This is a genomic window from Gracilibacillus sp. HCP3S3_G5_2, assembly GCF_052063305.1.
Lineage (GTDB): Bacteria > Bacillota > Bacilli > Bacillales > Amphibacillaceae > Gracilibacillus.
This window is the reverse complement of sequence record NZ_JBQHXU010000003.1, coordinates 288,358-403,700: the sequence shown is the minus strand read 5'-3', so window position 1 is coordinate 403,700 and position 115,343 is coordinate 288,358. Positions and strand designations below refer to the sequence as shown.

Here is a 115,343-nt window from a genome sequence, read left to right as displayed (position 1 = left end):
GAAGCAGAAGTATACGGTTTAACCGTACCTTTGATTACCAAGAGCGATGGAACCAAATTCGGTAAAACTGCTGGTGGTGCAGTATGGCTTGATCCGGAGAAAACAACTCCATATGAATTTTACCAATTCTGGATTAATACCGATGACCGTGATGTCATTCGTTTTATTAAATACTTTACGTTTATTGATTTTGATGAAATAGAAGCGTTAGAGAAAGAATTAGAAGAAGCACCCGAAAAACGTATTCCACATAAACGTTTAGCAGAAGAAATGACTAAACTTGTTCATGGAGAAGAAGCATTACTACAAGCACAGAAAATTACAGATGCTTTATTCAGTGGTGATTTAACAAGCTTGAATGCTGCTGAAATTGAACAAGGATTTAAAGATGTACCTTCTGTGACTATTGAGAATAAAGAAATTGGCTTAATTGATTTATTAGTGGAAGCTAATATTTCTTCTTCCAAGCGTCAAGCACGTGAAGATATCAAGAATGGTGCCATCTACATTAATGGTATTCGAAATCAAGAGTTAACCCATCAATTAACAGAGGCAGATCGTATCGAAGACCAATTTACGATCATTAGAAGAGGAAAGAAAAAATACTTTTTAATTCGATTTTAATAACAATACGAGAAAAACCAGGCAGGCTTGAGTTAAAGCCTGCCTGGTTTTCTAGTATTTTTTAGCTCATGTATGTCATCTTTTTCAAACAATGGCATAGATGATTAGTTGATTTTATTATCTTTTGTAACAAACCAGAACGTAAAGATAATACTGATAATAAGGATAATAAATGGTGCATAAAAAATGATGAATTCGCTCATCTTTTGATCCCTCCCAATCAAGTGTTTGCACACTACTTCATTTTTCCTTCCACATAATCTTTATTAAATAGGAAAAGTCGTAATAATAACCATAGCGAAGGAAGTAATAAACAAAGACCTGCAATAAAGGCAATAATTAAAGCGATAGCCATCCCTTCGCTTGTAAAGCCTTCATCTATTGTCAAATAAGGATAAAGCAAATATGGATAATGAGAAATTCCGTAGGCATAGAAAGCAATAAAAAATTGTCCGGTAAGTAAGGAAAAAGCAAGTCCATATGATTTTTTTCGCCAAATCAAATAGATTGTTGCGATAAATAATATTCCTGATAGAACAAACATCCACCATAAATCAACCATTCTTTCAAAATGAATGGGATTATGAGTTCTCATTTCCACAATAATACCTGTAGCTGTAATGATAGCGGGACCTGCCCATATTAAGGCGTATTTGCGTAGCAGAGCGGTTGCAGCTTTATCTTTCGCTTTATTAGCATACCAAGTTAGAAAAACAGCAGAAATATAGAGAACGGAGGTTAAACTTAAGATTACAATGCTCCATGTTAACGAACTTGTAAACAATGCTTGATATTGCAAGGAGAGCTCATTATTCTCTATTTCAATAAATCCACCTTCCGAAATGGTCAATACAATGGAAAGCGAGGCAGGAATTAATAATCCGGAAAATCCATATAGGTAAGTCCAGAAATTACTTTTTAATTTGCCGTAGGTAGTAAACGCATAATATGCACCACGTACTGCTAATAAGATGAGGGAGAGGCTTGCGGGGACTAATAATACTGTTCCGTAATAAAAGGCAGTACTAGGAAAGAACCCTACAATCCCGACAAAGAAAAAAACAAGAAATACATTGGTAACTTCCCATACAGGAGAAAGATACCGTTGGACAATTTTGCTGATGATATGCTGTTTATTGGTTAACACACTGTAGGCATGAAAAAATCCTGCTCCAAAATCAATAGAAGCAACGATGATATATCCAAATAAAAATAGCCAGAGCACTACTATCCCAATAATTTCATAGGTCACTTAGCTCACCTTCCATTTCTATGCTGATAAAGTAAGGATAAAACAGAGATGTATAGCCTTAAAAACCCTAAATAAAGAAAGCTTGTTGATTGACAAGATGGTAAGCGGGTCAAAGTTGGTAGATACACTTATCCACTCGGCGAAACGTAGTCATCAATTCGTCCATTTTTATTGGTGCCCGCTTGCTCCAATTGTTGTTCTTAACGTTTGCCACGATCCAATAGTTCTTGTTCAACTGGATTATTCTTAAACATGCGAGTTAACACGATAACACTTGCTATTCCGAGTACTGTATATAATCCGATAAAGAGCATGAGCATCAAATCAACATGATTACTTGTCGTGGCAGCATCTTCTGTACGTAAAATTCCTCGTAAGACCCATGGCTGTCTGCCTACTTCAGCTAACCACCATCCAGCTTCTATGGCAATAATCGTTAATGGCCCTGTGCTTATGATCAGCCACAGGAAGGTTTTACTCCAAATAAAACTTTTCCTCAATGCATGTCCCACGATATAGAATAATGCGATGATTGTGGCAAAAAGACCGATAATCACCATAATGTTAAACAGATAATGAATATAGAGTGGAGGAATTTCATCTTCTGCAAATTGGTCTAGTCCTATTACTTCTGCATTTGGATCTCCGTGGGCGAGTATACTTAATGCATAAGGGACTTCTATAGAAAATTTAATTTCATCTTCATCGGTAAGAAAACCGAGTAAGGTTAATGATGCTTGTTCCTCTGTTTCAAAATGCCATTCCATTGCCGCAAGCTTTTCTGGTTGATATTCTGCCAAGTATTTCCCTGCAAAATCTCCGATGACAGCAGAAGCAATGGAGAATACTAGTCCAACTTTTATGGTAAGTAACAGAGCTTTTTTATGATAAATATGATTAGAGCCTTTTAGCATGCGAACTGCGCCAATCGATGCTAATACAAATGCGGAGGTCATATAGGCTGTTGCTACGACGTGAGCAACCTTTGTCGGCATGGCTGGATTAAACATGGCAACAATCGGCTCCACATTAATAAATTCACCATTCATTAACTCAAACCCCTGTGGTGCATTCATAAAAGCATTAACCATTGTTATAAAAATTGCAGAAAATGAAGCTCCAATCGCAACAGGGAGTAGCAATAACATATGTTTGCGCTGGTCACGAAATCTGTCCCATGTATATAAGTAGATCCCAAGAAAAATTGCTTCAAAAAAGAAAGCAAAGGTTTCCATGAACAATGGCAAGGCGATTACATTTCCTGCTAACTCCATAAAAGTTGGCCATAACAAATTCAGTTGTAAGCCAATAGCTGTCCCGGTTACGACTCCTACCGCAACTGTAATGATGAAGCCCCTTGTCCATCTTCTTGCTAATAAAATGTAATGTTCATCTTGTTTTTTTATTCCAAGCCACTGTGCAAGGAAAATAAGAAATGGAACCCCCACACCAATCGTCGCATAAATGATATGGAATGAAAGTGTTATTTCGGTCAAGAGTCTGCTATAAAATACTGCTTGTTCACTTTCCATCTATATACTACCTCTCATCCTGAAAAAATACGTCCTAATAAAGATAAGCCGATCACAAAGGCAACAAAAAAGGCTAAAATAACTAACCAACGTTCATGTTTTTTATACATGGTGGTATCCTCCGATTACCAATAAGCTATTGGTAGTGTATAACTTAATAGGTAAGAATATACCTTATTCGTTAGCATAAGAAGAAAATTTTTGCGAAAATTGTTTAAGCTTAAATAAAGCAAAGTAATTTTTAAACCAAAAAATTACAAGAACCGAATGAAATGATCCTCAACGTACGGTGTCGAAGTAAATTACATTTTCTTTACAATAATAAAAGATAAAAATATGAATGATTGTTCAACGTTCAACATATGAAATGATAAGGAGGGATTTACATGCCAAATGGAACACATTTTGTCCGCATCGATTTGCCGATTGAAAAGGTTTGGGAGTTTGTCAGTGATATAAACAGATGGGCACCGCTTGTCCCAGGTTATATTGAGCATCAGATTATTAATGAGCGTCAATCGACATGGTTTTTCAAAGGTGACGTTGGCAGAATTCAAAAAAAGATAGGATTAACAGTCCATATAAATAAATGGGTGGAGCCTACAAGTGTTACGTTCGACTTAAAAGGAATTACCGAAAATGTTGGAGGTAGTGGATATTTTCATGCTGAAAAAATCAATGCGGAAATGACCAATGTTACAGGGTGTCTTAACATATCCGCCGGTGGTATGATGGGACCTATGATTAATAGTGTACTAAAATCGGTAGTCCCCAAAACAACCATTGAGTTTACAGAAGCTGTGGCAAGCAGGTTGATGGAGGAAGCAGCAGTTTCAAAATAAGTACATATCCCTCGTCCATATATTGGATGAGGGATTTGCTTGTTTTTTGATATGAATTGTATTATATTATTGTTTTTGGGGTATAGGTTTTTAGATGAAAGGAGTGACATCATGGATAATATAGAATTTATAGCTTCCAAAATCGTGGAATGGGGTAATTTAATTCTATGGGATTATGTATTAATTTATTTATTAATAGGTGCAGGCCTATTCTTTACTCTTCGCTCTAAATTTGTTCAGTTTCGATTATTTGGCGATATGTTTAAAGTTATTTCTGAAGAAGCTGTCGAGCAAAGTGGTAAAAAAGGAACAAATGCTTTCCAAGCTTTTAGTATTACGATAGCGTCTAGAGTCGGAACAGGAAACTTAGCAGGAGTAGCATTAGCGGTTGCCATTGGTGGACCTGGTGCTGTGTTCTGGATGTGGATAATTGCTTTCATTGGGATGGCAACTGCATTTATTGAAAGTACACTTGCCCAAGTATATAAAATTCCAGATAAAGATGGTTTCAGGGGTGGACCGGCCTATTATATGGAAAAAGCTTTAGGACAAAAATGGCTTGGTGTTGTGTTCTCGATCTTGATCACCATTACTTTCGGTTTTATTTTTAATGCTGTTCAAGCAAATACAATCTCAGCAGCAGTTGAACAAGCGTTTAATATTGACAAAGTATGGACAGGAATTCTTCTTGTTGTGTTAGCAGGCTTAATTATTTTTGGAGGTATAAAACGTATTGCATCTGTTGCAGGAGTCATCGTTCCAATCATGGCGTTTATTTATATGGTTGTAGCACTCTACGTGGTATTTACTAATATTACAGCTATCCCGGATGTATTTATGCTTATCATCAGAAATGCATTTGGATTAGAAGAAGTCTTTGGTGGAGGTGCTGGTGCAGCAATGATGTACGGTATACGCCGCGGTCTTTTCTCTAATGAAGGTGGGATGGGTAGTGCTCCGAATGCTGCTGCAACAGCTGGTGTTAATCACCCGGCAAAACAAGGACTTGTTCAATCACTAGCAGTGTTTTTTGATACTATAGTCATTTGCAGTTTAACAGCCTTTATTATCATTCTATATGATAATTTCTATCAAGCATCAGAAGATGGTATTCAGCTGACACAGGTCGCACTCAGTGCACATGTTGGTGAATGGGCATCTATTTTCTTAGCGATAACGATCTTCTTCTTTGCTTTCAGTTCTGTCATCGGTAACTATTATTATGGTGAGACGAATGTCAGCTTTTTAAATCCAAAAGGAGTATGGGTTAATGTCTATCGTATATTTGTTTTAGCAATGGTAATGTTTGGTTCCCTCGCATCCATACAGATTGTCTGGGATATGGCAGATCTGTTTATGGCAATGATGGCTGTAGTCAATTTAATTGCCATCTTGCTGTTAAGTAAAATTGCGATGGATGTACTCCAAGATTATGTGAAACAGAGAAAACAAGGAACAGATCCTGAATTTCATTATAAGAATGTGAAAGGGTTAAAAAATGTTTCCTGGTGGGGTGCACAGGACGAAAAGAAATAAGTACCACATTAATTATGAATGGAAGAACTCTGGTTTGTAGAAAAACCGGAGTTTTTTTATTTGTACGAGGTTTTAATTTATTTGCCTACATATCTATGCTACTACAAAATAATCCGTTAGAAAATATAACATAAAAATGCTTTGGTAACTTAATTATGTAAAAATATCGTTACATTATCTGACAATAATATAGGGGGAATTAGTGGATATAGGTAAAATGGAATAAAGTTACTGGAGTTTAGCGTGTAACTTGTCATCGTAATTAGCACTTTACATCAGGGGAATTAATTTAGGGTTCTATTTTTACATAGAACTAAATTAAAATAAGGGGGATTTTATCTTGTTAAGATGGAGAAAGTCAATGACGAGGGCACTTGCAATTCTTATGCTTTTTTTAGCGCTATTTTTAGTAGGGTGTACATCAGATGATGCTAGTTCAGAAGAGGGAACAGATGCAACAGACGATTCCAATACAGAAGAAACAGATAGTAATGCAGATGATAATGAGGCAGCCAATTCAGCTCAGTCAACACTAGCTGTAGTAGAAGATCGAGGGCATTTAGTCTTAGGTGGAAATAATCAACTTCCCGGGTTTGGTTATCTCGATGGAGATGGAGAAATTGAAGGGTTTGACGTTGATTTTGGAAAAGCTGTAGCAGCAGCAATTTTTGATGATCCGGAAGCTATCGAAGTAAGGCCTCTGTCAGCTGATGAACGTTTTACAGCATTACAAACTGGAGAGGTAGATGTATTAATTCGAAATACAACATGGACAACGACAAGGGATGCTGATTTAGGTGCCAATTTTGGCCCTACGACTTTCTACGATGGTCAAGGAATGATGGTCCGTGCAGATAGTGGAATTAGTAGCTTAGAAGATTTATCAGGTGCACGTATTGGAGTAGAAACAGGTACGACTACAGAATTAAATCTTGCTGACCAATTTCGGAAATTGGGTATTGACTATGAGCAAGTAACCTTTGATGATAGTGATGCATTAGTCGCTGCTTATGAAGAAGGCAGTGTGGATGCTTGGACAACAGATAAATCAGGTCTAGTGTCAAGGTTGGCGACTTTATCTGAGCCAGAAGGACACATTATTCTAGATGAAGCACTTTCTAAGGAACCACTTGGACCAGCGGTAAGACAGGGTGATGATCAATGGTTCAATATTGTCAAGTGGGTTACATTCGCAACTATCGAAGCAGAAGAATTAGGTATCACCTCTGAAAATGTGGATGAATTTCTAGACAGTGATGACCCTGTTATTCGAAGACTATTAGGACTTGAAGGTGACTTAGGTCCAATGATGGGGTTATCTGAAGATTTTGCATATCGAGTTATTAAACATGTTGGTAACTATGGGGAAATTTATGACCGACATTTAGGTCCTGATACCATCTTTAATTTAGAAAGAGGCTTAAATGAGAACTGGACAAATGGTGGTCTCTTGTATTCACCTCCTTTCCGTTAATTTTACGGAAATTATGAAGAGAGATCTGCTCTTCCTTTTGCGACGAGCAGATCTTTCAATAAGATTCAAAGCTTACATATACTTGGAGGTGAACCAAATTGAAGAAAAACGCAGAGATGAATATGTCGACTCTGTTTTGGCGAGATAATCGAATAATACCTGTTATTCTTCAATTATTATTCATTGTAGTAATTATTGGAGTTGCGTATTATCTCTTTCAGAATGCCTTTAATAGATTACAAGCATTAGGAATTAATCTAGGTTTCGGATTCTTACAAAATATGGCTTCCTTTAACATTGGGGAATCGATGATACAGTATCAATCAACCGATACTTATATGAAAGCTGTTATGGTTGGTATTTTAAATACATTAAAAGTATCGGCTATTGGCATTGTTTTTGCAACGATCATTGGAGTGATTGTCGGGATTAGTCGCTTATCCAGTAATTGGATTGTTCAAAAATTGGCAACCGTTTATATTGAAATTTTCAGGAATACGCCATTGCTCGTTCAAATTTTAATCTGGTATTTTGCGGTATTTTTAGCCTTACCCGATGTAAAAGAAAGTGTAAAATTAGGACCGATTTTTTTGAGTAATCGTGGTGCAGCTATCCCCTGGTTTGATACCACTACAAGTACAATAGCTTGGATAATTACCATTTTACTTGGCGTTTTGTTAGCAATTATTATTTGGAAAAACAGACTTAATATGCAAGTAAGGACAGGAAAGAAAAAATACCCGTTGTTGTGGGCAATCATTGGATTTATTCTTTCACTTGTGATTGCGTTCATTGCTACAGATAAAGCGCCAATTACAGTCGATTATCCGGTATTAGGGAATTTTAACTTTGAGGGAGGTTATATTGTTTCAGAAAATTTCTTAGCGATCTTTTTGGCGTTAACCATCTATACTGCAACATATATAGCAGAAATTGTACGTGGAGGTATTCAATCCGTTTCAAAAGGTCAAATTGAGGCTTCTAAAGCGCTGGGGCTTAAAAGTTCTACTTCTATGAGATTTGTCGTATTTCCTCAAGCAATCCGTATTATGATCCCTCCTGTGACAAGTCAATATTTAAATCTTACGAAAAACTCCAGTCTTGCAATAGCGGCTGGTTACCCTGATTTGGTTTATGTTGCCACAACTATTAACAATCAAACGGGTAGAGCAATTCAATCAATCCTTATTATGATTGTGGTGTACTTAATTTTAAGTATTATAACCTCTATTTTTATGAATGTCTTTAATAAGAAAATGCAAATTGTTGAGAGGTGATGGTTAGTGGATATAAATACAGATGTAAAAACAGATCTTGCTCCCAACTCACCTCCTAACGTAAAAATTGGATTGGGAGCTTGGATAAGGAAAAATCTATTTAATAATTGGTATAACAGTATTTTAACATTGATTTCATTGGTAGTTATTTACTATATTGCCACAGGTGTTGTAACATGGCTTCTTACTGATGCGAGATGGGATGTAGTAACCGATAATTTCAAATTATTCATGGTTGGTCAGTACCCGTTAGAACAACTCTGGCGAATTTGGCTATGTTTAATATTTGTATCGCTACTATTTGGCTTATCTGCAGGAATTTGGAAGGGAACTATCTTTCATTTAGCTAGTGTATTAGCGATTGTTATGCTTGTTCATGCTTTACTACCATTCACCGCGACTACTTCTAAACTTTGGTTGGCTGGTTGTGTTTTGTGTGTTATCGGTGGATATTTTATCGGTCCGAAACTCCCTAAACAAAGAATGTTCGTTTTAACAGGCTGGTTGATTTCCTTCCCGGTCATTCTATTTTTTGTAAATGGTTATGGATTATTACCCCAAGTGGCTACGAATGTATGGGGCGGTCTTTTGTTAACTGTTATTTTGTCTATTGTCGCTATTCTTTTATCGATACCGATTGGCATTTTGCTTGCATTAGGTAGGGCTAGTAAACTGCCTGTTATCAAATACTTCTGTATAGTTTACATTGAAACAATTAGAGGGGTACCGTTGATTACGATATTTTTTATGTCGATTTTTATGATTCCACTATTCTTACCGCAAGGATTTTCCATTAACAATGTAGTTAGTGCGATGATAGGTGCCACGTTATTTACCGCAGCATACATGGCTGAAAATGTTCGTGGTGGTTTGCAATCGATATCGAGTGGTCAAGGAGAAGCTGCGAAAGCATTAGGGCTGAATCCGGTTCAGTCGATGTTTTTCATTATTATGCCACAAGCATTACGAGCAGTCATACCTGCAATTGTTGGTCAAAGCATTTCCATGTTTAAAGATACATCGTTAGTGACCATTGTCGGCTTAATGGATCTGTTAGGTATAGCGCAATCGGTAAAATCAAATCCAGATTATTTAGGAAGTATTATGGAGGTTTATTTGTTTGTAGCCGTTATTTATTGGATGATTGCCTATTCGATGTCTTATGCAAGTCGAAGACTTGAAAAATCCCTTGGAGTAGGGGAACGTTAAAGGAAAGGGGAATGGTTTAATGGAACAACAATCCGTTCAAGAACCATCAGTGATGGAAGATCCATATTTTATTTCATGTAAGAATGTCAATAAGTGGTTTGGCGAGCTTCATGTATTAAAGGATGTTAACCTGGATGTCAGAAAAGGAGAGGTTTTAGTCATATTAGGTCCTTCAGGTTCAGGTAAATCTACGTTTATTAGAACCATTAATGGTTTAGAAGAAATTCAACAAGGTGAAATAACGATCGACGGGATTAACTTATCTCATGACGTTAAAAGTATCGAACAAATTAGAAGAGAAACAGGTATGGTATTTCAGCAATTTAATTTGTTTCCCCATATGACCATTTTGAAAAATATCACACTTGCACCAATTTGGGTTCGAAAAAAGCCGAAGGCCGAAGCGGAAAAACATGCTTTAGAGCTTTTAGAACGAGTGGGAATTCCGGAACAAGCCCATAAATATCCAGGGCAATTATCAGGTGGTCAGCAGCAGCGGGTAGCAATAGCAAGGGCGCTTGCCATGCAGCCGGAAATTATGTTGTTTGATGAGCCTACCTCGGCACTTGACCCTGAAATGATTAAAGAAGTACTCGATGTAATGAAAGAGTTAGCACAATCAGGAATGACCATGCTCTGTGTCACGCATGAAATGGGATTTGCCCGTGAGGTTGCTGATCGAATCGTATTATTTGATCAAGGAGAGATTGTTGAGACAGGTACACCAGAAGAATTGTTTGATCATCCTAAAAATGAACGGACCAAGTTATTCCTCTCTCAAATATTGTAATTAAAATCTAACTATTGTTTAAACGTATTATCTCCCATAGAGTGGTGGAGTCTATGGGAGATTTTCTATTGTTTTATAGATCCATATTTTCCCCACCCCATGAGAATAAAAGACTTCAATTTTTATATACGACTTTGGAGCTGCTTTTTCCTCTGCCTCATTTAATTAGGTCTCTTCACACCTACCGAATAAGTAGATGCTTTGTTTATATACCCATGTACCGTCTACTCGCTTGATATTTACTAGCACCACTTTTATGCATTAATTTGCAAAACAACATAAAATAAAAAAGCCTTGAAACATTGATAAAATCAACATTTCTAAGGCTTTTAAAAATATTATCTGCGTTGTATAGAAATTAACGAGAGTAGAACTCAACAATAAGCGCTTCGTTAATCTCAGCTGGTAATTCTGAACGCTCTGGTAAGCGAGTGAATGTACCTTCTAATTTATCTGCGTCAAATGTTACGTATTCAGGTGTGAAAGTGTTAGCCTCAACAGCGTCAGCAATGATATCTAGCTTTTGAGATTTTTCACGAACACCGATAACTTGACCAGGTTTTACTTGGTAAGATGGAATATCTACACGGCTTCCATCAACAGTAATATGACCGTGGTTTACCAATTGACGTGCTTGACGACGAGTTCTAGCAAGTCCTAGGCGGTAAACAAGATTATCAAGACGAGATTCAAGAAGAATCATGAAGTTCTCACCATGGATACCTTTCATTTTACCAGCACGATCAAAAAGGTTACGGAATTGACGTTCGTTTACTCCGTACATGAAACGTAGCTTTTGTTTTTCTTGTAATTGTAAACCATACTCAGATAGTTTACGACGTTGATTCGGTCCATGCTGACCTGGTGCGTAAGGGCGTTTGTCTAACTCCTTACCAGTACCTGTTAATGAGATACCAAGACGACGAGACTTTTTCCATACAGAACCTGTATATCGAGCCATTGTGCATCTTCTCCTTTATATATGAATTTTGCATAAAATAAGACAGTGTGTCCCTCTCTCGACAGCCATTTTGTTTTCATGCATCCTCGCCCTAGTAGCAGAGGGTTACTCGATACACCTTACTTTCACCACAGGACGTGGTGGTATCAGTTGTAGAACCAATGTAAGGAACAAAATGGTCAGCCAGCGGTTCACATAGGCTACCTTTTTTACACAAAGTCCATTATATGATGCGAGGGAAGGAATGTCAACATCTAGTGATCATTCTAGATATATTTTTCTAAAGTTTGCACGAATTCCTCTAAATACTTTTGATCTGTTTCATCGAAACGGTTTTTGATAGGACTATCGATGTCTAGTACGCCAAAAATTTCCCCATTTTTCTTAATGGGTACAACAATTTCTGATTGACTAGCAGCATCGCAAGCAATATGGCCAGGGAATTGGTGGACATCTGCTACCAATTGGGTTTTCATTTCCGCAACAGCTGTTCCACATACTCCTTTACCACTTTTTATACGCACACATGCTGGTAGTCCTTGAAATGGTCCCAACACTAATTCATTATCCTTCCAAATATAGAAACCAACCCAGTTTACTTCATGAAGGAATTGGTTTAATAGTGCAGCTGCATTTGATAAATTTGCAATCACATCTGGCTCATCATATAAAAGTGCATCTAATTGTTTAATAACAATCGGATAATCTTTTTCTTTTCTACCATTATATGCTTGTGTTTCGAACATTTATCGCCACTCCTCATTATCTGACTTTTATGAATTTCACTTATCATACAATAGATTTTCTAAAGTGACAAATCAGGAAACTTCAAATTGGAAAATACAGAATTCGATAAAAATATTCAAAAATAGTAAAAATTTTAGCAAAAAGGTGTAGAAACATGGTATCATAACAAGTAACAATAAAGTCGTCTCAAAAAAAATAAGAAAATGTAACTATACATATACAAGTTATCGGTTGTTTTAAAGGAGGATTACTTATGTTGGAATTCGTGATCGGTGGAATTCTTATTATTATCGCATTACTTATTACTGGGCTAATCTTTAGGAAAAAGGTCTATGATAATGTCGATCAACTTGAAGCTTGGAAGATGGATATTATGAATCGAAATGTTACAGCTGAATTAGCTAAGGTAAAAAAGCTGAATTTATCAGGGGAAACACAAGTAAAATTTGAAAGCTGGAAAGAAAACTGGGATTACATACTGACAAGAGAACTTCCTGACATGGAAGAATACTTGTTAGATGCAGAAGAAGCTGCAGATAGATTTCGAATTAATGCATCAAGGAAAAATTTACAACATGTAGAAAAATCCTTACAAAAAATTGAAGATAACATTGAAACAATGTATAAAGAGCTGGATCATTTACTGAACTCTGAAAAATATGTACGACATGAAATCAGTGAATTAGAACCAAGAATTAAAGATTTGAAGAAATATTTACTACATAACCGAACACAATTTGGACGAGCGGAAATTATATTTGAATCCGAATTAACGAAGCTGGAGAAAAGATTATCAGATTACTCTACCTTAACAGATGAAGGGAATTATATAGAAGCACAAGAACTAATTGAGTCATTAAAAGAAGAAGTCGAAACAATCGATCTGCGAATAAGTGCATTTCCAGGCATTTATCGCCAATGTAAACAGGTTATTCCTGAACAGATGAAAGAATTGCTTAGAGGCATGGTCGAAATGGAGGAAGAAGGCTATCGTGTTAAACAGTTCGGTTTTGAAAAGGAATTAAAACAATACGAAAATCTGTTAAAAAATGCGATAAAAGAATTAGATAACGGGGAAACAAACACCATTGAAGAATCATTGGAACAAATCGAAGAGCGGCTGAACGAGATGTTTCAGTTATTGGAAAAAGAAGCAAAATCCAAATCGATTGTCGAAAGTCAGTTTCCAAATGAAAGACAACAATTATTGGATGTTCAAAAACAAATTGGTGATACTTCTAAGCAGATTAAAGAATTGCAGCAAACATACTACTTAGAAGAAGCAGACCTGGAGCTATTTTTAAGTTTAGAAAAATGGCTTGATAAATTGAAAAATCAATTTGAACATATTGAAGAGGACTATGAAGCCCGAAAAGCTAATCATTTGGAAATTAAGGAAAAACTCGACATATTCTCAGAAGATCTTAACAAGTTAGATAAAGCACAAGAAGATTTCCAACTACAAATTAAAGATTTAAGAAAAGATGAGACAGAAGCAAAGGAAAAGATCACAGCACTAAAGAAACAATTAATCCAGACAGAAAAGAAGTTGCAAAAAAGTAATATACCAGGCATTCCTTCTTTTATTATCAATGCTTTAGAAGAATCAACGGAAAAATGTGAAGTTGTATTAAAAAATTTGCAAAAACCTCCATTAGATATGGGAAAGGTGCAACATAGTATATCCGAAGCAACAAAATCAGTCGATAATTTTGTAGAACAAACGAATTTATTATTAGATCAAGCGCGATTAGTAGAACTAGCGATACAATATGGAAACAGATACCGAAGTTCTCACCCACTTTTAGCAGCTCATTTATCTGAGGCAGAGAAATTGTTTAGAGATCATAAATACGAAAATGCATTAGAAACAGCGGTAAAGGCATTAGAAGAAGTAGATCCAAATGCCATGGCTAAAATTGAGGAAATGGACAAAGCATTACAACAAATGGCTAATTAGGAATATAAAGGATGATAAGCATCATGAAATGGTTAGTAATTGCATTATCTGTTGTGACAGTCACTATCTGGGGAATTGTTCTGTTTTTTTATATGGATCTGGAACAAACAAATTATGTCAATGCTGAGCAACATAAGGTTGTTAAGTACAAACAAGATTACAAACAAACCAATTTTACTTTTAGAACAAACCTAGATACAAAGGTATCGACACAAGAGAACTCTAACAAAGGTAATTCTAAGAGTGAACAATCTCAAGGAAATAAATTGTCTTTAGCAAATATCATACCGGCAACGGGTGAAGACAATATTGTTTCCATTGATGAAGTAATGTCGGTATTAGATATTGAGTTTGAATAGTAAAGTAGAAAAGATATTCCTATGTGACAAAGGAATATCTTTTCTATTGTTTGTTTAAGCATAACTTATATGCACGATCGGCAAAATATGATAAGATATGCCAATGTGAATGGAAAAAGAGGGGTAATGGATGATTTATTTAGATAACAGTGCTACAACAAAACCGAATCCACAAGTGTTAGACAGCTTTACAAAAGTGTCTACTCAATACTTTGGCAATGCATCCTCTATCCATGGGATAGGGATGGATGCTGAGCGCTTATTACGTAAATCGAGAGAGCAAGCTGCTTCTTTGTTGGAAGTAAATCCTAATGAAATTATTTTTACTTCTGGAGGAACGGAAGGAAATAACCTAGCAATTAAAGGTATTGCTCTTGAACACCAAAATAGAGGAAAGCATATTATTACCTCTGCTATTGAACATCCATCCGTTATGGAAACTTGTCAAGGATTAGAAAAGTTAGGTTTTGAAGTGACATATTTAGATGTCGATGAATCAGGTTTCGTTGATATAGATAGTTTAAAGAAAGAAATAAGAGAAGATACGATATTGGTTTCTATCATGCATGTTAATAATGAAATAGGCTCGGTTCAACCGATCAGAGAGATCGGAGAGGTAGTGCAAAACTATCCAAAGGCATTTTTTCATGTTGATCATGTCCAAGGATATGGAAAAGTACCTCTGAATATGCTGGAGTGTTCTATTGATCTATGTACGATCTCTGGTCATAAAATCCATGGTTTGAAAGGCACTGGATTGTTATATGTGAAACATAATGTTAGACTATTTTCTTTGGCTCATGGTGGTGGTCAGGAAAGAAAGATCCGATCTGGTACAGAAAATATTGCCGGAATTGTGTCACTGGTGAAGGCAATGCGTCTTGCAAAGGAAAATCAAACGAAGCTACATCATCATTTATCTAATTTAAAGGATAGATTAATGAAACAACTACACACGATAGACAGAGTTGTAATCAATACACCCGAAGCAAACAGTGCACCACATATCGTAAATTTCTCGGCAAGAGGCTTAAAACCAGAAGTGGTAATACACGCTTTAGAAGATTTTGATATCTTTATTTCAACAAAGTCTGCATGTTCTTCGAAAAGTGCAGATGAAAGTGCTGTACTTATTGCTTGTGGTAAAGAACGAGAAGTTGCAATTTCGGGACTGCGTGTTAGTATGTCATATGAAACAACGCCAGAGGAAATCGATTATTTCAGTCAAAAATTAAAAGAAGTGATAAAAAATTTAAGTGAAGTAATGGGGTAGATATTCATGCAATATGATCATATAGTAATTAGATATGGAGAACTAACCTTAAAGGGGCGGAATAGAAAGCTGTTTACTACACAATTAGCTAAAAATGTGCGGCAAGCATTACGGAATTTTCCTGCAATTAAAGTAGACAAAAAGCGTGATCGTATGTATATCGTGTTAAACGGTGAGGACCCTGAGCCGATTATGGAAAGATGCCGCAAGATATTCGGTATTCAAAACATGAGTGTGGCGCTCAAAGTTGAAAATGAAGAAACTGCCATTAAAGAAGGGGCACTAAAACTTTTAACGGAAACGGAGAATGTAACGACTTTTAAAGTTTCCACTAAGCGCTCTAATAAAGAGTTTCCGATTGGTTCCCAAGAGTTTAACCATGTTTTGGGTGGATATTTATTGTCAAATACGGACAATATCACAGTAGATGTCCACCAACCAGATTTGGAAATTCATGTGGATATACGTCCTGATGGAACATACTTAACATCTAAAAAAGTTGCAGGTGCTGCAGGGCTTCCAGTTGGGTCATCCGGGAAATCACTGCTTCTGTTATCTGGTGGGATTGATAGCCCTGTAGCTGGCTATTTAACGATGAAACGGGGTGTTGAATTGGAAGCAATCCACTTTCACTCACCACCATATACTAGCGAAAGAGCTAAGGAGAAAGTATTAGATTTAGCTGAAAAATTATCATTCTACGGACATTCAATCAAAGTGCATATAGTTCCTTTTACGGCTTTGCAACAAAAAATACATCGTGAAATCCCGCATGGCTACTCGATGACGGTGATGAGAAGGATGATGATGCGCATAAGTGAAGCTGTCGCAAAACAGGAAGGTATTTTATCACTTGTTACAGGTGAGAGCTTGGGACAAGTAGCCAGTCAGACAATGGAAAGTATGCATGCTATCAATGCAGTAACGAATTATCCAGTTATCAGACCATTAGTGGCAATGGATAAAGATGAGATCATCAGAATATCAGAAGAGATTGATATGTATGAGATTTCTATTCGTCCTTTTGAAGATTGCTGTACGGTCTTTGTACCGAAACAACCAAAGACAAAACCGAAATTGGATAAAGTGGAGCAATTTGAGGCTAATATAGAGTTTGAGCAGGATATTCAAGATATTCTCTCTTCTATTGAAACAGTTGAAATAGCAGCAAAAGATAGTCAAGAAGCAGATATCGAAGATTTACTCTAACAGTTGGGTTAATTAACAACAACTTCCAATAAAAAAATTGCATGATTTCACCTCCAAAAGTTCATGATAGTAATGTAGACAAGAGGAGGTGAAAGCAGATGGCGAACAACAATAGCTCAAACAATCTAGTAGTACCTGGAGTAAGCCAGGCTCTAGATCAAATGAAATATGAAATTGCACAAGAATTCGGTGTTAGCTTAGGTGCTGATACTACTTCACGTGCTAATGGTTCAGTTGGTGGTGAAATCACAAAACGTCTTGTACAAATGGCTGAACAACAATTAGGTGGACAAGCAAACCAATAATAAATAGAGGATAGTGCAGGTGCACTATCCTTTTCTTATGGTTTCAAAGTTAGCCAGTATAGAGGGGATTTCTCACAATCATCAAGAATACGTAGACTTTTTAATGCAGGTGCTTTGCGCATTTCATCACTTTTTGCTATTGTTATACCATATTAACAGAAGATTATAAGGCTAGGTTAGGTGATAGAATGGGGATCCTTTTTCATGGTGGTACGATTTATACAATGGAGGATGAAATATCAACAACAGAAGCAGTGTTTGTGGAAGATGGTACGATTATAGAAGCAGGGGCACTACTGGATCTGAAAAATACATATATGAACAGAATTGACAAGGAATATAACCTGGAAGGAGCAGTAATGTACCCAGGATTTGTCGATAGTCATTTGCATATCATTGGTCACGGTGAAAAATTATTACGCCTTGACTTATCGTCTATGGAATCTGCAAATGAAGTATTACAAGCTCTAGAAAGGAAGATACACGAGTTAGAACCAGATGAATGGCTAATAGCTGATGGCTGGAATGAAAACCAATGGAAAGATGCGAGAATTATTGATAAAAGGGAATTGGACGAGATTTCTGGAGAACATCCAATCATGATGTCGCGAATATGTCGTCATGCTATTATCGTTAATTCAAAAGCATTAGAGTTAGCTGGAATAACAAGTGAAACAGAAGATCCCCAAGGCGGAAAAATAGTGCGTGATGAAATAGGAGAGCCTACGGGATATTTATTAGATCAAGCACAGGAATTAGTAAAAGAGATCATACCGCCAATGTCTGATGCGAAATTAGAGGAGACAATCAACGTTGCAATAAAGGATCTGCTTCGCTTAGGTTTAGTTGGCGGGCATAGTGAAGATCTAGCTTATTATGGCGGGTTTAGAAGGACATTAAAAGCATATCATCATGTTTTACCTGAAATGTATAAATTTAGAGCCCATTTATTAGTTCATCATCTAGTGTTTGAGCAAATGTTAGAGCAAGGCATGCAATATGGTGATGGAGGAGAATTCACAACATTAGGTGCAATGAAAATATTTTCTGATGGTGCTTTAGGTGGCAGAACAGCGTGGTTAAGTGAGCCATACGATGATGAGCCAAATAATGTCGGTATTTCGATACATGCAAAAAATGATTTAGAAATGCTTTTTCAAAAGGCTAGAAAATATCAGCACCCTGTCGCCGTTCATGCAATAGGTGATCGAGCAGTAGAGGAAATCGTGGCTTGTATAGAAAAATATCCATTAAAAAATGATTTAAAGGACCGTATCATTCATGCGCAAATCATGAATGATCGTTTATTGAATAAATTAAAAAAAAATCCCAGTAGTACTAGATATTCAACCTTCTTTTGTTGCTTCAGATTTTCCTTGGGTGAAGGAGAGAATTGGTGATAAACGGGCAGATCAGTCTTATCCATGGAAAACTTATATAAATAACGGAATTGCGTGTGCTGGCGGATCAGATGCTCCGATTGAAGAGGTAAACCCATTATTAGGGATTCAAGCAGCAGTAACTAGAAGATCTAATATTGATGGTCAAGTATATGGGAGTGATCAGAGGCTTTCGGTATTTGAAGCTATTTCTTTATACACGAAGGGAAGCGCATTTGTAATTAATCATCTCCATGATCGAGGAATGATAAAGGCAGGTTATGTAGCTGACTTTACTATTTTAGAGAAAGATCTTTTTAAACATAATCCTGATCTATTCCATAAAATAAACGTAAAAGCAACCATCGTAGACGGTGAGATCATGTATGAAAATCCGGACGAGCCTTTAAAAAACTAAATATCCAGTATACACCATTATATGAACGATAGAAAAGAGTTGGGACAAAAGAGTGTGAAGAAGGAAAAATTCAAACATTCACCAGCGTTTCTGCAAAATACTTCGTTTTCCTTAGGCACAGCATCAGTTAACTTTGCAATGAACGCTTGGTAAAGTAGATCTTCCGCTCGTGTCGAAGATCAGGACGATCAAGTGTCTGTTTTGGTCACAAGACGTGACCGTAGTTAGCCGATCCACAGGAGTCTTCGTTTTTTAACGACACTGAATCCAGAGTGTTCGGATCCTCCTCTCCCTCTTTTCGTTTTTGCCCCCACCCTCTACATTTGTTTATTGTTATAAAAATGTCCGCTGAACACGGTCCCAGAAGGAGTTGTTTTTTAACTTCACCGTTTTAATTCGTTTATCACTTAACTGAATCTTTAAAGTATGAATATTTCTAATTGAATAAGCTTCATTATCTAGTCCAACTATAGGATAATCGTTACCATCTTGAATTACTTCGAGACGCAATGTCCGATCTTCATTCAGTACAAATGATGATCCTAAGGTACGATAACGATTATTGTTTAAAGAAGCAAGCTCTGAAACTTGTAAACAAGGGATTTTCGGGTCAATCACAGCACCTGATATTGACTTGTTATAACCTGTGCTCCCAGTAGGAGTCGCCACAATTAAACCATCTCCACGGAAACGTTCGAAATGATTATCATCAATAAATACATCTATTACAATTGTTTTAATAACTGCAGAACGAATAGCTGCTTCATTTAAACAATGGAAAGTTGACTGTTCATTGATGGTTACATCAATGATCGGGAAGCGCCGAACCTCAATATTATCATTTTTCATGGATGCTACCATCTGATCGTACTGATCAATATTAAAATCACAATATAGGCTTGATTCATCTGCTTGTGTAATGCCTAGGTATAAACAATCCTGACGGAAGTTTGTGTGTCGGACAGCTTGAAGAAATTCACCATCACCACCAACACTGATTATAATGTTAGCATCCTTTGGTTCTTCAACGATTCGAAATCCTTGCTTTGTAACATATTCAAATAAAGGTTCTAATTTTTTTATAAGTTTCTCATCTTTTTTGTAATAAAAATATAAGTTACTTCGGTTGTCCACTTTTTTCCCTCCTAACAGCATATCTATCTATTCTCATCATATCATGGTTTCCTGGACTATCCTATCGATTAATATGCAATATTTTGTGTCGATTATCATTACTTTATGATTATTATGGTATTTATTAGTAAATAATAATGATGAGGTGAGAATATGCTGATTGTCTTATTAATAATTTTAATCCTTTTTTTCCTTATCATACTTCTGATTTTTTCTAGATCTCGAGTGTATATTTCTCTTGATTGGCATTGGGATGAAAATGATAAATATATGCAATATAAAATCAGTATATTACATATTACTTTCTATCAAAAGACAATCGATTTCGACCAACTAGCTATTACCTTTTTAGAACCTAGTAAGAATGGGAAGAAGAAAGAGATGTATTCCCTCGTAAAAACTGTGCTGAAAAAATCAAACATGGAGAAGATCCAAGCCGATACCATTGTTGCAACATATGATCCAGCAATTACGGCTTATCTTTATGTGTCTATTAGCTCCTTAGCAGAATGGATCAAGGCGCAATATAGTCATCACCTTGTTCAGCTAAATGTATCAGCTGATTTTGAACAGGAAACCTTCCAATCAGCAGGTGAATGCATGATATCGATTAAATTGAGTAAGACTATCAAAGAATTAAAAAAAATGAATAAATTACGGAAGGAGTATTAATTAATGGCAGACAATAATCAAGATGTTCACCCGTTAGAAGGATTTATGAATTTAACAATGGAAAATTTAAAGCAACTAGTGGAAGTAGATACAGCAATTGGGAAACCAATAGAAGTACCGGATGGAAGTTTAATTATACCTCTATCCAAAGTGAAATTTGGTTTTGCAGCTGGAGGTAGTGAATTCATGCCAGGGGGTCAACAGGAACAACAAAACCAAGATGACGAGAATCAATCAGAATCGATTATCCCGTTTGGTGGTGGGAGTGGAGGTGGTGTTTCGATTATACCTTCCGCATTCGTGGTAGCAAATAAAGAAGGGGTCGAACTCCTATCATTAAATGAATCCGCTAATGCTTACGAGAAAGTGATAGAGAAAAGTCCACAAGTGATTGATCAAGTTTTAGAAATGTTAAAACAAAGAAGAGATGAAAGGGATCAAAGTAGTGATATCTAATGCTTCTCAGTAGACAATTTGATTTCACTGCCTTCATAATATAATGTGGCTTCTAAAAGTGGATTTTTAACCCGCTTTTAGTATCAGGGTGTTTATCGTCCGTACGTCCTAGTAGACTCTTATGAACGATAATCATCTTGTTAAATAGGCAGTGAATCATTTTGTATATTGATGGAGGGAAAACAAAGATGTCATTTGATATAGAAAAAGCCTTTGCAGATTTAGATCAACTAACTACGGCTATTGAGGAAACAGAAAATGAGCCATATTTGGATAGTTTGATTTTTGCATTGCGAGCAATTCAAACGGAAGAAACACTAGAAATGCCCAATAAGAAAACAGAGGAAAGCCTACATTCCCTTAAAAAGTTATTTTTAAGGGAAGATGCTACAAGTGAATCGATTAGAAAAGTTATTCAGTTAGCTTTAATTAAAGGAATGAAAGGATCTACCCAACATCAGCATGTGGTAACACCAGATTCTGTTGCGATGTTTATGGGATACTTTGTTCAAAAGTTAATGCCAGATAAGAAGCAGTTTCGCTTACTTGATCCGGCTAGTGGTGCAGCAAATTTATTAACGGCTGTAATCAATCAGGTAGAAGCAGAGGTTAGCGGGTATGGAAGTGAAATTGACCCTACTTTAATTCAGTTAGCAGTGGAAAGTGCAAATCTGCAGAAAGTCGAAGTAGAGTATTTTCATCAAGATAGCTTAACATCATTATTATTAGACCCAGTTGATGTAGTTATAGCCGATTTACCTGTTGGATATTATCCGAATGATGAACAGGCTGCCCAATATGAATTAAAAGCTGAGGAAGGACATGCATATTCACATCATTTATTTATTGAGCAAAGCATGAAATATACGAAGGAAGCAGGTTACTTACTATTTTTAATTCCTAATTTTCTTTTTACTAGTGACCAAAGTGATAAGTTACAGAAATTTTTACGTCATAATGCTCATATATTAGCACTAATGCAATTACCATTGACCATGTTTTCTTCGGAAAAACATGCTAAAAGTATATTGGTTTTACAAAAGCAAGGAGAAAATACAAAACCACCAAAGCAAACATTAATGGCACAATTACCATCATTTAAAGATGTTCATGCGACACATAATATGTTGACAAAGATTGATAATTGGTTCGAATCTGAAAAATGAGAAAAATCAGAAAATAAAGATTTTGTGAAGCAAACGTTACCATATAATATTCCGGTTGCAAACTTATTCTGACGGTGTTTAAATGGATATGGGAATGTTAAAACAGATGAAAAAACATTGTTTAGCTAGCCAGGATAAGTACAATGAAAGAATGAAAGGATTGAAAATGTTGCGTAAAATCTTAGCTGTAAATGCCGGAAGTTCTTCACTAAAGTTTCAACTAATTGAAATGCCAGAAGAAAAAGTGTTATCAAAAGGACTTATAGAACGTATCGGAATTGCGGATTCCGTTTTCTCTATTGAATTTGAGGATAAAGAAAGTGAAGAGATCCTAGAGATACCAGATCATGCAGTAGCTGTTAAGCTATTACTTGATAAATTAACATCATTTGGTGTTATTAAAAGCTTAGACGAAATAGACGGTATAGGTCACCGTGTTGTGCATGGTGGGGAGAAATTTAATGATTCTGTCGTAATAACTGATAACGTTATAGAAGATATTGAAGAGGTATCTGAATTAGCACCATTGCATAATCCCGCAAACCTAACGGGGATCCGTGCTTTTCGTGAAGTACTACCTGATGTACCAGCTGTTGCCGTTTTTGATACAGCATTTCACCAAACAATGCCAGAGCAATCTTACTTATACAGTTTGCCATATGAATACTATCAAAAATATGGGATCCGTAAATATGGATTTCATGGTACATCACACAAATATGTATCTGAACGTGCTGCCGAATTAATGGGAGTACCGTTAGAACAACTTCGACTATTATCTTGTCACTTAGGAAACGGTGCAAGTATCGCTGCAATTGAGAACGGAAAATCTATTGACACATCGATGGGCTTTACCCCTTTAGCTGGTGTGACAATGGGGACAAGATCTGGAAATATTGATCCAGCGTTAATTCCATACATTATGGAGAAAACAGGTCAATCTGCTTCAGAAGTGATGAATGTTCTAAATAAGAAAAGTGGTATGTTAGCTTTATCTGGATTTTCCAGTGATCTACGGGATATTCAAGAGAAGGCTGAGCAAGGTGACGATCGTGCTGAATTAGCACTTCGAGTATTTGCTGAGCGAATTCACAAATATATTGGTTCATATGCAGCGAGAATGCATGGGGTAGATGCGATCATCTTTACGGCAGGTGTAGGAGAAAATAGTATAACAATTCGTGAGCGCGTATTAAAAGGATTAGAGTTCATGGGTGTGTACTGGGATCCTAGTCTAAATAATATTCGTGGAAAAGAAACATTTGTAAATTATCCACATTCACCAGTCAAGGTAATCATTATCCCGACGAACGAAGAAGTGATGATTGCTAGAGATACAATAAGGTTGACTAAGTAAATGTAATAGGATGATATGATTATAGACCTTCTTCCTGTATAACAGGAAGGAAGGTCTTTTTTTGTCTTAAATGACCTTTGTCAAATAATCTTTTATACATTATTCACAAACAATGTTGAAATTATAGGCCGAAGGTAACAATAAAGTTATTATATGATTAATTTATCTTGAAAATAAGAGGTTTTTAGGTTATATTATAACTTGATTATAGTTTTACATAATCTTTACAAAAATATTAAAGTGGAGGGGGTTTAGATTGATGAAATCTAAACATTTAGTTCTAATGTTGTCTCTTCTATTTGCACTATCCATTGCACTAGTTGCCTGTGCAGGTGATGGTGAGCCTGATGAAGATACAACAGATGAAAGCGATCAAACTGAAGAAGGTACAGGGGAAGAAGGTAGTGAGGAAGAAGCAGCAGCTGGTTCTGGCGAGTTAGTGATAGCAGTTGCGTCAGACGTAGTTTCACTATCAGCACAAGGACAAAATGATGTGCCTTCAAGTAATGTGCGTGAAAATATTTATGAAACATTAACTAATTTAGATGAAAATCAAGAAATTATTCCTGGTTTGGCAACTGATTGGGAACAGGTTGATGATGTGACATGGGAATTCAATCTTCAAGAAGGTGTGACATTCCATGATGGTGCAGAATTCAACGCTGAAGCAGTTAAAAAAAGCTTTGATCGTTTAGTTGACGAAAATATTGCTTCACCATATGCTTTCCTAGTAGAACAGGTTGAGAGTGTTGAAGTTGTAGACGATTACACAGTTAGATTTAACTTAGAGTATCCATATGCGCCATTATTAGCAAATCTTGCACATAGTGGTACTGCGATAATGAGTCCGACAATTATTGATGAAGATTATGCACAACTAGAAGATGGTGGCGATGTTGACACATATATCAACCAAAATCCTAGTGGTACAGGACCATTTGAGCTTGACGAATGGTCTCCTGGGGAATTTGTTAAGTTAGCTAGATTTGAAGACTACTGGGGAGATAACGCTAAATTAGAATCTGTTCAATTTAAAGTAGTATCTGAACAAAGCTCACGAGTTGCTGAGTTAGAGACTGGTGTATCTCATGTTGCAGATAACATCGGACCTAACAACATTGCTCGTGTCGATGGTCTTCCAGACGCAGGTGTATTACAAGAACCAAGTGTTTCCGTTTCTTATATTGGATTTAATATAGAAAAAGAACCATTCGATGATGTTAGAGTACGTCAAGCTCTTTCAATGGCAATTGATAAAGATGAAATCATTGAAGGTGTAATGAATGGTGTCGGTATCCCTGCGATTGGCGCATTAGCACCACCTGTATTTGGTTATGATGATTCGATTGAAGGTTTACCATATGACGTTGAACAAGCAAAAGAATTATTAGCAGAAGCAGGATATGAAGATGGTTTCGAGACAACCATTTGGACAAATGATAACGAACAACGTGTGGACACAGCAGTTGCACTCCAATCTCAATTATCCGAAATTGGCGTAGATGTTCAAATTGAAGAGTTAGAGTGGGGAGCATACTTAGAACGTACATCCAATGGAGAGCATGATATGTTTATTTTAGGATGGTCTACTGTAACAGCAGATGCTGACTATGGTTTATACCCATTATTCCATAGTTCACAACATGGTGAGCCTGGTAATAAGGTCTTCTTAGCGGATGATGAAATAGATGCTTTGTTAGATGAAGGACGTCGAGAAACAGATCCTGAAGCTCGTCAGGAAATTTATACCGAAGTTCAACAAAAACTTGTTGACCTAGCTCCAATGATGTATACACATCACCAAGAGTATGTATTAGGTGTAAACGACTCTGTTAAAGACTTTGGTATCAATGCACAAGGTATTTACCAATTTAAAGAAGCATATATTGAAGAATAAATTTATTTAAGAAAAGGAAGCCTGTACATAAGGCTTCCTTTTTTAAGTACAATAAATTAAATTTGGCTCTACCATGGCATGTTTTTATGAAAAATTGAATCTGTTGATTATGTAGTTCTTATTACTTAGGAATAACTTATTTGGTCAGTTTGAATTATAAAAATAAATGGAGATGTTTCATATACCCTGCTACTGACCTAGTAAACATGCTTTTCTCTTAACATTAAAAAAGCACTTTGATAACTGAATGTTATCAAAGTGCTTTTTATATGACTATTTTGCGGCTATTTCTTCAATATGATGACATGCAGCGCGATGGCCTTCTTTCATATTATCTAAATTACGTAAAGCAGGAGTTTCCTGTCTGCAAATATCCGTAGCGAAAGGACATCTTGTATGGAATCTACATCCTTGTGGCGGATTAATAGGAGAAGGAACATCTCCTTTTAAAATAATTCTTTCTTTCTTCACTTCTGGATCAGGTGTCGGGATCGAAGAAAGTAATGCTTTTGTATAAGGATGCTGTGGGTTATCAAATAAAGATTTCTTATCTGCGATTTCCACTATTTTACCTAAATACATAACAATGATTCGATCGGAAATATGACGAACAACACCTAAGTCATGTGCAATGAATAAAAAGGTTAGATTGAATTCCTTCTGTAGCTTTTTAAGCAAATTAAGAACTTGTGCCTGTACAGATACGTCTAAAGCAGATACTGCCTCATCACAAATGATCAGTTTAGGGTCAACAGATAACGCGCGGGCGATACCGATACGTTGTCGCTGACCACCTGAAAACTCATGTGGATACCGATCGATTTGATCCGCGTTTAACCCAACAGTTTCAAGTAATTCAATCGCTCTTTCGCGCCTTTTTGCCTTCGGTACAGCGTTTTGTATTTCCATTGCTTCTATCAAAATCTGTGCGACGGTTTGTCTAGGATTCAGGGAAGCATATGGATCTTGAAAGATTACTTGTAAATCCTTTCTTTTCTTTCTCATTTCGCGCTTATTTAAAGCAAGTAAGTCAACACCATCAAACTGTATTGTTCCATCAGTTGGTTCATCTAAACGCAAAATAGCTCGTCCAGTAGTAGATTTACCACATCCAGACTCTCCAACAACACTTAATGTTTCCCCTTCATAAATATCAAAGGAAATATCGTCTACAGCTTTTACATGATTTATTGTTCTTCCTAGAAATCCCCCTTTAATAGGGAAATGTTGTTTTAGATTATTCACTTTCAGCAGTTCTTTTTGACTCACGTACATTCACCTCCGGATCTCCGTCCCAACGATCAGTATAAATCCAACATCGTACTTCGCCACCATCAGATTGTGTATCTAGACTCGGTAATTCCTTGTCACATAATGCTGTTGCAAACGGACAACGAGGTGCAAAGCTACAACCAGCTGGCATATCTTTAGGACTTGGTACATTACCTTTTATAGGTTCTAATTCATCTATATCTGTGTCATGTCTAGGAATTGAATTAAGTAAACCTACCGTATATGGGTGTTTAGGAGACTTGAAAATTGATTTAACATCTTGGTATTCAACTACTTTTCCACCGTACATCACGGCAACATAATCACACGTTTCTGCAACAACACCCATGTCATGGGTAATCATAATCACAGACATTCCTAATTCTTGTTGAAGGTCTTTGATTAATTCAAGAATCTGTGCTTGAATCGTAACATCTAGTGCAGTAGTAGGTTCATCGGCTATCAGTAATTCTGGGTTACAGGCTAAGGCCATAGCGATCATCACACGCTGTCTCATTCCACCAGACAACTGATGTGGATATTGATTCACTCGTTGCTCTGGCGATGGAATTCCAACTAAGCTGAGCAATTCAATCGCTTTTTTTGTACCATTGTGTTTATCAAGACCTTGATGGACTTTTAATGTCTCACGAATTTGTTGTCCTATTGTATAGACAGGGTTCAAAGAAGTCATCGGTTCTTGAAAAATCATGGAAATTTCGTTACCGCGAATGTCGCGAATCTCTTTTTCGCTTAATTTTGTAAGGTCTCTTCCTTTAAAATTAATTTCTCCGCCAACAATTTTACCGGGTTTATCAAGCAGTTGAAGAATGGACATGGCGGTAATACTTTTTCCTGAACCTGACTCACCAACAATACCGATCGTTTTTCCTTTAGGTAATTTGAATGAAACGCCATCAACCGCTTTTACCTCAAAGTCTTCCAATAAAAAGGAAGTTCTAAGATCTTTTATATCTAAAATTATTTCTTGATTCACATTGCTCACCTCTTTCAGTATGGATTTAGTCCATATTAATACGTTTGTTTAGGAATTTATAAGAAATATCGACAAGTAAGTTAACAAAAACAAAAACAACAGCTATTACTAGAACGGATGCTTGCACAACAGGGAAGTCCCTTGCAAGGATACGGTCAACAATTAATTTACCCATACCGTTAATAGCAAAAACAGATTCTGTTAAAACAGCACCAGCTAGTAAACTACCAAACTGTAATCCAATTACAGTTACAACAGGGATAAGGGCATTTTTCAAAGCATGTCTGTAAATGACTACTTTTTCCTTTAACCCTTTGGCTCTTGCAGTTCGGATATAATCTTGGGAAATGACATCGAGCATACTTGATCGTGTCATACGTGCAACTACAGCTGCCCCCATTGTTCCTAAGGTTATAACCGGCAAGATAACTTGTTGAGGCGATCCCCAGCCTGTTGGTGGGAGCCAGCCAAGCTGAATGGAAAACCATTGCATAAGCATTAAACCAAACCAAAAGTTTGGCATGGATAAACCGAATAAAGCTACTAGCATAATTCCTACATCTGCAAATGAATATTGTCTCACAGCTGAGATAATTCCAGCTAATAATCCAAGGAAAATACTAAAAATGGTACTATATACAGCTAACTCAAAGGTGACCCAAAACTTTGGCCACAGCTCTTGCCCTACTGGTAAACTAGTTCTCCAAGAATTTCCAAACTCTAACATAACAGCGTTTTTTAAGAAATTAAAATATTGAACAGGAATAGGTTCATTAAGACCTAGTCGATTTTCTATTTGCTCAATCGTCTCTTTTGGGGCATTTTCTCCAGCAATAATTTGTGCTGGGTTCCCTGGAGTAAGGTGCATAAGTGAGAAAACAATGATGGTTACACCTAATAAAACAGGGATCAATTGAATGATACGTCTTACTATAAATTGAAGCATTGGCGCACCTTCTTCCTTTATTTTTTATTCATTTTAGGGTCTAAAGCATCTCGTATACCATCTCCAAAAACGTTAAATGCCAAAACAATAAGCATTATTACTAATCCTGGGAATAAAGCGATATGTCCTGCATCCCACATAAAATCTCTTCCATCACTTAGTAATGCACCTAACTCAGGAGATGGTGGCTGTTCACCCATTCCTAAGAATGAGAGACCACTTGCAGTGATTACTGCACTGGCAATAAACAAGCTAGCTTGAACAATAATAGGGGATAGAATATTTGGTAAAATATGTTTTGTAATAATTCTGAGATCTGATGCACCAAGAGCTTTCATTGCATCAATATATTCCAGATTTTTTGTTGCTAGAGTTGATCCACGTACTATCCGTGCAAATGTCGGTATGGCAAAAATAGCAATTGCATAGATAACATTCGTACGACTCGGTTCTAAGATACTAATTAACGCTAAAGCTAGTAATATACCAGGGAAAGCTAGTAATATGTCCATCAAGCGCATAATAACAGCATCAATTTTACCACCGTAGTATCCGGAAATGATTCCAATAATCACCCCTGCAAGTCCACCTAATATGGTAGCAGTAAAACCAATGAGCATGGTGATCCCGAGGCCATGAATTACTCGAGTGAAGATATCCCTTCCATGATGATCAGTACCAAACCAATGATCAGCCGATGGTCCTTCTAATTTGACAGAATAGTCAGTAGCATATGGATCTGTTGGTGTAAGTAAAGGGCCAATAATTGCTATTATGATAAGAAGGATAATTAGGTATCCTCCAACCATAGCGCTTTTATTTTTTCTTAATTTCTGATAAAACTCTTTTATGGTTCTTTTCCAAGGTCCATCAGACTTGGCAGTTTTAATATTTGTTTGCTGAATTTGTTCAGTGGTCAAATAAGTTACCTCCTTTTTGTTGTATTCTATCCCTATTATTATAAAGGAAAGCTTGTTTATTTTAAGTGGATTGTCAACTAAAGTAACAAGATACCCCTTACATATTACAATTGATCAGAATGACCTATATACCAATGGCGAAATTTGTCAAAAAAGGTCTATTTTAATCAACTGCAATTTATACGATATTAACTATATCACATAACAAGGAATATATTAATGTATTTAAAAAAATAAAAATATTCAAATAATTTTACTTATTATTAATTAAATAAACCGATTAATGGAAGTAAATCATTTTAACATGAGAAAATAGAGAGCTTGTTTGTTGCTCTCTATCAGTAGTTAGTTTGTAGTATTTGAAAGTTTAGCTTCTAACGACTAATACATCACATGCTGCATATCTTGCAATATTTTCCGACACACTTCCTATTAAGAACCTTTCAACTCTATTCATTCCAGTCGCCCCACAAATAATTAAGTCTACATCAAACTTTTTAGCGAGATCCTTTGGGATTTTAATTTTAGGTGAGCCTATTTCTACATGTGTTGTAATATCATAAATACCTTTTTTATTGGCTTTATTTTTGTACTCATCAAGTAGAGTTTGCGCATAATTTTCTGAACGAGCAGCAAGTGTTTGATCATATACTTCTGGTGCAACAGTTGTGATCGTTCTTGTATCAATAACATGAGCTAAATACATTTTAGCATTGTTTCGAAGAACGATATCAACTGCTTTTTTAAAAGCTAATTCTGATGAATCGGAGCCGTCTACTGCTACTAAAATACGATTATATTCAAAAGCCATTCTAATCTCTCCTTTAACATCTATAGTGTTATTATATCATGTATACGCTTACACGTGTTAATTCTTATAAAATTTTTTTCTACTATTCACATACCACTCTTCATCTATACAAAAACCTACTGTTCATGCAGAATTTGCTCACAATAATAGAAAAAAATCAGACAATCATGTAACATATAATGTAGGAAGGAAGTATGGATAAGGAGGAAGAAACATGGGACACGCCTTTATTACGGCTGGAACAAAAGGCTTAGGGTTAAAAGTTACAGAAGCATTTATCGAAAAGGGACATAGTGTTTCTATTACATATTTCAGAGATCAGCAACGAGCACAAGAAATGTTAAAAAAATACCCGGAAGCATCCATTGAAATTATTCAAGCCGATGTCTGTAACAAAAAAGATCTATCTAATGCTGTGAATAAGGCCGTGGAAAGGTTTGGTACCATCGATTATTTAATCAATAATGCGGGACCATTTATATTTGAAAGAAAAAAATTAATGGATCATACAGAAGATGAATGGAATCAAATGATTCGTGGCAATTTAGATGCTGTTTTTCATTTGTTGAAATTAACTATCCCAGCAATGCGCAAGCAGCATTTTGGCAGGATTGTCAATTATGGATTCCAAAGTGCAAACTCAGCAGCTGGATGGATTAATCGCTCGGCATTTTCTGCAGCAAAGGTTGGATTAGTATCGTTAACCAAATCAATTGCATACGAAGAAGCAGAGCATGGAATTACCTCGAATATGGTCTGTCCTGGTGATATTATAGGAGAAATGAAAGAGTCATCGATAGCTGAAAGCAGAAAGGTAGAGGATACCTACACACCAATTGGTCGTTCAGGAACTGGAGAAGATATCGCAAGAGCGGTGATGTTTTTCTGTGAGGACAATGCAGATATGGTAACAGGTACCGTTGTTGAGGTGACAGGTGGATTAGATGTTATTCATCAACACCGATAAATCGACTTCTTTTGTAAGCGAAAGGATAAATAGCTATTCCTTTCGGTAAGACAAATAATGCGTCGTCTTCATTCCATACCACACACTATTTCTCTAATAGAAGGAGGTGAACGAACTTACGCTTTGTACAACCGCTACCATTATTGTTTATTTTTCTTATAGAATTTTTAAAAATATTGAAACTTTTTTCATGTTAAACCGTATCTAAGAATAACAACCCATTTTTGAGAAAGAAATGAGGGATGCTATTGGGTTTCTTTTCAAGATTATTTAATAAAAAGGAGAAGAAAGCAACAGTTAGAAAAAGAGATGTGCTTTCCATAGAAGTGGGGGATATTATTGAATATGACTTAGCTGATTATGAAGTAGTTGGTAAAATAACCTACAGGCAAAATAATTATAAATGGTACAGTTATCAGCTGTTAGGAGAAGAGAAAACAATCTGGTTAGCTGCTGAGATGGATGATGAGTTAGAACTTGGAATCTATGAGAAAATGCAACTTCCTGAAGCAAATGATTTTCCTAATCAGTTAATATTTAATAACAAAACCTATTCTATCGATGAAAGTGGTCAGGCAGAAGTGACAGGAGAAGGAAGAAGTAGTTCCTTAACTGGTCAGTGTATTCGTTATGCTGAGTATTGTGATGCGAGTGAATCTTCTTTTATCAGTTTGGAAGAATGGGATAGTGATGTAGAAGTAAGTATTGGTTATCCAATTGAAAACTATGAAGTGAAAATTATTGCAGGTTCACATTAACTATTATTTAGGAGGAGATAAATATGTTTCAATTTTTCAAAAGAATAAAAACGGTGGTTAGTTCAGAGTTGAATGCTATGTTAGACAAAGCAGAAGATCCGGTGAAAATGCTCGACCAGTTTATGCGTGATATGGAAGCTGATATCCGTGAGGTAGAAGCAGCTGTAGCCAAACAAATTGCGAATGAAAAAATGCTAAAAAGAAAGTCGGATGATGCACAGGCACTAGTGGAAAAACGCCAAGCTCAAGCAGAAAAAGCCATTGAAGCTGGAAATGAAGATCTTGCTCGACGTGCATTAGAAGATAAGAATGAACAAGCAGCACAAGCTGATTCGTTACGTGAATCCTGGGAGAGAGCAAAGCAGGATGCAGATCAGCTACGAGAAAAGCTAGACGAAATGAAGAAAGAATATCAGCAAATGCAATTAAAGAAAGATTCATTAAAGGCAAGAGCAGAGTCTGCTAAAACTCGTACGAAAATGAATCGTACGATGTCATCTATCGGTAATGATGCTTCTAAGCAAGGATTTGAACGTATGGAGGAAAAAGTACTTCAATTCGAAGCAGAAGCAGATACAAGTGAAGATCTATCAGCTGCAAGCAAAACATTAGATGATGAATTTGAACAATTAGCAAAAAATGACGTAGATGACGAACTGGCAGCCCTTAAAAAGAAATTAGGTAAAGAGTAACAAACCAAAAGCATCAAGGGTTGTTCCTTAAGAAAGTTTACTTTTTTAGTAAGCTACTTTTGGAACGCCCTCTTTCTGCTTAAAGGACTTAAACAGGAGGTGAGCATGGAGTGATTAAAAAGATTGTTTTTAGTATTACGTTGTTATTTTTTATCTTGCTTGTTGGCTGTAGTTCAGATTCATTCTCCAATTTGTCAGCTTTCGATGAATCAAGTACTATTTTAGAAGAAGATTTGCAGGTCGCAGAATCAAAAGAGCAAATTATAGAACGATTAAGGTCAGCCAATAATTCAAATGTGGAAGCACTTATCGCCAATCATTTCCCTTTTGTAGATTCAGTTGTCGGTGAAGATACTACTGCAAATGTGTATGGTACACTACAATTTGAAGTAGAAGAGTTAGCCGATCTAATTGCAGAGATTCAACAGCCTGTTGAAATCAGTGAATTTATTGATGGTCAGCAAATACTTGCTTATTCTGATCTCTTCATTATTCTCAAAGAAAGTGAAGAAATAGAAGATGCAACCTTTATTGAAGTAGCTAGTGAGCAGTTTGTACGTCAAAACTATTCACCCAATTTTTTAACTACATATTTCACTATTCGAATGCTCGACAGCTTCTTTGGGAACAATTGGGTATCTAATAGAAGAAATTATTGCAGTTCAAACGATTGTTACGGTGGATACTCTACCACACGAAGCTATAATAAAGGTGGAGTTACTAAAAATAGAGGATTAGGGTCTTTTCGTGGTGGTGGACCTAGTACAGGAAAATAAGAAAAAAGGAGAATGGAATATATGGAACCTTTTATTTCTACATTTATTTATTTTATAGCGGCTATTATCATTGTTATCATTGGACTTATCATTTTTGAGTTGCTCACTACTAAGTATAAAGATTGGGATCAAATTAGAGATGGCAATCATGCCATTGCTTTATCCATTTCTGGGAAAATAATAGGAATATGTATTGTTTTGGCATTCGCTATTTATCACAGTATTGACGTAGTCGAAACGCTAATATGGGGTGCTTATGGAGTTGTATTGCAGTTAGTAGCATATTTGATTTTTGAAGGAGTAACACGGAAATTTTCTGTAGAAGAACAACTAAAAGCCAATAATATAGCAGTTGGTATTATTTCGTTTGCTGTTTCTGTTGGACTGGCATTTGTTATTGGGGCTTCCATCACATAATGCAGAAAGCCTGACCATTTCGATGATGGGTCAGGCTTTTCCAATCGTGACTATCATAGGAAGTGTGGCGTATTATGGAAGAAATTAAATTAAAACAGAGTAATTTCATTTATTGGGCTTCTGGTATTGTATCGATATGTGGGATCATATTCGAAGTTTTGTTCGGTGCACTTGGCTCTTACATATTAGGTGATGGAGTAAAACAGTATACATTAACTATTTCTTTATTTCTCACGGGAATGGGAATAGGCGCAAGTTTGAGTGAAAGGGTAACGAAACATTTAGTACTATCCTTTATTTATATTGAATATTTTGTAGCATTAATTGGCGGTTTCTCCAGCTTTTTGATGTTTGCAGCAACCGCGTTTTTATCCAGTGGAACCGATGCCTTGTTTCTATATTCGATAACCTTGATTATAGGTGCGTTAACCGGTGTGGAATTACCGATTCTTATCAGAAAAGCTAATGAGATAGGTGTTACATTACAAAGAAGTACGGCAAGGGTATTATTTTCCGATTATGCCGGTGGCTTGATTGGCGGATTACTCTTTGTCTTTTTATTGAGACCACAGTTAGGAATGGTAAAAACCGCCTTTTTAGTAGGCTTGATTAATCTTACTGTTGCATTAGTGGTTCTGTATTTCTTTCGTAAGGAGATCATTCGTAAGACTTTGCATGTAATAATTGGGGGAGTTATCGCGATTTTGTTAATCGGAGGTTTACTTTTTGGCGAGTCACTAGCCTTATCTTTTGAACAAAAAATGTATAAAGATCCTATTATCCATCTCGAAGAAAGTCAATATCAGAAAATTATTATGACCAAGCAAAAGGAAGATGTTCGTCTATATCTTGATGGTGCCCTTCAACTTAGCTCCATCGATGAACACCGCTATCACGAAGTATTAGTCCATCCAGCAATGGCTCATGCAGAACGTCATGAAGAAGTGTTAGTGCTAGGTGGTGGTGATGGCTTGGCAGTAAAGGAATTATTAAAATATCCAGAAATCAACAACATAACATTAGTAGACTTGGATCCAGCAGTTGTCGAACTGGCTAATACCAATCCACATCTCCTTCAATTAAATAATCACTCATTACAGAATGATCGTGTCAATGTGGTGAACGAGGATGCCTTCGGGTTTTTAGAGAAGAGTGAAGATTGGTATGATGTAATTATTGTAGATTTACCTGATCCGAATAATGAAAGCCTCAATAAATTATATACAAAAGAATTTTATTCCCTTGTTCGAAATCATCTTCATCCTGGAGGTGCTGCAATGGTGCAAGCAACAAGTCCTGTATTTGCCAGAGAAGTATATTGGACCATTTCTGAAACAGTTAGCTCAACTGGATTAGAGGTGGAAAATTTACATGTTGATGTGCCGAGTTTTGGTGATTGGGGCTTTGTCATGGCAAGTAGGGATGAAATTAAGGTTGATTCGTTAACAATTGATGTCGACACCAATTTTCTAACAAATGACATATTGAAAAGTTTAACCATATTCGGTAAGGATGAAGATGAGAATATATTGGACAGTAATGGAGAACAGAAAGAATTAGAGGTTAATACGCTAATAAATCCCATTCTAATAGAAATATATGAAAATGCTTGGCAATATTATTAATAGATGTTTAAATTAACTATATATGGGAAAATAGGGTATAGAATTTTATTGAAAAAGGAGTGCATATGAACATGAAAGTATCTTTCCACGGACAGTCCTGTGTCAAAATTCAAACATCAGCTCACACCATTCTAATTGACCCGTTTATTACGGGTAATGGAACAAGTGACTTAAATCCGGATGCCGAGGAGCCCGATTTTATTTTGTTGACACATGGACATAATGATCATGTAGGCGATACAATTAGTATTGGTAGCCGAACTAATTGCCTTATAGTGGCACCAAATGAATTAGCCGAATACTTGGGATCGAGAGGATTACAAACACATCCAATGCATATTGGCGGTTCACATACATTCGATTTTGGTAAAGTAAAATTCACACCTGCTTTCCATGGATCTATGTTCGAAGATGAAGAGGGTAATAAGATTTATGGCGGAATGCCTGCAGGAATTTTATTCTTCGCGGAAGGGAAAACCCTTTACCATGCAGGTGATACTGGGCTTTTTTCTGATATGAAGTTAATCGGTGAGATGAATGACATCGATTTAGCCTTCTTGCCGATTGGTGATAATTTCACCATGGGACCAGAAGATGCCCTAATTGCAGCTGACTGGATAAAAGCAAAGCAAGTTGTCCCTATGCACTACAACACATTCCCGCTAATCGAGCAAGATGGAGAAGCTTTCTGCAACAAAGTAAAAACAGGAAAAGCTGTTCCCCTAAAGCCGGGAGAATATGTAGAATTATAAAACGAAGGTCAAAGCAATGTTGCTTTGACCTTTTACTTTGACAAGCTATGCTCTACCTATTATCAGTAAACGACAATCAAAAAAGCTGTCTCATAGAAAAACCGGCTATGACTATACTTTTCGATTAATACAGATTCTTAAAAGAAAATAAAACAGTCCAGTTTAACCATTTGCTTAAAACATGAAATGTATAATATTTCAAGAATAAATTGAATATTCTAATGAACAACTGTATAATTAAAATAGACGAATAAATACTAGTACAGATGAAAGATTGGTGAGCAACGATTGGCTACAAAACATGAACAAATTCTATCCTTTATTGAATCCTTAAAAGTAGGAAATAAAATATCTGTAAGACAAATTGCAAAAGAGCTTAATGTAAGTGAAGGAACAGCTTATCGTGCCATTAAAGAAGCAGAAAACAAAGGTTTGGTAAGTACGATCGAACGTGTAGGAACCATCCGAATCGAGCGTAAGCAAAAAGAAAATTTTGAAAACCTCACATTCGCGGAAATTGTAAGTATCGTCGATGGACAAGTACTTGGAGGAAGAGACGGCTTATACAAAACATTAAACAAGTTTGTGATCGGTGCAATGAAGCTTGATGCGATGATGCGCTATACGGAAAAGGATTCCCTGCTAATAGTTGGGAACCGAACAGAAGCCCATCAATTAGCATTGAAAGAGGGAGCAGCTGTACTTATTACTGGTGGATTTGATACGGATGATACAACCAAGCAATTAGCAGATCAGAAACAGTTACCTATTATATCAACTAGTTATGATACTTTTACTGTAGCTGCAATGATTAACCGAGCTATTTATGACCAGTTGATTAAAAAAGAAATTGTATTGGTTGGAGATATTTATACGAAAGTAGAGGATACATATTTTTTAAAGACAAAGGATCAAGTTGCCAGATGGTACGAATTGGAGGAAAAAACGACGCATAGCCGTTATCCTGTAGTGGATGAAAAAAATAAGGTTGTCGGGATTGTCACTTCCAAAGATGTCATTGGTCGAAAGATGGATATGTTAATTGAGAGAGTGATGACTAAAAATCCATTGACTGTGATGAAGGAAACTTCGCTAGCATATGCTGCTCACATGATGGTATGGGAAGGTATTGAAATTATGCCTGTTGTTGACCATCACCACCAGCTTGAAGGGCTTATTTCTCGTCAGGATGTATTGAAAGCACTTCAGCATATCCAGAAACAACCACAAGTAGGTGAAACAATTGATGATATAGTTTCTAATTATTTTGATCATTCGCCATCAGATCCACATTACTCTACTTATCATGCGGAGATTACACCGCAAATGACCAACCAATTAGGAACACTCTCTTATGGGGTTTTCGTTTCATTTGTGATAGAGGCTGCCCGCAGAATGCTACGTCAGCAGAAAAAAGGGGACCTAGTGGTGGAGAATATAACGGTTTATTTCTTAAAACCGATACAATTAGAAACAACGGTAACATTCCAGCCGAAAATTATCGATGTAGGCAGAAAGTCAGCAAAGATAGACATTGAAGTATATCATGAGAAAAAGGTAGTCGGAAAAGCCTTGCTGATGGCACAATTAATTGATCGTTAATGGTAGTTGATTTTCCCGATACATTACCATATATACTATTTAAACTGAGTAGAAAAAAGGTTTGAAGACAAGGATCGGAAAATACGAACAATTTCTGACTTATCGTGAGTCAAAATAAATGTACTCCTGTGACTCGGGCGGCTAGTTACGGTCACGTCCTGGGACCAACACTAGCTCATGCCCGACCTACATAGAAAACACGGCGAAAGCAATTTACGCTTGAGAGCTGTTGTACTTGTGTCCAAGGGTAAAAGCGAAGTATTGGACGGTGACGTGATGGAGACCTAACATGAACGTTCGGATTTTCCTTCCTCATTTTTCTTTATTGTCCGAGTCAAATTGAAAAAAACATTATTGATTCGCTTGAGCTCTTTTCTTAAATTCCTCTCGATAATGCATCAAACGTTTATAACCACCATAGCCTTGGAGAAAACCGAAGAAAAGAAATACAATCGTTATAAATAATGCCAGCTGTGTTTCATAGAATAAATATTGATTAATACCGAAGAAGCTTATAAAAATCCCCAGTGCAATTCGTGCTTTAGCATTTTTGATTTCTTTGGTAAGCGGATCAGGGTCGTTAGCTATCATGATTTTATAGTAAAGATACATAAAAATCGATAGGATGATAATAATTGGAAAAATAATCATTTTTACAAACCTCCCAACATGGCAAGCTATATGCTAGATAAAAATACTTTTCTATTGTATCGTGAGTGTAATAGAAAAGCTAGTAAAAAAATAACAGTTTAATAAAAAAGGGGTATACATATGTCAGTAATGTCAGAAATATTGGATAAAATTAAACAATACGATTCGATTATCATTCACAGGCATGTTCGTCCAGACCCAGATGCGTACGGATCCCAAAACGGACTTGCGGAAATCATTCGGGCAAGTTTTCTTGATAAAAAAGTGTATGTAGTTGGAGAAGAAGAGAGCTCTTTATCATTTATGGCAACAATGGATGATGTTAAAGATGAGCTTTACTCACAGTCGCTCGTGATAGTATGTGATACCGCGAATCAGGAAAGAATCTCTGATCAACGATACAAGCTGGCAAAAGAAGTGATTAAAATCGATCACCATCCTGTTGTAGATCCTTATGGAGATATTCAATGGGTGGATGTAAATTCAAGCTCAACAAGTGAAATGATTTATCATTTCTATAGTGAACAACAAGGCAAAGGCTTAAAGATGTCTGATCGGGCAGCATTTCTATTGTACAGTGGAATTGTCGGTGACACAGGACGCTTTTTATTTCCAAGCACGACTAAAAGGACTTTTCGATATGCTTCCGAGCTTGTAGGATATGACTTTGACCGTACAGAGATGTACGAGGAAATGTATAAGACAAGTTTAAATATAGCGAGGCTGAAAGGGTATATCCTTCAAAATATATCTGTTTCTAAAACTGGTGTAAGCTTTGTGAAATTAACGAAGGAAATAATGGAACAGTACAATGTGGAACCTACTGAAACAAGCTCTGTTGTGGGAATCCTCGGGGATGTGGAGGGGATAAAAGTATGGGTAATATTCGTGGAAGAAGACGATGTTATTCGGGTTCGCATTCGCTCGAAAGGTCCAGTGATTAATCAAGTAGCGGCAAAATATCATGGGGGCGGTCATCCGCTTGCATCAGGTGCTAAGATTCACCGGTGGGAAGAAGTAGACAATTTATTAACTGATTTAGAGCAAGTATGTAAAGAATAATCGTTGTAACAATCATTTCTCAAGGTCAACTATGGAAGTGTGACCTTGAGAATAATCAAGATTCTGCAGTTTTAAGTTCAATGGATAAATGAATGGTCTCGTATACGATAATTCTTTTAACCTCCGCTTGAAATCTGAAATCGTCTATATTAATTGTTTTGTTTTCAATGGTCGAGATAAGCAGATCTACTGAACTGGCAATTTCATCAACACTTCTGCCGATAGCATGGCCCGCCTCTGTTCGAATCGCTTCTTCTAGTTGGTGAATCATAATGCGGTCATTCTCTAATCGTAGCTCTTCAAGATTCAGAAATTCGATATTTAATTCTGCTACTTGTATACCTTCTTTTGTTTGCTGATCAAGCGCTTCATGATTCTTTCGCAAATTTTCGTAAGTCTGTTTTAGATCCTGAAGCTCACTTCGTAACGCCAAATTTTCTTCAATCCACTTCTCTTGTAATTGACCGAACATATAAATAAAGATAATATAACCGATAATTGTACCTAGCGAAACACCAGCAAGGAACCGTTGCCATGATGGACGTTTGTGATACGGAGGTATGTGCATTATTCAATCTCCTCTTGAATAATCCATTCAATTATTAGTAAAGCAGTGTTAGCCCCACCCATAGCCGTAATGATCAGTAGTATCTGTTTAACTAAATCAATGGTTGATCCTTCATAGATACCTCTTTCAAAATTATAAATCGCATCAAATGTACCTCCAATTGCCGCAACTATTGCCCAAATACGCAAGTTTTTTGCGATTCTGTTGATATGTGTGAATGGAGGATCGCCTGTGACGAATGCACCGATACTTCCGATTATGGACCCACCAATCATTACACCAAAGGCGATAAAATAACATTGAATCATTGTAACCATAAAGCGTTCTTCCATTCACACCCCTCCCAAAGAAAAAATGGACCTTAATAAAATATATGTGAACTTGTCTACTATATGTTTACGAACTTACAAGTTAAACAGGGTCTGTTATAATAACAATTAAGGGAAATGGGAATCCTGACACACAATAAAAAGTACATAATAAATAAAATGAACGGAAAACCCAAAGAATAAAGCTTTGTGAGCAGAGTGAATGTTTGCTTTTTGATTGTTTATAACATACAATATCAATATTTTCTACTATAAATAGAACGTTTGATCGCATTGCGTAGGAGGTGAGCGTATGTCGTATGCTGCACTGCAAATCAAAAGCGGTTACTCTTTAATGAACAGCACGATTCAAATAGCACCTTTAATAAATAAAGCGAAAAGCTATGGCTATCAGCATCTTGCATTGACAGATGAAGGAATCATGCACGGTACGATTCCTTTTTATCAGGCATGTAAGAATGCAGGGATTAATCCGATTATCGGTTTGTCCTACCAATTTGATATCGAGGAACGTTCAGTTGAAGCCATCGCTTTGGCCAAGAATAGGACAGGTTACAAATATCTGTTACAGATAAGTACATCGTTGCAGCAAGGCGAAAAGATAACGCCCGAGATACTAGAGAACTTTGATGAATCTCTTATTACCATTTTCCCTGCTGAACAGTGGCAATTAGAACAAATAGCGACTAATATACAAGAAATCAAAGGAAAATGTTCACTAAACAATATGCGTTTAGGTATAACCGCAAAAATCGCTGCTAGCCGAAATTTGCTCGAACACGTGGATATAGATAAAGTGGCAATAACAGATATACGATACTTGAATAAGCAAGACCTTCTTCCATACAGTAGTTTGCAGGCAATAGCTCAAGGTGTGAAATGGAAAAAGACAATGTTAGAGGAAATGACAGGTACATACTTAAAATCACCTGAAGAACTGGAGGCAGATTTCCAGGCATGGCCAGAATTACTGACAGAAGCTAATCAAATCGCCGCACAATGTAAAGTAGAACTGTTATTGGATCAAAAGCTACTACCTAAATTCCCTGTTCCAAGTGATGACCATGCGGATCAATTTTTAGAAGAGCTTTGTGAAAAGAAATTAATGGAAAAATATCAACACGTAACAGACGAAATCACTGATCGTCTCCATTATGAAATGGACGTCATCCAGTCGATGGGCTTCAGTGATTATTTTCTTATTGTTTGGGACTTTGTGAATTATGCAAAGAAAAACAACATAATGGTAGGACCTGGTCGTGGATCAGCGGCCGGATCACTTGTCGCATACCTTTTAGGTATTACAGATGTTGATCCAATTCAATATGATTTACTATTTGAGCGTTTCTTAAACCCGGATCGTGTGACAATGCCAGATATCGATATTGACTTTTCTGATGAGAAACGGGATCAGGTAATTCGGTATGTAATCGATAAATACGGTGAGGATCATGTGGCACAAATCATCACTTTTGGTACGTTTGCTGCGAGATCGCTATTGCGAGAGCTTTTTAAAGTGTTTGATATTGCCGACAGTGACCAGGCATATATATTAAAATCATTGCCAAAAGATAGTAACAGTACAATTGCTACACTTTTAAAGCAATCACCTGAATTAACAGATTATGTGAAACAATCAGAGCAATTAAAGCGATTGTTTAAAATTGCTAATCAATTGGAAGGACTTCCTCGACATGTATCCACACATGCCGCTGGAGTAATTATTAGTGATCAACCATTGACACAGCACGTGGCGACGATGCCATCACAAAACAATGTAGCATTAACACAATATCCAATGAATGACTTAGAGAAAATCGGCTTGTTAAAGATCGATTTTCTCGGGTTACGTAATTTAACCTTAATAGAAAAAATACTAAAACAAATTGAGTTTCATTATAAGAAAACTATTTCCTTGGAAAATATCCCTTTTGATGATGAACATACCTATAAACTATTACAAAAAGGGGAAACAAATGGTATTTTTCAATTGGAATCACAGGGGATGCAGAAAGTATTACGAGAATTACGTCCCACTAACTTTGAAGATATAGTAGCTGTGAATGCTTTGTATCGTCCAGGTCCGATGGAATTTATTCCAACTTATATTGAACGAAAGCATAAGCAACAGAAAATACCTGCTCTTCATCCAGATTTAGCTTCGATATTACAAAAAACATATGGAGTACTCGTCTATCAGGAACAAATCATGCAAATTGTTCATAAAATGGCCGGCTTTACATATGGAGAAGCTGATATCCTTAGAAGAGCAGTCAGTAAAAAAGATAAAAAGCTAATAATGGATAATAAGCAAAAGTTTATTAATGGAAGTTTGGAAAATGGCTATAATCAACAAACTGCAGAAGAAATTTTTAATTGGATAGTCCGCTTTAGTAATTATGGTTTTAACAGAAGTCATGCAGTTGCTTACAGTGTTATTGCCTATCAACTAGCCTATTTGAAAGCTAACTATCCGCTCGCATTCTTTATTGAAATGCTTAGTATGCATATAGGGAATACGGAGAAGATCCAGATTTATATACGTGAAGCAAAAAATAGGAATATAACGATCTTGCCTCCTTCTATTAATCATAGTATCGGTAAGTTTAAGGCAGAAAAGGGTGGTATCAGGATTGGCTTAAACTTGATCAAAGGAATAGGATACCAAGTTGTGCAAACTATCATAGATGCACGTAAGAATCAACACTTTAAAAATTTATTCGATTTTTGCTTAAGGGTACCTTTGCAAAAAATTAATCGATCGAACATTGAATCATTAATTTTAGCAGGTGCATTCGATGAATTGCATGATAATCGTGCCACATTATTGGCTAGTCTTGATGAAGCAATAGAGCAAGGTGAATTATTCAAAGAATTTGATGACCAGCTTCATTTCTTCGAAGGAGATCTTGCCTTAGAGGCATCGTATACGGAAACGGATCCGTATCCAATTATGAAGCAATTGATGATGGAGAAAGAAGTAATTGGCTTTTTTGTGTCCACTCATCCTTTAGCACAGGTGCGTGAAAAAATTCGAAAATATGGATATATTTCGATTCAACAGGTACATCAGCTAAAACAAAGAAAGATAAAAATGGCGGCAGTAGTCCAGTCCTTGAAAGTGATTCGAACGAAAAAAGGAGAAACGATGGCATTTGCAACGATCTCAGATGAAACAGGAGAAATGGACACTGTATTATTTCCGAACATATTCAGACAGGTTAATCACTGGCTTGAAGAAGATAGCTTTATATTTGTGGAAGGAAAATTAGAAGAACGAAATGAAAAAAAACAGCTGATTGTTAATGATGTTCAGCCATATCAGCTCGAGGAAAAGCAAGTAACAACCGATAGTGTCTATATTAAAGTAGTAGAGGAAAAAGAAAAATCGCTAGCGAAATTGGAAGAATTGGCAACGAAATACCCTGGCTCTTCAACGGTATATCTGTATCAGGAAGAACAACGGCAATTATTTAAGTTGTCAAGTAGCTATAACCTTGACAGTGCTTGGAATGTTGTCAAAGAATTAAAACAATATTTTGGAGAGGATAATATAGTGATCAGGCATTCTTCATAGAAGGGTGCCTCTTTACATCATCTATTGATCTGATATAATGTAATAGTTAATTGGTCTGACCAGTAAAGACTTACAGGAGGAAAGTAATGTCAGAGCGCACGAAAGTGTATCAGCAAGTATTAAACGAAATTCAACGTCTTATTAAAGAAGATGGTTATAAACCTGGTGATAAGCTGCCATCCGAAAGACAGCTATCCGTACAATTAGATGCAGCCAGGTCCTCTGTTAGAGAAGCTTTACGGGCTATTGAGTTGTTAGGTATTATCGAAACAAGGCAAGGGGAAGGTACTTACTTACGGGATTATCAAACGTATTATGCCGTCGGGTTATTAGCTTCATTTGTTTTACAAGGTCCTCAGATACAAGAAGAACTGCAACAGACAAAAAGAGTATTGGAAAATCATGTATTATCCATTGCATCCCTTTCTAAGGAACAACTCCAGCAGTTAATGGATATTTTAGACGATCCATATTTATCAAAAGAAGAAAAGCACCTTCGTTTTTTTCTAGTCTTTTTTAAAGCGAATGGTAATCAGCTTTTGTTAAAAGTATGGCGTCTTATGCAAGATTTTTCGGAGAATATTGAGCAAGATACTTATCCTGAACATTATTATTATGATATGGTAAAAAAATACAAAAAAACAATTGAATAAGCAATTTTATTCTTGAATACATTGTAGTGTAATAGAAGGAGGAATCTTCCTTGTTGAATTTGTTTGGCAAAAAGAAAAAATATGCATCCATTCCTAGTGAGAATGGCAAGAAAGATGTGCCTGAGGGTTTAATGCAAAAATGTGGCGGATGCAAAAAAATATTCTATCAAAAAGAATTGATTAAAAATTTAAATGTTTGTCCTGAATGTGGGCACCATCATCAAATTTCTGCATATGATCGTATCAACAGTTTATTTGATGAAGACAGCTTCGAGGAATGGGATAAAGAATTGTTATCAGAAAATCCACTACAATTTCCTGAATATGAAGGCAAACTAGCAAAAGATAGAGAAAAAACAGGGTTAAATGAAGCTGTTGTAACAGGAGAAGGTAAAATCCATGAGATTAGAACAGCGGTTGCCATCATGGATTCCCGTTTTAGAATGGGAAGTATGGGATCTGTAGTAGGAGAAAAAATTGCCAGAGCTATTGAACGTGCTCGTGTAGAAAAGATGCCGATCATTGTTTTTACTGCATCTGGTGGAGCTCGTATGCAAGAAGGTATATTAAGTCTGATGCAGATGGCTAAAACATCGATTGCGATTGAACGTTTGCATAGAGAAAATGGTTTGTTTATTTCTGTTATGACAAATCCTACTACTGGTGGTGTTTCTGCAAGCTTTGCTTCGATTGGAGATTATAATTTTGCTGAACCAGGAGCATTAATCGGTTTTGCTGGAAGACGAATAATCGAACAAACCATTCGTGAAAAACTACCGAAGGATTTTCAAACTGCAGAATTTCAGTTGAAGCATGGTCAGGTTGATAAAGTCATTCCTCGTGGAGAAATGCGCGATACACTTGGAACGATATTGGAAATTCATGGGTTTGGAGGTGACTCAGTTGAAACACGTGCTGGAGTTTGAGAAACCTGTTATTGAGTTACGTGAAAAGATAGAAGAATTAAAAGCAATGACAAAAGATAGTGATATTGATTTATCCGATGAAATAACAAAAATGGAAAATCGTCTGGCTAAATTAGAAAATGATATATATGGAAAGTTGAAACCTTGGGATCGTGTACAAATCGCTCGTCATCCCGAACGTCCAACATCTTTGGACTATATTGAGCAATTATTTACTAATTTTATTGAATTTCATGGTGATCGTTTATATGGTGATGATGAAGCGATTGTAGCGGGTATTGCTAAGTACAAAGGTAAGCCAGTCACTGTCATTGGACAACAACGTGGAAAAAATACTAAAGATAATATTAAACGTAATTTTGGAAGTCCACATCCAGAAGGGTATCGGAAGGCACTGCGTCATATGAAGCAAGCAGAAAAATTCAAGCGACCAGTTATAACATTTATTGATACAAAAGGTGCATATCCCGGGAAAGCGGCAGAAGAACGAGGACAGAGTGAGGCTATTGCAAGAAACCTGATGGAAATGGCGGGGCTTAAAGTACCGATCATTTGTATTGTGATTGGGGAAGGCGGAAGTGGTGGTGCACTTGGTATTGGCGTAGGAGACAAAATTCACATGTTAGAGAATTCTACTTATTCCGTCATCTCACCTGAGGGGGCAGCAGCTTTACTGTGGAAGGATTCGGGACAGGCTGAAAGGGCTGCTAAGTCTTTGAAAATAACGGCTCCCGATTTAAAAGACTTAGAGGTAATTGATGAGGTGATTCCAGAACCACTTGGTGGAGCTCACCGTGATCCAGTTACGCAAGCTTTGAACATCAGTAAAGTACTAGATGCATCATTACAGGAGTTAGAAGTAGAAACAGAAATTTCATTACTGGACAAACGATGGGAAAAATATAAACAGATCGGCGACGTCCAATCAATAGTAGAAAAAGTAGAAGTCTAAATCCAAACCTCTCCAACTTTAGGAGAGGTTTTTCTCATTACACCCCCTTTAATATATCTGGGGTGGCTAGTAATGCTTCTAAAGTAGGATTCCATGGTGCAAGTGCGTAAGAAGCTCATTCAATTAAGTTCCTTAGCTAAGGGCGTGTCCGTGGAGGCGAAGTATTCTGCCGGAGCGGTATGCTGATACTTCCTATGGAGCGAATGAAAGAAGCCTTACTCTGGAGAATTTACTAGCACGTTATTGTATTTAATATGAATTAGTAAAAAAAATAGAGAGTTTTTTGGGTTTGATAAACGATAAAAAACAACAAAAATCTTTCAAAGTTAAGAGAAATACGCTAAAATTATATTGTTTAGGGGTGAGTTTCGTTTTTATTTCATGTATAATCTATAGGGGTATTCCTATATAGTTTAAAAGAGAGAAAAAATGGGGAAAAATGTTGTAGGACAATTTATTTTGTTAATGAGGTGATTTATTTGAAGAAAATTGGTGTATTAACAAGTGGTGGAGATGCACCGGGGATGAATGCGGCAGTTCGTTCTGTTGTTCGGAAAGCTATCTATCATGATTTAGAAGTTTACGGTGTATACAACGGATATGAAGGTTTAATGGAAGGTAATATTAAGAAAATGGAACTAGGTTCAGTAGGAGACATTATCCAACGAGGTGGAACAATACTGTATTCTGCAAGATCCGAAGAATTTAAGACAGATGAAGGCCAGCAAAAAGCAATTGAGCAAATGAGAAAAATCGGGATAGAAGGGCTTATTGTCATTGGTGGAGACGGATCGTTTCGTGGTGCCGAAAAATTAACGCAGAAAGGTTTTCCATGCATCGGTGTGCCGGGAACTATTGATAATGATATTCCAGGAACTGACTATACAATAGGTTTTGATACAGCACTTAATACAATTGTCAATGCTGTGGACAAAATTCGTGATACAGCAACGTCACACGAACGTACATATGTTATTGAAGTAATGGGAAGAGATGCCGGCGATTTAGCATTATGGGCAGGTCTTGCCAATGGTGCGGAAAGCGTAATTATTCCTGAACAAGAAGAAAGCTTCGAAAGTGTTGTAAGCAAACTGAAACGAGGACAGGAACGTGGAAAAAAACATAGTATTATTATTCTTGCAGAAGGTGTAGGCAGTGGTGTCGAATACGGAAAACGTATAGAAGAAGAAACCAATATGGACACACGTGTAACAGTCCTTGGCCATATTCAGCGTGGAGGTTCACCTTCAGGGTATGACCGTGTATTGGCAAGTCGTTTGGGTGCAAAAGCTGTTGACTTATTAATGGATGGCGTCGGTGGTCGGATGGTTGGTATTCAAAATAATCTTGTCGTTGATCATGATATTTCAGAAGTTTTATCTAAAAAACATGCAGTTAATATGAACATGTATAACTTAGCAAATCAACTTTCTATTTAAACATATAATACATTTGTTGAAAACACGGTTGAGATTGAAGGAGGAAGCAAAATGAGAAGAACAAAAATCGTTTGTACGATTGGTCCAGCATCAGAAGCAGAAGAAAAATTAGAACAATTAATCAAAGCAGGTATGAATGTAGCCCGGTTAAACTTCTCTCATGGAGATTTTGATGAACATGGTGCAAGAATTAAAAATATTCGAAATGTAGCCAAAAAACTAGGTAAAACAGTTGCCATCCTTTTAGATACAAAAGGGCCTGAGATTCGTACAGGAACGTTGAAAGATGGAAAAGCTGATATTATAAAAGGTAACACTGTATATGTATCAATGGATGATATAGAAGGTAATGAAGAACGTATTTCGGTAACTTATCCTCAGTTAATTCATGATGTAGAGGTAGGATCTAAGTTATTATTAGATGATGGCTTAATTGCTTTGGAAGTAACTGAAATTCACAAAGATAGAAATGAATTAAAAACGGTAGCACTTAACTCTGGATTATTAAAAAACAAAAAAGGAGTCAATGTACCGAATGTAAGTGTTAATCTTCCTGGTATCACCGAAAAGGATGCTGCTGACATTAAGTTTGGAATTGAACAAGGTGTAGATTTTATTGCAGCTTCATTTGTTCGTCGTGCATCTGATGTGCTAGAAATTAGAGGATTGTTAGAAGAACATAATGCAACACATATTCAAATCATTCCAAAAATAGAGAACCAAGAAGGTGTCGATAACTTAGACGCAATCCTTCAAGTGAGCGATGGGTTAATGGTGGCACGTGGTGACTTGGGGGTAGAAATTCCACCAGAAGAAGTACCATTAGTTCAGAAGGAAATGATTTATAAATGTAACAATGCTGGTAAACCAGTTATTACTGCAACTCAAATGCTTGATTCAATGCAACGTAATCCACGACCTACTAGGGCGGAAGCATCAGACGTTGCGAACGCGATTTTAGACGGAACAGACGCCATTATGCTTTCTGGTGAAACAGCAGCTGGTGACTATCCAATTGAAACAGTAGAAACAATGAGTAATATCGCTAGGAAAGCAGAAACGGCTATTGATCATAAGGCAATGCTGGACCTTCGTTCTAAGGCATCAGATATGACGATTACAGATGCTATTAGTCAGTCTGTTAATCATTCAGCAATGAATCTAAATGTAGATGCGATTTTAACACCTACAGTTAGTGGCTTTACTGCTCGTATGATTTCAAAATATCGTCCGGAAGCACCGATTGTTGCCGTTACATTTGATGAACAAGTAAGTAGAAAATTGGCATTGGTATGGGGTGTAGAAACAATTGTTGGCACACTTGGTCATACTACTGATGACGTATTGGAAGAAGCAATTGAACAAGGATTGAAAACTAATCACTTCAAACGCGGTGATCGTGTAATTATTACTGCTGGTGTTCCAGTCGGAGAAAGTGGTACGACTAATCTGATGAAAGTCCATGTAATTGGAGATGTTTTGGCTAAAGGACAAGGAGTAGGGAAAGGTAGTACGTATGGACGAGCTGTTATTTGTAAAGACGCAGATGAAGCAAAATTAAAGTTGAAGCAAGATGATATCATTATTACTTATGGGACAGATAAGGACATGATGCCATCGATTGAGAAAGCAGGAGGAATCATTACAGAAGAAGGTGGATTGACTTCTCATGCTGCAGTTGTTGGTTTAAGCTTAGGAATACCGGTTATTGTAGGTGTAGAGAAAGCTTTAGAATTAATTAACGATGGACAAGATATAACGATTGATGCACAGAAAGGCGATATATACGCTGGTCATGCAAGTGTTCTTTAAAATAACGGAAAAATAGAGAAGAAGTCCAGCTTCTTCTCTATTTTTATCTACAAAAGGGTGATAACGATGTTTCGAATCTTTCTATTATTAATTTTAGTTGTTCCAGCATTAGAAATTGGTGTATTAGTCTGGGCTGGTGGATATATAGGGCCGTGGTGGCTTATACTATTAATTATATTGACTGGTGTAGTTGGTGCTTGGTTAGCCAAACAACAAGGATTGGAAACGTTAAGGAAAGCAAGAGATTCTATGAGCATGGGCTATGCTCCTCAGGAACATATTTTTGATGGTATTTGTATCTTAATAGGTGGCATCGTGCTATTGACGCCTGGCTTTATAACAGATGCATTTGGTTTCTGTCTGTTAATCCCTTTTACTAGAAGACCTTTTAAAAATATGTTTCAAAATATTGCTCGTAAATGGATGGAAAGTGGGAGATTTACGATTTATCGACGGTAAACTGATTATGTTTAATATAATGCCATATTATATGGAACAGATTTGCTTCACTACACGCTTTCCCGATAAAAAGAATAGCAGGGCCTAACCATAATCCCTTAACACCAAATAACTGAAAACCTAAGTAAATGGCCATAATCGTTAAAATCGGATGGATACCTAAGGCATTAGAAACGATCTTTGGTTCCAAAATTTGCCTTTGTAAGATAACAAATAAATAGAGCGAAAACAGGCAGATTGCCAATGTCGTTTCTCCTGTCATAAATAAATACAAGCTCCATGGGACAAAAACAATTCCAGTTCCTAAAATAGGTAAAAGGTCCACTAATGCCATCAAAAGTGCTATCGTAAAGGCATGTTTGATTTGGAAAATGCTTAATCCGAGAAGAATAATCGTAAAAGTGATCGATATCAGGATTAATTGGGCTTTTAAATACCTGATAATTTTTGATTTTATTTGTTTGGAGACAGATGAAGAAATTTGAATGTATGATAAAGGAACTTTTTTCAAAATATATTGGTAGAACTTGTCCCAATCTTTACAAATGAAAAAAGTACATAAAAATGAAAAGATAATAATGGTGACAGACCCTGGCAGGCTTGCGATTTGCGATCCGAGCCAGTTTAATATTATCTCTAATAAATAGGCGATTTGATCAGCTAGACTGATACTTATTTCGGCTAATTGTTCCTCAATAAGAGAATGCTGCTCATCAGGTAAACTATGGATATACTGATTTGCTTTTTGAATAAATGGTTGTATCCACTGATTAAAACTGGTAATAGTCTGTTCCAGGAAGAAACGTAGGTTATCTGGCATTGATTTCGTTAAGTAAACTATTCCTTGTAGTAATTCAAGACCGATATAAAAAAGTGAGATAATGATGCCAACAATAGCGATGAAAATTGCTAATAAACAGCTTAACACATAGGGAATCTTCAAATGAACATGCATCAATTTAATAATCGGAAATAAAAGAATAGCAAATATACAGGCTAAAAAGAACGGAAATAGAAATTGGATAATTAGATAAACGATTAATAACAACAACGAAAGAATACTTATCAGGTATATAATTCTTATTGTCATTTGCTTAGTTAGCATAGTAAAATCTCCTTCTAATTCAGGGGTTATTTTTTTCAAAATGAAGCACTTTGTGATAAGATAAACATTGGTGAGTAGGCTGTGGAGGACATCTTATGTTAAGTAGTTCAACCATTTTTTTACTAATATTATTTTTGCTTGGCTACATTGCCAAAAACCAGGCTATTATGGTAGCTGTGTACATACTTTTTGGAATGAAGTTATTAAAAATTGATGATAAGCTTTTTCCTTACATACAGGACAAAGGAATTGGCTGGGGTGTCATCATCATAACAGTTGCTGTGTTAATTCCAATTGCAACAGGAGAGATAGGATTCAAAGAATTACTGCAAAGTGTAAAATCTTACCACGCCTGGGTGGCTCTTATTGCCGGGATGTTCGTAGCAGTTGTGGCAAAGCATGGACTTTCATTGTTAGCCAATGATCCCGAAATTACTACTGCACTTGTAATAGGCACTATTATTGCTGTTGTAATGTTTCAAGGTGTTGCGGTAGGTCCTTTGATTGGCGCGGGAATTGCATATGTTATTATCAAAATGCTTGATGCACTTTTATTTTTCAAGTAATGAAAGGTAATACAAGCTATGATAGAAAACGAGAATATATGATAAATTTTAATCGTTTTCATTTACTATCTTTTTTTGTTTGTTTATAATAGGCATGGGGATGTTCAAAAGCACCATTATTTTTATCGCTTTTGACGGTAGAAGTAAAAGCAATTTGGATAAGAAAAGGAGAGGGATGTTATGTCAACAACGAAAGGACTTGAAGGGGTAGTAGCAGCAGAGTCAAAGGTTAGTTCTATTATTGATGATCAACTTACATATGTTGGTTATACGATCGATGATCTGGCAGAGAATGCTAGCTTTGAGGAAGTTGTCTTTTTATTGTGGAATAAAAGGCTTCCAAATAAAGAAGAGCTAGTTGAGTTGGAATCTGACTTATTTGAAAATATGACATTACCAGATGGAGTAGTAGAACATTTTAAGTCATATGATATACATAATGTTCATCCGATGGCTGCTTTAAGAACAGCTGTCTCACTGCTTGGTTTGTATGATCCGGAAGCTGATGACATGAGTGAAGAGGCTAATAAACGGAAAGCGATTAAACTGCAAGCAAAGGTAGCTTCAATAGTAACCGCTTTTTCACGTATTCGTGATGGAAAAGATGTGGTACAGCCAAAGAAAGGCTTGAGCTATGCCGCAAACTTCCTTTATATGCTGAATGGTGAAGAGCCTAGTGATTTAGAAACAGAAGCGATTAATAAAGCATTAGTGCTTCACGCAGATCATGAACTAAATGCATCTACTTTCACTTCACGTGTATGTGTTGCTACATTATCAGATATCTATTCTGGTATTACAGCAGCCATTGGTGCGCTTAAAGGACCACTTCACGGTGGTGCAAATGAACGTGTAATGGAAATGTTGCTTGAAATCGGTGAAGTCGATAATGCTATTCCATATGTAAAAGAAAAAATGGCTAATAAAGAAAAGATCATGGGCATGGGTCATCGTGTATACAAGACAGGGGATCCACGTGCTAAACATCTCAAGAAAATGTCCAAAGAATTAACGGAACGTCAAGGGATGGCAAAGTGGTATGAAATGTCCGTAAAAATTGAAGAATATATTAAATCGGAAAAAGGATTACCTGCTAATGTTGATTTCTATTCCGCTTCCGTGTACCATAGTTTAGGGATTAAACATGATCTTTATACACCAATTTTTGCGATGAGTCGTTTCTCTGGTTGGATTGCTCATATTTTAGAACAATATGAGAACAACCGTTTAATTAGACCACGTGCAGAATATGTTGGTCCACAAAAACAAACTTATGTGGATGTCAATCAGCGTTAACCATTTTCTTTATGAAAATGATATAAATAATAATGAGTCTAGGAGGAATATGAATTATGGGTGAAAAAATTACAGTAGAAAATGGTGTGGTACAAACACCAAATAAACCTGTCATTCCTTTTATTGAAGGGGACGGAACTGGTCCAGATATTTGGGCTGCAGCCAGCAGAGTGCTAGAGGCTGCTGTTGAAAAAGCTTACAACGGTGAAAAAGGTATTGAATGGAAAGAAGTGCTTGCTGGTGAGAAAGCATATAACCAAACAGGTGAATGGCTACCAGAAGAGACACTTGATGTAATCCGTGAATATAAAATTGCGATTAAAGGACCTCTTACAACACCAATCGGTGGCGGTATCCGCTCTTTAAATGTAGCACTTCGTCAAAAATTAGATCTATTTACTTGTCTTCGTCCTGTCCGTTGGTTTGAGGGAGTTCCATCACCAGTTAAGCGTCCTGAGGATACAGACATGGTTATTTTCCGTGAAAACACAGAAGATATTTATGCAGGTATTGAATGGCAAGAAGGCTCTGATGAAGTGAAAAAAGTAATTGACTTCCTTCAAAACGAAATGGGTGTTGAAAACATTCGTTTCCCTGAAACTTCTGGTCTCGGTGTAAAACCAGTATCTAAAGAAGGTACTAGTCGACTTGTGCGTGCTGCAATAGATTACGCAATTAATGAAGGACGTAAAAGTGTTACTTTAGTACATAAGGGTAACATTATGAAATTTACAGAAGGTGCCTTCAAAAACTGGGGTTACGAAATAGCAGAAAAAGAATACGGTGACAAAGTGTTCACATGGGCAGAGTATGACAAAATCGTCGAAGAAAAGGGCCGTGATGCAGCGGATAAAGCGCAAGCAGATGCAGAAGCAGCTGGTCGTATCATCGTAAAAGATGCGATTGCAGATATTTTCTTACAACAAATTCTTACTCGTCCAAAAGAATTTGATGTAGTTGCCACCATGAACTTAAATGGTGACTATGTATCAGATGCATTAGCTGCACAGGTTGGTGGTATCGGTATTGCCCCAGGTGCGAACATTAACTATGAATCTGGACACGCTATTTTTGAGGCAACTCATGGTACGGCACCTAAATACGCTGGACTTGATAAAGTGAATCCGTCCTCAGTCATTCTATCTGGTGTATTAATGCTTGAGCACCTTGGATGGAGAGAAGCTGGTGAATTAATCCTTCAATCAATGGATAAAACAATCGGTTCAAAAGTTGTAACCTATGACTTCGCTCGTCTAATGGATGGAGCAACAGAAGTGAAAACATCAGAATTTGCTGATGAACTAATCAAAAATATGGGTTAAGAAAAAAGCATCGGATAACCTCCGATGCTTTTTCAATGTTTTATAGGTTAACAGAGAAAGGGAGTACGCATTCCTCATTGCTTCAAAGAGTTATTTGCTAGATATATCTGCAACCTTTACTAGTAGTTTTCCGATGTTATTACCTTTAAATAAATCAAGGAAACCATCCGGGATTTGTTCAAAGCCTTCTTTGATCGTTTCTTGGTATTGTAATTTGCCTTCTTTTAACCATTTAGCAAGCACTGCAGAACCTTCAGGGAATTGATTAGCATAATCACCTACTGTAAAACCTTGCATTAACACACTTTTCTTAATAAGTGTCGTTTGCACACGTGGGCCGATATCTTCACCTTCCAAATTGTAACTAGAGATAGCCCCGCAAACAGGAATACGAGCAAATTTATTTAATTGTGCATGTACTGCATCAGAGATTTCACCACCAACATTATCAAAGTAAACATCTATCCCGTTCGGACATGCTTTTGCCAAGTCATCCGCCAAATTGGATGTTGTCTTATAATTAATCGCTTCGTCGAAATTTAATTCTTCTTTTAAGTATTGAATCTTATCAGTCGAACCAGCAATTCCTACCACACGTGCTCCTTTGATACGAGCAATTTGACCGACTACAGACCCGACAGCCCCTGCAGCTCCAGAAATAACGACCGTTTCTCCTGCTTTCGGTTTACCAATCTCTAGCAACCCGAAGTATGCGGTTAATCCAGTCATCCCTAAAATTCCTAAGTGAGTGGAAATAGGAGCCATATCTTTATCTATTTTTCTAACTTCTGTTTCTTTTGCTGTATAATATGTCTGCCAACCATATCCGCCAATAACAATATCACCTTGAGCAAATTGATCTGATTGTGACTCAATTACTTCACCAATCACTCCACCTTCAATCACTTCATTTAATTGAAAAGGAGCTACGTAAGAAGGGGCATCAATCATTCTCCCGCGCATATATGGATCAACTGAAACATATAATGTGCGCACAAGTATCTCACCATTACTAGGTTGTGTAATAGCTGTTTCGGCAAACTGAAATGTATCTTTACTAGGTGTTCCAGTCGGACGATTTGCCAAAAGAATTTGTTTGTTCTTCCTATTCATTTTGATTCCTCCAGTTCATTGATAGAAACCTTACACATACACCATAGCAAAAAATAAATCCTAAATGAAATCAAGTGCTTACTTTATCACAGTGCTAATTGTTTACTAAGGCCCACACTGGCCATAGTCTTACTTTATTTTTTTTGTATCGAAAAATTACTGTCTTTTACTACCTCTTCCTGATATACCATTATGTAATCTTTTCATAAATAAGAACAGTCACTCAACAAGTAAAATATGAGAGACAGCCTTCTCCTTATTTGGTATTAGTAAAGCCTCGATCAATTTCGGATAACTTCCCCATTAATATAAAGAGCATCAGCGGTTAACAAAAAAGGGATATTCGGATTACCGTGTGGAATTTCTTAATTTATTTCAGATCTATCAATGAAAACAGATACATTTGGAATGAAACTAATATTTTGCAAAATACCTTTTGCTACCGAATAGCCATGGTTCTATTGACTGCAAAGTTTTCTTATGCTAATATTTGATTGGTTGATCAATTAATTAAATGATCGGTCAGTCAAAATATATATCATCTTTTTGATGATTTGGAGGAAACAATGAAGAATAAAAACTCTGAAACGGTGACACACGTCAAAAATGAGTCTGGATGTGGTAAATACAAGACACAGCTCCTACCAGTACTTGGATTACTATTATTTGCACCATTTACTGCAGAGTACATTATAGGTTATCTCGATGTGACTGGAAATTTTGGGTTAATGTTCTTATATTTACTATTTTTTGGACCATTGTACGGTGGAGCAGCATTAATTATACGTGAAGTTACACGTCGTGCAGGTCTTGGCTGGCTAACAATGACTATTCTTGCTTTTGCATTTGGTTTATTTCAAGCAGGTATGATCGATCATGGTTTATTCAACCCGGCATTCCAGGACATCGATTATTGGCAAGATTTGCGTGACCCAACTTATATTTCTTTTCTCGGTATTAGTGCATACCAAGCTGTTGATTTTATAAGTGGACACGTCATTTGGAGTATTACTGTTCCCATCGTGATCATGGAGATATTCTTTACAAATCGTAAAAGAGAGTCATGGTTAAGCAATGTAAGTTTGACTATTATCACCATTTTATATTTACTTGCTTCTGCATTTATTTTTCAAGATCAGGTGACAATGGACCATTTTCTCCCTTCCCTAACGCAATTCATTGTTACTGGAATCATCGTTATCGCTTTGATCATTGCTTCATTTACTATTGGAAAACACAACATGACACGCATTGACAAACCAGCTCCTAAGCCTTTTTTTGTTGGAGCGGTGACGCTCTTCCTGCTAAGTATGCACACTATCATTGAATTATTAGCAGTTTTACTGGGGTTTTCCTCGGATTTTATGATGGAGTGGCCAGGTGTTATATTAAGAATAATGTTATTATCCTTGCTTGGTTATTTGATTTTAGTTTGGTCCAAGCAAAAAGGGTGGAATTCCATGCACTATCTTGCTTTTGCAGGTGGTGCGATTTTGACGAGAACTTGGATTGCTTTTCTTATCCAACCTCTCGGAAATGTATCGTCATCTGATAAACTAATAGGTAACACGATTTTCTTATTAGGTGCAATTGTGCTCATCCTTTTTGGCATATATGTCATACGCAAAAAACCAATCAAAGTACCTGATTAACGAAGTGCTAACCAATCATTACGGATGACTATAATGAATAATTAGTGTAATCGGATGATTTGTGTTGGATACCGAAATCTATTTCACTCTAAAACTGAATCGGTTAATCAACTAAGAACTGAATCAGATTGTAAATAAATTGGTTGAATTGTATATATTGAAATGGAGGAGAAGAGTGATGAATAACGAAACAGTCTTGGGTTTATCAACTGGTGAAAAAGTTATACTTATCATTGTGCCACCGATTCTTGGAGCATTACTCGGGTGGTTTATACCTAATATTGCCGAATGGGCAATAAAGATCCCTTTTATTCCTTTTGAAGGAGTGCTTGAATGGATTGCTACATTGGAAAGCCAATGGATTTCGGTTATAGGAGTCATTTTAGGTGTGATTGCTGGAGTATTCTTTGTATTGTATGCCTTTAGCGAAACGCTTAGAATAACTATTACAGATGAGGAAGTGAAGCTGAATTTTAAAGAAAAAGTAAATAATATTCATAAGACAGAAACCTCAGCTATTTACATGGAGGGAAAAGATCTTGTCTTCTTAAGCACTGATGGAAATGAACTATTTCGAGGACAGTCTGAATCTAAGAAAGAATTGGTATCAGAGGCTTTTAAACACCATAGATATCCGTGGAAAGATAAAGACCCTTTCAAGAATCAGTATCAGCGTTGGGTAGCTGACCATCCTGATTTCCCTCCGCATGTCAATGCTCTCTTGTCAGCAAGGGAACGAGCTTTAAAGAATGATGAAACAGAAGAAGCTAAGGTGCTTCGAAAAGATTTAGCTGATCACGGAGTTGTTATTCGCGATGAAAATAAACGGCAATATGTAAGAATTGTCAGAGGTGAGGAAAAATGAAAGAAGAACAAAAAATGGAAGATAAAAAGTCATTTATCGCGGAAGCAAGACGTGAGCAAATTATAGAGGCGGCGATTAAAACGCTTGATGAAATTGGTTACGTAAAAGCAAGCCTTGCACAAATTGCAAAAAGAGCAGGAATTAGCACAGCACTGATTTCTTATCACTTTAAAGATAAAAGCGATTTGATGAATCATCTGCTGACAAATTTGCTAGAAAGCTCAACAACATATATTTTAGAGAGAGTACATCGGGAAGGTACGAATCATGGGAAGATAAAGGCCTTTATTATGGCAAGCCTTGCTTATCAAGGTACGTACCCTGCACGTAATACGGCTCTGATAGAAATTATCTTTAATGCCAGAACACCCGATAATATTCCGTATTATAAGTTAGGTAACGATGAAGATGAAGACCCGATCATGAATGAGCTACAGTTAATCTTGCATGATGGACAAGTAAAAGGGGAATTTGGGAAATTTAACATAGATGTCATGGCCAATATGATTCAAGGAGCAATTGGAGAGTATATGTTTAATACTGATATAACAAAACAAGTTGACTTAAAGACCTATAGTATCGAGCTTGTAAACATTGTTAATCAAGCATTAAAAGGGTATTAGAGTGATGTTATGGTAACTTAATAAGTTCTGTTTTATGCCAAGTTTGGTTGGCATAACTATTGTTTAATCCAAGTTACAATAGCTATGTAATCCAAGGGCTGCTGGACAGCTCTTTTTCATTTTTTGCTATCAAATAGGTTAGTAAATGGAGGATTTCGTAACGGAAATATAAATGTTAACCAATTGGTCGGTTATCGACATTTTACTAAAACGTAATACAGATACGGTCTCCCCAATTATTAAAGAAAATTAATAATTGTAAAGAAAAATTTACATGTAATTAGCACTTTTATCGTGTAAATCTATTCACTTTAGGTGCACGTCCATGTATGATTAAGGTAAAATAGATAAAAATGATGGGGTGCTTTGTGATGGAAGAGAAAGTATTAATTGTTGATGATGAACAATCTATTGTAACTTTATTGCAATATAATATTGAAAAATCAGGTTTTAAAACAGATACTGCTTTCGATGGTATAGAAGGATTACATAAAGCAGCTACGGGAGAGTTTGACTTAATTATATTGGATTTGATGCTGCCAGGGATGGAAGGTACAGAAGTTTGTAAAGCATTAAGACAAAAACAAATTGATACACCCATTTTAATGCTGACGGCAAAAGACGATGAATTTGATAAGGTGCTTGGCCTTGAATTGGGTGCTGACGACTATTTAACCAAACCGTTTAGCCCAAAAGAAGTAGTAGCTAGAATTAAAGCAATTTTACGGAGAACAAGAAGCCAGGAAGGATCGAAGGATCAGCCATTTATTAAAATTTCTGATTTGCTTATTTATCCACAACAATACGAAGCTACGATTAAAGGCGAACAACTTAGCTTTACACGTAAAGAATTTGAATTGTTGCTTTATCTCTCGAAACATAAAGGAAAAGTATTATCGCGCGATCAATTGCTTAGTGCAGTCTGGAATTATGATTTTGTAGGTGATACAAGAATCGTAGATGTCCACGTCAGTCATTTACGTGAAAAAATTGAACCGGATACGAAGCACCCGGTTTATATTAAAACAATAAGAGGGCTTGGTTATAAAATGGAGGAGCCATATTAATGGATACCAAGAAACGAGTGAATCTGTTTTATCGCTACATTTTAATGATGGCTTCTGTCTTTATATTAATCGGTATTGTTATATTACCTCTTACATCTGAAGAAGAGTTGTTTTTTGTGTTGTTCTCTTTAATCATTGGATTTATTATTTTATTGATCTTAATTTATCATATGTTTGAAAACTATGTCCGTCCGATCAGGACATCTATTAATGTTACAAATGAACTTGTAAAAGGCAATTATAATGCACGAACATATGTAAAACCACATGGAGAAGCACAACAGCTTAGCAATGCCATTAATGTACTAGCACGGAATTTACAGGAAATGTCCATTCAGGAAAAAATGCAAGGAAGTCAATGGAAGACAGTTTTAAATAATATGGAAAGCGGATTAATGCTAATTGATGAAAGAGGATACGTTCATTTAATTAACCGTAAATTCATGCAAATGTTTGGTAAAAAGCCTGTTGACTTTATAGGATACTTGTACTATGACGTGTTAAAAGACAAGGCGATTCACCAAGTCGTTCAGGAAACTTTTTTGTATGAAGAGAAAGTGACCGGAAGTATCACCAAAATGATTAATGGTGAAAAACATTATATAGAAGTAGTAGGAGCACCTGTTATTAACGATGTAAAAGATTTAAAAGGGGCTGTACTAGTCTTCCATGATATATCTGATCTAAAACGAGTTGAAGAAATTCGAAAAGATTTTGTAGCAAACGTTTCTCATGAGTTAAAGACCCCGATCACATCGATTCGTGGTTTTGCAGAAACATTGTTAGAAGAAGAACAGATCGATGATAAGATTAAAGAACAGTTTTTAACCATTATTTTAAAGGAAAGTACTCGTTTACAATCGTTAGTACACGATCTACTTGAATTATCCAAAATAGAAAAAGAGGAAATGAAGATCTCCACAAAACTTATAGAAGTGAATGACTGGCTGCCAAATAGTTTAACATTGATCGAACAGCATGCGAGTAAAAAATCACTTCAATTTATCCAAGAAATAAAACCAGGTATTTCCTTTTATGGAGACCCTGATCGATTACAGCAAGTCGTTTTAAATTTAATGTACAATGCCATCAATTACACCCCTGAAAACGGTAGTATTTATCTTCGATTAGATGAAAATGACCATGAAGTCACAATAGAAGTGGAAGATACGGGGATTGGCATACCAGAAGAAGATAGACAACGGATATTTGAAAGATTTTATCGAGTAGACAGAGCTAGAAGTCGTAACACAGGAGGAACAGGCTTAGGCTTAGCAATCGTAAAACATATTGTTGAAGCACATCAAGGAACGATAACCGTTTCTAGTGAAATGGGAAAAGGTTCGTGCTTTACGGTAAAGATACCGAAAAAATGGTGAAAGAGTTTAAACTTTTTCACCATTTTTTTGTTGGATAAAGGATAGAGATTAGTGAATGTGTGAGGAATTTTCTTGTAAAGAAAATGAAACGTTTTTGTAATATAATACGTAAAAAAAGAATGGATGTGTGATAAAGTGAAAGAGCAAGCAACGAGGAGGGGGAAATAGAATGACATTAAAACAAATTTACAGCTGGATCGGAATAGTTGTAGCTGTAATTATCTTAGGTTTATTTGCAGCAACTAGCTGGTATACCGTTGATGAGTCAGAGCAAGCGGTATTAATTACTTTTGGTAAAGCAGAGGAAGGAACAACAGAATCAGGCCTTCATTTTAAGTTACCATGGCCGATTCAATCGGTAGAAAAATTGTCAAAGGAGACATTTAGTTTGAACTTTGGCTATGATCCTGAACAGGAAGAGCAATCTGACATTGTACGAATGATAACGGGAGATGAGAATATTCTGCAAGCAGATTTGGTTGTACAGTGGAAAATAATTGAACCAAGTAAATACTTATTTAACACCAATGATCCCCAGCAAGTGCTTTACAATGCTACATCTGCTTCCCTAAGAAGTATCATTGGATCTTCTACAATTGATGAAGCATTAACAGATGGGAAAGCAGAAATTGAAAATGAAGTATTAGACCTATTAGTATCTCTTATGGAGGATTATGACGTAGGAATTGCCATTCAGGATGTTAAACTGCAAGAAGTAGATTTGCCTAACGAAGAAGTACGGCAAGCATTTATGAAAGTAACAGATGCACGGGAAACAATGAATACAAAGGAAAACGAAGCGAACAAATACCGAAATGAGATTTATGAGGAAGCACAAGGGGAGAAAGATGCCATCATCTCAAGAGCTGAAGGAGACAAAGTTGAAAGAATTGAAACTGCTAGAGGAAATGTAGCAGCATTCAATGCATTATATGATGCTTATGAAAGTAATCCTGATATAACGAGACAACGACTTGTGCTGGAAACACTTGATCAGGTTCTACCTGATGCGAACATTTATATTATGAATGATGATGGAAATACGTTGAAATATTTGCCATTAGGCCAAAACCCTTCATCGACATTGCCACCAGCGACAGAATCCTCCGATAATGAGCAATCTGATGATGAAATAGTGGATGATCAGGAGGAGGAAAATAATAATGACTGATAATAATAATGTCTATGAAATGAAGAAAATGTCACCGAAAGAAATTAGAAGAATAATAAAAATCGGTCTTGCCATTTTACTTACTGTAGTTGCTTTGATTGTATTTGCAAGTAGTATGTATGTGGTCAAAGAAGGAGAATACAAGGTTGTCCGTCAGTTTGGTGAAGTGGTTGCTATTAAAGAGGAACCAGGTCTGAAATTTAGAATACCCATTTTACAATCTATTACCACACTTCCAAAGAAAAAGCTCGTATATGACGTGATGGAGCGAGAAATTAATACATTAGACAAAAAACGCATGATTATTGATAATTATGCGATTTGGGAAATTACCGATCCTGCCCTAATGATTGCCAACGCTCGAACAGAAATAGGGGCTGAATCCAGAATGGGAGAATTTATATTTTCTGTGATCCGATCTGAATTAGGATCGATGAATTACGACGAAATTATCAATGAGGAAGGAAATACAAGAGGTGACCTTAGTGAAAGAGTTACAGAGCGTGTCAATACATTACTTGAACGTGATAACTATGGAATCCAAGTAGACGATGTTCGAATCAAGAGAACAGATTTGCCTGAAGAAAATGAACAATCTGTTTTTAACAGAATGATCTCTGAGCGTGAATCACAGGCTCAGCAATATTTATCACAAGGGGAAGCAGAAAAAAGCAGAATTACGGCAAATGCTGATCGTGATGTGACAGAAATGTTATCGAAAGCAAATGCGGAAGCAGAGGAAATCCGTGCTGAAGGTGAATTGGAAGCGGCTGAAATGTATAATGAAGCATTCTCACAAGATCCGGAGTTCTATCAGCTATATCGAACGCTTGAATCTTACAAAGAAACAATTGATGGTGAAACTACTATTATTATCCCACAAGGTTCACCGTATGCAGATATATTGTTGGGATTTATTGAATAATTACGAATAGGCACACCCTGTTTCCACGCAATTGGAAACAGGGTTTTACTCTTGAAGTGAACATAGTGTAACGAAAATTTTTATAATCACTTGGAATCATGGTAAAATAAAGGCAATGTATAGAATCAAAAAGGAGACCGGTAATATGACGAATAAATTGATTTTAATTGACGGAAATAGTATCGCTTATCGTGCGTTTTTTGCGTTACCATTACTAAATAATGATAAAGGGGTATACACGAATGCTGTGTATGGCTTCACAACCATGTTGTTAAGAATTTTAGAAGAGGAACAACCGACACATATGCTAGTGGCGTTTGACGCTGGAAAAACAACATTTCGTCATCAGACATATAAGGAGTATAAAGGTGGACGTGAGAAAACACCATCTGAATTAAGTGAACAATTCCCTTTATTAAGAGAACTTTTAGATGCGTTTAACATTCAACATTATCAGCTGGAAAATTATGAAGCGGATGATATTATTGGGACCATTGCTAATCAGGCAAAAGAAAAGGATTGGCAGGTAAAAGTCATATCTGGTGATAAAGACTTGTTGCAGCTTGTCTCCAACAAAGTTGACGTGCGTCTGACAAAAAAAGGTATTAGTGACGTAATGACTTATACACCAGAATCGTTGAAAGAAGATATGGAAGTAACACCTGAACAAATAATCGATTTGAAAGCATTGATGGGAGATAAATCTGATAATATTCCAGGTGTTCCAGGGGTTGGACAAAAAACAGCTGCAAAACTTATTAAACAGTTTGAAACGCTTGAAAATTTATATGAAAATCTGGATGAGGTATCCGGAAAAAAACTAAAAGAAAAGCTTGAGGCAAATAAAGAGGAAGCTTTCATGAGCAAAGAGTTAGTAACCATTAACCAACAATCACCGATCAACATTACAGTAGAAGATACGGTGTACGAAGGCTATACTGATGAAAAAGTAAAAGACATCTTTTTAGATTTGGGCTTCCAGTCTTTATTAAATCGTATAGATGGTGAGGTAGAAGAAGAGGAGCATGCGGAAACCATACAAGATATTACATATGAAAATGTAGCAGAGATTAAAGAGAATATATTTACAGGTCATGATGCATTTGATATTGAAATTCTCGATGAAAACTATCATACCGAGAAAATGATTGGTGCAGCTATTGTGAATGATAGTGGTAAGTATTTCCTCCCGCTTTCCGTACTTGAAAATTCAACGGTATTCAAACAATGGGCAGAAGATGAAAATCAGAAAAAATATGTGTTTGATGCGAAGAAAATTACGGTCTTGTTAAATCGATTGTCGATCTCTATTAAAGGGATTGCATTTGACATGTTGTTAGCATCGTATTTGATTAATCCTTCTGAAAACAATCATGACATTCCAGCAATTAGTCATCGATTTGGACAAACGAATGTCCGATTTGATGAGGAAGTGTATGGTAAAGGAGCGAAGAAAGGCTTGCCAGAAGATCAAAATCTTTGGGAAGAGCATATAGTCCGTAAAACCAACATGATTTATCAGTTAAAAGAACAGATGGAACAGGCTTTAAAAGAATATAAGCAATTAGCTCTGCTAAACGACCTTGAATTGCCGTTAGCGCTTGTTTTAGGGGAAATGGAAGCAACCGGAGTAAAGGTGGATAAACAGCGCCTGGTGGACATGGGGGAAGAATTAAAGGCTAGTCTCGATACGCTAGAAAATGAAATATATGAACTAGCAGGGGAAGAATTTAATATCAATTCTCCAAAGCAGTTAGGACCTATTCTTTTCGATAAACTGGAATTACCGGTAATTAAGAAAACAAAAACAGGATATTCTACCGCTGCAGATGTGTTAGAGCAATTACAAGGGAAGCATCCGATCATTGATAAGCTGTTGTTATACCGTCAGTTGAAAAAATTAGATTCGACTTATATTGCGGGATTACTAAAAGTAATTCATCCGGATACAAGTAAAATTCATACCCGCTTTAATCAAGCTTTAACACAAACAGGAAGGTTAAGCTCGATTGACCCTAATTTACAAAATATACCAATAAGAATAGAAGAAGGACGGAAAATTCGCCAAGCCTTTATTCCTTCTACAGAAGGCTGGAAGATGATCGCAGCGGACTACTCACAAATTGAATTGCGAGTGTTGGCACACATTGCAGGTGACGAAAAATTACAAGCTGCTTTCAAGCAGGATAAAGATATCCACACACAAACGGCTATGGATGTCTTTCATGTTGCAGAAGATGAAGTAACGGCAAATATGAGACGTCAGGCAAAGGCCGTCAATTTTGGTATTGTATATGGAATAAGTGATTATGGTCTGTCACAAAGTCTAGGTATTACGAGAAAAGAAGCGAAATCATTTATTAATCGTTATCTAGAGAGCTATCCAGGTGTCAAAGACTATATGGATGAAGTTGTCCAAGAAGCGAAACAGAATGGCTACGTAACAACTATTATGAACAGAAGAAGATATTTACCTGATATTACAAGTAGAAACTTCAATCAACGCAGTTTTGCAGAACGAACAGCAATGAACACACCCATCCAAGGTAGTGCTGCTGACATAATCAAATTAGCGATGATTGAATTGGATCAACAGTTGAAAAAAGACAATTATCAAGCAAAAATGCTTCTACAAGTACATGATGAATTGATTCTAGAAGTGCCTGAAGAGGAATTAGATATCATTTCTAAGCTTATTGTAGACGTAATGGAGAATGCAATCGAACTGAGTGTTCCTTTAAAAGTTGACGTCGAGCATGGGGACACATGGTACGATGCAAAGTAAGGAGTTAAAAAGATGCCTGAATTACCAGAAGTAGAAACAATTAGACAAACGTTAAAACAATTAGTGATTGGGAAAACCATAAAATTGGCTGAAGTATTTTGGCCCAAGATTATTCAAGAGCCAGATGATGTCGAGCAATTTAAGTCGTTAATACAAGGTCAAACTATTCACGATATTCGCAGAAAAGGTAAATTTTTATTGTTTGATTTAGACGAACATGTTTTAGTATCTCATCTCAGAATGGAAGGGAAATATGGGGTGTATGATCATCAAGAAGAGACATTGCCACATACACATGTTGTCTTTCATTTTACTGATGGTACGGAATTACGTTATCGCGATGTAAGAAAATTTGGAACGATGCATTTACAGGAAAAAGGAACGGAAACAACGAAGAAACCACTGATCTTGTTGGCAAAAGATCCATTAGAACCTGGATTTTCCTTACAAGCTTTTAAAGAAAAAGTGCAGAAAAGTGAACGTAATATTAAAAATATTTTATTAGATCAATCGGTTATTGCCGGATTAGGGAATATCTATGTAGATGAGACGTTGTTTTTGGCTGGTATTCATCCTTTGACGAAAGGAATCGGTCTGACAGATGAACAAGTGATACAAATTAAACAAGCTGCTGTGATCACATTACAGGATGCAGTAAAACAAGGAGGGACAACGATTCGTTCGTATGTCAACTCCCAAGGGCAAATTGGCATGTTTCAACAGCAGTTGAATGTATATGGTCAAAATGGTAAGCCTTGCAACAAATGTGAAGATACCATAATGAAAATAAAGGTGAATGGCAGAGGAACTCATTATTGTCCGACATGTCAATCATACTAACTAACTCACAACTTCTTGCATTGTTCCATATAATACAGAAACGGCTGTAAGAAGGAGTAATGTAGGAAGATGATGTTAACTTTAGTGATAATTGCAATTAGCATTGATAGCTTTTTAGTGGCATTTACGTACGGATTAAGAGGAATAACGTTACCAATAAAAGAATTGGCGAAAATTTCGGTGACGGTTGGGGTAGTCTTTGCAATATCTATGTTAGTTGGTACAGTTTTAACTTCTTTTATTTCTGTTCGTTCTACCGAAATGGTGGGGGGATTAATTCTGGCACTAGTAGGTGCGTTCATATTAGTTTCCCTATTTCATGAAAAAAAGAAAAAATTACCTTTGTTGATTAAAATATTAAAAAAACCAATGTCAGCGGATATAGACCGCTCCGGTAAAATTAATGGTGTAGAACCATTTTTAATTGGTATTGCGTTATCACTAGATTCTTTTGGTGCAGGAATAGGAGTCTACATGTTGGGAGCCTCTCCAATTTTCATGCCAATGTATGTTATTTTTATGACTGCGTTATTTTTGGTATTAGGCGTATATATTGGTAAGTATTTTGCCAATATAAAAGGATTAAAGAAAATGACCTTTATCCCGGGCTGTTTACTCATAGTTATTGGTATATGGAAGATAGTGGCAGTATAAAATCGACTTCAAAAGGCATTTATTCCATGTGTCAGCTACTGGTGAATACCTGACAGGCATTCACCAGTAGCTTTATCACGGTGCTAAATGTCTGTAAGGTCACCATTGATCATAGTCTCACTTTATTGACTAATACGATGAGGACATGCTGTTCATATAGAAGGGTGATAAAATTGATAATTGGATTAACGGGTAACATAGCAACAGGAAAATCAACAATAAGTAACATGTTTCAAGAAAAATATAAAATACCTGTTATCGATGCTGATCGTGTATCTCGCGAAGTAGTAGAACCTGGAGAAGAGACCTTAGCACAAATTGTTACAACGTTTGGGGAAGATATCTTACTGAATGATGGTACCTTAAACCGGAAGAAGCTCGGGGAGATTATCTTTCAAGATAAGCGCAAAAGAGAACAATTAAATGCTATTGTTCACCCAGCTGTGCGAAAAAGAATGATTGCCAAAAAAGAAGCACTGCTTCTACAAGGGAACCAAGTAATCGTTATGGATATACCGCTATTATTTGAAAATAACCTTACATATTTAGTGGAAAAAACGATTGTCGTTTTTACGACTGAAGATATACAATTACAACGACTGATGAAACGAAATCAGTTGTCTGAAAAGGAAGCAAGAGATCGAATGAATAGTCAGATGAATATTAATCAAAAACGAGAGCTGGCAGATGCTGTGATAGATAATAGTGGCTCAATCGAAGATTCAGAAAAACAGCTAAAAAAAATCCTTCGTATCTGGGGATTAATTTGTTAGAAATGTAAAAAATATAATTGAAATTAGATTTGTCTTGTCAAAACAGGTAAAAGTAGTTATAATCTTTTTGCATATGTTTTTGTTAGGTGAATCATTTAAAGGTATGATTGCACCAAGAACTTTTGAATAATGGCAACCGAATGATTGCTTAAAGGGTTAGGACCTCTTTGGACTAACTTTCCCCCGTGGCATATCAGGCATTATTATTCGAAAGAATTTGTGAAAAAAGGGGGAGAAATACATGGATACAATGGGAAGACATGTAATAGCTGAATTATGGGAATGTAATATTGATATGTTAAATGATATAGAACAACTGGAGAAAACATTTGTGAATGCTGCACTCAAAGCAGGTGCAGAGGTGAGAGAAGTTGCTTTTCATAAATTTGCACCGTTTGGTGTAAGTGGTGTTGTAATTATTTCTGAGTCCCATTTAACCATTCATAGTTTTCCAGAGCATGGCTATGCAAGTATTGATGTGTATACTTGTGGAGATATCATTGATCCTAACGTTGCGGTTGCGTATATTGAAGAGCAGTTAGAAGCAAAATCGACAGAAAAATTGGAAGTGCCTAGAGGAATGGGTGCTGTTCAACTTAAAAATATAAAAGCACAGTAAATTATGTCCTGCAAGCAGGTATAATGTGTGAGCCCGTTTCGAGAATGAATGAAGCGGGTTTTTACTTTTTAGTAATGACCTCCTCCTATCGAGATAGTAAGTGTTGAGGAGCTGATAGACCCGTACGGGAATGGAAGACTAGAAATACTCTATCAATCTTTACCCTTTATGAAGATTAATCGTTTTCTTTTAAAAAACATGTTACAATAAAAAGTAAACAAATACATAATGGGGTGGAGTTTATGTCATTTCGTAATACACTAAATAAAAATTTTAATAATCACTCGGAGACGAGGGACAAGCATTGGGATCCAGCTTTACAAACACATTATTTCAAAACAACAAAAGACAAAGCATTCGATAAATTAGAACCGCTTTTTCGCAATATGAAAGAATGTCAAATCGTTGGTGTTTCCAAGGAACATGGTGAAATCAGTTTTAATTATAAAGCAGGAAGAAAAGTATTTGTGATAATGACAGTTATTATGGTGAAACCGTATCGTACTGCAATCGATATTTCGGCAACTACGGAATCCGCCATACCGTTTGATTTTGGTTACAGCCATAAACTAATACCTAAACTTTATGATAAAATAAAGAAAGAACTGGATTTTGTAGGTACGAAAGAATAATGGAAATGAAGGATGATGGAGATTGCGATGTCCACACTGTAATTTTAAAAATACAAAGGTTTTAGACTCAAGACCAATTGAAGAAGGACGATCGATTCGACGAAGAAGAGAATGTGAATCTTGTGATTTTCGTTTTACTACATTTGAACGTATTGAAGAAGTACCATTAATTGTAGTGAAAAAAGAAGGTACAAGAGAAGAGTATAGTCGTGATAAGTTAATGCGCGGCTTAATTCGTGCATGCGAAAAACGTCCTGTAGCTCTTGAACAATTAGAAAATATCGCAGTGGAAATTGAAAAGGAATTACGTAATAGAGGAACGTCTGAAGTCAAAAGTGACGAGATTGGTGAAATGGTAATGGATCGATTAGCAGATGTTGATGAAGTTGCTTATGTGCGATTTGCATCTGTCTATCGACAATTTAAGGATATCAGTGTGTTTTTAGATGAGTTGAAGGACTTAATTCGTAATGATAATAATGATAAGGACAAGTAGTGGATAGGAAGGGGCAATGTATATGGAACTCGGCGACATCGGAAAAATACTACCATCAGAATTATATATGGTCGAAATGACACAGGAGCTGCCACTTTCCTATACGAATGCATTAACACACCTTTACCAACCACTTATCGGTATCGATGCGTTTTCCCTTTATCAAACACTGTACACGGAATCGACGTTATCTTCCAGCTACCAAACACATCATTCGTTAATGAACTATATTGGGTTACCTTTAGATAGAATTTACAGAGCGAGAAGAAAGCTGGAAGCAATTGGACTTTTGCAAACTTTTGAGCAAGAAGATGAAGAGCATAAAGCTTATCACTATTTGTTACATCCTCCTCAATCACCTGCTCGCTTTTTTCGTAATGATTTTTTAAGTCACTTATTATATCATCAGCTCGGAAGCGACAAATATAAAAAAGTAAAAAACGCTTTTGTCAAACAAGAGAGAGAAAAGAAAACGGAAAAAGAGACAACAGCAAAATTTGAGGAAGTGTTTCAACTAGTTGATCAACAACCAACCTCATTACAGTTACAAGCAGAAGAGTATTCAATAGAAGTACCAATACAAGAAAAAGTGGACTTTGAATGGTTGGAACAAGTGTTAAAACAACGGATGTTACCAGTTCAATCCATTCTAACACCGTCAGTACGAAAGTTAATTAATCAGATGTATGTTGCTTATGATTTGCACAATCAAGATATCGAAAAAGCATTGATTTGGTCGATAAATGATGAAAATCAATTTCAAACAGAAGAATTCAAAAATGCTTGTATGGATCTGATTAGTGGATACAGAAAAAAAGTGTCTTTACAAGTTACTTCTGATAGACAAAAATTGCCTGAACATTCATCACAATCGGTAAATAAGAAGTCAAAAGAAGAGCAATTTATAGAGATGATGGAGCATATATCACCACGACAGTTATTGGAGGATTTGGCAGATGGAAATCAAGCCTCACAGCAAGATTTAAAGGTGGTTAGTGAGGTGATGACAAGTCAAGGCTTAAATCCCGGAGTCATGAATGTATTAATTCATTATGTTTTATTAAAAACAGATATGAAACTTTCCAAAAGTTATTTAGAAAAAATTGCCAGCCATTGGGCGAGGAAAAATGTGAAAACCGTTAGGCAAGCAATGACACTTGCAAAATCAGAAAATAAGAAATATCAGCAGTGGACAAATAATGCTAAAAGTAGTCAACGATTCCCATACAAAAATACGAAGAAAGATATTGTGCCGGACTGGTATAAAAAACAAAAACAACAGAATAAGCAGCAGAATAAGAAAGAAACCTCTTCTGAAGATAAGGAACGAATAGCAAAAGAAGCAGATGAAATGCTTGCACAATATTTAAAACAGCAAGCGAATCAAGAATAGGGTGAATAATCATGGAACCAATTCAATCAGCCATGAAAAAATGGATGAATGCAAACAAAAAAATGAAAGATAATTTTACCGAGCAAAGGAACAAAGTTCTAAATGACCCGGAAATTAAACAAAGGCTAAGTGAGCATGTAGAAATAGATGAACAGGATATTAATCGTAGCTTAATGAAGCTTTATGAATATCAACAGGCATCCAAAAACTGTGCAAATTGCCCAAACTTAGACGGCTGCATAAATATACTAAAGGGCTATACACCTCACTTGGAAATTGATGGGAAAGATATTTCTGTTAGATACGAGAAATGCAAAAATAAAATCCATGAAGAAGCCCAAATTGAAAAAGAATCACTAGTTCGCAGTCTATATATACCGAAACAAATTAAAGAAGCGGAATTAGCCAATATGGATAGTCATTCATATGAGCGTAAGGAAATAGTGAGAGAAATCATTGACTTTGTTCAAAACTATTCAAAAGGATCGTTTCACCGTGGCCTGTATATTCACGGGCCATTTGGTACAGGAAAATCTTATATTCTCGGAGTCGTAGCTAATGAACTCAAGAAACAATATATTCAATCTGATATCATTTATATGCCAGAGTTTGTAAGAGAGATGAAGGCCTCTATTGGCAATGACAGTTTTCAATCGAAGATCGAAAGTTTTAAGAAGGTACCAGTTTTAATGTTTGATGATATTGGAGCTGAGTCGATATCTCCTTGGTTCCGGGATGAAGTACTAGGCGCGATTTTACAGTATCGAATGATGGAAGAGTTACCTGTTTTCTTTACTTCTAATTATAATTTAGAGCAGTTAGAGGATCATTTATCCACCTCGAATAGAGGAGATGTTGAAACCATTAAAGCGGGGAGAATTATTGAACGAATTACCCAGCTTAGTAAACCAATTGAATTAACGAATCGTTATCGAACGAATGAATAAAGATGACTTCTGTCTAATCCTTGGACAGAGGTTATTTTTTTTCATTAACACCCATATAATATACCAGTTCGATGGTGGTGAGGGTGATGATATGTGTTAGAAGTATATTTTGAGCATGACAATGAAGCTGAGGTGTTTTACAAGCTAGCGAAACAAGATCAAAAATGGAAAGCAATGAGGAAACGAACCAAAAAAAATCTTGTTCAACTGAATCCTTTAGAAGATATGCAATGGGATGAAATGAAAAAAAATCTTGCTCCATTGTTAAGTATGGTATTTATTCAGTGTCGAGAGCTTCCTATGATTCAACATATACTAATGAAAAAATATTATTTTTCAGTTGAAGAGGAGATCGAAAGAATAACAACTATAGCTAGATCATTATTAGAAAAAGATGAATCTGTATATGAGGACAAGATCCATCAACATGAACTTAGAGACACGTTGACAACCATTTTTTCTTTGCAAATAGACTCTAGTTTTATCCGTTTTGATTCCATTGTTCATTTCAGATTACATCACTATATGGATCAATTAACAGAAATGGTAGGGCTAGCGATCGATGAATTTAAAAGAGAAGAAGAATACCAAGATTTTATTCATTCAATTAGAGAGTTTATTAAACGCAAAACGCCAGAGGAAGATGTTGTTCATGTCAAACAGGGGGAAAGATTTCAAATTTTCAAGGATAATGGGGAAGTATATACAATAGACGATTTACAAAAACTAAAATCACGTTTCCCCTTATTTATTTTTGGATTAGAGCAAGAAGAGTGGGATATTTCGCCGCTTATCATGTTGGCTCCGAATCATATTTACATGTACGGTGAAGATCAGACAGAATCGAGGACTCATACAATTATGACTATTTTTCAAGAAAGATGTTCCTTTTATCCGACTGATTACTTTCCTTTTTATCAAGCTGATGAAAAAGAATCTTGATTTTTTCTTTGACAATCGATATAATAAACCGCATAACAAATATTATTATGCGTAGATGAGGACATGATAGTGTGTATGGCATACTTTTAAGAGAGGGAAGACTAGGCTGAAAGCTTCCTGTATGACCGCACCCTATTACCACCTCTGAGCACTACTAAGGAATGCTTTTATGGCTAGTAATTAGTAGCGATTGATCATCGTTATCGATTGTCAATGAGCTGCATTTCACATGCAGAAAATTGGGTGGAACCACGGGTTTAACGCTCGTCCCTTTACTAAGTTGTAGGGGGACGAGCGTTTTTTAATGATCATACAAATTCGGTTGTTCCCCAGTAATACATTCATCAATATAAAAAGGAGAATTGGCAAATGAGTAAGATTCATATTACGTTTCCAGATGGAACAATCAAACCTTTTGATAATGGAACTACTGGCGAAGAGATAGCAGCATCTATTTCACCAGGCTTAAAGAAACAGGCCTTAGCTGTTAAATTAGATGGTACATTATATGATTTACGCACACCGTTAAAGGCAGATGGTGCAATCGAGATCATTACGATCAAGACTGACGAAGGGCTTGATATTGTTAGACATTCTACTGCTCACCTTATGGCACAAGCAATTAAACGTCTATATGATAATGTGAAGCTAGGTGTTGGACCAACAATTGAAGATGGCTTTTATTATGATATTGAGATGGAAGAAACGATTACACCTGAAGATCTTCCACGTATCGAAAAAGAGATGAAACGAATTATCGATGAAAATTTAGAAGTAGTACGAAAAGAAGTTAGTCGTAATGAAGCAAAAGCTATTTATGAAGAAATTGGTGATGAGTTAAAGCTCGAACTATTAGATGCCATTCCAGAAGACGAAACAGTCACTATCTATGAGCAAGGTGAATTCTTTGACCTTTGCCGCGGTGTCCATGTACCACAAACTAGCAAAATCAAAGTGTTTAAGTTGTTAAGCATTTCTGGTGCATACTGGCGTGGTGACAGTAATAACAAAATGCTTCAACGTATTTACGGAACAGCGTTTGAAAAGCAAAGTCAGCTTGATGAGTATTTACGATTACGTGAAGAAGCAAAAGAACGCGACCACCGCAAGCTTGGAAAAGAACTTGGTATCTTCACCGTTTCACAAAAAGTAGGGCAAGGGTTGCCATTATGGCTACCCAATGGGGCAACTGTTCGTCGTACTATTGAACGTTATATTGTCGATTTGGAAGAGCGTCTCGGTTATGACCATGTCTATACACCTGTTCTGGGAAGCAAAGAATTGTACCAAACAAGCGGTCACTGGGATCATTACCAAGACGATATTTTCCCACCGATGCAAATGGATAATGAAGAATTAATCTTAAGACCGATGAACTGTCCACATCATATGATGGTTTATAAGAATGACTTACACTCTTATCGTGAATTACCGATTAGGATTGCGGAGCTCGGTACTATGCACCGTCATGAAATGTCTGGAGCACTGGCAGGACTGCAGCGTGTTCGTGGGATGACATTAAATGACGCACACATCTTTGCTCGACCTGACCAATTGAAAGATGAATTCATCCGCGTAGTAAAACTAGTAGAAAATGTCTACAAAGATTTTGGTATTGATGATTATTACTTCCGTCTTTCCTATCGTGATCCAGAGGATACAGAAAAGTATATCGATAACGATGAAATGTGGGAAAAAGCACAAAGCTTGTTAAAAGAAACAATGGAAGAGATGAACCTGGAATATGTGGAAGCAGAAGGCGAAGCAGCTTTCTACGGTCCAAAATTGGATGTACAGGTTAAAACAGCCTTAGGTAAGGATGAAACGTTATCTACTGTGCAATTAGATTTCCATTTACCAGAACGATTCGATCTGACTTATATTGGAGAAGACGGTAAAGAACACCGACCAGTGGTAATTCACCGTGGGGTCGTATCAACAATGGAACGTTTCGTTGCCTTTTTAATCGAAGAATATAAAGGAGCTTTCCCAACCTGGTTGGCACCAATTCAAGCACGTATTATTCCTGTATCTGCAGAAGTACATGCAGACTATGCGAAAAAAGTAGAAGAAGCATTACGAATCGAAGGGGTTCGTGTCGAAGTTGATCACCGTGATGAAAAAATAGGCTATAAAATCCGTGAAGCACAAACAGCTAAAATTCCATTTGCTCTTATTGTTGGCGACAAAGAAGTGGAAGCTAATGCAGTAAACGTTCGTCGTTACGGAGAAAAAGACTCTGAAACAATTGAGCTAGATGCGTTTAAGGCACTCATTATGGACGAAATTCAACATAAGAAATTACGTAACTAATAAAGATAGAAAAAGTGGTCCAGATCAAGAGCGATTTGGACCATTTTTTCTTATTGCTATGGTGATCATCCTAGCTCGTTCATCCTAATAGTTATTATGTTAAAATGAAGAGGTATATATAAATATCCAATAATAATGAAAAGATTGGGGTGAAATTCGTGAAAATTAGAGCTGCTACCATGACTGATACCCCTCATTAATTTCACTAATGGGTCAACTTGGTTACCCAACAACTATTGAGAAGTTTACGAAAAGGTTCAACACTATTATCACGGATCAAAGTTATCAAACTCTCGTGGCTGAATGGAAGGGAGATATTGTTGGGATGGTTGGTATTAGGACAGGCTTATTCTATGAGTATGATGGTTCATATGTGCAAATCGCTGCTTTTGTTGTAGACAAAAGATTTCGCGGAAAAGGAATAGGAGAACAGCTAATAAAAGAAATAGAATTTAGGGCAAACCAACATGGAGCTAAGTATATCGTCTTAAACAGCGGGAACCGAAAAGAAAGAGAAGAGGCACATAGATTTTATATGAAGATGGGATTTGAAGCAAACAGTATTGGATTCAGTAAAAAGCTTGATTAGGCAGTAGGACCGTTTACCATCCAGGAACCCATTATACTTAGTATTTTCTTTCAACAAAAAAGCGATTCATTTATACAAGAAATTAGGATTCGTTGAAGAAGGTAATAGTCGCGAAGCATTATTTAGAAATGGTCAATGGCATGACATACTACATATGGGAATATTACAAGAGGAATGGCATTAAAAGGATGGAAATGATGTACAAGAAGAACAGGGGGAATAGCTTTGCATTCCGAAAAAGGTGTTTATTTTAGTAAAGAGTACGTCGAAATGGATGGTCATCAAACAGGTTTATTTCTGGAGTCTACAGATTTTACTAAGCCTGTCTTACTGTTTCTGCACGGTGGACCTGGCTTTCCACAGTATGCTATTGTCAAAAATTCAAAGCTTTCATGGGAACAACACTTTACTGTTTGCTATTGGGAACAAAGGGGTGCTGGTATGTCATACAATGCATCCACACAAGGAGACCTAACATTAGAACGAATGCTGACAGATAGCTTGAAAATAACGCATTATTTAAAGGACAAGTTCAATAAAGAAAAAATCTACCTATGTGGACACTCTTGGGGCTCATTATTAGGTAGTATTGCCGTAAGTCGTAATCCCAAGCACTTTCATGCCTACATTGGTATTGGGCAGTTTGGCAGACATTTGGAATCAAATAGGCATACGTATGATTTTCTATTAGAGACAGCAATTGAGAAGGGAGACCGTAAAGCAGAGAAAGATATAAGGGCGGTCACGTTTGATGAAAATTACTATAAAAACAAGGATTACCGTAGAATACTGATAAGATATTTAGATCGGTATGGTGGAGGGGTGAAAAGAACTGGATATTCTAATTGGCAAGGGATGAAAGACCTGTTTACTTGTAAACAATACTCCTTGAAAGAGCGATTTAATATCCCAAAAGGAATTTACAGTAGTTATGATGCCTTATCTGAAATAATGAGAAATACGGATGCTGTGTTATTAGCTCCTCGGTTTGAAGTGCCTGTTTATATTATACAAGGTATCTATGATTATCAAACATCTTATAAAGAGGCAAAGCGTTTTTATGAAAAAATTGAAGCACCTTTGAAAAAGTTCTATACGTTTGAGGACAGTGCACATTCCCCTTTTATTGATGAAAAAGAAAAATTTATGCAAATTATAAAAGAGGATATTTTACGTATATCATAAAGAGAGTTTGTCTGAATGTATACATTCCTGATCCACAGTAAATCTATTGAGAGCAAGTAAGATATGTCAATAAGCATATCTTGCTTGCTCTTTTAATATATATAATTTAACTGTTGTATATATCTGTGTTTCGCTTGCATGAGTTGGAAAAAATTGCATTTAATATCATTCATTTTTTAGCATATACATTGTAATAATATAGAAATTAGTCATGTAAGCGATTGCTAAAAATCATAAAATGATAGTTATACGCAAAAATGCTGCTTATTCATTTCATGTAAGATTATTTACCAATAATGTAGATATGTACCTTTTTCTTATTGTAAACTATATGTAATTTAATTGAATAAATGGAAATTATTTCAATTGAAATGATAGAAGGTGATACGATAACTTACTTAAGAAAGAAAGTAAGAAATAATGGAAATAGCGAATATGTAATTAGGTCTTTTCTAACAAATCATACAGACAGATGTACATATCTATGTAGACATGACAAGCTTATACTAGAATATTTGTGAATATTATCACATGTTCCACTTTCTCCATTTTATACTAGTACTTTAATTCCGATCAAACGGGGTGAGCAAAGGAATGACAAAATTATTGGAAATTCGGAATTTACAGACCTCTTTTAAAATAAAAGATGATTATTATGCAGCAGTAGACAATGTCACACTTGATGTGAAAAGAAATGAAGTGGTGGCCATAGTTGGAGAATCAGGATGTGGCAAAAGTGCACTGGCTTTTTCAATAATGGGTTTACACAAAAAAGCCAAAACCAAGATAGAAGGTCAAATATATTATAAAGGTGATGACATTGCTAATGCACCACTTTCCAAGCTCAATCAATTACGAGGTTCTGAGATTGGTATGATCTTCCAGGATCCATTAACAGCGCTTAATCCGTTGACACCTGTCGGTAAACAGATTGAGGAGCCGCTGTTACTGCATCAAAAAATGTCTAAACAAGACCGAAAAAAAAGAGTAATCGAATTATTAGAGGATGTCGGGATACCACGCCCGAACCACATCTACCATCAATATCCACACCAACTATCAGGCGGAATGAGGCAACGAATTGTAATTGCAATTGCCATCGCGAATAAACCAAGCCTGCTCATTGCGGATGAACCCACTACCGCTCTCGATGTAACCATTCAATCACAAATTCTAGATTTGATAACAGAGTTAAAAGAAGAAATGCATGCAGGAGTGGTATTGATTACTCATGACCTTGGTGTTGTTGCAGAAATGGCAGATCGAGTTGCTGTTATGTATGCAGGTCAAATTGTCGAATCTGCTCCAGTTGAGGAGTTATTCGCAAACCCAATGCATCCGTACACACGCTCATTACTTGAATCTGTTCCATCTTCGTTAAGCAAAAAAGAGCGATTGCATGTTATTCAAGGTATAGTTCCTCCGTTACCGAATTTACCGCGTACAGGCTGTCGTTTTAAAACAAGAATACCGTGGATAGCAGATGAAAAACATGAAGAAACTCCTGTACTACATGAAGTGAAATCCAATCACTTTGTCCGTTGTACATGTTATAAACATTTTCACTTTTTAGACGAGCAGGAAGGAGGTTCGCAACATGGCGCTTCTTAAAATAGATGATTTGCATGTGCATTTTCCAATCCATGGTGGTTTGTTTAGACGTGTAGTCGATCATGTGAAAGCAGTTCACGGTGTATCGTTAGAATTGAAGCAAGGTGAAACATACGGGTTAGTCGGAGAATCCGGTTCAGGGAAAACAACTATAGGTCGAGCGATTGTAGGTTTAAACGATATTACCTCTGGAAAAGTATGGTTTGATGGAGAAGATTTAATGGAAAAAAATCGGACAAAGACTTTACGTAGAGAGATTCAAATGATTTTTCAAGATCCCTATTCATCATTAAATCCGAAAAAAAGAGTAATAGATATTATTGCTGAACCTCTACGTAATTTTGAGAAGTTTTCCAAACAGGAGGAAAGACAACGAGTAGAAGAGTTAGTGGAGAAAGTTGGATTGAGTAAAGAGAGCATTCTAAAATACCCACATGAGTTCTCTGGAGGACAAAGGCAACGCATCGGCATTGCCCGAGCCATTGCATTAAATCCAAAACTTATTATAGCTGATGAACCGGTATCAGCCCTCGATGTATCTGTACAAGCACAAGTTTTGAATTTTATGAAGGATTTGCAGCATGATCTAAATTTAACTTATTTACTTATTAGTCATGATTTAGGGATTATCCGACATATGTGTGATCGGATTGGGATTATGTATAAGGGGCGCCTCGTAGAAGAAGCAACTGCGGAAGAAATTTATGAAAATCCGCAGCACATTTATACGAAACGTTTAATTGCCTCTATTCCTGATATTGACCCCAAAAATCGGAAAAAAAGAGCCTCGTTACGAGAAGAAGTAAAACGTGATTATGAGAAAACATTAGGTCAGTACTTCGATGAAGATGGCTTTGCTTTTGATTTAAAACCAATTACCGCTACTCATTCTGTCGCAATGCCTGGGGAGGGAAGGTAGATGTGGATATTTACGATTCGGCGCATTTTAACCATGATTCCGCAAATTTTTTTGTTGAGTATTATCATATTTATTTTGGCTAAAATGATGCCAGGTGATGCGTTGACAGGATTAATTGATCCCAATATTGGGCCAGAAGCAATTGAAGCACAACGAGAAAGGCTTGGTTTAAATAATCCGTGGTATGTACAGTATTGGGATTGGATCAACAATCTGTTTCAGGGAGATTTAGGACAATCGTTTCAACATAAAATGCCAGTCACGGACATTATTAGTCAACGTTTGGTCAACACATTTTGGCTATCTGTATTGACCTTAATTCTAACCTACCTCATTGCTATTCCGCTTGGTTTACTTAGTGGTCGTTATAATGATACATTCATAGATCGGTTGATAACAGGTTATACCTATGTTGGCTTTGCAGCACCTATTTTCATTTTTGCGTTGATTATGCTATTTACATTCGGTTTTCAGCTTGGATGGTTTCCAACTAGTGGAAGTGTCACTCCAGGTACCGAACCAGGTACTTTCGCTTATTTTATGAGTAAGCTTTATCATATGCTGTTACCAGCACTGTCGATGGCGCTGATAACAACGGTCTCCACTGTCCAATATTTACGTAGCGAGATCATTGATACGAAACAGAAAGATTTTGTCCTACTTGCGAATGCAAAAGGGGCTAGTGAGTCACGTATTTACCGCAAACATATTTTTCGTAATGCTTTATTACCAGTTGCTGCATTTTTTGGTTATGAAATTACGGGTTTAATCGGTGGCTCCATCTTTATTGAGAATATATTTAGTTATCCTGGAATCGGACAACTGTTTTTAGATTCCTTAGTACAGCGTGATACAAGTGTTGTAACAGCACTAGTTTTACTTTTTGGGATAGCATCGATTCTTGGAGCTCTTATTTCCGATATTATCTTAAGTATTGTCGATCCTAGAATTCGAATGAAATAGCTGGGGGTGAGGTTAATGCTTGAAGTAAAAAGAATGAAACAAAGAGAATCATTACACAGTCCATCAAGTTGGTCCATTGTTTGGCGGGAAATAGTTCGCGATAAACTCGCACTTTTTTCATTAATGCTTTTAGGTTTCATTATTACCTTTGTATATGGAGTGTCGATCGTTTTAGATCAATCCGAAATTGTTAAAGTGGATTTGTTTGCCATCCATCAAGCTCCTTCCTCTGAGTTTTGGTTAGGAACTGATTACGGTGGACGGGATGTTTTCGGTCAATTAATCATCGGAACACGTAATTCCCTTTCGATAGGAATTTTAGTTACGCTTATCAGTGGTTTGGTTGGCATTACAGTTGGTATCGTTTCAGGTTATTTCGGGGGGAACACAGATAATATTTTAATGCGAATTTTAGATTTCTTCATGATTTTACCCACATTAATGATCGTGATTGTTTTTGTCAGTATTGTACCAGATTACACCATTATTGCTTTTTCACTCATCATGTCATCCTTTCTGTGGATGGGGATTGCGCGATTGATTCGATCAAAAGCATTGCAAGAAAAAGAACTAGATTATGTGAATGCTTCTAAAACCGTAGGCTCTTCCCATTTTAAAATCATTTTTACACAAGTTTTGCCGAATATTAGTTCATTGATCATTGTAACGATGACATTGAATTTAGCAGCGAACATCGGGCTGGAATCCGGCCTTTCCTTTTTAGGATTTGGTTTTCCTGAAAGTACACCGAGTCTTGGAACGCTTGTTAGCTATGCGAGAAATCCTCAAACATTGGAATACAGGTGGTGGATTTGGGTACCTGCATCATTATTAATTTTAATTTTGATGTTGAGTATAAATAACGTTGGTCAAGCGTTAAAACGTGCGACTGACGCAAAACAAAGAAGAGGTTAAAAAGGGAGGAATCAAAATGTCGAAGGATCGATTACGTTTTTTGCTTATGGCAGTTGTAGCATCACTTGTATTACTGCTTGTCGCTTGTAATGATAATGCAGAAGAAACGGGGGAAGAATTAGATAATGGCACTGATGCAGATGAAACTGCAGAAGTGGAAGAAAGTGGGGAAGAGGAAGAAGATGGTGAAGACACAGGGGAACTTTATTCCATTGATGACTTTTCTAACGTTAAAGGAGAAGATGAAGCGCTGATTGAAGGTGGAGAATTATCGTTTGGACTTGTTACAGATACTCCTTTCGCTGGTCTGTTAAATTATAACTTTTATGATGGGACTTATGATGCTGAAGTATTAGGATGGTTCGATGAAGGTTTATTAACCTGGGATGAAAATTATGTTTACACGAATGATGGTGCGGCAACATATGAAGTAAGTGAGGATAATCATACGGTAACATTAACTATTCGAGATAATGTGAACTGGCATGATGGTGAACCGGTAACAGCAGAAGACGTACTGTTTGCTCATGAAGTTATTGCTCATCCTGATTACGATGGAGTACGGTTTGATGGAACATTACAAAATGTAGAAGGAATTGTAGAATATCATAATGGGGAAGCTGATACGATTTCTGGTATTGAAATAGTGGATGATAAAACAGTGAAAATTACGTATAAAGACGCAACTCCTTCATTAATTACAGGTGGTATTTGGACATATCCATTAGCAAAGCATATTTTTGGTGATATGGATGTCGCCGATATTTCCTCTTCACCAGAGCTTCGTCAAAATCCAATTGGTATTGGTCCTTATAAAGTAGAGAGCATTGTGCCAGGAGAGTCTGTAGTTTATACCAAAAATGAAGATTATTGGCGAGGAGAGCCTGCATTAGATAAAGTGACATTAAAAGTTATTAATCCGAATGTAGTGGCAGAATCATTAAAGAATGGTGAAGTAGATATCGTAAGTAGTTTTCCGGTTGATCAATTCCCTGATAATGCCGATGCATCGAACTTAACTTGGCTAGGAACTGTCGATCGTGCCTATACGTATATCGGCTTTAAGCTGGGTGAATGGGATGATGAAAATAATGTGAATGTCTATAATCCAGATGCGAAAATGGCAAATGTTAATTTACGAAAAGCAATGGCACATGCTGTGGATAATGATACAGTAGGTGAACGCTTCTATCACGGATTAAGATGGGCTGCAACAACGTTAATTGCGCCATCTCATCCAGAGTTTCATGATAGTGAAAATGAAGGATTGCCTTACGATCCTGAACTTGCTAACCAGCTTCTTGATGAAGCGGGGTATGTTGATGTGACAGGTGATGGTTTACGTGAAGATCCAGATGGAAATGAGCTTATTATTAACTTTGCTTCTATGAGTGGTGGCGAAACAGCTGAACCATTAGTGCAGTATTATATTCAGGCATGGGAGCAAGTTGGTTTAAACGTGCAGATGCTTGAAGGTCGTTTACATGAATTTAATTCATTCTATGATCGTGTGGAAGCAGATGACCCGGATATTGATATTTATCAAGCTGCATGGACGGTTGGCATTGATGTGGACCCAGGTGGTTTATACGGTGAAAATGCATTTTACAATATGACTCGATGGGTAAACGATGAAAATAATCGATTAATTAACGAAGGCTTATCACAAGAAGCCTTTGACATTGATAAACGTATCGAGATTTATAAAGAATGGCAGCAACTAATGGTTGAGGAAGTACCTGTATTCCCAACAGTCTATCGTGCTGACGTTATTCCGGTTAATAACCGTGTACAAAATTATGCGATAGGTGATGGAACGGGAGTTTACCGGTATGAAGTAGGTGTTTCAGCAGAGGAGCCAGAAGTGGCAGAATAACTACGCGAAAGGGAAAATCAACAAAAATAAGAAAGAAGCTTCTCAGCTTGGATAGAGACTTCTTTCTCTTTTTTTATCAAGGCTTTACTCATCTGTAAAACTCCTATTGAGGGAAGGCTTGCTTTATAGTAAAATAGAAAGAACAGATTTGTATAGGTTATCCTATTGACATGTAATTGGACAGATGATAAGATATGTTAAGTGAATTAAATATGATCACGAGAGACAAGTAGAAGCACCCGCTTCTCACCTGATTGACGCAGGATTGTTGTTGACAGGTATGAAATCCGACTTATTTGTAATGAAATTCAGGATGTGTGGGTGCAGTATGTGTACCGGCACTTTTTTTTATGAATATTTTAAACTTGTCTAGTTAAAATGATCATGTTTCATTACGCTTTTATTAAATTTCGGAGGTGGCTGATTATTAGCAAAGATATGAATGTCAATGAGAGTATTCGTGCACGCGAGGTGCGTCTCATTGATTCAAATGGGGATCAATTAGGAGTTAAATCTCGTCAAGAAGCGTTGGACATTGCTCAAACAAGAAACCTTGATTTAGTGCTGGTAGCTCCAAAAGCAAAACCGCCAGTATGTCGTATTATGGACTACGGTAAATTCCGTTTTGAGCAACAAAAGAAAGAAAGAGAAGCACGTAAAAAACAAAAAGTAATTAACGTCAAAGAAGTTCGTTTAAGCCCTGGTATTGAAGAGCATGATTTCAATACGAAGCTTCGTAATGCACGTAAATTCTTGACTAAAGGAGACAAAGTTAAAGTCTCTATTCGCTTCCGTGGACGTGCGATTACCCATAAAGAGTTAGGTCAAAAGGTCTTAGAACGTATGGCAGAAGAATGTAATGATCTTTCAACTGTTGAGCAAAAAGCAAAAATGGAAGGCCGCAGTATGTTCATGATGCTTGCACCTATAAACGAAAAGAAATAACGCGCTTGTAAAGCGAAAGTTAAATAGATTTAGTTTAGGAGGAAGTAATAATGCCAAAAATGAAAACCCACAGCGGAACAGCTAAAAGAATGAAAAAGACAGGTTCTGGGAAGGTAAAACGTTCCCATGCATATACAAGTCACATGTTTGCAAACAAGTCTCAAAAACAAAAGCGTAAACTTCGTAAGTCCGCTCTTGTATCAGCTGGAGACTACAAACGCATTAAACAAATGCTACCTAAATAAAGTAGAAAAGCGAACGTGACCGAAGGAATAAAATAACACAAATGATTTGTTGATTTATAGGAGGGAATTATTATGGCACGTGTTAAAGGTGGAACAGTTACACGTAAACGTCGTAAACGTATATTAAAGCTAGCTAAAGGTTATTATGGTGCAAAACATTCACTATTCAAAACAGCAAAACAACAAGTAATGAAGTCTGGTCAGTATGCATATCGTGACCGTCGTCAGAAAAAACGTGATTTCCGTAAACTTTGGATTTCTCGTATCAATGCTGCGGCACGTATGAACGATCTTTCTTACAGCCGTTTCATGCACGGATTAAAGCTTGCTGGTATTGAAGTTAATCGTAAAATGTTAGCTGATTTAGCTGTAAATGATCAAAAAGCATTTGCACAATTAGCAGATCAAGCAAAATCTGCTTTAAAATAAGACAGCAATAGATAATAACGGGTAGTTCTGGTATAGAGCTATCCGTTATTTTTTTGAACTGAAACTTTTTTATGATTAGTTACGTAAAAAAGGTTGATGGAGGGAGGAGTTAAAGCTGGATAAAAGTTTCATTATTTTTATTATAACTATGGGCTGGGCATTACTTATTTTTGGTGGTCTTACTTTTCTAATCGTAAAGCAAAAAGACTATTTTTTGATTTCTGGATTTGCTAATCGTCCGAAAGAGGAGCAAGAATATTTAAAACAAAACGGATTCATCGACGCATTAGGTAAATTACTCATTTGTGCATTTATTTTATTTGCTGTTTCATTTATACTTGGATTATTCTCTGTACCATTTGGCTTTGAGATCGGGCTGGCTGTTTTTACGATTGTGTTATTGACAGGAACCATTTGGATACAGCGTTATGAAGTCCCGCATAAACGGAAGAAAAACTATTGGATATTAGGTAGTGTCTGGGCGGTGACCTTTTTGTTTCTAATAGGTCTCTCTGTATATAGTCTCAGTGAAAATGAAATAGCAGTAGAAGAGGATCATTTAATTATTTCCGGTATGTATGGAAATGAAGTTTCTTTTTCCGATATTGAACAGGTAGTGAAAATGAACCAATTTCCCGAGGTGATTGTCAGAATAAATGGGTTTGCAATGAATAATAGGTTAAAGGGTAAATTCCAGATAGCAGGTTACTCGGAAACCGTTACATTGTTTATCTCAGGCGACTCCACTGCTTATCTTGTTGTAAAAACGAAGGAGGATACCATTATTTTTAATAGGGATACAGAAACAGAATTAGATAGATTATATCAACAATTACAAACATACTAAGGTTGTGAATCAAATGTTTATATATGCAACAATTATTAATAGTCTTTCGTTATGGACAATGTGGATAGACAAAAGAAAAGCTAGGAATAATAAATGGCGAATACCAGAGAGTCGAATCTGGTTATTGGCTATTATTGGTGGAGCATTAGGAGCCACTATCGGAATGCATCTATTTCGTCATAAAACGAAACATACACTATTTGTAATAGGGTTACCTATCCTCATGATCATGCAATCGGCTCTCGTTATTTTCTATTACATATAAAGCGAAACCTCCAATTGTGACGGAGTTATGGTGGAAAGCACCGTGATAATTGTTGTCATAAAGGCTCGTCTCTTGTCATATTATTTAAGGAAGGGAGCTGATGAATGATGCCAATTGAAATGATTAATCAAATAAAAGTAATGGAAAGCTATGCATTTGTAGCTCCAATGTTGTTCATTATGGTGCATGTTCTTCGCCCTCTGTTATTTATTCCGGTCTTGTTATTATGTATTGCAGGAGGGATTGTATTTGGCTTGTTAGCCGGTACCATTTATTCGATTATTGGTTTAACGATTTCCAGCATTTTATTTTATTTGATCATTCATTTGTTACCTGCTATCGAAAAGCGCTGTAAACGATTGGAAGAAAAATTGTTAGGCAAACAACTGTCACTAAACACTATTCAAATTATGCTTTTAAGGATGCTGCCTTTTATACATTTTCATCTATTGTCCTTTTGTATCTATAAAAAATCCGTAAGCTTTACTTCATACTTACGGACGACATTTTTAACTGTGATACCAGTTGCTTGTTTTTATACGACGTTAGGTAAGACCATACAAGAAATATCCATATATTATGCAGTTCCATTAGTAATAATGGTACTAATCCTTGCTTATTTGGTGAGAAAAAAGCAGGTAGCTATTAAGTGGCAAACCTTTTTCCAACAAAAGACAGCTTGAATTATTTTAAATGCAGTTTATTAATCGGATATTTCCATTCTATTTCAGCGTGAGGATAACGAATCAGTATTTCTTCTTCAAGGAAGTAAAGGTCCTTACGCTCAAACCCCTTTAATTTCTCCGGATTTCTCGTGTGTATCACAATGGTAATGACTTCAAAAGCATCTTCTGTTGTACCTAAATACTTTTCTCCTTCAAACAAAAATCCTTTGTACGTAATAAAAAAGTTTTTCTTAATATTATCATTGTAATCAAGGAAATAAAAATCCCCTTTTTCCTGAGCGATTTCCAGTTTTCTTTTAGGATTGACGATATATTTATAAGCAGTATATATTAATACAATCATTGCAATTACAACAAGAAAACGAAAAAGTATGACGATCACAAACATCAACTCCTATAAACAGACTTCTATAAAGGCTTACGTTTTTTTCAATGCTTTGGTTTCAATAAAATAAAAGAAACATGCTATAATATGAGAATAAATACAAGAACTAGAGGGAGAACAAAATGAATTGGCGAACACTTTTTAATATGCAACGAGAATTAGATAACTATATTTTAGCACAACATGATTTGAAAGACGAAAATGTTTTCGATAAAAAGGTGCTAGCACTATTAGTTGAAGTTGGTGAATTAGCGAATGAAACGAGGTGTTTCAAATATTGGAGTGTAAAACCAGCTAGTGAAAAATCTATCATTGCCGAGGAATACGTTGATGGTATTCATTTTATCCTATCATTAGGGTTGGAGTTGGGTCTTGATCAATATCAGCCTGATAATCTCGAGAATGCTGAAGACTTAACAGCGCTATTTCACCAAGTTTTCCGCACGATTTCGGAGCTGAAGGAAGAAAAAACAGTTACAGCGTATAAACAACTCTTTGATACATATATAAAATTAGGAGAGAAATTAGGCTTTTCGGCAAATGATATAAAAAATGCATATGTAGATAAAAATAAAATTAACTTTGAACGACAAAATCAAGGTTATTAACAAGGAGGAAAAAAGTATGTCAAATTATGAACAATTAACCATGTTAAAGGAATTGACAGATGCACGAGGAATTCCGGGCAATGAGAAAGAAGTACGTGAAGTAATGAAGAAATGGATCTCCCCATATGCTGACAAAGTATATACGGATCATCTTGGAAGTTTAATCGCCGAAAAGAACGGAGCTGACAAGGGTCCCAAAATTATGGTTGCTGGACACTTGGATGAAGTTGGTTTTATGGTAACTCGGATTGATGATAAAGGCTTTGTTTATTTTCAAACAATTGGTGGTTGGTGGAACCAAGTAATGCTTGCACAGCGTGTTACTATTTTGACTCATAATGGAGACGTTACTGGTGTCATTGGTTCAAAACCACCTCATATTCTGTCAGCAGAAGCTCGTAAAAAGCCAGTAGAAATCAAAGATATGTTTATTGATATTGGGGCATCAAGCAAAGAAGAGGCTGCTGAATTCGGAGTGAAGCCAGGCGATTCGGTTGTACCTTATTTTGAATTTACCCCACTAAAAAATGAAAAATTACTACTAGCTAAAGCATGGGATAACCGTATTGGTTGTGCGATAGCGATTGAAGTATTGCGCAGGTTGAAAGGGGAAGACCATCCTAACCGTGTATATGGTGTTGCAACCGTCCAGGAAGAGGTTGGGTTACGAGGTGCAAAAACATCAGCACATGCAATTGAACCGGACATTGGCTTTGCAGTAGATGTAGGTATTGCAGGAGATACACCAGGTATTTCAGATAAAGATGCAGATAGTAAATTAGGAGATGGCCCGCAAATTGTCCTCTATGATGCATCCATGGTGTCTCATAAAGGACTAAGAGATTTTGTGGTGGAGACAGCTGACCAACATCAAATTCCCTATCAATACGCTCAAATGGCAGGTGGTGGGACCGATGCTGGTTCTATACACTTAACAGCAAATGGCGTACCAGCACTATCGATTACGGTTGCAACTAGATATATACACACACATGCTGCGATTTTACATCAAGATGATTTTGAGAATACAGTGCAACTGATCGTGGAAGTAATTAAAAAGTTGGATAAAGATACCGTTGATCATATCACATTTTCATCATGATAAGTGAGGCTGTGACATAACTAAATAGGTAGAACGAGAATCCGAACAATCTGAACAAAGCGTTTGCTAAATAGGTAGTATACGCAGACTTTCATGTTCGGATTTTTTCTATCTAATTACTCTTTTGTCCCAGGCCTCATTTTTTTAAGCTACCAGATTAAGAAGCTCTTCCTGATCTCAGATCTGAACTATTTCATTAATGAAACAAGATGAGTATAAATTTGTTTGTTATTTTTTGGATTACTACTTGTCAGGATTAAATTAATATAGTAAAGTATTTTTTAGATTAACTTATAAATGAATGAAGTTATATCAATTAACTTCATTGTTAATTGATATATTATTCAATATACAGGAGGTGTTTAACGCGTAAATATATTTGTTTTAAAAAAATGTAACCGCTTTTATGATGGGTGAGTATGAAAAATATTGGAGGGGAAATGATGAAGAAAACTTTTATTGCTTTACTTTCTTTTTTATTGGTGATACAAACAATCGAAATTACTTTAACTGCGGAAGAACTATCACCTCCAACTTATACAGAAGCATCCGTACACGATCCTTCGGTGATTTTTACGAATAACGAATATTATGTTTTTGGCTCCCACCTTGCAGCTGCTAAAACGCCAGATTTAATGAACTGGGAACAAATTGAAGGGGATGGTGTTAATCCTGCTAATTCCTTATTTGAAGATGTAACTGAGGAATTAGAGGAGGCGTTAACATGGGCACAAACAGATACTTTATGGGCGCCAGATGTCATTCAATTGGAAGCTGATGGCAGATATTATATGTACTATAATGCATGTGAAGGCAGTTCTCCACGTTCTGCGATGGGGATTGCCGTTTCTGATAATGTTGAAGGACCATATGAGGACTTAGGTCTGATTTTAAGATCTGGTATGACGGAAGAAGAATCAGCAAGTATTGATGGGACGCCATATGATGAGCAACATTACCCTGAAGTATATGATGCAACTAATCATCCCAATGTAGTAGATCCTGACGTATTTTACGATAAGGAAGGAAAACTGTGGATGGTGTATGGATCCTATTCTGGGGGAATTTATATTCTAGAGTTAGACCCTGAAACAGGAATACCTTTTGAAGGTCAAGGATACGGTGAGAAGTTACTCGGAGGTAACCATAGTCGTATAGAAGCACCTTATATTGTCTATCATGAAGAAACAGATTATTATTATCTCTATTTATCATACGGAGGACTTGATGCTGTAGGAGGTTATAATGTTCGGGTGGCGCGTTCAGAAAATCCCAATGGACCGTATTATGATATTCAAGGTAATCATATGCTTGATGTGAAAGGCAGGGAAGGCACCTTTTTTGATGATGAGTCCATCGCACCAACTGGGACTAAAATTATTGGCAATCATTTGTTTGAAAAGAATTTTGGTGAGCCTGGAAGTGAAACCGGTTACGTTTCTCCTGGACATAATTCTGTTTTTGTAGATCCTGAAACAGGTGAACAGTTTTTAATTTTCCATACCCGCTTTCCAAATAGAGGTGAAATACATGAAATTAGAGTTCATCAAATGTTTATGAATGAAGATGGCTGGCCAGTCGTTGCTCCATTTAGATATAGTAAAGAAACACTTGCAGAACCAAATGTGGATGAAGTAGCTGGTGCCTATAAATTTATTTCATTTACTTCTGCTATAGGAGAACATATGGATCGTTCCGTTATCATACAGTTAAATGAAGATGGCTCGATTTCGGGGGAAGTGGAAGGTTTCTGGCAACTAAACGGAAGTAATATAGTTGTTACCGTTGACGATCAACAATATAAAGGTGTTGTAATCAAACAATGGGATCCGGTAGCTGAGAAGGAAACAATAACATTTTCTGCATTAGCCGAGAATGGTCTGAGTATATGGGGCACAAGAACAGAGATAAGTGGTTTTTCTGATCAAGATATTGTCGATATGGTAGCTGCAAGTTTAACTATTGGCGATACATCACAGGTTATGGGGGACTTGCAACTTCTAACAGAAGGAGATGAAGGTTCTACTATTTTATGGGAATCATCTAATCCAGAGGTTGTAAGTAATAAAGGTACAGTTCAGCGCCCTAATAGGGGAGAAGAGCCAGAAGAACTTAGATTAACTGCAACTGTAACAAAAGGTAATGCTGTTGCAACAAGAACATTTGATATTACGGTTATTCCAGAAACATACAGAGGTTTAGTAGCACATTACAGTTTTGAAAATGATTTGTCTGATGAAGCTGGGAATGTAGGTAATGGTACCATAACCGGTGATCGTCTTCACAATGAAGGCGGAGAAATTACCTTTGAAGAAGGAAAAGTAGGACAGGCCGCAAAATTTAATGGTGAATCAGGCATTCGTTTACCAGATGGTTTAATCGATAGTTTTGAATATTCTGTGGCATTATGGTTAAAGCCCGAAGCATTCAACAGTTATACACCTTCATTCTTTGGTGCAAGTGCGGAAAATAGTTGGGTCAGTCTTCTGCCGAATGGATTTGGCAGCCAAACAATGCTTTGGTCAGGCGAACAGTGGTATGATGGAGAAACTGGTATCCAGATTCCTTTAAATGAATGGAGTCATGTAGTATTTACCGTTGACCGTGGAGATTTATCCATATATATTGATGGGGCAAAAGTTACAGAGATGTCTGACTTTCCAAATGTATTTAATACATTAGAGGCTTCCTTCGGGTTAGGTGTTAACTATTGGGATTTGCCTTACCAAGGTTTAATAGATGAGCTTTATATTTATAACAATCAGGTTTTGACAGAAGATCAAATCGAAAATTATTGGAATAATGGCAGCTTTTCCTTGGATACAAGTGAGCTTGAACAACTGTTAGAATCAGCTCGCTCTTTAGTGAACGATGATAAATATACAATGGAATCAAGGAATGAGCTATCTAAAGTAATGGAATCGATTCAAGAAATGATGGCAGATTTTAGCAGTTGGCGGGAAATTGAAGACGCAAAACAAAAACTAGAAACTGCGATCCAACAATTGGAAGTGGCTGATGATGGAAATGGTGGGAAGAAACCGATAGATCCACGTGAACCATCCTCCGACGTTGTAACAGAACAAGAGGTGAACGATGAGGATCTAGCTGAAGAGCATGAAAATTATCTGCCTGATACAGCTACGAACATGTTTAATTGGTTAGTAGTCAGTGCATTATTACTTGTAATAGGTGGTGGGCTCTATATCAGAAGTGTGACTAAGCAATAACAGAAACAACCCTTTTCGCTTAGGAAAGGGTTGTATTATGCTAAATATTTGCCAAGAACCTTTTGAACATAGGCTTGCGTTTCTTTAAATGGTGGAACACCATGGTATTTATCAACATTTCCAGGACCAGCATTATAGGCAGCTAATGCCAACGTTTTGTTCCCATTATACCTGTCTAGCATTTGTTTTAAATATTTTACTCCACCGAAAATATTTTCAACTGGATCAAAAGGATTTTGAATACCTAATCCTCTCGCTGTATCGGGCATTATCTGCATTAATCCTTGCGCACCGGCATGACTTACAGCATGTTGATTGTAATTGGATTCTGTCTGGATAACAGCGTCAATTAATTTTGAATCTATATTATATTGCATAGCTGCTTCTTCAATTATGGAAGTAATATTTTTTGAAGCAGTCGTACTACGAGAAATATTATTTGCAGAATTGTTTACTAGCTGTGACCTTATTGACGGAACTAACTCAGTATTATTTAGAGACTGCGTAACAGAAGAATCGTTATATGTATGAAAAGGTTGTTGCTCTCCTGACATGGATTCGATTAACTGTCTAAAATTAGTACTCAAATTGCTATTATTATTCGTGTTGGTTAAGGTTGACATTGCCTGCATTTCTATTAAGTGACGAATAGATTGTACGTTCAATGAAACGCTCTCCCTTTTGGTAAAATTTATCTATAATAAATATACAATTTATCCTACAAAAAAGCAATATTATATGTAAAAAGTAAAAGGACTTGATTAAAATCAAGTCCTTTTGGCTCAGGTTTATCTCCCTTATTTTTCACTTCTACGGTTAAACATGTTATTGCTTATTGACTGCTTGTTCCAATGTATCAAGTACTTCTGTCTTTTCCGCTTCATCTGCTTGTTGCCAATATAATTCAAATAAAACACCTAAACCAGGAAGCATTTTTTCTTCTCCACTTTGAATGGCATCGACAATTGTAGCTTCTAAATCACTAGCAGAATTACCAGACACATTAGACATGATTGCTTTTCTTAAATTTAAATCCATTTTATCACCCCACCTCAAGCATTTTTCATTATAGTTTGACCTGTATAAAGAATAATATGTATGATAGAAACATCAAAAAATGAGGAATGAGATTATGTTAACATCTGTAAAAAATGAAAAAGTGAAGAATTGGCGAAAATTAAAGAAGAAAAAAGAGCGGGACTTACAGTCAAAATTTATGATAGAGGGCGTTCATTTAATAGAAGAGGCACACAAAAGCGATTGGGAAATTATTGAAGTTATCTATCAAGCCGGTGTTGAAATTGCTCAGGAATGGAATCAATATCCTTTATATGAAGTATCAGATAATGTCATGGCAGCTCTTACCGATACCAAAACACCTCAAGGTATATTGGCGGTAGTAAATAAAAACAAATCAAGTGAACAGCAGATCGAGCGTGCTTTACTGATAGATCGTGTGCAAGATCCGGGCAATTTAGGAACAATGATTCGTACTGCAGATGCAGCAGGATTTGATACTGTCATTTTAGGAAAAGGAACCGTTGACTTATTTAATGAAAAAGTTATCCGATCTACCCAAGGATCGATCTTTCATCTCGATATTTATGAAGCAGATTTACATGAAGAAATCGATCGATTACAAAGTGAAGGCACCGAAATATGGTCCACAGCGCTTGAGAATGCCACAGATTACCATGAAGTACGAGTGCCAGAAAAGATTGCCATTGTAGTTGGAAATGAAGGAGCTGGTATTGACCAAAACCTAATCAAAAAAGCCAATCAAAATGTAAAAATTCCGATCTATGGTAAGGCAGAATCGTTAAATGTTAGTGTTGCTGCTGCGATCCTTATGTACGAAGTAGCAAAAAAATGAAGAGTTGGACTTGCATCATTTGCTATGCTTGCTTATACTATATGAAGTAAAGACAATTATAAAAGCGTTGAAAGAGCCAGTAAATGTGTGGATAATCGTTTCAAGGGAAGAAGTACCATAGACTGCAAGTGCTTCTAACGATCACATATTGAAATTTCACTCTGGAGCTGACACTTGGACCTTGCTTGGCAAGTAAAGGTGTTCCGGTTAATACCGTTATCTCTTAACTTGAGTGGATATAGTCTAACTATGTCAACAAGGGTGGTACCGCGATACATACAGTCTCGTCCCTTTACCTGGGGCGGGATTTTTTTATTTGAAATGAAAAAAGGAGGTTCACAAAATGAAAGAACAGTTACAAGCATTGGAAAAAGAAGCACTGCAACAAATAGACGAAGCAATCTCACTAAAAGAATTACAAGATGTACGGGTAGCTTACTTAGGAAAAAAAGGACCGATTACAGAAGTATTAAGAGGCATGGGTAAATTATCGAAAGAGGAGCGACCTGTGATTGGTGAACTAGCCAATAAGGTTCGTGGAAATATCGCAGAGGCGATCGATAGCAAAAAGGCAAATATTGAAGCAGCAGAGCTGGAAAAACAACTGGAAGAAGAAACAATTGATGTGACATTGCCTGGAAGACCTGTACCAACAGGCGGACCACACCTTTTAACAAGTATTGTGGAAGAAATAGAAGACCTATTCATTGGTATGGGATTTGAAGTGCGAGAAGGTCCAGAAGTGGAAACAGATTATTATAACTTTGAGGCACTTAATCTGCCAAAAGGGCACCCAGCACGTGATATGCAGGATTCGTTCTATATTACGGAAGAAATCTTGATGCGTACTCATACATCGCCTGTACAGGCAAGAACGATGAATGCAATGGAAGATAAACAACCTGTTAAGATGATTTGTCCAGGAAAAGTGTACCGTCGCGATACAGATGATGCCACACACTCCCATCAATTTACTCAAATCGAAGGGCTGTATGTGGACAAAAATGTACGCATGAGTGATTTAAAAGGAGTGCTAGATCGATTCGCAAAGCAAATGTTTGGTGAAGATCGCGAAATTCGTTTGCGTCCTAGCTTTTTCCCTTTTACAGAGCCATCTGTTGAAATGGATATATCCTGTAAAGTATGTAATGGAAAAGGCTGTAGTGTATGTAAACAAACTGGCTGGATTGAAATCCTTGGAGCTGGAATGGTTCATCCCCGTGTATTGGAAATGGCGGGATATGATCCAACGGTTTATAGCGGTTTTGCATTTGGAATGGGTCCAGAGCGAATTGCCATGTTGAAATACGGGGTCGACGATATTCGTCATTTCTATACAAACGATATTCGATTCTTGAAGCAGTATCATCAAGCATAAGAAGGAGGCTATACGATGTTCGTATCATTAAATTGGTTAAAAAATTATGTAGATATCGATCAATTATCCCCTGAAGATTTGGCCGAGCGTATTACCAAATCAGGGATTGAAGTAGAGGGATTAGAGCGTTTTGCGAGTCCAGCTAATAATGTAGTTGTCGGTTATGTGGAAAGCTGTGAAAAGCATCCTAACGCAGATAAATTAAATTTATGTCAAGTGAATGTTGGGGATGAAAAGCTCCAAATTATATGTGGTGCACCAAATATTGCACAAGGTCAGAAGGTTGCCGTGGCAAAACCTGGTGCTGTATTACCAGGTAACTTTAAGATAAAAAAAGCAAAATTACGTGGTGTGGAATCAAATGGAATGATTTGCTCCCTACAAGAATTAGGAGTGGAAGAGAAATTCGTACCAAAGGAATTTGCGAGTGGCATCTTCGTTTTTCCTGAAGATACAGCAATTGGTGCAGATGTAACGGAACTACTGAATCTGGATGATATTATCTTAGAGCTTGGCTTAACTCCTAACCGATCAGATGCATTAAGTATGATTGGTGTTGCTTATGAAGTAGCAGCTATTTTGGATGTACCAATTCGCCTACCACATACCGACTATCATACAGAAGAAGAAAAAGCAGAGAGTCATGTTTCTGTGACAGTCGAAGCTACCGAACAAAATCCATATTACGGTGCATTTGTAGTAAAGGGTGTCAAAGTTGGCCCCTCACCACTATGGATGCGTAATTATTTAATGGCTGCAGGTATTCGCCCGATTAATAATGTGGTAGATATTACAAACTATGTATTATTAGAATATGGACAGCCATTACATGCATTTGATTTTGACAAGTTCGGATCAAATGAAGTAGTTGTCAGAATGGCAAATCAAGGCGAAAAATTCGTAACATTAGATGATCAGGAACGAATATTAACTAGTGAACATTTAGTGATTACCAATGGAAAAGAGCCTGTTGCCCTTGCCGGAGTAATGGGTGGTGCTGATTCAGAGGTTTCAGACCAAACTACTACAGTTTTAATAGAGGCGGCCTATTTTGAAGGACAGACGGTTCGTAAAGCTTCAAAGGATTTCGATTTACGTAGTGAATCAAGTAATCGATTTGAAAAAGGAGTAGATCCTAATCGTGTACGTAAGGCTGGTGAGCGTGCTTGCCAATTGCTGCAGCAATATGCGGGTGCCACAGTTTTAGATGGTATTGTAGAAGATGGCCAATTAGATTTGACAGAACAAACAGTAACTATCTGGACTTCTACTATTAATGATCGGTTAGGAACGAATATTTCCGATGATGAAATTGCGGATATCCTTCGTAAATTAAACTTTAACTATGAGCAGGATGGTGAAACCTTTACTGTTTATGCTCCAACACGCCGCCAAGATATTGTCATTTTTGAAGATATGGTAGAAGAAGTGGCACGTATTTATGGCTATGATCATTTACCTTTCACCTTACCTAGCGGTGGTGCTCAAGCAGGAGGTCTAACAAAACAGCAGGAATTAAAACGTCATATCAAGCGATTCATGGAAGGTGCTGGTCTATCTGAAACGGTTACCTATTCATTAACAAGTAAGGAACGGGCAACGGAGCTTGTCAGTCCGGAAGTAGCAGAAGAGTTGATTTCTCCTGTCTCCTTAGCAATGCCAATGAGTGAAGAACACAGTACGTTACGTTTAAGCATCTTACCTGAAATGTTAGCTTCTGTAGCTTACAATCTAGCGAGAAAACAAGAAAATATAGCGTATTACGAATTAGGCAGTATCTTCCTATCTAAAGAGGAAAAAGTAACACAACAACCAGAAGAAAAATTACGCTTAGCAGCGGCCTTGACAGGTGAATGGCTTACACATCCATGGCAGCAGGAGAAAAAAGCGGTTGATTTCTTTGTCGTAAAAGGCATCTTGGAAGCATTATTTGAATCCTTGAATCTTGACGTTACCTTTAAACAAGCGAAAGTGGATGGAATGCACCCTGGTAGAACTGCGCAGTTATTTGTTAATGATCGGGCAATTGGATTTGCAGGGCAGGTGCACCCGCAATTACAGAAAGACTATGACCTGAAAGAAACATATGTATGGGATATCGATATCGATTACCTTCTTCATATTCATGCAAACGAGCCAAGTTTTGCGAAGATACCACGTTATCCTAGCGTAACAAGAGATATCGCATTAGTTGTCGATGAAGCTGTACAGGCTGGTGAATTACAAACAACGATTGCACAAGCGGGTGGAGAATTGGTCAAGGATATTCAAGTATTTGATGTCTATCAAGGCGAGCATCTAGAAGACGGAAAGAAATCTATAGCTTTTAGCTTGTTCTATCAAGACCCTGAAAGAACGCTAACCGATGAAGAAGTAGAGGCATCTTACCAAGCGATTTTAGCTGCAGTAGCAAGTGAACATCAGGCAGAATTAAGAGGATAAATCAAAAGACTGCAACAATTATAAGTTGCAGTCTTTGTTTTGAGATAAGAAGTATATATGCTTTTATTCACCAAGCCTATGGAAAACGGAGCAATCACATCGGAGCGGTTAACACCGTCTCTGTACAAGTTCATGTAAATCGAAGAAGCTAAGTGGGAGAAACGGATACTCGACCCTCAGCCGGGAAATAAAATTTCCTGCTAAGAGAAGCTTCACTTTATATACTTGATTGCTTTTTCTGTATTAGCGAAGTGTGTTTTTGCCACGTTTGATAATGCATCGAAACCATTTTTCTTGATAAAATAAGCAGCAGCTTCATCGACCTTGCTTGAAGCTCCTTTTGGAATGGTAAAACCGTATCGATTGGATAGCTCGTCCATTTCCTTTACGAATTTAGCACGAGCAATAATCGAAGCAGCAGCAACAGAAGTTGAATAGCTTTCAGCCTTTGTCATAAAGAAAGTGTCTTTTGCTAATTGTAACCCTTCTTGACTAATATGTTTCAAATAAGAAGATGGCTGACAAAATTGATCAATTAGGATACCATGTAGGGGTGAGTTGTCGATTTTTGTCAATAACTTTTGGATAGCATGTTGGTGAAGCATCGCCTTCATCTTACCTTGATTCCAACCTTTTTTCTGAAGTTTGTTATATTTAATATTATCCAATGTTAACAAAGTATAAGGAATCTTCTCTCGGACTATTTCTTTAGCAAGCATGCCAATGTTGCGGTCTGTTAACGTTTTGGAATCAGTAATACCCATTGATTTTAATAGAGGTATTTTTTCTTCTGAGACATAAACAGCACTGACAGTAATTGGGCCAAAATAGTCACCTGTTCCTGCTTCATCTGTACCGATATGGGCATGTGTGAACAAAGATTCAGGAGGCTGGTAATGATGGTGATTAACGGAACTTTTTGAATGGCTTTTAGATGTTTTCTCTGTAGCCGACTTATTCCATTTGGCAGCTTCTTGTTGAGCGCCAGCACCCTGGAACATCACTTTTCCTGATAGATAGGCAGTAACAGTCACGTTATTGATTTTTGCTAAGAAAAGACTATTCGGGGGTTCTTTGATAATATATTTTTTGTAATAATCCTCTATGTGAGATAACTCATTTTGAGGAAATTGTAAAACTACAGTTGACAATAGTATTCGTCCTTTCTTCATTGATAAAAGCGCTCAGAATATACGAACTTCCAATGTTCATGATTTTACCTTCCATTTAGGTTTTAAATTAGTTCGCCTAGCGCTTTTATTATAAGTATAACAAAGATTGGTTTTATCAGAATAGTTTTCTATTTGTGAGCTTCATGTTAATATTAATTTTAAGGTTATTTGTCTATAAGGGGGAATCAAGGTGTCCCAGCCAGAAAAATCGCGAACTACTGTTGATATATATGGAAGATCATATAATATTGTAGGAAATGAAAAACCTGAACAAATTCGTGTGGTAGCAAATTTAGTAGATGAAAAAATGCGTGAAATACACGCTCTAAATAAATCATTAGATTCCACTAACTTAGCTGTGCTGACAGCTGTAAATACAATGAATGATTATATTAAATTAAAAGAAGATTTTGAAGTGTTGCAAAAATTACTTGAGGAGAAAGAGGAATAATTTTGTCATGGTTAATTTTATACTGATTTTTTTATTAATTGTTGGGGTGCTTGTCGGTCTCAGAAGAGGTTTTATACTACAAGTACTTCATCTTACTGGATTCATTATCGCTTTTATCGTAGCAGCTACATATTATGATGACGTTGCTTCGAAATTAGAATTATGGATTCCGTATCCTGAATTAATGTCTGATTCTTCATGGGCTGTCTTTTTAGAGTCGTTACCATTAGAAGCGGCCTATTATAATGCAATTGCATTTGGGGTATTATTCTTCGTTACGAAAATACTCTTACAAATCATAGCAACAATGCTTGATTTTGTTGCAGATCTACCAATATTGCGGATTTTTAATAGTTGGCTTGGAGCAATTTTAGGATTTATTGAAGTTTATTTGCTTATGTTTATTGTGTTATATATTTTAGCACTAGCACCTGTTTCATTTATCCAGGAATATATCGATGGTTCCCTTATTGCTACCAATATTATTGAAAATACACCAGTGTTATCGGAAAAATTAACGACGTTTTTGTTTGAGAATGACCCATTCAATAATGGTTAATTTTTATTACCCTTGCAGTTGAAGTAAGCAAGGGTATTTCACTTGTAAAATATAAAAAAGCGAGGGAAAGAAGATGTCTGTTAACAAAAAAGATGTCATCAAACTGTTAGAAAAAATAGCAACGTATCTTGAGTTGAAAGGAGAAAATCCTTTTAAAATATCTGCTTACCGTAAAGCGGCACAAGCACTAGAACGAGATGACCGTTCTTTAACAGAGATAGACGATTTTACGAAATTACAGGGAGTCGGCAAAGGAACGGCTGCGGTAATAAATGAATTTATCGAAAATGGCGAATCAGATACGTTACAGCAATTAGAGAAAGAAGTACCACAAGGATTAATACCACTATTAAATCTCCAAGGGCTTGGTGGTAAAAAAATGGCAAAACTCTATCAAGAGCTGAACATCGTAGATGAAACAACGTTAAGAGAAGCATGTGAACAAGGGGCACTTCGAGAGTTAAAGGGTTTTGGTAAAAAGACAGAAGAAAAGATAGTAGAAGCATTAAATAATGCTGGGAATAGACCTGAGCGATTACCGATTCCGATGGTGGTAGCAATAGTGGAGAAGATTGAAGCTTTTCTTCATACTATCGATGAGATCAAGCAATTTTCTATTGCGGGGAGTATGCGTCGTTTTCGGGAGACTGTGAAGGATCTGGATTTTATCATTGCAACGGATCAGCCGGAAGCAGTGCGTGAAAAGCTGTTACAATTTGAGGATCTGATTGATACAATTGCTGCCGGAGATACAAAAGTATCGATAGTAGTAGAGGGACGTTATGATATTAGTGTCGATTTCCGTTTAGTAACAGAGAAGGAATTTGCGACAACCTTACATCACTTCACTGGTTCCAAGGATCATAATGTTCTTATGAGGCAACTAGCAAAAGCACAAGGCAAAAAAATTAGCGAATATGGTGTGGAAGATATAGAAACTGGAAAAGTTGAAACATTTGCGACAGAAGCTGCATTTTATGAAAGCTTTGGACTTTTCTATATTCCGCCAGAGATACGTGAAGGAAAAGATGAAATAGAACTGGCTAAAGCTGAGTTTGATTTAGTTGATGAAGAGGCCATACGTGGAGACTTGCATATGCATACTACCTGGAGTGATGGTGCTCAATCGTTAGAGGAGATGGTGATTCGTGCCAAAGAAAAAGGCTATGAATATATAGCGATTACTGATCACTCCAAGTTTTTGCGTGTCGCCAATGGATTAAATGAAGAACGTCTAAGATTACAACGGAGAGAGATTGAACAAGTACAGGCTAAACACCCAGATATCCATATTTTTGCAGGTGTTGAAATGGATATTTTACCTGATGGCCGATTGGATTTTGATGATGACTTTTTACAAGAACTTGATTTTGTGATCGCATCGATTCACTCTAGTTTTAAGCAGCCTCAGGAAAAAATTCATGAACGTTTACTGCAGGCGCTTGAAAATCCACATGTCGATATGATTGCTCACCCAACTGGAAGACTCTTAGGACGAAGAGACGGCTATCCTGTTGATGTGGAATGGCTGATTCAAAAAGCTAGTGAAACGAATACGATGCTAGAATTGAACGCCAATCCAAATCGTCTGGATTTAGCAGCAAAGTGGGTAGAACAAGCACAACAACAAGGGGTGAAGATTGCGATTAATACTGATGCTCACAGTTATGCCATGTTAGAAGACATGACAACAGGTGTAGGAACAGCGAGAAGAGGGAAACTTAGTAAACAAGCCGTCGTTAACACGTGGACAAAAGCAGATTTAATGAAATATTTAGCGGAATAAATGGAAGGAGGTCCGTTTTATGAACACACGAATTCTTCATGTGTTAGAATTTCAAAAAATTATGGATCAACTAGCTGAACAAGCAGCTTCCTCGCTAGGAATCGAAAAAATACGCAAGCTAAAACCATCAACGGATCTCGATCAAGTTGTGAAATGGCATGAGGAAACAGACGAAGCCTATCATATCATCCGTTTAAAAGGAAATGTTCCGCTTGGAGGAATCGTTAATATTAAACCAAGTGTGAAAAGAGCAGTTATTGGGGGAATATTAAGTACACATGAGTGTCTCGATGTAGCAAGCACGATTTACGGCGGAAAACAACTGAAACTTTTTATTGATAAATTGGAGGATATCGAATTACCGATTATCCAAGGATTAGCTGATCAAATTGTCCCATTAAATGAATTAGAACGAGAAATTAAAAATTGTATTGATGATCATGGGCACATGATGGACGGGGCATCTGACAAGTTACGAGGCTTGCGTTCTAAAATGCGCACGAATGAAAATAAAGTACGTGATCGTTTGGATAACTTTACTAAAACAAAAGCAAAAATGCTATCAGACGCTATTATCACGATTCGTAATGACCGCTACGTATTACCGGTGAAGCAAGAATATCGCTCCGCTATCGGTGGGATTGTTCATGACCAATCAGCTTCAGGGCAAACATTGTTTATGGAACCACAATCGGTTGTAGAATTAAATAATCAATTACAAGCAGCACGAGTCGAAGAAAAAAGGGAAATCGAACGAATTTTGAAAGAGTTGTCCCAAAGAATTGCTGCTGATGAAGGATTTTTACGGCAAAATGTCGAAGCATTAGCGGAGATAGATTTCATATTTGCTAGAGCTAAATTGAGCCATCAAATGAAAGCAAGCAGGCCAAAGATGAATGACAAAGGTATCATTAAAATGAAACAGGCCCGCCATCCATTAATCTCTGTAGAGGAAGTTGTTGCCAATGATGTGGAATTAGGTGAAGATTTTACTGCTATAGTGATTACAGGGCCTAACACTGGTGGTAAGACGGTAACCTTGAAAATGGTTGGATTATGTACGCTAATGGCACAATCAGGCTTGCAGATTCCAGCGCAAGATGGTTGCGAGTTAGCGGTATTCTCAAATGTGTTCGCTGATATCGGAGATGAACAGTCGATTGAGCAGAGTTTAAGTACGTTTTCTTCTCATATGACAAACATCGTAGATATTTTAGATAGCTTTGATGAAAAATCTTTACTTTTATTTGATGAGCTAGGCGCAGGTACAGATCCACAGGAAGGTGCTGCACTTGCTATGTCGATTCTTGATTATGTGCTTAGTAAACGCGCTCGTGTGATTGCAACTACCCATTATCCAGAGTTGAAAGCATATGGCTATAACCGTGATGGTGTAATAAATGCATCGGTTGAATTCGATATTCAAACATTAAAGCCTACATATCGACTGTTAATAGGTGTACCTGGACGGAGTAATGCTTTTGAAATTTCCAAGCGCCTCGGTTTAAATGAATCGATCATTGAAGAGGCAAAAGGCCATATTGGCACCGATTCGAAAAGTGTCGAAAATATGATTGCTTCTCTTGAGGATTCCAGGCGCAAAGCGGAAACGGATTATGAGGATGCACATGTTATTTTAGAAGAAGCAGAACAGCTGAAACAAGACTTGGAAAAACAGTGGCAGCAATTTGAAAAAGACCGAGAAGCATTATACAAGAAAGCAGAGGAAAAGGCTGAGAAAGCAGTTATAAAAGCTCGTGAAGAAGCAGAAATGATCGTATCTGAGCTACGCAATTTGCAAACAGAAGCAGAGTTAAAAGAGCATGAGTGGATTGAAGCAAAAAAATTATTAAATGAAGCAAGACCTGATCTCACGAAAAAACAGGAGAAACACACTCCAACAATTGATGAAGACAAAGCGAAAGCGTTAAGACCAGGTGACGAGGTACGGTTGTTAACATTAGATCAAAAAGGGACGATAATAGAACAAACGGGAAAAAACGAATTTCAGGTTCAGGTTGGAATTATGAAGATGAAAGCCAAGCGAAAAGATCTGTTATTCATTAGAAGAGAAGAACCTCAAATGGAAAAACCATTAGCAACAGTTAGGGGCTCACAATATCATGTCAAACCAGAGTTAGATTTGCGTGGAGAGCGTTTTGAAGACGCCATACAGCAACTGGAGAAATATATTGATGATGCACTGCTTGCAGGCTATAATAAAGTTTCAATTATCCATGGAAAAGGTACCGGTGCTCTAAGAAAAGGTGTGAAGGATTTTGCCCGCAAGCATTCCAAAATAACAAGTGCACGTGATGGTGATATGGGTGAAGGCGGCCAGGGAGTCACAGTTCTAGAATTAAAATAAAAGGAGGCCATGTCATGTCTGACTTTTGGGGAAATATATTTGTAGAAACCGCAGCCCGATATAGTGTTGCCATACTTTGTTTAATATTATTTCTCGTTATTTTCGAGCTAGTCACTTCTTATAAGAATTGGGTGGAAATTAAACGAGGAAATTTAAGTGTTGCAATGGCAACAGGCGGAAAAATATTTGGAATTGCTAATGTTATTCGCTATTCAATCGAACACAATGATACTATCCTAGAAAGTATTGCATGGGGCGGGTTTGGCTTTTTATTACTACTATTTGGGTATTTTATTTTTGAATTTTTAACACCAACCTATAAAATCGATGAAGAGATTGCTAAGGATAACCGTGCTGTCGGTTTTATATCCTTGGTTATCTCCGTCGGATTATCCTATGTGATCGGGTCAAGTATTCAATAGGTGGGGCTGGTCATAACAAAAAGAAGGAATAGAAAATCTGAATGATTTGTCATAGCGGTGATGGAGTCGAGATACTAACTGTCGGATTTTCCTTACCATTATATTGTTCTAGCACCGTTAGCGAATATTTTTGGAGTTAGTGTCCGTTAAGCGCCGTGGTAAAGGAGTGGCATTGTGAAAACCTTAGCATATGTATTGATCGTTATTGCCGTCATCTTTTTAGCTGTTGGCATCTATTATGTAATGACTGTATAGTATATTGCTGTCATCATATAATAATGAATAAGCAAAGTATTAGGATGATTTTTTTGTCAATGTTATACTTGTAAAGAAATCGGAATAAAGGAGGAATTCTTAATGGCAATTGTAGCAGCAAACGATAGTACTTTTAGTAATGAAACTAGCGAGGGACTAGTATTAGCTGATTTTTGGGCTACTTGGTGTGGACCTTGTAAAATGATAGCACCAGTGCTAGAAGAAATAGATGGTGAAATGAGCGATACTGTTAAAATCGTGAAACTTGATGTAGATGAAAACCAAGAAACAGCTGGAAAATTTGGTGTTATGAGTATTCCAACATTGCTCCTCTTCAAAGATGGTGAAGTAGTGGACCAAGTAGTTGGATACCAGCCAAAAGAAGCACTAGTTGAATTAATCAACAAACACGCATAATCCAAACATGAGAATCCCTTATTATAGATCTCCTTCTATAATAAGGGATTCTTTACGGAAAGAGTTATTTTTTACTATAATATAATTTAGATTGAATAAATCCCTGAAGCAACAGCTTTTTATACATAGATAGAAATTTACGGAAAGTAAGGGGGGGAATAAATGGTGAACGAGCATATTAAAGAGAAATTAGCAGTATTGCCAGCACAACCTGGCTGTTATTTGATGAAGGATAAGCATGGAACTGTTATCTATGTGGGGAAATCAAAAATTCTACGTAACAGGGTTCGTTCTTATTTTATTGGAGCAAACGATCAAAAAACCCAGCGACTTGTTCGTGAGATCAGAGATTTTGAATATATCGTGACAAGTTCGGAAATAGAAGCATTAATTTTGGAAATGAACCTGATCAAAAAATACGATCCAAAATATAATGTGCTGTTGAAAGATGACAAATCGTACCCATTTTTAAAAATTACAAATGAACGGCATCCACGTTTGATTATTACGAGAAAAGTCAAAAAGGACAAGGGGAAATACTTTGGGCCATATCCTAACGTACTAGCGGCAAGAGAAACGAAAAAATTGTTAGACCGGTTATATCCTTTGCGAAAATGTAACAATCCGAAAGGGCGCCATTGTCTCTACTATCATATGGGCCAATGTTTAGCATGTGCGGACACTCCACCTTCTAAGGAAGAATATCAAAAAATCACCCAAGAGGTCTCCAGTTTTTTAAACGGTGGACACGGGAAAATAAAAGCGGAGTTAAAAGATAAAATGATAGCAGCTTCAGAAGCGTTAAATTTTGAGCGTGCAAAGGAATTTCGTGACTTAATCCAGCATATTGAAGCGGTAATGGAACAACAGAAAATGACGATGAAAGATCAGGTGGATCGTGATGTATTTAATTTTAGCTATGACAAAGGCTGGATGTGTGTACAGGTTTTCTTCATCCGTCAGGGGAAATTAATTGAACGCGATGTTTCATTGTTCCCTTTTTATGATGAGGCAGAGGAAACGTTCCTTAGTTTTATCGGTAGTTTTTATATGCACCACCATCATCCGAAACCTAAACAAATTCTTGTACCAATTCCGACAGATGTTGAGTTATTAAAGCAATTATTAGAGGTAGATGTTCATATTCCGATGCGAGGTCGCAAGAAAGAGTTAGTAGAATTAGCAAAGAAAAACGCGGAAATTGCCTTAGTAGAGAAATTCAGCTTAATAGAACGGAATGAAGAACGGACTATTCGTGCAGTGGAAAGTCTGGGTGAAAAACTGCATATAGAAACCCCACACCGCATTGAGGCATTTGATAATTCGAATATCCAAGGGACGGACCCTGTTTCAGCTATGGTGGTTTTTATTGATGGGAAGCCAGCGAAGAAAGAATATCGTAAATATAAAATTAAAGACGTCGAAGGCCCGGATGATTATGAGACAATGCGGGAGGTTATTCGTAGACGGTATAAAAGAGTGTTAAAAGAAGGAGCACCACTTCCAGATTTAATCGTCGTTGATGGTGCAAAAGGTCAGATGTCAGCAGCTATTGATGTGTTGGAAAATGAATTAGGCTTGGACATTCCGTTATGCGGATTAGCGAAAGATGATAAGCACCGAACAAGTGAATTGTTGTATGGTGACCCGCCACAAGTAGTAGAACTGGATCGACGCTCACAGGAGTTTTATTTTATACAGCGAATACAAGATGAAGTCCATCGGTTTGCTATTACTTTTCACCGTCAGCTAAGGGGAAAGAGTGCTTTTCATTCTAAGTTGGATGATATCGAAGGAGTAGGTGCACAGCGGAAGAAATTGTTACTTACTCATTTTAAATCTGTTAAGGAAATAGAGCAGGCATCGGTTGACTCTATTGTGAAATTAGGGATTCCGAGGCCAGTTGCAGAGAAAATACTAAACCATCTTCAAGAAGAAGAATAAAGCCCCTTTTCGATCCCTCTCGGCGTTGGCCACAAAGTGTGGCCACATTAGCCAATCAGTCGAAATGGGGGCTTTTAATTATGTAAAACATGGAAAATAACTTGTTCTTTTTTGATTTCAGCTACACATTCACAGTCTTTATCCGTTATGCGATAAATCGCTTCCGCTAAAAATCCAGCTTCGAGCTGAAAGTCAATATTTTCTATAGTTTGCAGGCGGGCTTTAATTAAATCGCCGCTTAGTTCATAGATAAATCCACTTCGCTTTTCTTGCATTAACAATAAATCTCCCCAGCCAACAAATTGAAAAAATTCCTTGATCTCTTCTGCTGATGCACATTCTGCTTGTCTGGCCAAATTTTTGCCCATAACATATAAAATTAGATCGGAATCCTGACCAAGCATATCAGGTAATCCGATATATCGGATTAAATCATAACCACTGCTCGTTGTTTGAAGATTCGCTAGTACAGTAGCAATGTTTGTCTTTTTATTTGTCACTTAATTTTGTCCCCTCTCTTACTCATTCAAACCTAACAATCTATGTAACTATTATCTCTTTTTTTTGCTATTTCTGCAATCGTTCGAAAGTAACTTTCTTTATATTTGAGTAATATATTCGACAATTTGGAAAGAAAAAGAATTCGTTTTCTTGACGCTTTTTCCTGATAGAAGTACAATAGTTGTGGTACCAATATACGAATTTCTTTGGATGGGATGTCTCGTTAAAAGGGATGAAACGAAAGAAAAATCCACATAACGGGATGTAAAGCGCTTTAACAAATAGAGTGCTAGAGAAAAGAAGCGTATGTTGAATATGATTTGAACTAGAGGGGGGTACACAGAAGGTGGAGAATAGGGAATTTTTTTATCGCAGGTTACATTCATTACTAGGGGTTGTGCCAATCGGGATCTTTTTAATTCAGCACTTGGTTGTCAACCATTTTGCTGTATATGGACCTGAAAGCTTTAACAAAGCAGCCCATTTTATGCATGAATTACCATTCCGTATCGTACTTGAAATCTTTATTATTTTTCTTCCTATTATCTTCCACGCCGTATTAGGTGTGTATATTGTATTTGTTGCGAAAAATAATGTAGGAAGGTATGGATTCTTCCGTAATTGGATGTTTTATCTGCAACGAATCACAGGTATTATCACACTTGTATTTATTGTGTGGCACGTATGGGAGACACGCGTACAAATTGGAATGGGAACGAAAGAGTTGGATTACAGCCTAATGGAAAATATATTGGCTAATCCTATCATGTTCTGGTTTTATGTGATCGGTGTAGTTTCTACTACATTCCATTTTGCGAATGGTTTGTGGAGCTTCTTAGTAAGCTGGGGAATTACCGTTACACCACGCTCGCAAAAAATTGCTACATATGCAACATTATTAGTATTTTTAGCAGTAACATATATCGGTATTCGCGCATTATTCGCGTTCGTTTAATAAGTAGTAGGAGTAAAGGGAGTGAGTATATATGAGTGATCGCAATATTATTATTGTTGGTGGTGGTCTAGCAGGTTTAATGGCCACAATTAAAGCAGCAGAAGCAGGTGTACATGTCGATCTGTTATCAATTGTACCTGTGAAAAGGTCTCACTCAGTTTGTGCACAAGGTGGAATTAACGGAGCAGTAAATACAAAAGGAGAAGGCGATTCTCCTTGGGAACACTTTGATGATACAGTTTACGGTGGTGACTTTTTAGCCAATCAACCACCAGTAAAAGCAATGTGTGAAGCTGCGCCTGGAATTATACATATGCTGGATCGAATGGGAGTAATGTTTAACCGTACGCCAGAAGGTTTACTAGACTTCCGTCGCTTCGGTGGTACACAGCATCACCGTACAGCATATGCTGGCGCGACTACAGGACAACAATTATTATATGCTTTAGATGAGCAAGTTCGTCGCTATGAAGTACAAGGTTTGGTAACAAAATATGAAGGCTGGGAATTTGTTTCGGCTGTGATTGATGACGAAGGAATTGGCCGCGGTATTATCGGGCAAAACATTAAATCTCACGAATTAAAGGCTTTTAAGGCGGATGCTACTATTTTTGCTACTGGTGGACCTGGTATTATTTTTGGTAAATCTACTAATTCTGTTATCAATACTGGTTCTGCAGCTGCAGCTCTTTATTTACAAGGTGCAATTTACGCAAATGGTGAGTTCATCCAAATCCACCCAACAGCCATTCCAGGTGACGATAAACTTCGTTTGATGAGTGAATCTGCTCGTGGTGAAGGTGGTCGTGTTTGGACTTATAAAGATGGAGAACCATGGTATTTCTTAGAGGAGAAATATCCAGCATATGGTAACCTTGTGCCTCGTGATATTGCAACACGTGAAATTTTTGATGTGTGTGTTAATCAGAAATTAGGTATCAATGGCGAAAACATGGTATACCTTGACCTTTCTCATAAAGATCCGAAAGAATTAGATATTAAACTTGGTGGTATCATTGAAATTTACGAGAAGTTTGTTGGGGAAGACCCTCGTAAAGTACCAATGAAAATCTTCCCAGCCGTTCACTACTCCATGGGTGGACTGTGGGTTGATTACGACCAAATGACCAATATTCCAGGTATTTTTGCTGCTGGTGAGTGTGATTACACACAACACGGGGCAAACCGCTTAGGTGCTAACTCATTATTATCATCTATCTATGGTGGTATGGTGGCAGGACCTAATGCGATTAACTACATGGATGGTCTGGAAAAAACAGTTGAAGATGTATCTTCGGCTATCTTTGATGAGCAATTAAAACAAGAAGAAGATAACTTCGAAGCGTTATTAAATATGCGTGGTAGTGAAAATGCCTATCAACTCCATAAAGAATTAGGAGAATGGATGACTGATAACGTAACAGTAGTACGTGAAAATGAAAAACTATTAAAAACAGATGAAAAAATCCAAGAATTACTAGAACGTTGGGAAAATATTAATATGGATGATACATCTCGTTGGAATAACGCTGGTGTTATGTTTACTCGTCAATTAAAGAATATGCTGCAGTTAGCACGTGTAATTACACAAGGAGCATATAACCGTAATGAAAGCCGTGGAGCACATTACAAACCAGAATTTCCTGATCGTAATGATGAAGAATGGCTTAAAACAACAAAGGCATCTTATGACGAAGCAAATAATGCGCCAAAATTTGAATATGAAGATGTGGATGTATCATTAATTAAACCGAGAAAACGTGATTACAGTAAGAAAAAATAAAAGGGGGTAGCGAGGAATGGCAGAGGAAACCTTTACGCTGATTGTAACTCGTCAAGACAGCCCTGATTCTCCTCCTTATGAGGAGACTTTCAAGGTAAATTATCGTAAAAATATGAATATTATCTCCGCATTAATGGAAACTCAAAGAAACCCAATTAATGCAAATGGAGAACGTGTAGCACCAGTTCAGTGGGAATCCAATTGTTTGGAAGAAGTTTGTGGAGCATGTTCAATGGTGATTAATGGGGAACCACGTCAAGCTTGTTCCACGCTTGTAGATAAATTAGAACAACCAATCCGTGTAGCACCAATGTCGACATTCCCGGTTGTTCGTGACTTAGTCGTAGACCGTAGTCGTATGTTCGACTCCTTGAAAAAGGTAAAAGCGTGGATCCCAATTGATGGAACACACGATCTTGGCCCTGGTCCAAGAATGCCAGAGAAAAAACGTCAATGGGCATATGAATTGTCTAAATGTATGACATGTGGTGTTTGCTTAGAAGCATGTCCGAACGTAAACAGCAAGTCCGACTTCATTGGACCTGCGCCATTGTCACAAGTACGTCTGTTCAATTCTCATCCTACTGGTGAGATGAATAAGAGCGAACGTCTCGAAGCATTAATGGAAGATGGCGGTCTCGCAGGATGTGGTAACTCACAAAACTGTGTCCAAGTTTGTCCAAAAGGTATTCCTTTAACAACTTCGATCGCAGCACTCAACCGTGATACGAACATCCAATCATTTAAAAACTTCTTCGGAAGCGACAACGCGTATTAAATCGATTCGAAAAACCCTTCTCCGCTATGGAGAAGGGTTTTCTGTTGGTTCTGTTGGAATGGAAGTTGCCAGTAAAGTGCTAAAAGTTGCAAGTAAACACTACGGAGCTGCCAGTAAAGTAGTAAAAGTTGCTAGTAAAACATACGGAGCTGCCAATAAAATTGATAAAAGATGTACTTTACACATCAATTTTCTATTCAAGCGTAAGTAATGAATGTAAGTATAATAATCATACGATCAAAAAAACTTGTTGCCAATTTAGACGTTTGTAGAGCACACCTTTTCTGTGGTTAACATATTATAAGATTGACTAAGTAATTACCCTCTTATTTTCAACGCCCTAAAGTTAGCAAGGAGGGGTTCACATTTGAAGGATAATGACTACAAGCCGAAGCAATTATTAACGAAACGGGAAAGAGAAGTGTTTGAACTATTAGTACAGGACAAAACAACAAAGGAAATCGCCGAAGAGTTGTTTATTTCGCAAAAAACTGTGAGGAATCATATCTCAAATGCCATGCAGAAGTTGGGTGTAAAGGGGCGCTCACAAGCTGTAGTGGAATTATTGCGAATGGGCGAGTTAGAGCTTTAGATGAAAACCAGTTATTCTACATATGGAATAACTGGTTTTTCTGTTGGTGCAATAGTACAGTACATATAGTAGTTATAAAACAGGTGAATGTTACTAGTAAAAAACTAAAAATCATGAGAAATAACCTACAGCATCCTCATCCAGGATAAATTCGATCTTTTTCACAATCACTAAAAATAACTTTTTAGTCTATGGTTATAAAAGCCTTTACAAATTTTCATCACCATGTATAATTAATGATATATATCAATAGTTATATATCAAATTGTTATATACTAAAAAATTGTAATCATAGAAGGAGTGACTGTCATGCCACCCAAAAATAAATTTTCCAAGGAACAAATTGTTGATGCTGCTTTTAACATAGCTAAAATAGATGGGATCGACAGTATTACCATAAGGAAGGTCGCCGACCAATTAGGAAGTTCGATTGCCCCTATTTATGTTAATTTCAATGAGGTGGAAGAACTGAAACAGGCAGTGGTTAAAAAGATCGTAGATGTAAGTCAGCAGATGTTAAAAGAACAAAATACCGGAAACCCATTCGGCGATATAGGCTATGCCAGTCTTCAGTTTGCAAAGGATTTCCCTATGCTGTTCAGAGATTTTGTGATGAAACCAAATGATTATTTGTTGGATTATGATCAAGAGATGGGGGATGAACTTGTCGCCCACATGAAAAAAGATCCGGAGCTTGAAGGTTTCACAGACCAGGAACTCAAGATTATTTTATTTAAAATGAGAGCTTTTCAAATCGGTCTATCTGTCATGCTTGCTAATGGTTTGCTTCAAGAGAAATTCGATTTAGAAAAAATGAAAAAGATTTTAGACAGTGTTGCTGAAGATGTTGTGACTGCTACTCGTCAACGAAAGAAAAAGGGTTAGAAACGAGGAAGAAGAGCTCAACAGTCTTCTCGAATCCATTACGTCAAACAGGAGGACCTAACAATGGTCAAAAATTTGAATGAATCGTTTCTTCATCAGACTGTCAAGCAAATGATTAAAAAAAGAAACAATTTCGGAGCTGTGCTTTGTGTCGAACCAGGCGACAATGATTTCTCTTGGGTCGGTGCAGCGGGTAACATGGAGAGAGATGATCAATATTTTATTGCTAGTGTTACAAAATTATACGTAACAGCAGTTGTTTTGAAATTACAGGCGGAAAATAGATTACAATTGGAAGATCAGATAGCAAACTATTTATCTGAAGATATCGTTCGTGGTATTCACGTTTTAGGTGGGGTTGATTATTCCAAGGACATTACCATTAAACATTTGATTTCCAATACATCTGGTATACCGGATTATTTCGCCTATAAACAATTCAATGGTCAAACAGTTGCTTCAGAGCTCTTCAATGGCAAAGATCAGGATTGGTCATTAGAAAAAACATTGGCTTTAGTAAAAAAACTAAAACCAATGTTTAAGCCAGGACAAAGTTGGAAAGTCAATTATTCAGATACAAACTATCAACTTCTTGGAAGAATTATTGAGAACATTACTGGGTTGAACATTTCAAAAGTGTTTCAAATGTTGATCTTTGATGAGCTGCATCTATCAAAAACGTATGTATATGATGATATAAATGATACCAAACCTGTGTCTTTCTACTACAAATCCAATCCTTTACATCTCCCATTGTATATGTCTTCCATTGCCCCAGAAGGGGGTATCGTGTCGACTGCTAAGGAAACGATGATATTTTTAAAAGCTTTTTTCAATGGTCATTTTTTTCCAAAGGAGGAACTGGAAGAACTCAAGCAATGGAATTTAATCTTTTTACCTGGTCAATTCTTTTATGGCATTGGATTGGAAAAGCTATGGGTGCCACGAATCGTCTCGCCGTTGAAACCGATTAAGGAAATACTAGGATTTTGGGGGCAGACTGGTTCCTTTGCCTTTTATAATCCTGAGCGAGATCTATATTTTACAGGTACGATCAATCAAAGTAGCGGTTATGGTCATAGCGCAGCTTTCAAAGCGATGATAAGAATAATTAAAGCAAGCTCCTAACATATATATCCATTCGGAGAAGAAAAAATTAGTACACAGTCATATAGAGATGAAACGCTCTAGTATAATAATCATATTTGCTATCAAGAAGTTAGGTGAAAACCAGTTATTCTACATATGGAATAACTGGTTTTTCTGTTGCTTAATACATATCTAACAACTTGATTTATCACTCTACTTTTTAAACCAATCTGCCCGTTCCATATGTAAGAAAGGAATATCTGTATCAACTTCTCCTTCAATCCGCTCTACGGGGAAATCGTTCCCTGTTAGCCATTCACTAAAATCAAATATAGCTGGTTTCTTATCTCCGCCTAGGGCAATCCATGAAGATAATGAATGTGGGAAATAGGCCGATGTATGTATCGTACCTGCCCAATTATGGTATTGCTTGGAAAAAAGATCCTGATCGGAATCGTTCAACATCCGGAAGGCTTCTCTTCCTGTTAAAACGGTATCATGCTTATCATTCATAGCTGTTAATCGCTTGTTTGAATCATCCAAGTGATAACGGTTTTCTTTTTTCATTATCTCAAAATGATTGGTACATGTGTTACCTTCTCGTACTTCTACTCCACGAGGCG

Annotated in this window: 110 protein-coding genes, 1 pseudogene and 3 other annotated features (2 of these 114 only partly in view); of the genes and pseudogenes, 89 read left to right on the top strand and 22 right to left on the bottom strand. The window is 36.8% G+C overall.

What is annotated here, in order from left to right; genetic code table 11:
- Nucleotides 1-624, top strand: partial view of a tyrosine--tRNA ligase gene (gene tyrS, locus ACTNEP_RS06980; protein WP_441161060.1) — the 3' end only. The gene continues 648 nt to the left of window position 1, outside the view; 624 of the gene's 1,272 nt are visible here — the last part of the coding sequence; its start codon lies beyond the left edge, outside the window; its stop codon occupies nucleotides 622-624.
- A 104-nt stretch (nucleotides 625-728) separates the two neighbouring features.
- Here tyrS and cydS read toward each other — a convergent pair whose 3' ends face one another.
- The 3 genes from cydS to ACTNEP_RS06965 all read right to left on the bottom strand — a co-directional run bounded on the left by cydS (nucleotide 729) and on the right by ACTNEP_RS06965 (nucleotide 3,408).
- The gene (gene cydS, locus ACTNEP_RS06975) at nucleotides 729-827 is read right to left on the bottom strand and encodes a cytochrome bd oxidase small subunit CydS (protein ID WP_441161058.1); all 99 of its coding nucleotides are present in this window, start codon (nucleotides 825-827) and stop codon (nucleotides 729-731) included.
- Between the two features lie 32 nt (nucleotides 828-859).
- A complete protein-coding gene (locus tag ACTNEP_RS06970) occupies nucleotides 860-1,876 on the bottom strand; it encodes a cytochrome d ubiquinol oxidase subunit II (protein WP_441161056.1) in 1,017 nt (338 codons plus the stop codon).
- Between the two features lie 200 nt (nucleotides 1,877-2,076).
- Nucleotides 2,077-3,408 (bottom strand): cytochrome ubiquinol oxidase subunit I, encoded by a 1,332-nt coding sequence (locus ACTNEP_RS06965; protein ID WP_441161055.1) that lies wholly within the window; start codon nucleotides 3,406-3,408, stop codon nucleotides 2,077-2,079.
- A gap of 386 nt (nucleotides 3,409-3,794) precedes the next feature.
- Between ACTNEP_RS06965 and ACTNEP_RS06960 the strand changes: the two genes are divergently transcribed.
- The 6 genes from ACTNEP_RS06960 to ACTNEP_RS06935 all read left to right on the top strand — a co-directional run bounded on the left by ACTNEP_RS06960 (nucleotide 3,795) and on the right by ACTNEP_RS06935 (nucleotide 10,536).
- Nucleotides 3,795-4,250, top strand: coding sequence for a CoxG family protein (locus ACTNEP_RS06960; RefSeq protein ID WP_441161054.1), 456 nt, complete (start codon nucleotides 3,795-3,797; stop codon nucleotides 4,248-4,250).
- Nucleotides 4,251-4,361: 111 nt separating this feature from the next.
- A complete protein-coding gene (locus ACTNEP_RS06955; RefSeq protein ID WP_441161053.1) occupies nucleotides 4,362-5,786 on the top strand; it encodes an alanine/glycine:cation symporter family protein in 1,425 nt (474 codons plus the stop codon).
- A 361-nt stretch (nucleotides 5,787-6,147) separates the two neighbouring features.
- Nucleotides 6,148-7,260 (top strand): amino acid ABC transporter substrate-binding protein, encoded by a 1,113-nt coding sequence (locus tag ACTNEP_RS06950; protein WP_441161117.1) that lies wholly within the window; start codon nucleotides 6,148-6,150, stop codon nucleotides 7,258-7,260.
- A 98-nt stretch (nucleotides 7,261-7,358) separates the two neighbouring features.
- Nucleotides 7,359-8,537 carry an amino acid ABC transporter permease gene (locus tag ACTNEP_RS06945; protein ID WP_441161051.1) on the top strand — a complete coding sequence of 393 codons (1,179 nt, stop codon included), beginning with the start codon at nucleotides 7,359-7,361 and terminating at the stop codon, nucleotides 8,535-8,537.
- 6 nt (nucleotides 8,538-8,543) lie between these two features.
- Nucleotides 8,544-9,746 carry an amino acid ABC transporter permease gene (locus tag ACTNEP_RS06940; RefSeq protein WP_441161050.1) on the top strand — a complete coding sequence of 401 codons (1,203 nt, stop codon included), beginning with the start codon at nucleotides 8,544-8,546 and terminating at the stop codon, nucleotides 9,744-9,746.
- A 19-nt stretch (nucleotides 9,747-9,765) separates the two neighbouring features.
- On the top strand, nucleotides 9,766-10,536 hold the full coding sequence (locus ACTNEP_RS06935) for an amino acid ABC transporter ATP-binding protein (protein WP_441161049.1): 771 nt from the start codon (nucleotides 9,766-9,768) through the stop codon (nucleotides 10,534-10,536).
- 358 nt (nucleotides 10,537-10,894) lie between these two features.
- Here ACTNEP_RS06935 and rpsD read toward each other — a convergent pair whose 3' ends face one another.
- Together rpsD and ACTNEP_RS06925 are read right to left on the bottom strand one after the other, a co-directional pair.
- On the bottom strand, nucleotides 10,895-11,497 hold the full coding sequence (gene rpsD / locus ACTNEP_RS06930; RefSeq protein WP_441161048.1) for a 30S ribosomal protein S4: 603 nt from the start codon (nucleotides 11,495-11,497) through the stop codon (nucleotides 10,895-10,897).
- A gap of 266 nt (nucleotides 11,498-11,763) precedes the next feature.
- Complete coding sequence (locus ACTNEP_RS06925) at nucleotides 11,764-12,243, bottom strand: GAF domain-containing protein (protein WP_441161047.1); 480 nt, start codon at nucleotides 12,241-12,243, stop codon at nucleotides 11,764-11,766.
- A gap of 254 nt (nucleotides 12,244-12,497) precedes the next feature.
- Between ACTNEP_RS06925 and ACTNEP_RS06920 the strand changes: the two genes are divergently transcribed.
- The 7 genes from ACTNEP_RS06920 (at nucleotide 12,498) to ACTNEP_RS06890 (ending at nucleotide 19,147) form a co-directional block, all read left to right on the top strand.
- Nucleotides 12,498-14,204 (top strand): septation ring formation regulator EzrA, encoded by a 1,707-nt coding sequence (locus tag ACTNEP_RS06920; protein WP_441161046.1) that lies wholly within the window; start codon nucleotides 12,498-12,500, stop codon nucleotides 14,202-14,204.
- Between the two features lie 23 nt (nucleotides 14,205-14,227).
- Complete coding sequence (locus tag ACTNEP_RS06915) at nucleotides 14,228-14,563, top strand: hypothetical protein (protein WP_441161045.1); 336 nt, start codon at nucleotides 14,228-14,230, stop codon at nucleotides 14,561-14,563.
- 130 nt (nucleotides 14,564-14,693) lie between these two features.
- On the top strand, nucleotides 14,694-15,836 hold the full coding sequence (locus ACTNEP_RS06910; RefSeq protein WP_441161044.1) for a cysteine desulfurase family protein: 1,143 nt from the start codon (nucleotides 14,694-14,696) through the stop codon (nucleotides 15,834-15,836).
- 6 nt (nucleotides 15,837-15,842) lie between these two features.
- Nucleotides 15,843-17,045, top strand: coding sequence for a tRNA uracil 4-sulfurtransferase ThiI (gene thiI, locus ACTNEP_RS06905; protein ID WP_441161043.1), 1,203 nt, complete (start codon nucleotides 15,843-15,845; stop codon nucleotides 17,043-17,045).
- A gap of 98 nt (nucleotides 17,046-17,143) precedes the next feature.
- Nucleotides 17,144-17,350, top strand: coding sequence for a small, acid-soluble spore protein, alpha/beta type (locus ACTNEP_RS06900; protein WP_441161042.1), 207 nt, complete (start codon nucleotides 17,144-17,146; stop codon nucleotides 17,348-17,350).
- Between the two features lie 188 nt (nucleotides 17,351-17,538).
- On the top strand, nucleotides 17,539-18,750 hold the full coding sequence (locus ACTNEP_RS06895; RefSeq protein ID WP_441161041.1) for an amidohydrolase: 1,212 nt from the start codon (nucleotides 17,539-17,541) through the stop codon (nucleotides 18,748-18,750).
- Nucleotides 18,731-19,147: an amidohydrolase family protein gene (locus ACTNEP_RS06890; protein WP_441161040.1), complete on the top strand. Its 417-nt coding sequence runs from the start codon at nucleotides 18,731-18,733 to the stop codon at nucleotides 19,145-19,147. The genes ACTNEP_RS06895 and ACTNEP_RS06890 overlap by 20 nt, the downstream gene beginning before the upstream one ends.
- Nucleotides 19,148-19,480: 333 nt before the next feature.
- On the opposite strand, the gene ACTNEP_RS06885 is transcribed toward ACTNEP_RS06890, so the two are convergent.
- On the bottom strand, nucleotides 19,481-20,302 hold the full coding sequence (locus tag ACTNEP_RS06885; RefSeq protein WP_441161039.1) for an NAD kinase: 822 nt from the start codon (nucleotides 20,300-20,302) through the stop codon (nucleotides 19,481-19,483).
- A 249-nt stretch (nucleotides 20,303-20,551) separates the two neighbouring features.
- Between ACTNEP_RS06885 and ACTNEP_RS06880 the strand changes: the two genes are divergently transcribed.
- The 5 genes from ACTNEP_RS06880 (at nucleotide 20,552) to ACTNEP_RS06860 (ending at nucleotide 25,829) form a co-directional block, all read left to right on the top strand.
- Entirely contained in the window at nucleotides 20,552-20,953 is a 402-nt protein-coding gene (locus tag ACTNEP_RS06880; protein WP_441161038.1) for a hypothetical protein, read from the top strand.
- Nucleotides 20,954-20,956: 3 nt separating this feature from the next.
- Nucleotides 20,957-21,409, top strand: a complete 453-nt coding sequence (gene ytfJ, locus ACTNEP_RS06875; RefSeq protein ID WP_441161037.1) for a GerW family sporulation protein — start codon at nucleotides 20,957-20,959, stop codon at nucleotides 21,407-21,409.
- Nucleotides 21,410-21,597: 188 nt separating this feature from the next.
- On the top strand, nucleotides 21,598-22,575 hold the full coding sequence (locus ACTNEP_RS06870) for a class I SAM-dependent methyltransferase (protein ID WP_441161036.1): 978 nt from the start codon (nucleotides 21,598-21,600) through the stop codon (nucleotides 22,573-22,575).
- 169 nt (nucleotides 22,576-22,744) lie between these two features.
- Nucleotides 22,745-23,932 carry an acetate kinase gene (locus ACTNEP_RS06865; protein ID WP_441161115.1) on the top strand — a complete coding sequence of 396 codons (1,188 nt, stop codon included), beginning with the start codon at nucleotides 22,745-22,747 and terminating at the stop codon, nucleotides 23,930-23,932.
- 259 nt (nucleotides 23,933-24,191) lie between these two features.
- Entirely contained in the window at nucleotides 24,192-25,829 is a 1,638-nt protein-coding gene (locus ACTNEP_RS06860) for a glutathione ABC transporter substrate-binding protein (protein WP_441161035.1), read from the top strand.
- Between the two features lie 273 nt (nucleotides 25,830-26,102).
- On the opposite strand, the gene ACTNEP_RS06855 is transcribed toward ACTNEP_RS06860, so the two are convergent.
- The 5 genes from ACTNEP_RS06855 to ACTNEP_RS06835 form a co-directional block, all read right to left on the bottom strand.
- The gene (locus tag ACTNEP_RS06855) at nucleotides 26,103-27,098 is read right to left on the bottom strand and encodes an ABC transporter ATP-binding protein (RefSeq protein ID WP_441161033.1); all 996 of its coding nucleotides are present in this window, start codon (nucleotides 27,096-27,098) and stop codon (nucleotides 26,103-26,105) included.
- Entirely contained in the window at nucleotides 27,067-28,098 is a 1,032-nt protein-coding gene (locus tag ACTNEP_RS06850) for an ABC transporter ATP-binding protein (protein WP_441161032.1), read from the bottom strand. The genes ACTNEP_RS06855 and ACTNEP_RS06850 overlap by 32 nt, the downstream gene beginning before the upstream one ends.
- Before the next feature lie 25 nt (nucleotides 28,099-28,123).
- On the bottom strand, nucleotides 28,124-29,044 hold the full coding sequence (locus ACTNEP_RS06845) for an ABC transporter permease (RefSeq protein WP_441161031.1): 921 nt from the start codon (nucleotides 29,042-29,044) through the stop codon (nucleotides 28,124-28,126).
- 17 nt (nucleotides 29,045-29,061) lie between these two features.
- On the bottom strand, nucleotides 29,062-29,964 hold the full coding sequence (locus ACTNEP_RS06840) for an ABC transporter permease (protein ID WP_441161030.1): 903 nt from the start codon (nucleotides 29,962-29,964) through the stop codon (nucleotides 29,062-29,064).
- Between the two features lie 367 nt (nucleotides 29,965-30,331).
- A complete protein-coding gene (locus tag ACTNEP_RS06835) occupies nucleotides 30,332-30,775 on the bottom strand; it encodes a universal stress protein (protein ID WP_441161029.1) in 444 nt (147 codons plus the stop codon).
- Between the two features lie 214 nt (nucleotides 30,776-30,989).
- Here ACTNEP_RS06835 and ACTNEP_RS06830 point away from each other — a divergent pair, with 214 nt between their 5' ends.
- The 8 genes from ACTNEP_RS06830 (at nucleotide 30,990) to ACTNEP_RS06795 (ending at nucleotide 38,364) form a co-directional block, all read left to right on the top strand.
- Nucleotides 30,990-31,742: an SDR family oxidoreductase gene (locus ACTNEP_RS06830; RefSeq protein WP_441161028.1), complete on the top strand. Its 753-nt coding sequence runs from the start codon at nucleotides 30,990-30,992 to the stop codon at nucleotides 31,740-31,742.
- A 248-nt stretch (nucleotides 31,743-31,990) separates the two neighbouring features.
- A complete protein-coding gene (locus ACTNEP_RS06825) occupies nucleotides 31,991-32,500 on the top strand; it encodes a DUF4178 domain-containing protein (protein ID WP_441161026.1) in 510 nt (169 codons plus the stop codon).
- 23 nt (nucleotides 32,501-32,523) lie between these two features.
- Complete coding sequence (locus ACTNEP_RS06820) at nucleotides 32,524-33,192, top strand: PspA/IM30 family protein (protein ID WP_441161024.1); 669 nt, start codon at nucleotides 32,524-32,526, stop codon at nucleotides 33,190-33,192.
- Between the two features lie 110 nt (nucleotides 33,193-33,302).
- Nucleotides 33,303-33,968, top strand: coding sequence for a DUF4247 domain-containing protein (locus tag ACTNEP_RS06815; RefSeq protein WP_441161023.1), 666 nt, complete (start codon nucleotides 33,303-33,305; stop codon nucleotides 33,966-33,968).
- 21 nt (nucleotides 33,969-33,989) lie between these two features.
- Entirely contained in the window at nucleotides 33,990-34,385 is a 396-nt protein-coding gene (locus ACTNEP_RS06810; protein ID WP_441161021.1) for a DUF350 domain-containing protein, read from the top strand.
- A gap of 71 nt (nucleotides 34,386-34,456) precedes the next feature.
- A complete protein-coding gene (locus ACTNEP_RS06805) occupies nucleotides 34,457-36,010 on the top strand; it encodes a polyamine aminopropyltransferase (protein WP_441161113.1) in 1,554 nt (517 codons plus the stop codon).
- Between the two features lie 71 nt (nucleotides 36,011-36,081).
- Nucleotides 36,082-36,762 (top strand): metal-dependent hydrolase, encoded by a 681-nt coding sequence (locus tag ACTNEP_RS06800; RefSeq protein ID WP_441161019.1) that lies wholly within the window; start codon nucleotides 36,082-36,084, stop codon nucleotides 36,760-36,762.
- Nucleotides 36,763-37,050: 288 nt separating this feature from the next.
- On the top strand, nucleotides 37,051-38,364 hold the full coding sequence (locus tag ACTNEP_RS06795; protein ID WP_441161018.1) for a DRTGG domain-containing protein: 1,314 nt from the start codon (nucleotides 37,051-37,053) through the stop codon (nucleotides 38,362-38,364).
- A gap of 351 nt (nucleotides 38,365-38,715) precedes the next feature.
- On the opposite strand, the gene ACTNEP_RS06790 is transcribed toward ACTNEP_RS06795, so the two are convergent.
- Nucleotides 38,716-39,015: a YtpI family protein gene (locus tag ACTNEP_RS06790; protein ID WP_441161017.1), complete on the bottom strand. Its 300-nt coding sequence runs from the start codon at nucleotides 39,013-39,015 to the stop codon at nucleotides 38,716-38,718.
- A gap of 120 nt (nucleotides 39,016-39,135) precedes the next feature.
- Between ACTNEP_RS06790 and ACTNEP_RS06785 the strand changes: the two genes are divergently transcribed.
- Nucleotides 39,136-40,077 carry a DHH family phosphoesterase gene (locus ACTNEP_RS06785; RefSeq protein WP_441161016.1) on the top strand — a complete coding sequence of 314 codons (942 nt, stop codon included), beginning with the start codon at nucleotides 39,136-39,138 and terminating at the stop codon, nucleotides 40,075-40,077.
- Nucleotides 40,078-40,132: 55 nt separating this feature from the next.
- Here ACTNEP_RS06785 and ytrI read toward each other — a convergent pair whose 3' ends face one another.
- Nucleotides 40,133-40,645 (bottom strand): sporulation membrane protein YtrI, encoded by a 513-nt coding sequence (ytrI, locus tag ACTNEP_RS06780; RefSeq protein ID WP_441161015.1) that lies wholly within the window; start codon nucleotides 40,643-40,645, stop codon nucleotides 40,133-40,135.
- Nucleotides 40,645-40,977: a YtrH family sporulation protein gene (locus tag ACTNEP_RS06775; RefSeq protein WP_441161014.1), complete on the bottom strand. Its 333-nt coding sequence runs from the start codon at nucleotides 40,975-40,977 to the stop codon at nucleotides 40,645-40,647. The genes ytrI and ACTNEP_RS06775 overlap by 1 nt, the downstream gene beginning before the upstream one ends.
- Nucleotides 40,978-41,266: 289 nt before the next feature.
- Here ACTNEP_RS06775 and dnaE point away from each other — a divergent pair, with 289 nt between their 5' ends.
- The 7 genes from dnaE to ACTNEP_RS06740 all read left to right on the top strand — a co-directional run bounded on the left by dnaE (nucleotide 41,267) and on the right by ACTNEP_RS06740 (nucleotide 50,792).
- Nucleotides 41,267-44,551, top strand: a complete 3,285-nt coding sequence (dnaE, locus tag ACTNEP_RS06770) for a DNA polymerase III subunit alpha (protein ID WP_441161013.1) — start codon at nucleotides 41,267-41,269, stop codon at nucleotides 44,549-44,551.
- 86 nt (nucleotides 44,552-44,637) lie between these two features.
- On the top strand, nucleotides 44,638-45,204 hold the full coding sequence (locus ACTNEP_RS06765; protein ID WP_441161012.1) for a FadR/GntR family transcriptional regulator: 567 nt from the start codon (nucleotides 44,638-44,640) through the stop codon (nucleotides 45,202-45,204).
- Nucleotides 45,205-45,257: 53 nt separating this feature from the next.
- Nucleotides 45,258-46,130, top strand: a complete 873-nt coding sequence (gene accD / locus ACTNEP_RS06760) for an acetyl-CoA carboxylase, carboxyltransferase subunit beta (RefSeq protein ID WP_441161111.1) — start codon at nucleotides 45,258-45,260, stop codon at nucleotides 46,128-46,130.
- Nucleotides 46,108-47,082, top strand: coding sequence for an acetyl-CoA carboxylase carboxyl transferase subunit alpha (gene accA, locus ACTNEP_RS06755; RefSeq protein ID WP_441161011.1), 975 nt, complete (start codon nucleotides 46,108-46,110; stop codon nucleotides 47,080-47,082). The genes accD and accA overlap by 23 nt, the downstream gene beginning before the upstream one ends.
- 479 nt (nucleotides 47,083-47,561) lie before the next feature.
- Nucleotides 47,562-48,521 carry a 6-phosphofructokinase gene (gene pfkA, locus ACTNEP_RS06750; RefSeq protein ID WP_441161010.1) on the top strand — a complete coding sequence of 320 codons (960 nt, stop codon included), beginning with the start codon at nucleotides 47,562-47,564 and terminating at the stop codon, nucleotides 48,519-48,521.
- 51 nt (nucleotides 48,522-48,572) lie between these two features.
- Nucleotides 48,573-50,333, top strand: a complete 1,761-nt coding sequence (gene pyk / locus ACTNEP_RS06745; RefSeq protein ID WP_441161009.1) for a pyruvate kinase — start codon at nucleotides 48,573-48,575, stop codon at nucleotides 50,331-50,333.
- Between the two features lie 66 nt (nucleotides 50,334-50,399).
- Complete coding sequence (locus tag ACTNEP_RS06740) at nucleotides 50,400-50,792, top strand: FxsA family protein (protein ID WP_441161007.1); 393 nt, start codon at nucleotides 50,400-50,402, stop codon at nucleotides 50,790-50,792.
- Here ACTNEP_RS06740 and ytvI read toward each other — a convergent pair.
- Nucleotides 50,773-51,897, bottom strand: coding sequence for a sporulation integral membrane protein YtvI (gene ytvI, locus ACTNEP_RS06735; RefSeq protein ID WP_441161006.1), 1,125 nt, complete (start codon nucleotides 51,895-51,897; stop codon nucleotides 50,773-50,775). The two genes, ACTNEP_RS06740 and ytvI, sit on opposite strands and share 20 nt — an antisense overlap.
- A gap of 95 nt (nucleotides 51,898-51,992) precedes the next feature.
- On the opposite strand from ytvI, the gene ACTNEP_RS06730 reads away from it, so the two are divergent.
- The 3 genes from ACTNEP_RS06730 (at nucleotide 51,993) to icd (ending at nucleotide 55,081) form a co-directional block, all read left to right on the top strand.
- Complete coding sequence (locus ACTNEP_RS06730) at nucleotides 51,993-52,463, top strand: DUF441 domain-containing protein (protein WP_441161004.1); 471 nt, start codon at nucleotides 51,993-51,995, stop codon at nucleotides 52,461-52,463.
- 180 nt (nucleotides 52,464-52,643) lie between these two features.
- Complete coding sequence (gene citZ / locus ACTNEP_RS06725) at nucleotides 52,644-53,759, top strand: citrate synthase (protein ID WP_441161002.1); 1,116 nt, start codon at nucleotides 52,644-52,646, stop codon at nucleotides 53,757-53,759.
- A 56-nt stretch (nucleotides 53,760-53,815) separates the two neighbouring features.
- Nucleotides 53,816-55,081 carry an NADP-dependent isocitrate dehydrogenase gene (gene icd / locus ACTNEP_RS06720; protein WP_441161000.1) on the top strand — a complete coding sequence of 422 codons (1,266 nt, stop codon included), beginning with the start codon at nucleotides 53,816-53,818 and terminating at the stop codon, nucleotides 55,079-55,081.
- A gap of 90 nt (nucleotides 55,082-55,171) precedes the next feature.
- Here icd and ACTNEP_RS06715 read toward each other — a convergent pair whose 3' ends face one another.
- Complete coding sequence (locus ACTNEP_RS06715; protein ID WP_441160999.1) at nucleotides 55,172-56,194, bottom strand: NADP-dependent oxidoreductase; 1,023 nt, start codon at nucleotides 56,192-56,194, stop codon at nucleotides 55,172-55,174.
- Nucleotides 56,195-56,760: 566 nt separating this feature from the next.
- On the opposite strand from ACTNEP_RS06715, the gene ACTNEP_RS06710 reads away from it, so the two are divergent.
- The 32 genes and pseudogenes from ACTNEP_RS06710 to ACTNEP_RS06555 all read left to right on the top strand — a co-directional run bounded on the left by ACTNEP_RS06710 (nucleotide 56,761) and on the right by ACTNEP_RS06555 (nucleotide 87,742).
- Nucleotides 56,761-57,846, top strand: coding sequence for a hypothetical protein (locus tag ACTNEP_RS06710; protein ID WP_441160997.1), 1,086 nt, complete (start codon nucleotides 56,761-56,763; stop codon nucleotides 57,844-57,846).
- A 178-nt stretch (nucleotides 57,847-58,024) separates the two neighbouring features.
- Nucleotides 58,025-58,711, top strand: coding sequence for a YqeB family protein (locus ACTNEP_RS06705; protein ID WP_441160996.1), 687 nt, complete (start codon nucleotides 58,025-58,027; stop codon nucleotides 58,709-58,711).
- Entirely contained in the window at nucleotides 58,708-59,334 is a 627-nt protein-coding gene (locus ACTNEP_RS06700; protein ID WP_441160994.1) for a TetR/AcrR family transcriptional regulator, read from the top strand. Before ACTNEP_RS06705 ends, ACTNEP_RS06700 begins: the two co-directional genes overlap by 4 nt.
- A 371-nt stretch (nucleotides 59,335-59,705) precedes the next feature.
- Nucleotides 59,706-60,401, top strand: a complete 696-nt coding sequence (locus tag ACTNEP_RS06695; protein ID WP_441160992.1) for a response regulator transcription factor — start codon at nucleotides 59,706-59,708, stop codon at nucleotides 60,399-60,401.
- Nucleotides 60,401-61,780: a two-component system histidine kinase PnpS gene (pnpS, locus tag ACTNEP_RS06690; RefSeq protein WP_441160991.1), complete on the top strand. Its 1,380-nt coding sequence runs from the start codon at nucleotides 60,401-60,403 to the stop codon at nucleotides 61,778-61,780. Before ACTNEP_RS06695 ends, pnpS begins: the two co-directional genes overlap by 1 nt.
- 169 nt (nucleotides 61,781-61,949) lie before the next feature.
- On the top strand, nucleotides 61,950-62,951 hold the full coding sequence (gene hflK, locus ACTNEP_RS06685; RefSeq protein WP_441160989.1) for an FtsH protease activity modulator HflK: 1,002 nt from the start codon (nucleotides 61,950-61,952) through the stop codon (nucleotides 62,949-62,951).
- Nucleotides 62,944-63,876, top strand: a complete 933-nt coding sequence (hflC, locus tag ACTNEP_RS06680) for a protease modulator HflC (RefSeq protein WP_441160988.1) — start codon at nucleotides 62,944-62,946, stop codon at nucleotides 63,874-63,876. The genes hflK and hflC overlap by 8 nt, the downstream gene beginning before the upstream one ends.
- Nucleotides 63,877-64,021: 145 nt before the next feature.
- On the top strand, nucleotides 64,022-66,661 hold the full coding sequence (polA, locus tag ACTNEP_RS06675) for a DNA polymerase I (protein ID WP_441160987.1): 2,640 nt from the start codon (nucleotides 64,022-64,024) through the stop codon (nucleotides 66,659-66,661).
- A 12-nt stretch (nucleotides 66,662-66,673) separates the two neighbouring features.
- Complete coding sequence (mutM, locus tag ACTNEP_RS06670; RefSeq protein ID WP_441160986.1) at nucleotides 66,674-67,501, top strand: DNA-formamidopyrimidine glycosylase; 828 nt, start codon at nucleotides 66,674-66,676, stop codon at nucleotides 67,499-67,501.
- 69 nt (nucleotides 67,502-67,570) lie between these two features.
- Nucleotides 67,571-68,155 carry a sporulation membrane protein YtaF gene (ytaF, locus tag ACTNEP_RS06665; RefSeq protein ID WP_441160985.1) on the top strand — a complete coding sequence of 195 codons (585 nt, stop codon included), beginning with the start codon at nucleotides 67,571-67,573 and terminating at the stop codon, nucleotides 68,153-68,155.
- A gap of 167 nt (nucleotides 68,156-68,322) precedes the next feature.
- Nucleotides 68,323-68,928 carry a dephospho-CoA kinase gene (gene coaE, locus ACTNEP_RS06660; RefSeq protein WP_441161110.1) on the top strand — a complete coding sequence of 202 codons (606 nt, stop codon included), beginning with the start codon at nucleotides 68,323-68,325 and terminating at the stop codon, nucleotides 68,926-68,928.
- A 241-nt stretch (nucleotides 68,929-69,169) separates the two neighbouring features.
- Nucleotides 69,170-69,547 (top strand): adenosylmethionine decarboxylase, encoded by a 378-nt coding sequence (speD, locus tag ACTNEP_RS06655; protein WP_441160984.1) that lies wholly within the window; start codon nucleotides 69,170-69,172, stop codon nucleotides 69,545-69,547.
- Nucleotides 69,548-69,789: 242 nt separating this feature from the next.
- The gene (locus ACTNEP_RS06650) at nucleotides 69,790-70,179 is read left to right on the top strand and encodes a cytosolic protein (protein ID WP_441160983.1); all 390 of its coding nucleotides are present in this window, start codon (nucleotides 69,790-69,792) and stop codon (nucleotides 70,177-70,179) included.
- A gap of 22 nt (nucleotides 70,180-70,201) precedes the next feature.
- Complete coding sequence (gene nrdR / locus ACTNEP_RS06645; RefSeq protein WP_441160982.1) at nucleotides 70,202-70,675, top strand: transcriptional regulator NrdR; 474 nt, start codon at nucleotides 70,202-70,204, stop codon at nucleotides 70,673-70,675.
- A 22-nt stretch (nucleotides 70,676-70,697) separates the two neighbouring features.
- Entirely contained in the window at nucleotides 70,698-72,068 is a 1,371-nt protein-coding gene (locus ACTNEP_RS06640; RefSeq protein ID WP_441160981.1) for a replication initiation and membrane attachment family protein, read from the top strand.
- Nucleotides 72,069-72,079: 11 nt separating this feature from the next.
- The gene (gene dnaI, locus ACTNEP_RS06635; protein WP_441160979.1) at nucleotides 72,080-73,015 is read left to right on the top strand and encodes a primosomal protein DnaI; all 936 of its coding nucleotides are present in this window, start codon (nucleotides 72,080-72,082) and stop codon (nucleotides 73,013-73,015) included.
- 93 nt (nucleotides 73,016-73,108) lie between these two features.
- On the top strand, nucleotides 73,109-73,957 hold the full coding sequence (locus ACTNEP_RS06630; RefSeq protein WP_441160978.1) for a putative sporulation protein YtxC: 849 nt from the start codon (nucleotides 73,109-73,111) through the stop codon (nucleotides 73,955-73,957).
- 43 nt (nucleotides 73,958-74,000) lie between these two features.
- Nucleotides 74,001-74,232: a binding site (T-box leader), on the top strand.
- 94 nt (nucleotides 74,233-74,326) lie between these two features.
- Nucleotides 74,327-76,270 carry a threonine--tRNA ligase gene (gene thrS / locus ACTNEP_RS06625; protein ID WP_441160977.1) on the top strand — a complete coding sequence of 648 codons (1,944 nt, stop codon included), beginning with the start codon at nucleotides 74,327-74,329 and terminating at the stop codon, nucleotides 76,268-76,270.
- Nucleotides 76,271-76,478: 208 nt separating this feature from the next.
- On the top strand, nucleotides 76,479-76,859 hold the full coding sequence (locus tag ACTNEP_RS06620) for a GNAT family N-acetyltransferase (RefSeq protein WP_441160975.1): 381 nt from the start codon (nucleotides 76,479-76,481) through the stop codon (nucleotides 76,857-76,859).
- 40 nt (nucleotides 76,860-76,899) lie between these two features.
- Nucleotides 76,900-77,043, top strand: a pseudogene (locus ACTNEP_RS06615) (GNAT family N-acetyltransferase); the annotation flags it as partial.
- A 41-nt stretch (nucleotides 77,044-77,084) separates the two neighbouring features.
- Nucleotides 77,085-78,044, top strand: a complete 960-nt coding sequence (locus ACTNEP_RS06610; protein ID WP_441160974.1) for an alpha/beta fold hydrolase — start codon at nucleotides 77,085-77,087, stop codon at nucleotides 78,042-78,044.
- Nucleotides 78,045-78,638: 594 nt separating this feature from the next.
- Nucleotides 78,639-79,655 carry an ABC transporter ATP-binding protein gene (locus ACTNEP_RS06605; protein ID WP_441160973.1) on the top strand — a complete coding sequence of 339 codons (1,017 nt, stop codon included), beginning with the start codon at nucleotides 78,639-78,641 and terminating at the stop codon, nucleotides 79,653-79,655.
- Nucleotides 79,642-80,574 (top strand): ABC transporter ATP-binding protein, encoded by a 933-nt coding sequence (locus ACTNEP_RS06600; protein WP_441160971.1) that lies wholly within the window; start codon nucleotides 79,642-79,644, stop codon nucleotides 80,572-80,574. Before ACTNEP_RS06605 ends, ACTNEP_RS06600 begins: the two co-directional genes overlap by 14 nt.
- Nucleotides 80,575-81,537: an oligopeptide ABC transporter permease gene (gene opp4B, locus ACTNEP_RS06595; RefSeq protein ID WP_441160969.1), complete on the top strand. Its 963-nt coding sequence runs from the start codon at nucleotides 80,575-80,577 to the stop codon at nucleotides 81,535-81,537.
- Between the two features lie 15 nt (nucleotides 81,538-81,552).
- The gene (locus ACTNEP_RS06590) at nucleotides 81,553-82,452 is read left to right on the top strand and encodes an ABC transporter permease (protein ID WP_441160968.1); all 900 of its coding nucleotides are present in this window, start codon (nucleotides 81,553-81,555) and stop codon (nucleotides 82,450-82,452) included.
- Nucleotides 82,453-82,468: 16 nt separating this feature from the next.
- On the top strand, nucleotides 82,469-84,328 hold the full coding sequence (gene opp4A / locus ACTNEP_RS06585; protein ID WP_441160967.1) for an oligopeptide ABC transporter substrate-binding protein: 1,860 nt from the start codon (nucleotides 82,469-82,471) through the stop codon (nucleotides 84,326-84,328).
- Between the two features lie 221 nt (nucleotides 84,329-84,549).
- Nucleotides 84,550-84,682, top strand: a sequence feature (ribosomal protein L20 leader region).
- Nucleotides 84,683-84,766: 84 nt separating this feature from the next.
- The gene (gene infC, locus ACTNEP_RS06580) at nucleotides 84,767-85,273 is read left to right on the top strand and encodes a translation initiation factor IF-3 (protein ID WP_441160966.1); all 507 of its coding nucleotides are present in this window, start codon (nucleotides 84,767-84,769) and stop codon (nucleotides 85,271-85,273) included.
- 50 nt (nucleotides 85,274-85,323) lie between these two features.
- Nucleotides 85,324-85,518: a 50S ribosomal protein L35 gene (gene rpmI / locus ACTNEP_RS06575; RefSeq protein ID WP_441160965.1), complete on the top strand. Its 195-nt coding sequence runs from the start codon at nucleotides 85,324-85,326 to the stop codon at nucleotides 85,516-85,518.
- 72 nt (nucleotides 85,519-85,590) lie between these two features.
- Nucleotides 85,591-85,947 carry a 50S ribosomal protein L20 gene (gene rplT / locus ACTNEP_RS06570; RefSeq protein WP_441160964.1) on the top strand — a complete coding sequence of 119 codons (357 nt, stop codon included), beginning with the start codon at nucleotides 85,591-85,593 and terminating at the stop codon, nucleotides 85,945-85,947.
- 148 nt (nucleotides 85,948-86,095) lie between these two features.
- Entirely contained in the window at nucleotides 86,096-86,794 is a 699-nt protein-coding gene (locus ACTNEP_RS06565) for a DUF3784 domain-containing protein (protein ID WP_441160963.1), read from the top strand.
- A 13-nt stretch (nucleotides 86,795-86,807) separates the two neighbouring features.
- Nucleotides 86,808-87,059 carry a DUF1294 domain-containing protein gene (locus ACTNEP_RS06560; RefSeq protein ID WP_441160962.1) on the top strand — a complete coding sequence of 84 codons (252 nt, stop codon included), beginning with the start codon at nucleotides 86,808-86,810 and terminating at the stop codon, nucleotides 87,057-87,059.
- Nucleotides 87,060-87,163: 104 nt separating this feature from the next.
- The gene (locus ACTNEP_RS06555; protein WP_441160961.1) at nucleotides 87,164-87,742 is read left to right on the top strand and encodes a TVP38/TMEM64 family protein; all 579 of its coding nucleotides are present in this window, start codon (nucleotides 87,164-87,166) and stop codon (nucleotides 87,740-87,742) included.
- A gap of 1 nt (nucleotide 87,743) precedes the next feature.
- Here the strand turns inward: ACTNEP_RS06555 and ACTNEP_RS06550 are convergent, their stop codons facing one another.
- Entirely contained in the window at nucleotides 87,744-88,127 is a 384-nt protein-coding gene (locus ACTNEP_RS06550; RefSeq protein ID WP_441160960.1) for a sigma-w pathway protein ysdB, read from the bottom strand.
- 125 nt (nucleotides 88,128-88,252) lie between these two features.
- On the opposite strand from ACTNEP_RS06550, the gene ACTNEP_RS06545 reads away from it, so the two are divergent.
- The 3 genes from ACTNEP_RS06545 to ACTNEP_RS06535 all read left to right on the top strand — a co-directional run bounded on the left by ACTNEP_RS06545 (nucleotide 88,253) and on the right by ACTNEP_RS06535 (nucleotide 93,070).
- Complete coding sequence (locus ACTNEP_RS06545; RefSeq protein ID WP_441160959.1) at nucleotides 88,253-88,738, top strand: dUTP diphosphatase; 486 nt, start codon at nucleotides 88,253-88,255, stop codon at nucleotides 88,736-88,738.
- A 16-nt stretch (nucleotides 88,739-88,754) separates the two neighbouring features.
- On the top strand, nucleotides 88,755-89,840 hold the full coding sequence (locus ACTNEP_RS06540) for a M42 family metallopeptidase (RefSeq protein ID WP_441160957.1): 1,086 nt from the start codon (nucleotides 88,755-88,757) through the stop codon (nucleotides 89,838-89,840).
- Between the two features lie 443 nt (nucleotides 89,841-90,283).
- Nucleotides 90,284-93,070: a family 43 glycosylhydrolase gene (locus ACTNEP_RS06535; RefSeq protein WP_441160955.1), complete on the top strand. Its 2,787-nt coding sequence runs from the start codon at nucleotides 90,284-90,286 to the stop codon at nucleotides 93,068-93,070.
- 35 nt (nucleotides 93,071-93,105) lie between these two features.
- Here the strand turns inward: ACTNEP_RS06535 and ACTNEP_RS06530 are convergent, their stop codons facing one another.
- Together ACTNEP_RS06530 and sspI are read right to left on the bottom strand one after the other, a co-directional pair.
- A complete protein-coding gene (locus ACTNEP_RS06530; RefSeq protein ID WP_441160953.1) occupies nucleotides 93,106-93,735 on the bottom strand; it encodes a lytic transglycosylase domain-containing protein in 630 nt (209 codons plus the stop codon).
- A gap of 160 nt (nucleotides 93,736-93,895) precedes the next feature.
- A complete protein-coding gene (gene sspI / locus ACTNEP_RS06525; RefSeq protein WP_441160951.1) occupies nucleotides 93,896-94,108 on the bottom strand; it encodes a small acid-soluble spore protein SspI in 213 nt (70 codons plus the stop codon).
- Between the two features lie 94 nt (nucleotides 94,109-94,202).
- Between sspI and ACTNEP_RS06520 the strand changes: the two genes are divergently transcribed.
- The 3 genes from ACTNEP_RS06520 to pheT all read left to right on the top strand — a co-directional run bounded on the left by ACTNEP_RS06520 (nucleotide 94,203) and on the right by pheT (nucleotide 98,763).
- On the top strand, nucleotides 94,203-94,943 hold the full coding sequence (locus tag ACTNEP_RS06520) for a TrmH family RNA methyltransferase (protein WP_441160949.1): 741 nt from the start codon (nucleotides 94,203-94,205) through the stop codon (nucleotides 94,941-94,943).
- 58 nt (nucleotides 94,944-95,001) lie between these two features.
- Nucleotides 95,002-95,238, top strand: a binding site (T-box leader).
- Between the two features lie 48 nt (nucleotides 95,239-95,286).
- Entirely contained in the window at nucleotides 95,287-96,321 is a 1,035-nt protein-coding gene (pheS, locus tag ACTNEP_RS06515) for a phenylalanine--tRNA ligase subunit alpha (protein ID WP_441160948.1), read from the top strand.
- A gap of 15 nt (nucleotides 96,322-96,336) precedes the next feature.
- Nucleotides 96,337-98,763, top strand: coding sequence for a phenylalanine--tRNA ligase subunit beta (gene pheT / locus ACTNEP_RS06510; protein ID WP_441160946.1), 2,427 nt, complete (start codon nucleotides 96,337-96,339; stop codon nucleotides 98,761-98,763).
- Between the two features lie 212 nt (nucleotides 98,764-98,975).
- Here pheT and rnhC read toward each other — a convergent pair whose 3' ends face one another.
- A complete protein-coding gene (gene rnhC / locus ACTNEP_RS06505; RefSeq protein WP_441160945.1) occupies nucleotides 98,976-99,914 on the bottom strand; it encodes a ribonuclease HIII in 939 nt (312 codons plus the stop codon).
- A 211-nt stretch (nucleotides 99,915-100,125) separates the two neighbouring features.
- On the opposite strand from rnhC, the gene zapA reads away from it, so the two are divergent.
- The 7 genes from zapA (at nucleotide 100,126) to uvrC (ending at nucleotide 108,137) form a co-directional block, all read left to right on the top strand.
- Complete coding sequence (gene zapA, locus ACTNEP_RS06500; protein ID WP_441160944.1) at nucleotides 100,126-100,386, top strand: cell division protein ZapA; 261 nt, start codon at nucleotides 100,126-100,128, stop codon at nucleotides 100,384-100,386.
- Between the two features lie 7 nt (nucleotides 100,387-100,393).
- Nucleotides 100,394-100,945 (top strand): CvpA family protein, encoded by a 552-nt coding sequence (locus ACTNEP_RS06495; protein ID WP_441160942.1) that lies wholly within the window; start codon nucleotides 100,394-100,396, stop codon nucleotides 100,943-100,945.
- Nucleotides 100,946-101,018: 73 nt separating this feature from the next.
- Nucleotides 101,019-102,731 (top strand): DNA polymerase/3'-5' exonuclease PolX, encoded by a 1,713-nt coding sequence (gene polX, locus ACTNEP_RS06490; RefSeq protein ID WP_441160941.1) that lies wholly within the window; start codon nucleotides 101,019-101,021, stop codon nucleotides 102,729-102,731.
- A gap of 19 nt (nucleotides 102,732-102,750) precedes the next feature.
- Entirely contained in the window at nucleotides 102,751-105,099 is a 2,349-nt protein-coding gene (locus tag ACTNEP_RS06485) for an endonuclease MutS2 (RefSeq protein WP_441160940.1), read from the top strand.
- Nucleotides 105,100-105,113: 14 nt separating this feature from the next.
- Nucleotides 105,114-105,521 (top strand): DUF350 domain-containing protein, encoded by a 408-nt coding sequence (locus ACTNEP_RS06480; RefSeq protein ID WP_441160939.1) that lies wholly within the window; start codon nucleotides 105,114-105,116, stop codon nucleotides 105,519-105,521.
- A 357-nt stretch (nucleotides 105,522-105,878) separates the two neighbouring features.
- Complete coding sequence (trxA, locus tag ACTNEP_RS06475; protein WP_441160938.1) at nucleotides 105,879-106,193, top strand: thioredoxin; 315 nt, start codon at nucleotides 105,879-105,881, stop codon at nucleotides 106,191-106,193.
- Nucleotides 106,194-106,358: 165 nt separating this feature from the next.
- On the top strand, nucleotides 106,359-108,137 hold the full coding sequence (gene uvrC, locus ACTNEP_RS06470; RefSeq protein WP_441161109.1) for an excinuclease ABC subunit UvrC: 1,779 nt from the start codon (nucleotides 106,359-106,361) through the stop codon (nucleotides 108,135-108,137).
- Between the two features lie 74 nt (nucleotides 108,138-108,211).
- Here the strand turns inward: uvrC and ACTNEP_RS06465 are convergent, their stop codons facing one another.
- A complete protein-coding gene (locus ACTNEP_RS06465; RefSeq protein ID WP_441160937.1) occupies nucleotides 108,212-108,637 on the bottom strand; it encodes a DUF2507 domain-containing protein in 426 nt (141 codons plus the stop codon).
- A gap of 347 nt (nucleotides 108,638-108,984) precedes the next feature.
- On the opposite strand from ACTNEP_RS06465, the gene ACTNEP_RS06460 reads away from it, so the two are divergent.
- From ACTNEP_RS06460 to ACTNEP_RS06435, 6 genes are all read left to right on the top strand, one after another.
- Nucleotides 108,985-109,593 carry a succinate dehydrogenase cytochrome b558 subunit gene (locus ACTNEP_RS06460; RefSeq protein WP_441160936.1) on the top strand — a complete coding sequence of 203 codons (609 nt, stop codon included), beginning with the start codon at nucleotides 108,985-108,987 and terminating at the stop codon, nucleotides 109,591-109,593.
- 31 nt (nucleotides 109,594-109,624) lie between these two features.
- The gene (sdhA, locus tag ACTNEP_RS06455) at nucleotides 109,625-111,376 is read left to right on the top strand and encodes a succinate dehydrogenase flavoprotein subunit (RefSeq protein ID WP_441160934.1); all 1,752 of its coding nucleotides are present in this window, start codon (nucleotides 109,625-109,627) and stop codon (nucleotides 111,374-111,376) included.
- Between the two features lie 16 nt (nucleotides 111,377-111,392).
- Nucleotides 111,393-112,154, top strand: a complete 762-nt coding sequence (gene sdhB / locus ACTNEP_RS06450) for a succinate dehydrogenase iron-sulfur subunit (protein WP_441160933.1) — start codon at nucleotides 111,393-111,395, stop codon at nucleotides 112,152-112,154.
- A gap of 367 nt (nucleotides 112,155-112,521) precedes the next feature.
- Nucleotides 112,522-112,746, top strand: a complete 225-nt coding sequence (locus ACTNEP_RS06445; RefSeq protein ID WP_441160932.1) for a helix-turn-helix domain-containing protein — start codon at nucleotides 112,522-112,524, stop codon at nucleotides 112,744-112,746.
- Between the two features lie 309 nt (nucleotides 112,747-113,055).
- Nucleotides 113,056-113,631, top strand: a complete 576-nt coding sequence (locus ACTNEP_RS06440) for a TetR/AcrR family transcriptional regulator (protein WP_441160931.1) — start codon at nucleotides 113,056-113,058, stop codon at nucleotides 113,629-113,631.
- 63 nt (nucleotides 113,632-113,694) lie between these two features.
- Entirely contained in the window at nucleotides 113,695-114,759 is a 1,065-nt protein-coding gene (locus ACTNEP_RS06435) for a serine hydrolase domain-containing protein (RefSeq protein ID WP_441160930.1), read from the top strand.
- Between the two features lie 174 nt (nucleotides 114,760-114,933).
- On the opposite strand, the gene ACTNEP_RS06430 is transcribed toward ACTNEP_RS06435, so the two are convergent.
- Nucleotides 114,934-115,343, bottom strand: partial view of a C45 family autoproteolytic acyltransferase/hydolase gene (locus tag ACTNEP_RS06430; protein WP_441160929.1) — the 3' end only. Its footprint extends 655 nt past the window's final position; 410 of the gene's 1,065 nt are visible here — the last part of the coding sequence; its start codon lies beyond the right edge, outside the window; it ends in the stop codon at nucleotides 114,934-114,936.

Coding starts and splice junctions, on each gene's coding strand:
- opp4B (WP_441160969.1), top strand. CDS start 80,575: ATGTGGATATTTACGATTCGGCGCATTTTAACCATGATTCCGCAAATT.
- ACTNEP_RS06800 (WP_441161019.1), top strand. CDS start 36,082: ATGAAAGTATCTTTCCACGGACAGTCCTGTGTCAAAATTCAAACATCA.
- polX (WP_441160941.1), top strand. CDS start 101,019: ATGTCTGTTAACAAAAAAGATGTCATCAAACTGTTAGAAAAAATAGCA.
- ACTNEP_RS06920 (WP_441161046.1), top strand. CDS start 12,498: ATGTTGGAATTCGTGATCGGTGGAATTCTTATTATTATCGCATTACTT.
- sspI (WP_441160951.1), bottom strand. CDS start 94,108: ATGGATTTAAATTTAAGAAAAGCAATCATGTCTAATGTGTCTGGTAAT.
- ACTNEP_RS06480 (WP_441160939.1), top strand. CDS start 105,114: ATGTCTGACTTTTGGGGAAATATATTTGTAGAAACCGCAGCCCGATAT.
- ACTNEP_RS06700 (WP_441160994.1), top strand. CDS start 58,708: ATGAAAGAAGAACAAAAAATGGAAGATAAAAAGTCATTTATCGCGGAA.
- ACTNEP_RS06605 (WP_441160973.1), top strand. CDS start 78,639: ATGACAAAATTATTGGAAATTCGGAATTTACAGACCTCTTTTAAAATA.
- polA (WP_441160987.1), top strand. CDS start 64,022: ATGACGAATAAATTGATTTTAATTGACGGAAATAGTATCGCTTATCGT.
- ytrI (WP_441161015.1), bottom strand. CDS start 40,645: ATGCACATACCTCCGTATCACAAACGTCCATCATGGCAACGGTTCCTT.
- ACTNEP_RS06695 (WP_441160992.1), top strand. CDS start 59,706: ATGGAAGAGAAAGTATTAATTGTTGATGATGAACAATCTATTGTAACT.
- ACTNEP_RS06440 (WP_441160931.1), top strand. CDS start 113,056: ATGCCACCCAAAAATAAATTTTCCAAGGAACAAATTGTTGATGCTGCT.
- infC (WP_441160966.1), top strand. CDS start 84,767: ATGAATGTCAATGAGAGTATTCGTGCACGCGAGGTGCGTCTCATTGAT.
- ACTNEP_RS06785 (WP_441161016.1), top strand. CDS start 39,136: ATGTCAGTAATGTCAGAAATATTGGATAAAATTAAACAATACGATTCG.
- ytaF (WP_441160985.1), top strand. CDS start 67,571: ATGATGTTAACTTTAGTGATAATTGCAATTAGCATTGATAGCTTTTTA.
- ACTNEP_RS06955 (WP_441161053.1), top strand. CDS start 4,362: ATGGATAATATAGAATTTATAGCTTCCAAAATCGTGGAATGGGGTAAT.
- ACTNEP_RS06790 (WP_441161017.1), bottom strand. CDS start 39,015: ATGATTATTTTTCCAATTATTATCATCCTATCGATTTTTATGTATCTT.
- ACTNEP_RS06650 (WP_441160983.1), top strand. CDS start 69,790: ATGTCATTTCGTAATACACTAAATAAAAATTTTAATAATCACTCGGAG.
- ACTNEP_RS06495 (WP_441160942.1), top strand. CDS start 100,394: ATGGTTAATTTTATACTGATTTTTTTATTAATTGTTGGGGTGCTTGTC.
- ACTNEP_RS06600 (WP_441160971.1), top strand. CDS start 79,642: ATGGCGCTTCTTAAAATAGATGATTTGCATGTGCATTTTCCAATCCAT.
- ACTNEP_RS06485 (WP_441160940.1), top strand. CDS start 102,751: ATGAACACACGAATTCTTCATGTGTTAGAATTTCAAAAAATTATGGAT.
- ACTNEP_RS06715 (WP_441160999.1), bottom strand. CDS start 56,194: ATGAATAGGAAGAACAAACAAATTCTTTTGGCAAATCGTCCGACTGGA.
- ytfJ (WP_441161037.1), top strand. CDS start 20,957: ATGGCAGACAATAATCAAGATGTTCACCCGTTAGAAGGATTTATGAAT.
- ACTNEP_RS06810 (WP_441161021.1), top strand. CDS start 33,990: ATGGAACCTTTTATTTCTACATTTATTTATTTTATAGCGGCTATTATC.
- thiI (WP_441161043.1), top strand. CDS start 15,843: ATGCAATATGATCATATAGTAATTAGATATGGAGAACTAACCTTAAAG.
- ACTNEP_RS06545 (WP_441160959.1), top strand. CDS start 88,253: ATGAATTGGCGAACACTTTTTAATATGCAACGAGAATTAGATAACTAT.
- sdhB (WP_441160933.1), top strand. CDS start 111,393: ATGGCAGAGGAAACCTTTACGCTGATTGTAACTCGTCAAGACAGCCCT.
- ACTNEP_RS06740 (WP_441161007.1), top strand. CDS start 50,400: ATGTTTCGAATCTTTCTATTATTAATTTTAGTTGTTCCAGCATTAGAA.
- citZ (WP_441161002.1), top strand. CDS start 52,644: ATGTCAACAACGAAAGGACTTGAAGGGGTAGTAGCAGCAGAGTCAAAG.
- dnaE (WP_441161013.1), top strand. CDS start 41,267: ATGTCGTATGCTGCACTGCAAATCAAAAGCGGTTACTCTTTAATGAAC.
- mutM (WP_441160986.1), top strand. CDS start 66,674: ATGCCTGAATTACCAGAAGTAGAAACAATTAGACAAACGTTAAAACAA.
- ACTNEP_RS06960 (WP_441161054.1), top strand. CDS start 3,795: ATGCCAAATGGAACACATTTTGTCCGCATCGATTTGCCGATTGAAAAG.
- pheS (WP_441160948.1), top strand. CDS start 95,287: ATGAAAGAACAGTTACAAGCATTGGAAAAAGAAGCACTGCAACAAATA.
- ACTNEP_RS06935 (WP_441161049.1), top strand. CDS start 9,766: ATGGAACAACAATCCGTTCAAGAACCATCAGTGATGGAAGATCCATAT.
- ACTNEP_RS06565 (WP_441160963.1), top strand. CDS start 86,096: ATGGGCTGGGCATTACTTATTTTTGGTGGTCTTACTTTTCTAATCGTA.
- ACTNEP_RS06435 (WP_441160930.1), top strand. CDS start 113,695: ATGGTCAAAAATTTGAATGAATCGTTTCTTCATCAGACTGTCAAGCAA.
- ACTNEP_RS06620 (WP_441160975.1), top strand. CDS start 76,479: ATGGGTCAACTTGGTTACCCAACAACTATTGAGAAGTTTACGAAAAGG.
- ytvI (WP_441161006.1), bottom strand. CDS start 51,897: ATGCTAACTAAGCAAATGACAATAAGAATTATATACCTGATAAGTATT.
- ACTNEP_RS06900 (WP_441161042.1), top strand. CDS start 17,144: ATGGCGAACAACAATAGCTCAAACAATCTAGTAGTACCTGGAGTAAGC.
- ACTNEP_RS06775 (WP_441161014.1), bottom strand. CDS start 40,977: ATGGAAGAACGCTTTATGGTTACAATGATTCAATGTTATTTTATCGCC.
- ACTNEP_RS06705 (WP_441160996.1), top strand. CDS start 58,025: ATGAATAACGAAACAGTCTTGGGTTTATCAACTGGTGAAAAAGTTATA.
- ACTNEP_RS06965 (WP_441161055.1), bottom strand. CDS start 3,408: ATGGAAAGTGAACAAGCAGTATTTTATAGCAGACTCTTGACCGAAATA.
- sdhA (WP_441160934.1), top strand. CDS start 109,625: ATGAGTGATCGCAATATTATTATTGTTGGTGGTGGTCTAGCAGGTTTA.
- cydS (WP_441161058.1), bottom strand. CDS start 827: ATGAGCGAATTCATCATTTTTTATGCACCATTTATTATCCTTATTATC.
- ACTNEP_RS06860 (WP_441161035.1), top strand. CDS start 24,192: ATGAAATCTAAACATTTAGTTCTAATGTTGTCTCTTCTATTTGCACTA.
- ACTNEP_RS06910 (WP_441161044.1), top strand. CDS start 14,694: ATGATTTATTTAGATAACAGTGCTACAACAAAACCGAATCCACAAGTG.
- ACTNEP_RS06765 (WP_441161012.1), top strand. CDS start 44,638: ATGTCAGAGCGCACGAAAGTGTATCAGCAAGTATTAAACGAAATTCAA.
- dnaI (WP_441160979.1), top strand. CDS start 72,080: ATGGAACCAATTCAATCAGCCATGAAAAAATGGATGAATGCAAACAAA.
- ACTNEP_RS06540 (WP_441160957.1), top strand. CDS start 88,755: ATGTCAAATTATGAACAATTAACCATGTTAAAGGAATTGACAGATGCA.
- ACTNEP_RS06730 (WP_441161004.1), top strand. CDS start 51,993: ATGTTAAGTAGTTCAACCATTTTTTTACTAATATTATTTTTGCTTGGC.
- ACTNEP_RS06895 (WP_441161041.1), top strand. CDS start 17,539: ATGGGGATCCTTTTTCATGGTGGTACGATTTATACAATGGAGGATGAA.
- icd (WP_441161000.1), top strand. CDS start 53,816: ATGGGTGAAAAAATTACAGTAGAAAATGGTGTGGTACAAACACCAAAT.
- pyk (WP_441161009.1), top strand. CDS start 48,573: ATGAGAAGAACAAAAATCGTTTGTACGATTGGTCCAGCATCAGAAGCA.
- trxA (WP_441160938.1), top strand. CDS start 105,879: ATGGCAATTGTAGCAGCAAACGATAGTACTTTTAGTAATGAAACTAGC.
- ACTNEP_RS06535 (WP_441160955.1), top strand. CDS start 90,284: ATGAAGAAAACTTTTATTGCTTTACTTTCTTTTTTATTGGTGATACAA.
- ACTNEP_RS06710 (WP_441160997.1), top strand. CDS start 56,761: ATGAAGAATAAAAACTCTGAAACGGTGACACACGTCAAAAATGAGTCT.
- ACTNEP_RS06590 (WP_441160968.1), top strand. CDS start 81,553: ATGCTTGAAGTAAAAAGAATGAAACAAAGAGAATCATTACACAGTCCA.
- ACTNEP_RS06925 (WP_441161047.1), bottom strand. CDS start 12,243: ATGTTCGAAACACAAGCATATAATGGTAGAAAAGAAAAAGATTATCCG.
- thrS (WP_441160977.1), top strand. CDS start 74,327: ATGAGTAAGATTCATATTACGTTTCCAGATGGAACAATCAAACCTTTT.
- opp4A (WP_441160967.1), top strand. CDS start 82,469: ATGTCGAAGGATCGATTACGTTTTTTGCTTATGGCAGTTGTAGCATCA.
- ACTNEP_RS06820 (WP_441161024.1), top strand. CDS start 32,524: ATGTTTCAATTTTTCAAAAGAATAAAAACGGTGGTTAGTTCAGAGTTG.
- rpsD (WP_441161048.1), bottom strand. CDS start 11,497: ATGGCTCGATATACAGGTTCTGTATGGAAAAAGTCTCGTCGTCTTGGT.
- ACTNEP_RS06915 (WP_441161045.1), top strand. CDS start 14,228: ATGAAATGGTTAGTAATTGCATTATCTGTTGTGACAGTCACTATCTGG.
- ACTNEP_RS06950 (WP_441161117.1), top strand. CDS start 6,148: ATGACGAGGGCACTTGCAATTCTTATGCTTTTTTTAGCGCTATTTTTA.
- ACTNEP_RS06520 (WP_441160949.1), top strand. CDS start 94,203: ATGTTAACATCTGTAAAAAATGAAAAAGTGAAGAATTGGCGAAAATTA.
- ACTNEP_RS06870 (WP_441161036.1), top strand. CDS start 21,598: ATGTCATTTGATATAGAAAAAGCCTTTGCAGATTTAGATCAACTAACT.
- rpmI (WP_441160965.1), top strand. CDS start 85,324: ATGCCAAAAATGAAAACCCACAGCGGAACAGCTAAAAGAATGAAAAAG.
- ACTNEP_RS06845 (WP_441161031.1), bottom strand. CDS start 29,044: ATGCTTCAATTTATAGTAAGACGTATCATTCAATTGATCCCTGTTTTA.
- ACTNEP_RS06835 (WP_441161029.1), bottom strand. CDS start 30,775: ATGGCTTTTGAATATAATCGTATTTTAGTAGCAGTAGACGGCTCCGAT.
- rplT (WP_441160964.1), top strand. CDS start 85,591: ATGGCACGTGTTAAAGGTGGAACAGTTACACGTAAACGTCGTAAACGT.
- ACTNEP_RS06830 (WP_441161028.1), top strand. CDS start 30,990: ATGGGACACGCCTTTATTACGGCTGGAACAAAAGGCTTAGGGTTAAAA.
- hflK (WP_441160989.1), top strand. CDS start 61,950: ATGACATTAAAACAAATTTACAGCTGGATCGGAATAGTTGTAGCTGTA.
- pnpS (WP_441160991.1), top strand. CDS start 60,401: ATGGATACCAAGAAACGAGTGAATCTGTTTTATCGCTACATTTTAATG.
- ACTNEP_RS06640 (WP_441160981.1), top strand. CDS start 70,698: ATGGAACTCGGCGACATCGGAAAAATACTACCATCAGAATTATATATG.
- hflC (WP_441160988.1), top strand. CDS start 62,944: ATGACTGATAATAATAATGTCTATGAAATGAAGAAAATGTCACCGAAA.
- speD (WP_441160984.1), top strand. CDS start 69,170: ATGGATACAATGGGAAGACATGTAATAGCTGAATTATGGGAATGTAAT.
- ACTNEP_RS06560 (WP_441160962.1), top strand. CDS start 86,808: ATGTTTATATATGCAACAATTATTAATAGTCTTTCGTTATGGACAATG.
- ACTNEP_RS06885 (WP_441161039.1), bottom strand. CDS start 20,302: ATGCTGTTAGGAGGGAAAAAAGTGGACAACCGAAGTAACTTATATTTT.
- pheT (WP_441160946.1), top strand. CDS start 96,337: ATGTTCGTATCATTAAATTGGTTAAAAAATTATGTAGATATCGATCAA.
- ACTNEP_RS06555 (WP_441160961.1), top strand. CDS start 87,164: ATGATGCCAATTGAAATGATTAATCAAATAAAAGTAATGGAAAGCTAT.
- ACTNEP_RS06880 (WP_441161038.1), top strand. CDS start 20,552: ATGCAATATAAAATCAGTATATTACATATTACTTTCTATCAAAAGACA.